Here is a 92,758-nt window from a genome sequence, read left to right on the forward strand (position 1 = left end):
GAAAGCTCAAGACAAGGGAATCTCTTTGGCATCAGCGGCATGGCAATTGCGCTCATCGCCTCCATTTTTGGTCCCGATAGCAGCAATGTCGTCTGGATTTTGCTGGCGATGGTTATCGGCGGGGCCATCGGCATCCGGTTAGCCAGACGGGTTGAAATGACAGAAATGCCCGAGCTGGTTGCCATTCTGCACAGCTTTGTCGGGCTGGCTGCGGTATTGGTGGGGATCAACAGCTATATCGATCATGCCCCCGGACTGCCTGCAGTCATGGAAAATATCCATCTCAGCGAAGTGTTTATCGGTATCTTTATTGGTGCGGTCACCTTTACAGGATCGCTGGTTGCGTTCGGTAAGCTGTGCGGGAAACTGTCGTCCAGACCGCTGATGTTGCCTCACCGGCATAAGCTGAATCTGCTGGCGCTGATCGTGTCATTCCTGCTGTTGCTGTGGTTCGTCAACACAGACAGTAGCGTCGCGCAGGGATTTGCCCTGTTTGTCATGATGGTCATTGCACTGGCTTTCGGCTGGCATCTGGTTGCCTCCATCGGCGGGGCAGACATGCCTGTCGTCGTTTCTATGCTGAACTCCTATTCAGGCTGGGCGGCGGCGGCGGCAGGCTTCATGCTCAGCAACGATCTGCTTATCGTAACCGGCGCGCTGGTGGGGTCATCGGGTGCCATCCTCTCCTACATTATGTGTAAGGCGATGAACCGTTCGTTTATCAGCGTCATTGCCGGCGGCTTTGGCAGCGACAGCAGCGCGGTAACGGACAGCGAAGAGGCTGGCGAACACCGCGAGATCAGTGCGGAAGACACCGCAGAAATGCTGAAGTCATCCACGAGCGTCATTATCACGCCCGGCTACGGGATGGCGGTGGCACAGGCACAGTATCCGGTGGCCGAGATCACCGAAAAACTGCGCGCCCGTGGCATCAAGGTACGCTTCGGTATTCATCCGGTCGCTGGGCGTTTACCCGGCCATATGAACGTCCTGCTGGCTGAGGCAAAAGTGCCTTATGACGTGGTACTGGAGATGGACGAAATTAACGATGACTTCAGCGACACGGATACGGTGCTGGTGATCGGTGCCAACGATACGGTCAATCCCGCCGCTCAGGACGATCCCGGCAGCCCGATTGCCGGTATGCCGGTGCTGGAAGTGTGGAAGGCGCAAAACGTGATTGTGTTTAAGCGGTCAATGAATACCGGCTATGCCGGTGTGCAAAACCCGCTGTTCTTCAAAGAAAACACCCAAATGCTGTTTGGTGATGCCAAAGCCAGCGTGGAAAATATTCTTAAAGCGCTGTAATAAACAAGGGCGACACATTGTGTCGCCCTTGTTGCGAACCTCGCCTGATTAGTCGTGCTCGTCATCCTCTTCAAGCGTAATCGGCGAAACAAAGTCATCCGGTTTTATCGCCAGCAGATCGCAGCGCAGGTGATCGATCACCTGTTCCGCCGTGTTGCCCAGGAAAGCGGCCGACAGTCCGGTTCGGCCAATAGTGCCTAATACCACAATCCCCGCGCCCAGATGCCCTGAAAGTTCGGGTATGACTTCTTCCGGTAAACCTTTCTCGACATGGGTGAACTCTTCACTGATAGAGAACTTCTGCCGTAGCGCTTTCATCGCCACCAGGTGCTGGCCACGAATCGCGTCGTTGTACACACTGGGATCAAAGTCGGGCAGCTCAATGGCAATATTGATCGGCGTGATGGGATAGGCGCCCACCAGATGAACTTCGGTATGGTTTACGCTTTCTGCCAGTTTAACGGTTTCACGAATGAGTTTCTGATTCAGGGCATCGTGGTGAGGTTCTTCGCTGGCGAGGTTAACCGCCACCAGAGCTTTGCCACCTTCGGGCCAGGGCTGATCTTTGACCATCCACACCGGACAAGGACATTTACGCAACAGATGCCAGTCCGTCGGCGTAAAGATCACCGCTTCCAGCCGATCGTGCTGGTGCGCCATCTTAAGCACCAAATCATGCTGATGAGCCAGCACTTCCTGAATGATGGCTTCGTAAGGACGGTTATGCCAGATCACTTTGATATCAATATCCACGCCTGCATCCAGATAGGCCTGGGCCTGTTCGCGTATCCACTCTGAGCGCTGAGAGATCACGCCCTGACGCATTGAGGTGCGCTCATCCGGTGAGAGCAGGGTGGTCATCTCATATGAGAAGTCGTAGATAGGCAGAAAAGCTTTGATTTTGCCGCCGATAAGCTGGTTGAGATATACCGCACGTCGCAGCGCGGGCTGGTCATCCTGTTGAGGATCGATGGCGACCAGAATATTTTGATACTGGGACATAGGCTACTCTCCTTAAACCAAAGCGACTGGATTAAAGATAGCCTATGTTCAACGCAGTAAGAAAGTGAAAAAGATGTAGCCGGATCAATAAAATAACATTTATTAACCCGGCTTAACCATCAGGCTGCCTGATGGCTCTGGCCCGCCAGACCTTCCAGCATGGCGTGGTTCTCAATAGTGATGTATTTCCCTTTCACCGCCAGCATGCCTGATTTCTGAAAACGCCCCAGCAAACGGCTAATGGTTTCAACGGTTAACCCCAGATAGTTGCCGATGTCGCCACGCGTCATGGTCAAACGGAACTCACGCTGTGAGAACCCCCGCTGACCGTAACGGCGGGATAAGTTCCAGATAAAGGCCGCCAGCCGCTCTTCAGCGTTCTTCTTGGACAGCAACAGGATCATGTCCTGATCGCCTTTGATTTCGCCGCTCATCAGACGCATCATCTGCTGACGCAGGGCCGGCATTTTGCCCGATAAATCATCCAGCGTATCAAAGGGGATTTCACAGACCATCGCCGTTTCCAGCGCCTGGGCAAAGCTTGGATGGCTGGCATTCATGATGGCGTCAAAACCGACCAGATCACCCGCCAGATGGAACCCGGTAATTTGTTCATCGCCCTGTTCAGTGATGGTATAGCTTTTGATCGTGCCGGAACGGATAGCATAAAGGGAGCGGAGGTCGTCACCGGCTTTAAACAGCGTATGACCTTTCTGAATGGGTTTCTTTCGCTCAATAATGTTATCTAGCTGATCAAGCTCATGTTCGTTCAGTGTGAAAGGGATGCATAACTGGCTAATGCTGCAATCCTGGCAGTGAATCGCACAACCGCCTGACTGTATACGTTTTTCAGGGAACATAGTGGTTTGCTCGACGATAATTGACTGCGGTCAATTTTACCATTTTTCGCTCGCAAAGGAACTCATCCGAGCAGTTTTTAGGCATACAAAAAGTGTGGTCTGTTACACTTCGCTGAAGGCTGTTATTACTGGCTTTCTTGATGTCAAAGTGTAACGGCCGTCAATATATGTTTACGGTTTTATGATTTCAGACAGGATCTTTCTTTATCTTAAGACCGGGAATAAGGGTTAAAAACGGGGTTAGCGCAGACTTTCCCGATTTTGCTACTATTCGGGTTAAGCACTATTTTGCGTCATATCATTTTACAGGGGCGAGCGATGAACCTTGACGATGACAATCTGTTCCGTGACGCGATGAATGACGTTACGCCACTCAGAGATGCGGACAACACGCGGTGGAATCCTCTCTCCGCCAGTAAAAAAGCACGTCAACTGCCGCCAGAACAGGAAGATGAAAACATCTTAACGCGCGGTTATCTGGATATTATCCCGCTGGATCAGCCTCTGGAATACAAAGCAGAGGGCATTCAGCAGGGCGTGTTAGATAAGCTACGCAAGGGGCAGTATACGCTGGACGCCAGCCTTAACTTACTGCGTCAGCCTGTAGAGGTCTGTCGCCAGAACCTGTTTAATTTCATTCGTGAGGTGCGGCAAGCCGGGTTTCGCAACCTGCTTATCATTCACGGTAAAGGGCGCGACAGTGAATCCCACGCCAACATCGTACGAAGTTATCTGGATCGTTGGCTACGGGAGCTGGATGAGGTGCAGACCTTCTGTGTGGCGCAAAAGCAGCACGGCGGGGCGGGCGCGCTTTACGTCGGATTACGTAAGACCGAGAAAGCGCGTCAGGACAACTGGGAGCGACATGCAAAACGCAGTCGCTAACTGTGAAATTTACGAATAGTACTCATCAGAACCTCAGCGCTCAGGCTTAAGGTATCGCCGGTCCGGGTGATAATACCGACCGGCTCGCCAGGGCCTGGAGAGGTAATGGGCAGCGAGAAGACGGCGTTGTGACTGAGATCTTCTTTAATGGCGCCTGAAGGCACAAACCAGATGTAGTCATAGCGTAGCGCCAGTTGGCGGGCCAGCGAAGTGGAAGAGGTTTCAACGCAATGTGGCGGTAAACAGCAGCCCTGCTCGTCAAGCATCTGCTGGGCCAGGCGGCGCGGAGCCGTTCCTTCGGGGGAAATCACTACCGGCCACTGCATGGCGCGGGATAAGGTGACGTTGTCACTTAACAGGGGATGTTCCGGCCTGACAACCAGTTTTAATGATTCGAGGAACAGCAGTTCATAGGTTAAGCCGGTCATCATCTCTTTATCAGCCATACGACCAATGCCGATATCAAATTCGCCCGCGCGCAGTCCGGCCAGCAAGACATTGTTGTGCAACGTGGCAACCTGAATGGTGGTGTTAGGACGCAGTTGATGAAAGCGATCGAGAATCTGTGGCAACATGCCCATCGCGGCAGTCGTAAGCGCGCCAAGCCGAATCACGGCAGGACGCTCGTTGATCTGTTCGTTAAAGCTCTGACCGGCATGGTTCAGTGCATCCAGCACCTTTACCGCATGCGTCAGAAACTGCTCTCCCATGGTGGTGAGCTGTGCGCCCAGTCGGCCGCGTTCGAACAGCCTGACGCCCGTCAGTTCCTCGAGTTCGTTAAGGGTTTTAGAGAGTGCAGGCTGGCTAAGACTTAACGTCTCGGCTGCACGCCCCAGCGTTCCCTGCTGCGCAACGGCAACAAAGGCATGTAAATGACGCAAGCGAATGCGCTGATTGAAAAGGATATTTTTTTCCATTTCCCAAACTTAATGACATTGCCAGGTAACTGGCAACTATTTAAGCTGGATTTTGTTAACTTTGCTGCAAATTTTTATTAACAATGTGTACTTTTTATCGGGTTTTCATTTAAGTTACTGATAAATAATGCTTGAGGCGCTATCGTCGGATAACGCAGCCGCCAGTCGTGACTGAAAAATCATTAACTTAACTAACCATTTTTTGAATGATTATTATTCTCGTGTAAAATTCACGCGTTTTATCGTTAACGATCGGCTATCATAAGCGCCGTTTTTTTTACCAAAACTGATAGTTATTTCGTTAAGGAGAGTACGTCCGTGAGCAGCGTTGAGTCGGTAGACGTTCGCCGGTTAATCAATCAGGGTGCCCTGAGCGGTGGCCAAATTCGATTGATTGTACTCTGTTTTATCGTCGTGGCGCTTGATGGGATGGATATCGCCATCATGGGGTTTATCGCGCCCTCGCTGAAAGCGTCCTGGAACGTCACGAACCATCAGTTAGGCGTCGTCATCAGTGCGGCGCTTATTGGCCTGGCGCTGGGCGCCATGATCGCCGGTCCACTGGCCGACCGCTTTGGTCGTCGCTTAATGATTATATTCAGCGTGCTGTTTTTTGGCTTATGGACACTGGTCACCGCGTTTTCGCACAGCATTGAGCAGATGATCCTGTTCCGCTTTTTGACCGGGCTCGGATTGGGCGCAGCCATGCCGAACGTCAGCACCCTGGTCGCAGAATATGCCCCCGAGCGCCGTCGCTCATTCATCATCACCGTGGTTTTCTGCGGCTTTACCTTTGGCGCAGCCAGCGGAGGCTTTGCGGCATCCTGGCTGTTACCGCGTTACGAATGGCATTCTGTTCTGTTGCTGGGCGGTATTTTACCGCTGCTGGTGCTCCCGGTGCTGATACGGCAACTGCCAGAATCAGTGCGTTTCTTAATTAGCCGTGGTGCGCCGGCAGAACGCATCCGAACCATTCTGGAGCGTATGATTCCGGGCAGTACGAACCCGCACAGTCAGTTTCAATCCTCCGAAGCGGACGCCACTCAGCCAGACAAAAACGCAATCGCCACGGTTATCTCTCCCCGCTACCGTACCGGCAGCCTGATGCTGTGGGGCGGCTATTTTATGGGGCTCTTTCTGGTTTATCTGATAGGTAGCTGGCTGCCTTCGCTGGTGAGTAAACAGGGGATGACCGTGACCCAGGCCGCCATTATCACCGCCATGTATCAGGCGGGCGGCACCCTGGGCTCGTTATTTGCTGGCTGGTTGATGGACAGATTTAATGCCAACCTGGCGTTGGCCGTCATCTATTTTTGTGGCGGGATTGCCATTGTGGCGTTGGGTTTCTCACCGGCGCAGGTCACCGTCATGAGCAGCATAGCCTTCTGTAGCGGCTTTTGCTTTAACGGTGCTAATACCGGCATGAATGCCTTATCAGCCAGCTATTATCCTACCCATGCCCGCGCGACCGGCTCCAGCTGGATGCATGGCGTGGGCCGAATCGGTGCCATCCTCAGCGCGTTTGTGGGAGCAGAAATGCTGTCGCTCGGCTGGTCTTTTAACCTGATCTTTTTGCTTCTGGCGATCCCGGCCGTCCTCACGACAGCGATGCTGGTGATTAAAAACCGTTATGGTTTTAAGCCGATCACAAATTCATGATTTTTTCCGCTGACGGCAACGCGTTGGATTACAGTAGCTGCAACGCTCATGCTTTCAGGTGGTGATTATGGATAACGTTATCAGTGCGGATGCCATCCGTACGGGCTTTTCAAAGGCAATGTCGGACATGTATCAGCAGGAAGTGCCGCTGTACGGCACGTTGATGCAGTTGGTCAAAGACGTTAATCAGGCCTCGCTGGCGGCGGACAGCGCCCTGCAGCAGCGCCTGGCGCAAGCCGATGAGCTGAGCCGTTTAAGCCTGGAACGCCACGGTGCAATCCGCGTCGGCAGCGCCGAAGAGCTGGCCATGCTGCGTCAGATGTTCGCCGTTATGGGCATGTTCCCGGTCGGCTATTATGACCTTTCTCAGGCGGGCGTACCGGTACACTCAACCGCGTTTCGCCCTGTTGACGACGACGCGTTGCGTCGTAATCCGTTCCGTATTTTTACCTCATTACTGCGGCTTGAATTGATTGAAGACCCGGCGCTGCGCGATGAAGCTGCCGCAATTCTGGCCTCGCGGGACATTTTCACCGCAGGCTGTCGCGCATTAATTCAACAGCATCAACAGCAGGGCGGTCTGACTGAGACGCAGGCGCAGCGCTTTATTACCGAGGCGTTAGAAACCTTTCGCTGGCACTCGCATAGCCTCGTTGAAAGCCACACCTATCAGGCCCTTAATCAACAACACCGGCTGATTGCGGACGTCGTGTGTTTTCCTGCCTGTCATATCAACCACCTGACACCGAGAACCCTGGACATTGATCGCGTTCAGGCGTTAATGCCCGAACGTGGCATCGATCCCAAAAACGTTATTGAAGGCCCGCCTCGGCGCAAGGTGCCGATTTTATTACGCCAGACCAGTTTTAAAGCGCTGGAGGAACCTGTCGTTTTCAAAGATGGCTACCAGGGCACCCATACGGCAAGATTTGGTGAGATAGAACAGCGCGGCGCGGCCTTAACCCCAGAGGGGCGCGCGCTTTACGATCGGCTGCTGACTGAGGCCGGAAGCGGCGCAGACAATCAACAGCATCAGCAACGGTTGTCTGCTGTATTTCAGGCTTTTCCGGATAACGAAACCGATCTACGCCGGGAGGCTCTGGCCTGGTTTCATTATCGCCTGAGTGATAAAGGCCGGGCTGAACCGCCTCAGCCCGGTGAACCGCTGGACGCCCTGATCGAACAGGGCCGCATTCTGGCTGATCCCATTATTTATGAGGATTTTCTACCGGTCAGCGCGGCGGGGATTTTTCAGTCTAACCTCGGGGATCACACCCAGGCGCGCTCGTCAGGCCAGGCAAGCCGCAGCAGCTTTGAAGCCGCACTGGGCTGCGCAGTACTGGACGAAATGGCGCTGTATGCCCAGCGTCAGGAAGCCTCAATACAACGTTGCGGCCTGGCATGCTAACCCACCGGGGCGTGATTGCCCCGGATTGCGCGACTATTGCAGCCGTGAATCACGTATCAGCGTGAATCTTCCCGCGCCCAGCAGCATGATCACCAGCGCGCCCAGCAGAAACAGCGCTTCGGTCTCCAGCGACCAGGCGCCCACGCCGGTGCGATGCCATAGTGCCCCGGTTTTGACCAGCAGCGTTGCCACCACCATATTCACCGCCACAATGAACGCCGCAGGCCGCGTCATCAGCCCCACAATCAGCATCAGCGGGGCGATAATTTCCCCGATCCAGGCACCCCAGGCAAGAAATCCTGGCAGGCCGTGCTGGTGCAGCAGTTGGGCAATCCAGCCCACCCCGTGCACCAGCTTGAACTCACCGTGAAACAGCAGCAGTCCACCCAGTGTCAGACGCAATAACAGCTTGCCCAGGTCAGGATGATCGGTCATTCGAACAAAAAGTTGATTGATGCCACTGAACATTTTCTATTCCTCTCACGCTTTAAACGACATGCAGTACTAAAAACAGGTTCGCCGGGAGCGGTCAATCCCGGCGGACGTGCGCAGCACATTTTCGGTATTTTTACCCGCTGTGTTTCTGGACAAAGACAGATGGCCTGAAATAATGACCGCCTACGCAGACAAGGAATAATGCATGAAAAATGAGCACGGCCTGAAGATCGCTATCGCGGACGGTGAGCTGCAAGGCGGCATCGATGACGGGATCTTTGTGTTTAAAGGTATTCCTTACGCTGCGCCGCCTGTGGGGGACCAGCGCTGGCGCGCGCCCCAGCCCGTCATCCCCTGGCAGGGCGTGCGAAGCGCACTGCATTTTTCTGCCGCGAGCTGGCAGAACCGCGAATACTGCCTTGCGATTGGCGGCGGCGATCCCGGCGATTTCAGCGAGGACTGTCTTTATCTCAATGTCTGGACGCCTGAACTGCAGCCCGATAAGCCTCTGCCGGTGATGGTATGGCTGCACGGGGGCGGATTTACCCTCGGTTCCGGCGGGCTGGCTCCCTACAACGGTAAACCGCTGGCCTCACGCGGCGCGGTTATCGTCACGATTAACTATCGGCTGGGCCATCTTGGCTTTTTTGCCCATCCGGCCATGGAAAAAGAGCAGTCGGCGACCGGGACGCTTCACAATTTTGCCCTGCTGGATCAGATCGCGGCTTTACGCTGGGTTCAGCGCCATATTCACGCATTCGGCGGCGATGCCCGTAACGTTACGCTGTTTGGCGAGTCATCTGGCGCACGTAGCCTGTTATCGCTGTGCTGTTCGCCCCTGTCAGCCGGTTTGTTCCACAAGGGAATTGTGCAGAGTGCCTATAGTCTGCCAGACGTGACGCGGACCACGGCGCTTGAGAAAGGCGTGAAGGTGGCCAGCCGTTTAGGTTTGCCCGCTGATGCCAGCATGGAACAGCTGCGCGCGCTGCCTGCTGAGGCCTTTTGGTCACTGGACAGCAGCTACGGGCTGGGTCCTGTTGCCATCGCGGGCGATGCGGTCCTTCCCGCGCCGGTACTGGATACGTTTATGGCCGGACGTCAGCATCGTCTGCCGCTGATGGCCGGAAGCAACAGCGACGAAGCCAGCGTACTGGCGTATTTCGGTGTCGATGCCGCCACGGTGGTAGACCGGCTTCGTCGTCAAAACCGGTTCAGCTATCAGCTGTTGAAATGGATTTATCCGCTTGAGACGGATGCGTTGCTCGGACGTGCCGTGGCACGGGATATGACGTTTAGCCTGCTTCCCTGGCTGGTGATGCGGGCGCAGCAAAAAGTCGCTATGCCGGGCTGGCGCTACTGGTTTGATTACGTATCTGAACATTCGCGGGACCTTTTTCCGCACGGCACCTGGCACGGTAACGAAATCCCCTACGTCATGAATACTCTGCATAACCTGCCCGCTGTCAGCGACGATCGCCGCTTTACGGCCGCCGATCACGCGTTTGCGCAGCAGGTCAGTGACTACTGGTTTCTCTTTGCCCGCGACGTGAACACCAGCACGACGCAACTGGACGGGATCTTGCCCTGGCCTGCCTGGCAGGCGAATAATGACGTGACAATGTCACTCGGGTGCGAGGGGAAAGCGGGGCTCAGACTCATGCCGCGCTTTATGCGTCGGCGGCTGGCGCTGTTTCGTCTGATGATGTCGCGTATGGTTCGCCTATAGTGCTCCCTCAGCCCTCGTGCCGGGTGCCATCCTGCGCGCCCTCCAGGCTGATTTTTGCTGAAACGGTGATCTGTCGCGGAGGCAGTGCACCAGCATAAAAAAGTTTAACAGCGCTGTTACATTTTCGGCCTTTCTGCCGATATATCCCATACGCCCGGTGTCACGGGTTAACGTTTAAGGGATTTCAGTATGGGTATGCTTAAAAATTTCACAATTCGCGCGGTAATGCTGACAATACTCGGGCTGTTTTGCCTGCTGTGGAGCGGAATCGGGCTGTTCAGTATTCATTCGCTCAATTCGTTGAGTGACGGCAACGATGTCGATCGCCATATCGTGGAGCAGATGACCGCGTTGAGTAAGGGCAACGATCAGTACTTTCGTATGATTACGCGCCTGTCGCGCGTCATGGAGAAAAAAGCGGCAGGCACAGCGCAAAACGATGAGGCTTTCGCGCCCGTACAGCAGGCACTGGACAGTATGTCTCAGCAACTGACCCTGTTCAAACAGCTCTCTCCCGGCCCAATGGATGCAGCCGTTGCCAATGACGTTATTGATAAATGGCAAAAACTGCTCGACCAGGGCGTGACGGTTCAGCTTCAGCGTGCCCGCCAGGATTCGCTGGACAGCTATCGCCAACAGGCAAATGACGTCACCCCCGCGCTGAGCCGTGCCTTTGGTGCCAGTACTGAAAACTTCAATAAAGTGGCAAGTGTCAAACTGGGTCAAACGCGGGTTGAAGTCGATCGCATGACCGCGATGACCAAAACCCTGATTTCAGTCACCGTGGTGATTGGCTTGCTGATTCTGCTGTTTACCGACCGTTATCTGGTAAAAATGTTGGTTAAGCCGCTGGAAAAAATTCGCGAACATTTTTCAGTCATCGCCAAAGGCGATCTCAGCAAGCCGGTTGAAGATATGGGCCGTAACTGCGTCGGCAAACTGGTGCCCTTACTGAGCGCCATGCAGGACAGCCTGCGCGAAGCCGTCAGTGCGATTCGTAGCGGCACGGAAAACATTTCACGCGGAGCCGCTGAGATTTCGATTGGGAATAACGATCTGTCTTCACGCACGGAAGAGCAGGCTGCCGCGCTGGAGCAAACCGCAGCCAGTATGGAACAACTGACGGCGACCGTGAAATTCAATGCGGAAAATGCGCGTCAGGCCAGTACCCTGACCGAAGCCGCAACGATCACGGCCAAACAGGGCGGTAGTCTTGTCGGTGAAGTGGTCACCACGATGAACGGAATCTCTGACAGTTCGAAGAAAATTGCAGAGATTACTAACGTCATCAACAGCATTGCGTTCCAGACCAATATCCTCGCGCTTAACGCCGCAGTAGAAGCCGCCCGCGCCGGGGAACAGGGCCGTGGCTTTGCCGTTGTGGCCAGTGAGGTCAGAAATCTGGCCCAGCGTAGTGCGGGTGCGGCAAAAGAGATCGCTGGCCTGATTGCGGATTCCGTTGAGCGCGTGGAAAAGGGGGCGCAACTGGTCAGCACGACCGGCGGCACCATGAGCGGTATTCTGAAATCGGTGCAGGATGTTGACGCGATCATGAAGCAAATCGCGGCCGCCTCAGAAGAACAAAGCAAAGGCATTTCGCAGGTTGGCACGGCGGTAACGGAAATGGACAGCGTAACCCAACAAAACGCCGCGCTGGTGGAAGAAGTCTCCGCCGCCGCCAGTGCGCTGGCGCTGCAGACGGAAGCCTTGCAGGCCTCTGTCGCACAGTTCCGCCTGTCCAGCGATGCGCCCCTGGCACCGACGTCAACGCGGAAGCCGCCCTCACAGCCGGCCAGCCCAACGACCTCATTCCAGCCTAAAGCCGCGTCGGCGGATAACGGCGATTGGGTAACTTTCTAAACCCGCATCTGACCACCGCCTTCATCGCGAAGGCGGTTTTTACTGCCTGTATCCCATCACTCCGCCGCCAGATAACACAGCTTCTCTGCCACCTGGTATGACTTCACAAAGGAGGTCACGGGCAGGAACTCAAAGCGCGAATGGAAGTTATGCGCGCCAGTAAAGAAGTTGGGTGTTAACAGACCTTTCGCCGACAAAGCCGCGCCATCGGTGCCGCCGCGCATGGGGATCACCTTAGGCGCAATATCCAGCGCTTGCAGGGCGGCGAAAATCAGATCAACCGCCCGACGATCTTCACCCATCGCATTGCTGATATTGCTGTAAATATCGCGAAGGGTTAGCTCAACTTTGCCCGTGGGATAGCGCGCGGCGATGATATCTCTGACCGCCTGCAACTGCTGTTTGCGTGCAGCAAAGCCTGCCAGATCAAAATCGCGAATCGAGGCGTTAAGCGTGGCAATGCTGGCGTTGGCCTGCATCTCGTTAAACCAGATATAGCCTTCGCGACCTTCGGTATGTTCCGGCGTCGCCTGCCGGTCGAAGTGGCTGATAAAATCGTGAGCCATCAGTAAGGGATTGACCAGCACGCCCTTGCCCGACATCGGATGCGCCGGCACACCGGTAAAGCGGATTTCTGCTGCGGCCGCGTTGAAGTTCTCATAAACGACTTCGCCCAGCTCGCAGCAATCAATCGTCCAGGCGAAATCCACATTAAAACGGGTTTCAAGATCCAGCGCTTTCGCGCCGCGCAGCCCGATCTCCTCATCCGGCACGAACGCCACCACGACGTCGCCGTGTTTGCCCTGCAAATTCTCCATCAGCGTCATGACGACGCTCACGGCCGCCTTGTTATCGGCGCCCAGCACGCTGGTGCCGTCGCTGAAAATAATCTGCTGGCCGATATAGGCCGCGATCTCCGGGTGCGCATCCCGACGTAACCAGATGTCCTGCTGTGGGTTCAGACAAAGGTCTTCACCCTGCCAGGTGAGGATCTGCGGGTGAATGTCAGGGGACAGCCCCACGTCAACCGTGTCGATATGGGTGATAAACCCCACGCGCGGCGCATCGGGGCAGTTTCCTCGTTTCAGCGCCGTTACCGTGGCATGTTCATCAATCACAACCTGCTCAAGGCCAAGGTCGCGTAATTCGTCCGCCAGCAGCTGCGCCATCGCGTGCTGGCTGGGGGTGCTGGGTAAGGTGCTGGACTTTGCATCACTTTGGCTGCTTACCGCCAGGTAACGAAAAAAACGCGTAATGAGTTGCGCCTGAAGTTTGTCGGTCATCACTAATCCTTATTAGTTGACGTACTGCGGGGTTCGCTATGGTGGTGATTCATGCTATCTATCAAAGCGCTAAATCATTCATTTAGATATTCAGACTAACGGAAGTCAACAGAAAGCGAGGACAATAATGAGAAACAGGTTTACGACCCTGGCACTGCTTACTGCAGGTGTGGCTCTGGCGGGCGGCGTTCATGCAAAAACGCTGGTGTACTGCTCCGAAGGCTCCCCTGAAAATTTTAATCCGCAACTTTACACCTCGGGAACCAGCGTGGATGCCAGTGCTGTACCGGTATTCAATCGCCTGGTGGACTTCAAACCGGGCACGACCGAACTGATTCCCAGCCTGGCAGAACGTTGGGATATCAGCCCGGACGGCAAGGTTTATACCTTTTATCTTCGGCACAACGTCAAATTTCAGAGCAATAAGCAGTTTACGCCCAGCCGCGATTTCAACGCAGATGATGTGATCTTCTCGTTTATGCGGCAAATGGACAGCAAAAATCCCTATCATGCGGTCTCTGGTGGCAATTATTCCAACTTCGACAGCCTGCAGTTGGCGACGCTTATCACCCATATCGATCGCATCGACGATCACACCGTGCGCTTCACCCTGGCCCATCCGGAGTCGCCGTTTTTGGCCGACCTGGCCTGGTACTTTGCCTCTGTCCATTCAGCGGAATACGCGGACAAGATGCTAAAGGCCGGCACGCCAGAGAAGGTGGATATGGACCCGATAGGCACCGGACCTTTCCAGCTAGTGCAGTATCAAAAAGATTCACGCATTCTCTATAAGGCGTTTCCTGACTACTGGCAGGGGAAAGCCAAACTGGATAGGCTGATTTTCAGCATCACGCCGGATGCCGCCGTGCGCTACGCCAAACTGGAAAAAAATGAGTGTCAGGTGATGCCATTCCCTAATCCGGCCGACCTGGACAAAATGCGACAGAACAAGGCGATCACGCTCAAACAGGCAGCAGGGCTGAATACCGGTTTTCTCGCATTCAACACCATTAAAGCGCCCACTGATAATGTGAAAGTCCGTCAGGCGCTGGCCATGGCGATAAACAAACCCGCCATTATTGAGGCCATTTTTAAAGGCACGGGCACGGTCGCCAAAAATATTCTTCCGCCTGGCGTCTGGAGCGCAGACAAGGATCTCAAAGACTACGATTACGATCCGGAAAAGGCTAAAGCCCTGCTGGCCGAAGCGGGTGTGAAACCGGGAACGGAAATCGCGCTGTGGGCGATGCCGGTTCAGCGCCCCTATAATCCGAATGCGCGCCGGATGGCGGAGATGATTCAGGCCGACTGGGCAAAAGTCGGCATCAAGGCCAACATCGTGAGTTATGAATGGGGCGAATACCTCAAACGCGTGCGCAACGGTGAACATCAGGCTGCTCTGATGGGCTGGACAACGGCGACGGGCGATCCGGATAACTTTTTCGGACCGCTCTATACCTGCACCGCGGCGAAAGGCGGTTCAAACTCATCAAAGTGGTGCTATCAGCCGTTTGAAACCCTGATCACCCAAGCCCGGGCCGAACCGGATCAGCGCAAACGGACTCAAATGTACCTGCAGGCGCAGCAGATCATGCATGACCAGATGCCCGCCGTCATGATTGCCCACTCCACCATTTATGAACCGATACGCACGACGGTCAGCGGTTATGAAGTGGATCCCTTCGGCAAGCATATTTTTTATCAGGTCGATATCAAGCCGTAATCCATGATGCGGCGGCTCACAGGGACGTGTGCCGCCTTGCCTGCAAAATGTCAGATATGTTGTACAGTTAAGAGTATGTTTGGTGTTCAGAAGGGAAATAACATGGCGAACGGTTGGGCTTCAGAAGGGGCGGTTCAGGAACAGATCGACAGTACCGTTAACGACGGGATCGAACGCGTGCGCCAGTCGATCGGTCAGGGCGAAAGCGCCACGGAATGTGAACTGTGCGGCGAACCGATACCGGCGGCGCGCCGTCAGGCACTGAAAGGCGTGCGCTACTGTGTCACCTGTCAGGAAAAAATCGATAAGCAGCAAAAAGAAACCAGCCTTTACAACCGTCGCGGCAGTAAAGACAGCCAGCTTCGCTGACTTATGATCCCGGCATGGCCAGGCCGCTGCCGATGAACCAGGCGAGAAAACCGATGCCGGCCACGATGATAGCAATGGGGAACAACAGACCAATTCTCATGTTTATCCTGTGAGTCTATTCAGGGATTAAGCCAGCCGTAACACGGCGTGATGGTTCTTCAGCAACGTAAACAGTTCAAACTGGGTCGCCTCATTTACCGCACGCCGTATCTCGCCTTTGGTGTAAATCATTGTGTGGATATGACCCAGTTGACGCCACACAACAATCGCCGAGGCCACAAGCGCGCAGGTATTCTCTGCCTGCACACATTCTACTGTGGCATGGCAGGCATCGTCTAAGTCATTGAGAAAAATTTTCACCCCATCAGTGGGCAAGATCGCCCGAATATCATCCAGCATGACCCAGCTGACGCTGCGTGACAAATATAGAGTTAACCACTTCCTCGTCATTATGACACCTGACGTTAACGATTTTCTCCGTTATACGGGGTAAACATAGGTAATGGAAGTGTTGAGAATAGGGTAATGATATTTAACGAACTTTTTTAGCTTATTAACGGCAGGCGAATTCCCAGACGTTTTATACCTTAACGATGCGGCTTAAATAACCAATTTACACGTGCCAATTTTATACCGGCCAATACGCTGTCTCAGGTTACGACGTTAAAAACGCAGGGGGCAGCGCGTGTTCCGTTATTTAATGTTTAGGGTTGTCTGTGACCTTAATTCACTGACTCGTGCTGGCTAACGTCGGGCAGGCTGGTGACGCGGCGTGATCGATGACGCAGATAACCGCCAACGCGCGGCGGCATTATCCCGGTGCCGGTAGCCGAGCGGCTGTTTTCACGCATTGTGTCTGTGAGGAATAAACCAGAGCAGGCTCCGTCATCACGAAGCCTGCTGTTGTCACCCGTTGGAACGCAGTTGCGGATAACGTTTGAAAATATAAATACACCATAACAGCGCCGCGAGTCCGATGATCGCTCCCACATTACCCACATCAGACAGGCTCATGTAAGCGCTGACCTGGCTGCCTAATAGCGCGCCCGCACCAATACCGATATTATAAATACCGGACATCAATGACATCGCGACGTCCGTCGCGTCCGAGGCTAAAGACAGCACGCGGATTTGCATCGCCAGGCCAATCATCATCATTGCCATTCCCCAGACCACGCACAGGGTAATGATTGCGCCGGGCCGGACTGCGGCGAAGATTAACAGTCCCATGCACAGCGTCACCAGCGCGATAGCGGCAATCAGCAACGCAGAGGGGAATTTTTTCCCCAGCGAACTGAATAACAGGCTGCCAATAATGCCCGCCGAACCGAACAGCAGCAGCAGTAAGGTGGTGAACCCCTCGCTGGCATTAGCAACGAGCTGCATAAAAGGCTCAATATAGCTGTAGGCCGTATAGTGCGCGGTCACAATTAACGTCACCAGCAGATACATCCCGACCAGCGCCGGTCGGCGGAACAGCAGGGGAACGCTGCTAAGCGAACCCGTGTGCTCGCTGGGCAACCGTGGCAGGATACGCGCCAGCATAATCATCAGCACCAGGGCGGACAGCCCGATCACGCCAAACGTTGTGCGCCAGCCCAGCGCCTGACCGACCACGCGTCCAATCGGCACGCCCAAAACCATTGCCAGCGCGGTGCCGGTTGCCAGCATGCTGAGTGCCTGGGTTTTTTTACCTGCGGGGGCAACACGAATTGCCAGCGATGCTGTAATTGACCAAAACACCGCATGGGACAACGCAATTCCCACACGGGATACGATCAGGGAGGTAAAACTCCACGCAAACGTAGAAAGCACATGACTGGCAATAAAGACGATAAACAGAACCGTTAACAGGAGCCGGCGTTCAATATTCCGCGTCAGCAGCATCAAAGGCAGTGACAGTAAGGCCACCACCCAGGCATAGATCGTCAGCATAATGCCCACTTCAGACGTTTTCATCGAAAAGCCTGCGGCAATATCGGACAGTAAACCGACCGGCACGAATTCGGTGGTATTGAACACAAAAGCGGCGATGGCCAACAGCACCACGCGTAGCCAGGCCGTTTTACGGGAAACAGTTGTTAATGGCATGAGAAGTTAAATCAGTCTGTGCGTCAAAAAGGAGTCAGGGCGATCACCCCATGATAGTGACCTGCGTCACACTTTAGCGGTTATTGTGGAGGAATTACGCGCCGGGTGGAACCACCAGGCGCAGATTAAGATGAAATTTTTTTGCCCGATACGGCCGTATGGCGTTTACGGCTCGCGATGACGCTGTCCGGGCATCATCCGCAGCAGCGTATTGTCCTTCAGGGCGTAATGATGAAACAGCGCCGCCGCCACATGTAAGCCAATCAGCCAGTAGCCAAGTGGGGCCAGCGTTTCGTGCCAGTCGGTCAGCGTATCCGACAGATCAAAGTCAGGTTCGGCCGCCACCGGCATCGGTATACCAAATAACTGCCACTCGCGACCTTTCAGATAACGCGATGCCAGTCCCAGCACCGGAAGCGTGATGAAAAGCGCATAAATCAGCGTATGCGTCAGGTGAGCCAGCCCGGTTTGCCAGCGCGGCACCGGAGGAACAATGGCGGGACTACGATGACGGAGTTTCAGCAGTAATCGCGACAGCATCACCACCAGAATCGTCGCCCCGGCGCTGAAATGCGTCACCATCATCGCAAAGCGCTGCCAGGAACCCCGCTCGACATAGCCACGTAACTCCATCGTGGCATAGGCAATGATGAGCAGCAGAACAGTAAGCCAGTGAAGCGCAATTTGAGACGATGCGAATTTATTACGCATGGTAGAGCCCTGTATGAAAGTAAGGGTTCTAAGATAACGGAAAAAAATGAAAAAGCTTAACGAAATGACGACTCTGTGGGATGACAGACCAACCGCAGACAGCAGACTCGGGGGCAGAGAAGGCGAGGATAACCGGCACACGGGCTGGGCTGAGAATGGCGGCCAGCAACCGCCATACTGACGTCAAACGGGCGTTGCGTAATCAGAAATCCACGCCGTGTTTAAGCGCCACACTGTCCTGAGTGTGCACATTTTTACCCGGGGCAACCGGGCAACACGCATCGCACCCTAATGAACCGGGATAGTACTTACGGGCCTGCTGAATGGCTGCGGTTGCGGAATAAAATGTGCCGAGAAACAGCCGACCTTCCAAATCCGGAAGATATTTACAGCCGCTTGCATGAACCACGTGATTATCGTTGTAGCCTGATTGTTTGTTGACGTAATAGTATCGCGCCATTAGGTCTCCCCCTTGCTGTGAATTCAAAGATGACATTAATCTTTGGGATCAAACCGATTATAGCGGGGAAACGCGTGCTTTAGGCAATCATACTGATAATACGGACAATTCTTGTACGGGCCGCATTCCGGGCAGTCAAACACCCGGAATATTCATTAAGTTTTGCTAGAGTTTGCGGCGGTGCAGCTGCCAGGCAACCCACAACGCTAACAGCAGTAAAGCGGAGATAAACAGTGTCAGGCCGCCCCAGCCAAACTGATGCCAGAAAAAGCCGCCAGCCGTACCCGCCACGCTTGAGCCGACGTAATAGCTGAACAGATAGAGCGAAGAAGCCTGACCTTTTGCCCGACGAGCGCGTGGGCCAATCCAGCCGCTCGCCACGGAGTGCGCAGCAAAAAATCCTGCCGTAAACAGCATCATACCAATGAAGATCAGCACGATACCGTTAAATGCCGTCAGCAGTAACCCCATCAGCATAATAAAGGTCGAGCCAAACATAACCGGGCCGCGCCCAAACCGGCTGGTTAACGCGCCGGCTTTCGGGGAACTCCATGACCCGGTCAGATAAACCACCGACAGCAAGCCCACCACAGCCTGACTTAAATGCCACGGCGCGCCCAACAGGCGATAGCCAATATAGTTGAACAGCGTCACAAAGGCGCCCATCAGCAGCAGGCCTTCGGCAAACAGCAGCGGCAATCCCGCATCGCGCCAGTGCAGACGGAAGTTAATGGTCAGATGGCGCGGGCGCAGCGAGGCCGGACGGAAATGGCGCGATTCCGGTAAGATTTTCCAGAACATCAGGGCAGCGGCGAGGGCAAAACAGCCAATGGCCGCAATGGCTATGCGCCATGAAAAGAAGTCAGTTAATACACCGCTTATCAGGCGGCCGCTCATGCCGCCAATCGAGTTTCCGCTGATGTACAGCCCCATCGAAAAGGCCACCACGCTGGGATGAATCTCTTCACTCAGATAGGTCATGCCCACCGCGGCCACACCGCTCAGCGATAAGCCGATCAAGCCCCGCATCAGTAAAATGCCGTGCCAGCTGGTCATAGTGGCAGAGAGCAGGGTACAGATTGCGGCCAGCATGAGCGCCGTTACCATCACGGACTTCCGTCCTATGGCATCGGACAGCGGGCCTGTCACCAGTAATCCCAGGGCCATCATGGCGGTGGAAATGGAAAGCGAAATACTGCTCGCGGCGGGAGAAATGCCAAACTGTGCAGAGAGCACCGGCAGAATAGGCTGCACGCAATACAGCAGGGCAAAGGTGGCCAGCCCGGCAGAAAACAAGGCGAGCGTGACGCGCATAAAAAGCCGGGTGCCGCGCACAATCCAGTCAGACGAGGAAGCCTCAGACTGCGCAGGCATGTCGCTGTCCAGCGGCACCGCAGGTGAAGAGCGATTCACAGGGGATCCTTATGAGTAAAAACAGAGTGTTACTGTAGAAAAGGTCTATTAGGTTGTCTAATATATTAATCATCTTAAATAAGACGTTTAACCTATGAATATTGAACTGCGTCACCTGCGCTATTTTATTGCCGTTGCGGAAGAGCTGCACTTTGGCCGCGCAGCCCAGCGCTTACACATCTCCCAGCCGCCGTTGAGTCAGCAAATCATGCAGCTTGAAGCGGAAACCGGCGCGCAGCTGTTTAACCGCACCAACCGTAGCGTGCAGCTTACGCCGGCCGGCGCGCAGTTTTTACAGGATGCGCGGGCAATCCTGTTACAGGTCGAGCAGGCAACCCAGCGCGCTGCGCGTCTGCATCGCGGTGAAGAAGGAGAGCTGCGCATTGGATTTACCTCCTCTGCGGCTTTTATTGGCGTGATGTCAGATGCGCTTTATGTGTTTCGCCAGCGCTGGCCCAACGTACATGTTCAGATGCAGGAAATTAACACCCGTCAGCAGCTGGCTCCGCTGCATGAGGGCAAGCTGGACCTCGGCGTCATGCGCAACACGCCGCTCCCCGCCGATTTGCATCATCAGCTTTTGCTGCGCGAGCCATTGTGCGCCGTGGTGCATAAAGCCCATCCGCTGGCGACGGCAGGGCGGATCACCTTGCAGGCGCTGGCGCGGGAACCCTTTGTGTTTTTTGATCCTCAGGTGGGAACGGCACTGTACAGCGAAATCCTGGATTTGCTTCAGCGCTATCAGATCCGGCCCTACATTACCCAGGAAGTGGGCGAGGCCATGACTATTCTCGGACTGGTCGCGACCGGGCTGGGTGTATCTATCTTGCCTGCCTCCTTCAGCCACGCGCGTCTGGCAAACGTGGTGTGGTTACCGCTGGAGGAGCCTGATGCGCAGTCGGAGATGTGGCTGGTCTGGTCGGGCGAACGCGAAATGAGTGCGCAGATGGCGCATATGATGGCGTTACTGCGCCGTGAGTGACAATTTATCCGCCAAAGCCAGAAAAATTATGTGTGTTAAATCACATATCTAAGCAAATATTTGCCGCAAAAAGTGAATCTGCCGCACCATAGCGGATATTTATTTAGAAGCGCGAAAATAACCGGAGCAGGGTGTGAGTTCGGACAGTCAACCTGGCCATATTGACCAAATTAAACAAATTAATGCTGGCGTCGTTTACCGGTTAATCGATCAGCATGGGCCAGTCTCGCGTATTGAACTGTCCAAACGGGCCCAGCTGGCGCCTGCCAGTATTACCAAAATCGTGCGGGAAATGCTGGATGCCCACCTGGTTCAGGAAACCGAGTTTCAGGAGCCAGGCGCTCGCGGCCGTCCGGCGATTGGTTTAATCCTTGATACGGACGCCTGGCACTATCTGGCGATTCGTCTGCACCGTGGCATATTGACGCTGACCTTGCGTGACCTCAGCAGCAGGGCGCTGGTCGAAGACAACCTGCCGCTCATTGATGACGCCACGGAGCCGCTGCTGACGCGGTTGACCGACCATGTTGACGCGTTTTTTATCCGTCATCAGAAACGGCTGGAAAGGCTGACCGCCATTGCCATCACCCTACCGGGGCTGATTAATGCCGCATCCGGTGTGGTGCACCGTCTACCCGGCTATACCTGCCATGACATGCCGTTGGGCAGCACCCTGGCGGCGCGGACCGGCCTGCCGGTATTTATCCAGCACGATATCTCCGCCTGGACGCTTGCCGAGTCGCTGTTTGGTGCGTCACGCGGTGCGCAGGACGTGATTCAGATTGTGATCGACGAAACGGTAGGGGCTGGCGTGATCACTGGCGGTCAGCTGTTGCACAAAAGCGGACGCGCGCTGGTGGAAGTCGGCCACACACAGGTCGATCCTTACGGCCAGCAATGCTACTGCGGCAATCACGGCTGTCTTGAAACAGTCGCCAGTACCGGCAGCCTGCTGGCGCTGATTGCGCACCGACTTCCGGGTCAGCCCGACAGCCTGTTACACCATCAGCCCTTAACGCTTTCTGCCGTTTGTGAGGCAGCACAGAGCGGCGACAGGCTGGCGCGGGATGCCATCGCGACAGTGGGGCATCATGTTGGCAGGATCCTCGGCATGATGGTCAATATCTTTAATCCTCAACAAATTCTTATCGGTTCTCCGCTAAATCAGGCGGCAGATGTTCTCTTTCCGGCAGTACAAAATACCATTCACCAGCAGTCTTTACCTGCATACAGCGCAGTGATTCAGCTTGCACCCACTGAATTTACTGAGCCAGGTACGCTGGGTGCGGCCGCGTTGATCAAGGATTCGCTTTACAGCGGCTACCTGTTAATTAAGTTACTGCAAGGTTAAGCAACACTAACCTTGCGCTAACGCAATCTGCTCCCCCTTTTCCTTCCTTAGAATGATCATTCGCATGAAAGCCGAATCGTCAGTGAGCTGACACCGCTTGTGAAGGAGAAGTAGAGTGAAAACGCTATTTATTACCGGAACCGATACCGAAGTGGGGAAAACCGTGGTCGCACGCGCCCTGCTGCAAAGTTTTACCCAGGCGAACGAGCGGGCTGCGGGCTACAAACCTGTTGCCCGCTGGGGCGTCAAAACAGAAGAGGGCCTGAGAAACAAGGATGGGTTGTTTTTGCAGAGCGCCTCTTCCCTTGCGCTGCCTTATCAGGCAGTGAATCCGGTCATTTTTGAGAAAGAAGAAATCTGCGGCTATCCGCCCAATAAGGTCGATTATGCGAAAATCACGCAGGGGCTTCAGCATCTCAATCAGCTTGCCGATCGCGTGGTGGTCGAGGGCACCGGGGGCTGGCGCAGCCTGATGAACGATGCCCAGCCGCTGTCGGCCTGGGTGATCGAGCAGCAACTGCCCGTCATCTTAGTGGTCGGGATTAAGTTAGGTTGTATCAGCCATGCGCTACTGACCGCTCAGGCGATCCAGGCCGACGGATTGCCGCTGGCCGGATGGGTGGCTAATCGTATTAATCCGGGGCTGGCGCACTATGCCGATATCATTTCCGTCCTGCGTGAACAGATTACGGCACCGCTTCTCGGTGAGTTGCCTTATTTGCCCCGCGCAGAGCAGCGCGATCTGTCCCGTTATCTGGATATCTCCCTGCTGAATAGCGATAACCTGCACTACGCCCGGACAAAAACAGCCTGAGAGAACCAGAGCAGGATGGCGCCACGCGCGCGACGGTGCCATTCATCAGAGATAACTGACCAACAGTGATACGGAATGAGAGGCAGGATTAAGTGGGCCGCAACCAACGTGCGGCCCTGATTCATTATGGATTCAGGCGGCGACGGGTGCGCCCGGAGCTGAGATAATCAGCAATGTAGTCCTGGGAAATCTCGCCACTGTAACGGCCATCTTCGTCCACAATCGGCATCCAGACGGTGTTGTGTTCATAGAGTTTCGACAGAACCACACGCAGGTTTTCTTCTGCTTTGCCGGTCACTTTAAACGTATGCAGCATCTCTTCACAGCGCCCGCTCGCGTGACGCGCCTCACGGCGTTTCACAAATCCTAACGGCTTGCCGTCGTCGTCAACCACGGTGATGGAACGCATGTCGTTTTCGTCCATGGTGCCAAAAGCCTCCGTTAACGGCGTCGAGCGTTTTACCGTGATGGTGGGTTGTTGGTCGGTCACGTCGCCTGCCTGTACCAGCAGCAGACGTTTCAACGTACGGTCCTGGCCAACAAAGGAGCCGACAAAATCGTTAGCCGGCGTCGCCAGCAACTCATCGGGGCTGGCGCACTGGACAATTTTGCCCTGGCCGAAGACCGCGATGCGGTCGCCAAGTTTGAGTGCTTCATCAATGTCGTGGCTGACCAGCATCACCGTTTTCTTCAACTGACGCTGCATATCCAGAAACTCATTCTGAATAACTTCCCGGTTAATTGGGTCAACCGCGCCGAAAGGCTCATCCATCAGCAGTACCGGCGGATCAGCCGCCAGCGCGCGAATCACCCCAATGCGCTGCTGTTGTCCACCGGACATTTCACGCGGGTAGCGATGCAGAAACTTATTCGGATCCAATGCCACCATGCTCATTAACTCCGTTGCCCGCTCGCGGCACTGCTTTTTATCCCAGCCCAGCATGCGTGGCACCACGGTGATGTTCTCTTCAATCGTCATATTGGGGAACAGACCAATTTGCTGGATCACGTAACCAATATTGCGACGCAGGGTGGTGGTATCCTGAGTGCTGGTGTCTTCCCCGTTGATGAGAATCCGCCCGCTGGTAGAGGGAATTAAGCGGTTAATCATTTTCAGCGTGGTGGTTTTGCCACAGCCCGAAGGCCCAAGCAGCACGCACATCTCGCCAGCAGGAACCTCAAGACTCACATTGTCCACCGCTTTCATCAGCGTGCCGTTTTTCTGGCTGAAGGTTTTCGTCAGATTTTCAAGTTTTATCATTATCGAATTCCCTTAGGAGTCAGCGCCAGCTGCAAACGGTGCAGCAGCCAGTCAAGAACAATCGCCAGCAGGCAAATCATCAGCGCCCCGGCAATCAGCATACGAATATCACTGCCGCTAATGCCATCCAGCAGCAGCATGCCCAGCCCGCCAGCACCAATCACCGCCGCGATAGCCATTACGCCAACGTTCATGACCACGGCGGTGCGAATACCACCAAAAATCACCGGAAGCGCCATCGGGATCTCAACCCAACGCAGGCGCTGCCAGAACGTCATGCCAATGCCACGACCCGCTTCACGCAGGCCGTCCGGCAGATTTTCCAATGCGGTATGCGTGTTGCGCACAATCGGCAGTAATGAATACAGGAAGACCGCCGTGATAGCCGGTAGCGCACCAATCCCTTTCCCAATCAGCGAGAAAAGCGGAATCATCAGGCCAAACAACGCAATCGTCGGGATGGTCAGTACAACGGTGGCAATGCCGAGCACCGGCGTGGCCAGCCATTTAAAGCGCACAATTAAAATCCCAAGGGGTACGCCAATAACAATCGCGCATCCTACTGCAACCAGCACCAGCCAGGTATGTTGCCAGGTCAGCGTGAGCAGGTTATTCCAGTTATCAATGATGTAATGAAGGGTATCCACGATGCCTCCTTACAGCATGTTTTTGGATTGAAGGAAATCGCGCGCCACCTGTTCAGGCGACTGGTGATCGATGTCCACGCGCTTGTTCATCTCGGTAATGGCCTCATCGGTGATCAGCGGGGAAAGCTGATTCAGGGCGGCTTCAAGACCGGGATGGCTCGCCAGCACGTCTTGACGCACAACCGGCGTCACGTTGTAGCTGGGGAAAAAGTGTTTATCGTCTTCCAGCACCTTGAGATCGAAACCTTTCACGCGCCCGTCCGTGGTGTAGATCAGGCCGGCATCCACAAAACCATCGCGCACGGCGTTATAGACCAGCCCCGGATCCATCTGGCGAATCTGAGGCCTGTCGAGCGTCAGGTTGTAGGTCTTCTGCAGTGGCTTCATGCCGTCTGAACGGCCATAAAATTCCAGGTCCAGCCCGAGTCGCCAGTTATGTTTCGGATCTGTTTTACGCACCTGATCCATTTTGGCCACCAGTTGCGACAGCGTCGAAATACCTTCTTTTTCCGCGCGCGCGCGCTGCATGGCAAAGGCATAGGTGTTATTCATCGGGGCGGGATTGAGCCAGATAAGACCCAGTTTGCCGTCCAGATTTTTCACGGTTTTATAGGCGTCCTCGGAAGACATCGGTTTATTAATATGGTTGAAGATGATCAGTGAGGTACCGGTATATTCCCAGGTCATGTCGATCTGCTTGTTAATCATGGCATTACGACTAATGGTGGTGGCGATGTTGCGTTTCGGGATGACCTCAAAGCCTTTCTTTTGCAGCCACATAACCGTCATGGCCGAAAGAATATGTTGCTCGGTAAAGCTTTTTGTCGCGAGCACCAGCGGCGTGGCCGCCTGCACGCTTTGGCTAAGTGCCATTGAGGCCACCAGTGCCAGGGTAGAGCTCTTAATCCAGCGCGTTAGCATTACAAACCCCTTATCGTTATGCCGCAGCGTGCGGACTAAGGTAGCGCCCTAATGACGCCAGTAGCATATCCAGCACCAGTGCAACCAGCGCCGTAGCAACGGCACCCAGGATAAGCACAGGGAAGTCATTAAGATAAATGCCGGGGAAAATCAGTTCGCCAAAGCTGCTGGCGCCAATCAGGAAGGCGAGCGGGGCGGTGCCCACGTTAATGGCGGTGGCAATGCGCACGCCCGCAAGAATAACCGGCAGGGCGTTAGGAATCTCAACCTGACGCAAGCGCTGCCATTTGGTCATGCCGATGCCGTTCGCGGCTTCGATCAACGAAGGCGGTACGGCGCTGAGTCCGGAGTAGGTGTTACGGACGACAGGCAACAGTGATGCCAGAAACAGCGCGACCAGGGCGGGCTTATCACCAATGCCAATGACAACCATCGCCAGCGCCAGAACGGCAAGAGGAGGCAGCGTATTGCCGACGTTAAAGATTTGCATGACATATTCCGCCCAGCGCCGGGCAAAAGGGCGGCTGAGTAGAATACCGCTGGGTATACCGACCAGCAGGGCGAACAGCATCGACCAAAACACCAGAAACAGGTGCTGCTGTCCGAGGTAAATCAGATCGTCTTTGCGGGCGACCAGCGTATCCCAGCCAAGCCCCCATACCAGCGCACCTGCCACTGCGACCACAGCCAGCAGTGCCAGACCGGCACGCCTGGCCAGTGAAGCGTTATGCATACGGTTTCTCCCTGTTTACGGATCTGTTGTTATAGCTACCTAAACCAGCATGACAAAAGTGGCTATCGTCAGCGCCCCTTCCAAAACCATGCCGGTCGCTAAATGCGGCAAACCGCAGTGAATTTCTGCGTAATTTCACAAAGTGCGGAAAATACCGCTTTATTTCTATAGCAGCGGTAAGCGGAGCGCGCCAGCTTTTATCGGAAAAATCAGGAAGATAGCATGAGCCAAAAAACGCCTCAGCCCTTACAGCAACAGGTTTCAGAGTGAAACGACCTGAAAAGGCCTTTTTTAAGTGACAGTGTCACAATTTGGATTGAATCGGTTCCCGTCTGGTGAAATATGCGCTAGCCTTAGGGAACAAAAAAGGGAGCATCATGACCAACAGCACCTCCGAACCACGCCGTCGCCACTGGATTCTCTTTGCCTGTATGCTTGCCATGTTTATGGCTGCGATTGAAGTCACGATTGTGGCGACCGCAATGCCCACGATTGTGGCCGATCTCGGCGGTTTTTCGCAGTTTGGCTGGGTTTTCTCTGTCTATCTCCTTACCCAGGCGGTGAGCGTGCCGCTCTATGGCAGGCTGGCGGACCTGTGGGGCCGCAAAAAAATGCTGTTTCTGGGCATCGCGATCTTCCTTACCGGGTCGGTGCTCTGCGGTTTCGCCCACACGATGCTCTGGCTGATTGTCTTCCGGGCATTTCAGGGGCTAGGGGCGGGCGCGATCATGCCGCTGAGCTCCACCATCGTGGCAGACATCTATTCCCCCCGGGAACGCGCCAGCGTGCAGGGCTGGTTGTCCAGCGTCTGGGGCGTTGCGGCGATTGTCGGTCCGCTGTCCGGTGCCTGGCTGGTCCAGCACTTTAGCTGGTCCGTCATCTTCTGGGTCAACGTACCGATCGGCATCGTCAGCATGCTGATGCTGGCAGCCTTGCTGCCTGCCTATACGCAGACACAACCCTCCCAGTCTTTGAATCTGACCGGGAGCGGCTGGCTCACGCTGTGTATCAGCGCCGTTCTGATTGCGCTGCTGCAGGCGGAACAGCTTGGCTACTGGCTGCTGCTGTTCTTAGCCATTGGCCTGGTGGCTGGCTGGCAGTTAACCCGTCATGAGCAGCGCACCCGCTCGCCGCTGTTCCCGCTCAGCCTGTGGAAAAGCCCACTGATTATCGCGGGCAATCTCGGCAACTTCATCATTGGTGCAACCATGATGGGCGTCAGCGCTTTTCTGCCGACCTGGATTCAGGGCGTGACCGGCGGTTCGCCGCTTCAGGCCGGGACTGCGCTGGCTATGATGTCTGTCGGCTGGCCGCTGGCCAGTACGCTAAGTGGCCGTCTGATGCTGTTGACCTCCTACCGTTTTACCGCGCAGCTGGGCGCACTGTTATTAATCGGCGGCAGCGCCTTGCTACTGCTGTTGCACACAGAAAGCACGCTGTTCCAGGCGGGATTGACCGCCTTTGTCATCGGAACCGGCATGGGAATGACCAGCACGACATTTCTGGTATCTGTCCAGAATCATGCCGACTTTAACGTGCAAGGCATTTGTACAGCGTCGGTCATGTTTAGCCGTATGATTGGATCGGCGCTGGGGACAGCGGTGATGGGCGCGGTGCTTAACCTGAACCTGCAATGGCGGTTGCCCCATGCGCAGGATCCGGTTCAGCAAATCATGTCGCAGGAAACGCGCGACCGCCTGGCACCGGACGTGCTTCAGCCAATGCTGCAGGCAATAGCCGCATCGCTACATTGGGTCTTTATTGTGGCACTGGTCATTGCGTTCCTCACCCTGTGGGTGGCGTGGAAGATGCCGCGTCAGCAGCCGCAACAAACGGAATAGTGCGCTGAAACCTCAGGCGTGATGGTCAGAGAAGGGCCAGCAAAAGGCAGGAAAAGGCAGGAAAAGACAGGGCGACATCATCGTCGCCCTGAACATTATTGTGTAGCGGAGTCTTGCGAGCTGCCTGCGCTGTCGGGCACGGAGGCGCCCTCATCACGGCCCAGCTTTTTATAAACAATTTTCTGTGTGTCGTTATCACAATGGCCGACGACCTGACCGCCAGCCTGATCAACCTGATCGTTGGCGACCACATCCAGGCTAAAGCCTGATTCAGGCACGCCGTTTTGAATGATTTTCTGGCTGATATCCGCTTTTACAGATTCGCAGGATGCCTGAGCCAGCAGGGGGAAGGCTAAAAACGTCGCTGTCAGTAATGCACTCTTGATCTTCATAACCCTTTCCTTTTGTCATGCGTCAGTCATTACTATAGCCGAAATTTACGGCAATACCGGGCGGCCCGTGCGGCGGTCTAAGCAGCGCAGCGTATTGGGTTCCCAATAGGCATTCAGATTAGCGCTCTGTTCACATTTGTCGCGCGTGTCGAATGCGCGATCGGCTTTATCGAATTCTTTCTCAACCCGGCTGTTCACTTTGTTGCGCAGCATGTGCGTATCATTCCACTGCTCTTTACTCTGACGTGCCGCTTCGTTGCTCAATGCGCTGCTGCCGTTTTCAATAATCACGTGTTCGGTGTTCGCACTGACACGCATCGCGGTGGCAGAAAGCAGGGCCACCATCAGAACCGGAACCAATTTTTTCATCGTAATATCCTTCGGTTAACACTGTTTTACTCTTGGGTAAAACTATTGCATCAAATGAGAATAGTATACCATTGCCGATTACTTGCTCACCAGCTGTGTGCATGTTGTTTACCTGTCAGAGAGATTATTGTGCTGCTTAAAACCATGCTGCTGTTTTTTATCACCGCGCTGGCGGAAATCATCGGCTGTTTTCTGCCGTGGCTGTGGCTAAAGAAGGGGGCGTCCATGTGGCTGTTGTTGCCTGCCGCGTTGAGCCTCGTGTTATTTGTCTGGTTGCTGACCTTACATCCTGCGGCCAGCGGCCGGGTTTACGCGGCGTACGGCGGCGTCTATGTGCTGACGGCCATGCTCTGGCTGCGCGTGGTCGAAGGTGTCAAGCTGAGCGCATGGGACTGGAGTGGTGCGCTGATTGCGCTGAGCGGCATGCTGATTATCGTAGCGGGATGGGGCAAAGCGTAAAAGCCAGCCTTTGCGGCTGGCTTATCGGTCAGGGTTTATGCACTTTCAACCCTGCCAGCGTCTGGCTGACGGGCATCATCTCAAGCGTATTGATGTTGACGTGCTTCGGCAGCGTGGCCACCCAGTAAACGGCTTCGGTAACGTCTTCAGGCGTCAGGGCCGTGGCGCCCTCGTAGACCTGTTCGGCCTTGCCATCGTCCCCTTTAAAGCGCACGTTAGAAAACTCCGTACCGCCGACCAGGCCCGGCTCAATATCGGTCACACGCAGGGCCGTACCGTGTAAATCGGTGCGTAAGTTAAGGCTGAACTGGCGCACAAAGGCTTTGGTGGCACCATAAACGTTGCCCCCGGCATAAGGCCAGCTGCCGGCAATCGAACCAATGTTAATAATGTGACCGACGTTACGCTCTACCATGGCAGGCAAAACCGCGCGCGTCATATAGACCAGCCCTTTGGTATTGGTGTCGATCATATTTTCCCAGTCGTTCACATCTGCCCGGTGCGCGGGTTCGATGCCCAACGCCAGACCGGCGTTATTCACCAGGACATCAATATTGCGCCACTCGGCAGGCAGCTGTGTGATGGCCTCTTCAATCGATGCCCGGTTACGCACATCTAACTGTACGGTATACAGATTCTCACCCAGCTCCGTTTTCAGCGCCTTCAGGCGTTCAGCACGACGTCCACTGGCAATCACCTTGTGACCTGTTTCGATGAATCGGCGGGTAATGCTTTGGCCAAAACCGGCTGTGGCCCCCGTAACAAAAATAATCATCTCACTTTTCCCTCTTCCAGTTTCGTGATGTCTCCTCACCTTATCACGGCATTTTAGCCTGTGTCCGCTGAATTCCGCGGGGAGGCGCTTTTGCGCGTTTTTAGCGCACGCTGCCCCGAAATCGTGCAGAGAACGGGGCAGCAAGGTAACGTGGCAGGGTGCATTTTTACTGGCAACCGATTGCGTTGGATGAGCAACCGATTGCGTGGCGATTTTGTCAGCGAAAGCGTTGCGCAACAGGATGATCTTGATAAGCTACTGATAATAAAGTAATTTATCAGGCACTAATCTGGCATGCGTCTTGCAAAGTGTTTAAAGAGAGTACGAGATGAACAGGGCGACAACATCAGGCGCCCGGTAAGAGGAAACGATATGTCTACATGCCAGGACACGGCGATTCGTGCCAGTTTTTTTGATTTTGCCGCGGTGGCGAACGAGCCTGAGGCTATTCTGTCTCAGGCGCGTTATATCGAAGATGGTCTGCTCATTCTGCGTGAGGGCCGCGTAGTTGGTTTGCACCCCTGGTGTGATGTCAGCAGCAGTCAGGCAGCAGAGCGCGTTATCGATCTGCGCGGTAAGCTGATCCTGCCGGGTTTTGTCGACTGCCACATTCATTACCCGCAAACAGAAATGATCGGCGCCTATGGTGAGCAGCTTCTCGAATGGCTGAATCAGTATACGTTTCCGGTTGAGAGGCAGTACCGCTGTGCCGAGCATGCCGCGCAAATGTCAGCGTTTTTTCTCCATCAGCTACTGGCTAACGGCACCACCAGTGCGTTGGTTTTTGGCACGGTGCATCCGCAGTCGGTAGAGGCGCTTTTTAGCGCGGCCGAAGCGCTTGAGATGCGCATCATCGCCGGTAAAGTCATGATGGATCGCAATGCGCCTGATTACCTCACCGAAACGCCGGAGGAAAGCTATCAACATTCCCGCGATCTGATTGAGCGCTGGCACGGCCGCGGCCGACTGAGCTATGCCCTGACGCCGCGTTTTGCGCCCACCTCGTCACCCGACCTGTTAAAGAAAGTGCAGGCGCTGCGCACGGCTTACCCGGATGTCTGGCTCCACACGCACCTCAGCGAAAACCCACAGGAAGTAGCCTGGGTCAACGCGCTGTTTCCCGAACGCAATGGCTATCTGGACGTTTACCACCACTATCAGCTGACCGGCCGGCGAAGCGTCTTTGCACACTGCCTGCATCTGGAAAATCATGAATGGCAGTGTCTGCACGATACGGATTCCGCCATTGCCTTTTGCCCGACCTCAAACCTGTTTTTGGGAAGCGGCCTGTTTAATATCAAGCGCAGCTGGCAGCAGGGCATCAAAGTGGGCATCGGCACCGATGTTGGCGCCGGAACCACCTTTAATATGCTGAAAACGCTGGGCGAGGCTTACAAGGTCGGCCAGCTGCAGCAATACAGGCTGAGTGCTGCAGAAGCCTTTTACCATGCCACGCTGGGCGGGGCCCGTGCGCTGGATCTTGACCAGCACATCGGTAATTTTGCACCAGGTAAAGAAGCTGACTTTGTCGTGCTGGATCCCGCAGTATCGGCGCTGCAAAAGCTGCGTATGGGGAACTGCAAGGATATCTGGGAAAAACTGTTCGTCTTGATGACGCTGGGTGATGACAGAAACATCGTAGAGACGTGGGTTAACGGCCGACCGGTCTGGCAATCCACCACAAAGGAGAATGCCGCATGATTCAGTTTCTGGTTAACGACCAGCTCGTCACAGAAGAACGTATCGATCCCAATCTGACGGTACTCTCTTATCTGCGCACGCATCAGCGTCGCTGTGGCACCAAGGAGGGCTGTGCGTCCGGCGACTGCGGTGCCTGCAGCGTCACGCTGGGGAGCGTGGTGGACGGCAGGTTGCACTATCAGACCGTTAACAGCTGCCTGATGCTGGTCAGTGGATTACAGGGCAGGCAGCTCATCACCGTCGAAGATTTACGTGAAGGGAAAACCCTGCATCCGGCTCAGCAGGCGATGGTGGACTGTCATGGCTCGCAGTGTGGCTTCTGCACGCCGGGCTTTGTGATGTCATTGTTCAGTCTGCAAAAAAATCACAGCGACTGGGACCGGCAGCAGGCAGAGCATGCGCTGGCCGGCAACCTGTGTCGCTGTACCGGTTATCGTTCCATTATGGCGGCGGCCGAACAGTTGGTGACGCAGGCACAGCCGGACAGCTTTGATCGCTGTGAGCAGGGCGTGGTTGAGCGCCTGCGCGCGCTGGAGAATCAGGAGGTCCGGGTAATTCAGGACAAAGGCCGTCACTGTTACCTTCCCACCACCGTCGCGCAGCTCGCTGCGCTCTGTGTCGCGCACCCCGATGCCGCGTTACTGGCGGGCGGCACGGACCTGAGCCTGCTGATTACCCAACGCTACCAGGGCATTCCAGTGATGATTGCGCTGGGGCAGGTGGATGCACTGAAACACTGTTATGAGGACGACGCATCCTATCACTTAGGTGCCGCCGCCTCGCTCGACCAGATCGCAGCGTTTATGGCGACGCGCATTCCGGGAGTAACGGAGATGCTGACGCGTTTTGCCTCGCTGCAAATTCGCCAGCTTGGCACACTGGGCGGTAACCTTGCTAATGCTTCCCCGATTGGCGATGCATCGCCAACGCTGCTGGCATTAAACGCCTCTCTGCTGCTGCAGAAGGGCGACACGCAACGCACTTTGCCACTCAGCGCGTTTTTTACCGGCTACCGGCAGACCGTGCTGCAACCCGGTGAGTTTATCCATACCATCATTATTCCAAAAGTGACGGTGTCACCTGATTTTGTTGCCTGGAAGGTCTCGAAACGGCTGGATGACGACATTTCAGCCGTGTTTGCCGCTTTCAATATCCAAACCGATAACGGCATTGTGACAGCGGCACACATTGCCTTTGGCGGGATGGCGGCAACGCCGGTGCGCGCCACAGGCTGTGAGCAGGCCATGATTGGATCGGCCTTAACCGCACAAACGATAGCCACGGCCTGTCAGGCGCTGGAAGAGACCTTTGAACCGCTCAGCGACTTTCGCGCCAGCGCCGGTTATCGCCTGCAGGTGGCGAGCAACCTGCTGCGCCGTTACTTTTACCGTCTCAACGGATTGTCCCTGACTGAGGTAAGCCGCTATGTCCCATAATCGTCCGGCTCTGCCCGATTCAGCATTACCCATTGCTCATGCGCGCGACATCAGCAGCGGCGTGGGGCGCAGCAATAAGCATGAAAGCGCCGATAAACACGTGTCCGGCGAGGCGATATATATCGATGACAAAGCGGAGCAGCCCGGTCTGCTGCATCTCTGTCCTCGCCTGAGCGATCATGCCCATGCCCGTATCACTCACGTTGATGTCCAGCCGTGCTACGACGTCCCCGGCGTCGTCCGCGTCCTCACCTGGCAGGACGTGCCCGGCGTCAACGATGTCGGCCCGCTGCAGCCCGGCGACCCGCTGCTGGCTCAGGACTGCGTCGAATATGTTGGGCAAATTATTATTGCCGTGCTGGCCGACTCGCCGGATGCGGCCCGACAGGGCGTGATGGCGGCGGTGATCGAGTATGAGGTATTGCCCGCGCTGCTGGATGTAGAACAGGCACTGCTGCAGGGCAGTTTTGTGCAGGAGCCCCATATCCACCAGCGCGGCGACGTCGAGGCGGCGCTGGCCCGTGCGCCGCACCGCATACAGGGCGCGTTTCATATTGGCGGGCAGGAACACTTCTATCTGGAAACCCAAACGGCCATGGTGATCCCGGGTGAGGACGACGCGCTGCAGGTGTTCTGCTCCACGCAAAACCCCACGGAGGTCCAAAAGCTGGTGGCAGAGGTCATGGGCATCAGCATGAACAAGGTCACGATTGATATGCGCCGAATGGGTGGCGGTTTTGGCGGTAAAGAAACCCAGGCGGCGGGCGTGGCCTGCCTGTGCGCCGTCGCGGCAAGCCTGACCGGCCGGGCGGTTAAAATGCGCCTGGCCCGACGCGATGACATGCGGATAACCGGCAAGCGACATCCTTTTTACGTCCGCTATGATGTGGGCGTTGAAGACGATGGCCGGTTGTGTGGGGTGAAAATCGATCTTGCCGGTAACTGCGGCTACTCGCTCGATCTGAGCGGATCGATAGTGGATCGGGCCATGTTTCATGCCGATAACGCCTACTATCTGGGTGATGCGCGCATCACCGGCTACCGCTGTCGCACCAATACCGCGTCAAATACCGCTTTTCGCGGCTTTGGCGGGCCGCAGGGCATGGTGGCGATTGAGCAGATCATGGATCACATCGCCCGCGAGCGCGGTCTGGATCCGCTTACGCTGCGAAAACGCAACTACTACGGCAAGAACGAACGCAATATCACCCATTACCATCAGCAGGTAAAAGACAACCTGCTGGATGAGATTACGGCGCAACTGCAAACCAGCAGTGACTATGATGCGCGCCGCGCGGCGATCGCAGCCTTCAATGCCAGCAGTCCCGTACTGAAACGTGGACTGGCGCTGACGCCGGTTAAATTTGGCATTTCATTTACCTCCAGCTTCCTCAATCAGGCCGGGGCGCTGATTCTGATCTACACCGACGGCACGGTGCAGCTCAACCACGGCGGAACGGAAATGGGTCAGGGGCTTAACACCAAGGTGGCGCAGATTGTGGCGCAGGTGCTGCAAATCGAGGTCGATCGTATTCAAATCACCGCCACCGATACCGGGAAAGTCCCTAACACTTCGCCCACGGCGGCGTCCAGTGGCACAGATCTCAACGGCAAAGCGGCACAAAATGCCGCCGAGATATTGCGTGAGCGCATGACGACCATGCTGTGTACGCTGCACGGATGCAGGCCAGAGGCGGTGATGTTCAGTAACGGTATCGTTCGGGCTGCCGAGCACTATTACACCTTCGCCCAGGTCGCGCAGCTTGCCTGGCTGAATCAGGTACCGCTATCGGCGACGGGCTATTATCGCGTCCCCGGCATCCATTACGACCGTCAGGCCGGTCGCGGCGAACCTTTTTACTACTTCGCCTATGGCGCGGCCTGTTGTGAAGTCATTGTGGACACGCTGACGGGCGAATACCGGCTGCTGCGGGCGGATATTCTGCACGACGTGGGCGCGTCGCTGAATCCGGCCATCGATATTGGCCAGGTAGAGGGCGGCTTTGTCCAGGGGCTGGGCTGGCTGACCTGTGAAGAACTGGTCTGGAATGACAAGGGCCAGTTGATGACCGACGGTCCCGCGAGCTACAAAATCCCGGCAATCGCTGACGTACCGGCCGATATGCGGGTTACGCTGGTGGAAAACCGCAAAAATCCGCAGGACACGGTGTTCCATTCCAAAGCCGTGGGTGAACCGCCGTTTATGCTGGGGATAGCCGCCTGGTGTGCGTTACAGGATGCGGTAGCCAGCGTCGCCGACTATCGTCTGCATCCCGCGCTGGACGCGCCCGCTACGCCGGAGCGAGTATTCTGGGGCGTCCAGCGCATGGCGGGAGGCACCCATGATTTATCATGACTGGATAGCAATTTTGCACGACCTGCGCCAGAAGCGGCAACACTGCGTGCTGGTCACCGTGTTGCGCGATCGGGGTTCAGTCCCGCGTGACGGCGGCGCGAAGATGGTGGTGACGGCCAACGAAAGTTTTCTGACCATCGGTGGCGGCCATCTTGAGTTTCAGTGCATTGCGCAGGCGCGCACGCTGTTGGAAAGTGGAGAGCGTCGTCCTCATACCGAAGACTACAGCCTGGGCGCCCGGTTAGGCCAGTGCTGCGGCGGGATGACCACCATTCTGTTTGAACCGTTGATGCAGGCGCAGCCGGAAATCCTGGTTTTTGGCGCGGGCCACGTCGGGCAGGCGCTGGTCAGCCTGCTGGCTACGTTACCCTGTCACGTTAACTGGATTGACGGTCGGGACAATCAGTTTGCCTCTGTGCCACCCGGCGTCAGCGTGCAACAGCCCGACGATCCAATGGACTGCGTGGCCGCGGCGGCGGCGGGGAGCTATTATATTGTGATGACGCACCATCATCCGCTGGATCTTGCGCTATGTGAGGCTATTCTGCGGCGCGGTGATTTCCGCTACGTGGGCGTGATCGGTTCGCAAACGAAAAGTCAGCGTTTTCGCTACCGGTTGGAAGGCAAAGGCATTGCCGAAGACCGGCTGGCGCGCTTACGCTGCCCCATGGGCCTGCCCGATGTAAAAGGGAAACTGCCTGCCGAAATCGCCGTTGCGATTGCCGGGGAAATCATTGCGGTGTATCAGCAACAACGCGGTTAGGTTGTTCTGTAAGAGGCAACCTGCCACTATGAGACTCTGTGTTGTTCACCAGGAGCGCCTATGAACGCCCGTCAAAATCCTTTTTTTAACGTCAGCAGCTTGCCTTATCACACACCACCTTTTGATCAGATTCAGGAAACCGACTTTCTGCCCGCGCTTCAGGCCGGAATGGAAGAAAAGCGCCAGGAAGTTCTGGCCATCGCCACCAATCCGGAAGCGGCAAGCTTTTTGAATACCTGCGAGGCTCTGGAAAAAAGCGGTCAACTATTGACCCGTGTGAGCCTGGTGTTCAATGCCATGACCTCCGCCCACACCAGCCCCTATTTACAGCAGGTTGACGAGGATATTGCGCCACAGCTCACCGCGCTTAACGACGAAATAATGTTGAACCGGCCGCTGTTTTCACGCATCGACCAGGTCTATTTGCAGCGCAACTCGCTTGATGCTGAATCGAAACGCCTGGTCGAGGTGCTGTGGCAGCGCTTTCAACTGGCGGGTGCCAACCTGCCGGAAACACAGAAGCAGCAGTTAAAGGCGCTGAATCAGGAGGCTGCACGACTGAGTACGCAGTTTACTAATAAGCTGCTTGCTGCAACCAAGGCGGGCGGTTTAGTGGTCAATGACGTGCAGCAGTTAGCGGGGCTGAGCCCGTCCGATCTGGCCGTTGCTCAAGCGGCGGCGGCGGCACGAGGCCTGGAGAATGCCTGGCTGCTGGTGCTGCAAAACACCACGCAGCAGCCTGCGCTGCAGTCTCTGGAAGATCGCCCGACGCGCCAGGCGCTGTTCCAGGCCGCCATGACGCGCAGTGAGAAAAACGATGACAACGACACGCGAGCGTTAGTGCTGCGCCTGGCACAGGTGCGGGCAGAGCAGGCGAAGCTATTAGGGTTTGCCTGCTTTGCCGCCTGGCAGCTACAGGATCAGATGGCGAAAACCCCCGATGCCGCCTTTGCGTTTATGCGCAATATCGTTCCTGCGGCCCGTGCGCGGGCCGAGCGGGAAGCCGCGGCCATTCAGCAAACCATCGACAGCCAGCAGGGGAATTTTACCCTTGGCGCGTGGGACTGGAACTTTTACGCGGAGCAGGTTCGGCGGGCGCAGTACGATCTCGATGAAAGCCAGATTAAACCCTATTTCGAACTGAACAGCGTGCTGGAAAAGGGCGTATTCTGGGCCGCGACTCAACTTTATGGCATCCAGTTTACCCAACGTCACGACCTGCCGGTTTATCACCCCGATGTCCAGGTGTACGAAATCTTTGATACCGACGGCAGCGGAATGGCGCTGTTCTATACCGATTTTTTCAAGCGCGACAGCAAAGGCGGCGGCGCATGGATGAGCAACTTTGTTAACCAGTCCACGCTGCTCGACGAGAAACCGGTGATTTACAACGTCTGTAATTACACCAAACCCGCCAACGGCGAGCCTGCACTGCTGAGCTGGGATGACGTGATTACGCTGTTCCATGAGTTTGGCCATACGTTGCATGGCTTGTTTGCCAGCCAGCGCTATCCCAGCCTCTCCGGCACGGAAACGCCACGTGATTTTGTTGAGTTTCCATCGCAGATCAACGAGCACTGGGCCAGTGAGCCACAGGTGTTTCGTCATTTCGCCCGTCATTATCAGACCGGGGAGGCCATGCCAGCGGCGCTGCATGAAAAAATCATCAGAGCAGGCAAGTTCAATAAAGGTTATGAGATGACCGAGCTGCTGGCGGCCGCGTTACTGGATCTCCACTGGCATAGCCTGGAGGGGAAAACCCCGGTGCAGTCGGTCGACGCGTTCGAACAGCAGGCTTTACGCAGCGATGATATTGATCTGGCCGCTGTTCCACCGCGCTACCGTTCCAGCTATTTTCAGCATATCTGGGGCGGGGGATATTCTGCCGGCTATTATGCCTATATCTGGACCCAGATGTTGGCCGACGATGGCTACCAGTGGTTTGTCGAACACGGCGGATTAACTCGGGAAAATGGCGACATCTTTCGGCAAAAAATCCTGTCGCGGGGCAACAGCAGCGATCTTAAAGCGTTGTATGAGTCCTGGCGCGGCGGGGCACCTCAACTGGAGCCGATGCTAAAAAATCGCGGCTTAGCCGAATAAGCGAAAGGGCGGTTATACCGCCCTTTTTGACTATCCCAGCGGTCCACCTTCAATGGTTTCGCACAGTCCCGCCAGCACCCGTTCACCCGTTTCCGTTTTCAGCGACTGATACCATGCCGATGTCAGATGGGGATCTTTAGCATGCGTGATGTCGCAGCGTTTACGCGCTTTCAACACCAGATCCTTAACGCGTTCAACGCGGCGCATCTGGTAACGTAACAGCGCATCCTCAATGCCAAGCGAATGTGCAGACAATGCCGAGGCCAGTACAATCCCGTCTTCCATTGCCGCGCAACCGCCCTGACCAATATCCGGCGTGGTGCTGTGTGCTGCGTCGCCCAGTAAGACCACCCGGCCTTTTACAAAGCGGTGAAAAGGCTCGATGTCGTGAATCTCCACGCGGTTAGTGGTTTCCACATCAATTGCCGCGATGAGCTTCTGAACCGGTTCAGACCAGCCGCTGAAGTAGTGCTGCAAATCGTGCCGCATCGTTGATCGATCCTGCTCCAGCCCGGCGGGCAGCGGCACATCGAAAAAGAAGTAGAAGCGGTTGCCGCTGACCGGCATGAGAGAGACGCGTTTACCCTCGCCCACAAAGGTGGTCCATTGATCGGCAGGCGCGATGGACTCATCAACGCTAACCAGGCCGTTCCAGTTCACATAGCCTGCGTAGCGACGGGGCAGTTTTTCCCCCAGTACGTAATCACGAATAACCGAATGCGTTCCATCGGCCGCAACCAGAAAGTCACCCTGGGCCTGACTGTTATCTTCGAAGGTCGCGATCACGCCGCTGGCATATTGCTCCACCTGCACGATACGCTTGCCAAAATTCACCCGATGGCGGCCGTAAGCATCCAGCAGCATGGCCTGAAGCTCGGCGCGGGCAATGGGATAGGGAAACTCGCCCACCTGCTGCACCAGGGGGGAAAGGCTGAAACGGGTGAGGGTTTCACCCGAAAAGGCCTCTTTATAGGCCATATAGGCCATGTTGCCGCCCAGGGCGCGCACTTTTTCTTTCAGTCCCAATGCATTAAGGCATTTCACCCCGTTAGGCCAGACGGAAATGGCCGCACCAACGGGACGTATCGTTTTGACCGCCTCAAAAACCTCAGTGTCGAAACCTGCCTGTTCCAGAGCCAGCGCGGCGGTCATGCCACCCATCCCGCCACCAATGACGATCGCTTTCATATGTTATCTCCTGTGCACATATCAGTTATTTGCAACTTTTGTACCAGAAGCGCGACGCGCGGAGTGCGCGTCTGAATGGGGGCACGAAGGGTGAAAATGGCGCAGATGCACGGTCGCTGTGCAACAGGCTGCACCTGTCGGGTGCAGAGAAATCTGTAAACCACAGTAATCACATGTTTTTAAGATGTTACCTATGATCTGTTTCATATTCAGCGTGATATAGATCACGTTCGCACTCACTACGACTTCGGAACCCTTCATGAAAATCGGCATAAGTAATAATCACTATCCGGAGCAGCGCAATATTTTGGTCAATCCGGAAAACGACTACATTAACCTGAAAAAACGTAACGTTTTCTATTTCCTCAATCCGCTGCGTACGCGTTTACTGAAAAAAAATAAACGTTTCGTCTTCTTACCTGTCCCGTTTGCAATGGGGCAGAAGCCCGACATTCTCCATCTGTTCAATGAAGTGGCAATAACGCAAATGAACTGGGTCGCGACGTTTGAAACCGAGCTGCCGCGCGTTCTGCCGGTAGAAGGCGTGGCCAAACACGACAATCCAGAGCTGAAACAGCTGATCCCTTATTTGCTGAAAGATAACTGTTTCGGTCTGATTGCTATTTCAGAGGCGACGCTGCACATCCAGATGAAGCTGTTTAAACCGGATGTGGCGGCAAAAATTCGGGCTAAAACGCTGGTGATGCATCCGCCACAAACGCTGTTTACCCCGCAGAAAAGCGCACGTCACAGCGACAAAATCCGTCTGGTCTTTGTCGGCAATGAGTTTTATCGTAAGGGCGGGGCCGAAATTGTGCTGGCGCTGAGTGAGCTTGTCGAAGCGGGTCAGATCGATGCATCCCAGCTTGACGTGCAGCTTATCGGCGATTTGACTAAGCGTCATAACGTGGCACACCGTAAATTCCAGGACGACGAGGCTTTTTACCGAAATATCCAGGATCGTATCTCCCGCCTGAGCTTCGTCAGCCATCATGCGCAGATGGCAAACTCGGCACTCCTGAAACTGTTCCAGAACAGTGACCTCGGTTTGTTACCGACCTGGCAGGAAACCTACGGGTTTTCCGTGCTGGAGATGCAGGCGAGCGGCTGTCCGGTGTTAACCAGTAATGTGCGTGCTCTGCCGGAAATCAACCCGGCCAGTGCAGGCTGGACGATCGGCGGCGAGCTGAATGACGATCGTGAATATCAGGTCAACAGCGAAGCCGATAAAGATCGCCTGCGCCGGGCGCTGATCGACGGCATAAAATCGACCCTGCTGGACATTCTGGCACACCCGGCCTGCCTGACGGAAAAGGGAGAAGGGTCAATTTTACGCATTAAACAGCAGCATGATCCGCGTCAGTACGGCGTCCGACTTAACGATATTTATCGTCGCGGCGTTGTGGAATGTGTTGAACATCCGCCCGCGCTCTCAATTTAACAAGATTTATCAGACGTTACGCGTCAGAGTTACCATACTTAACTGACGCGTATCTCTGGAGATCGGTTATGAAATGTCTTTTTGCTTTGCTGCTGTCCTGCCTGATGGCCAGCAGCGCACTGGCACAACCCGCACACAGCTTTCCGGTGCGCGCGCCGCTTCCTCAACTGATGCCCATCGCCGCAAAATGTGATCTCTCCAGCTGTCAGACTCGCTGTTATGTTGAGCAATCTCATTGTAATACGCGTAATTCCGGTGCCTGTAGTACCCAGGCGCAGCTTTGCGTGCAATCATGCGCTGCTCAGTGTCATTGACGGCTCCCCGCCCTGGGCGAGGATTCCCACTTCACCGAGCCGAACCTGAACGGCGTTAAGCGATTTGGAATTTACAGGCTCTCCGTGAGCTAACACTGCCTGCCCGGCAGCTTTTCTATTACGGGCCGCGTTAATGTCGCGATCATGGTCGCGCGCTTATATCTCCGCCCGATTGGGCGAAGTCTTACGCGCAAACTGATGAACTGTCACCTGAATGAGTGCTGATGAAAATATATTTTACTGCATTACTCGTCGCCCTTAGCGCCAGCAGCAGCGCGACGGATTTATCCTCACAGGAGATTGCCTCGCGGGTTAAGGACGTGATTACGCCATTAATGGCGGAGCAGGGGATTCCTGGCATGTCCGTCGCGGTCCTGTATAAAGGCCGCCCGCAGTACCTGAACTTTGGCGTAGCGGATACCGCAACCGATCGACGGGTGACGGAAAATACGCTGTTCGAACTTGGTTCCGTCAGCAAAACCTTTACCGGCGTACTGGCTGGCGTGATGATACGTAACAGCGAACTTCGCCTGAACGATCCGGTACAAAAGTACTGGCCCGCGCTAAAAGGCCCGCAGTGGCAGGCGATCAGGATGGTGCACCTCGCCACCTACAGCGCAGGTGGCATGCCGTTACAGCTTCCTGCCAGCGTGGTCGATCAGGATTCCTTACTCCGTTACGCGCAGCAGTGGCAGCCCGGTGTCGCGCCGGGCATCCAGCGGCAATATTCCAATGTCAGTCTCGGCCTGCTGGGTTATCTCATGGTAAAGGGCGAGTTTGAAGAAGCCATGCAGAAGAACGTCTTTACACCGTTGCGGCTCACGCGCACTTTTTATACCGTTCCGGCGTCCATGATGTTCGACTATGCGTGGGGCTATAAAGACGGCCAGCCCGTGCGCGTCTCTCCCGGAATGCTGTCGGCAGAAACCTATGGAGTGAAGTCCACCGCGCGCGACATGATGACCTTTATGCAGGCCAATGCGAATCCCAACGGGTTATCGTCCGGCAATACGGTTTTACGCAACGGCATACTCACCGCACAGTCGCACTATTTAACGGCAGGTCAACTTTCTCAGGGGCTGGGATGGGAAATCTATCCATGGCCGGTGAAGGAGCAAACGCTCATCGACGCCAGCGACACGAAAACCGCGCTGGAGGCTCAGCCTGCCACGCTGGTGAACCCGGTAAAACCCGCGGACCGCGCCAGCTGGATCCACAAAACCGGCTCCACAAACGGGTTTGGGGCCTACATTGCCTTTGTCCCTCAGCTCAACAGCGGCATCGTTATGCTGGCGAATAAAAACTATCCCAATCCGGAACGCATTAAGGCGGCCGTGGCGATTCTCGACGCGTTACAGTAATGCCGAAAAGCAGGCAAAAAAATGGCCGCGCAGTGCGGCCATGGCGTATTAAAAACGATTACAAGGTTCCGGTTCCCCCGTCAGAGCACCATACCTGCCCGGAGGCAAAGCTGCACTCGTCCGACGCAAGGGTGACGTAAAGTGGGGCGATCTCTACAGGTTGGCCGGGGCGTCCCAGCGGCGCGTCTGCACCAAACTGTTCCACTTTCTCCTGCGGCTGACCGCCGCTCGGCTGCAGTGGCGTCCAGTACGGACCCGGTGCGACCGCGTTCACGCGAATCCCTTCCGGGCCGAGCTGTTTAGCCAGCGCTTTGGTAAAGGCGACGTTGCAGGCTTTAGTCTGCGCGTAGTCCAGCAGGATATCGCTGGGTTTAAAGGCCTGCACGGAAGAGGTGTTAATGATACAGGCCCCGCGCGGCAAATACGCCAGCGCGGCTTTCGTTACCCAGAATGGCGCATAGACATTGGTTTTAAAGGTGGCATCGAAATCTTCTGTGCTCAGCGTACGGATGGATTCATTAAACTGCTGACGTCCGGCGTTATTGACAAGAATATCCAGCCCGCCCAGCTTCTCGGCCGCTTCGTTAACCAGCGTCTGGCAAAAGGTTTCAGAACGCAGATCGCCGGGGATGGCCACAGCTTTGCGCCCTTCGGCTTCAATCAGTTTAATCACTTCAACCGCATCGGACTCTTCTTCCGGCAGATAGTTAATGGCCACATCTGCACCTTCACGCGCATAGGCGATTGCAACCGCCCGGCCAATACCCGAGTCGCCGCCGGTGATCAGCGCTTTACGGCCGGTAAGGCGACCATGTCCACGATAGCTTTTTTCACCATGATCGGGAGCAGGGTCCATCTCACTGGCTAATCCGGGTGCCTGCTGCGGCTGCTGCCTGAACGGCGGCTTCGGAAAGCGATCCGGGTCTTGAATGTGATTATTTGACGTCGTCATAGTGAACTCCTTGAACAGGGTGGTCAGAGAGTTTAAGCCTGGCACAGATGTGATATTTGTCACATTCAAATGCTTGTTTAATCCGTATTGGTAGATGAAAACAGGCTTTATGACGAGGGTTTGCCGACGATATTGCAGATAAGCGCAGCGGAAGTAGCAGAATATGTTGATTTTTCCTTAAGGGGGAGCGCCATCAGGCCAAAAAGAGCGCATCCTCTTTCCTGGCGACACGCACAGGTGAAGGCTAACGCATTGAATAAAAGGCGCTTATGGCATGAAAGAAGAGGGGAGATCATTGCATATGATAAAGGAGGACAATCAGGTGTGGGAAAGCGAAGGTAAATGTTTGTACAAATGTTTCTGGGATGTTACTCTGAGTGTCCCGGCCAGCATCACTTTATAGTTTGTGAAGTCTGGCCGGAAAGTTTTTCCCTGGTGTTGGCTGTTTCAGCGACCTGGCCTTGCAGGTCAGGTTTTTTTTTACCGCTAAACAACTCGAACCCATTGTAACCTCTGGCTGAATCATTGTAAGTTATTCTTAAGTATTATCTTACCTGTACTAAAGTGCAGGTTATGTCATCGTTAAGTAAAAGAAGCAGCATGGAGCCTGAATGTTTTCTTTTTTTCTTGAAAATCAAACAATAACGGATACGCTTCAGACTTACATACAGAGAAAGTTATCTTCGTTTGGCAGTCCTGAGTACGCTTACACTGTTGTGAGCAAAAAAAATCCTTCAAATGTTCTGATTATTTCCAGTTATCCTGACGAATGGGTTAGGTTATACCGCGCCAATAATTTTCAGTTAACCGATCCGGTTATCCTTACCGCCTTTAAACGCACCTCACCCTTTGCCTGGGACGAGAACATCACTTTGATGTCCGATCTCCGGTTTACTAAAATTTTCTCATTATCGAAGCAATACAACATCGTTAATGGCTTTACCTACGTGCTCCACGACCATATGAACAACCTGGCGTTGCTATCGGTCATCATTAAAGGCAACGACCAGGCCGCACTGGAACAGCGTCTTGCCTCAGAGCAGGGCACGATGCAGATGTTGCTGATCGATTTTAATGAGCAGATGTATCGACTGGCTGGCGCAGAAGCGGAAAGAGCACCGACGGTGAATCAAAACGCCGATAAAACCATCTTTTCTTCGCGTGAGAATGAAGTGTTGTACTGGGCGAGTATGGGGAAAACCTACTCTGAGATTGCCGCCATTACCGGTATTTCTGTCAGCACTGTAAAATTTCACATCAAAAATGTGGTGGTTAAACTGGGCGTCAGTAACGCCCGACAGGCTATCAGACTGGGTGTTGAGTTAGATCTTATCAGACCGGCAGCGTCAGCGGCCAGGTAGTTACGGCGACGGGCGCGCAGCCCGTACGTGCAACAATATCCCCACCCAACTGCTGTTTATCGGCTTCCCCGGCTGGCAGCGTCAGCAGATAAATACGCTCTTTTTCCGTCAGAAAAGCTTCTTTGACCACGCTGATTTGCCATCCGGACCGTTTCAGTATTTTCAGCATTGCCCGGCTGACTATTGTGTAGATATGCGTATAAGCATTATTCTGCGCCCAGTTAACCATGGCTAAAAACAGTACCTGGCTGACAGGATAGTGCTCACCCAGCAGTTCGCGCGCGCGGGCTTTATCAACAAAAAAACGGCTGGACTCGGTGCCGTAAGCGGGCAGGGGAACGTCGTCAAAACAGTGACGAAAGGTGTGGGTAATCATATTGGGGCGATCCAGGCAGGTAAAGCGGACACTGCACACTAACTGCCCTTCGCAGATACCCAGAATATAACGCGTCCCTGGGCCATCAAACTCATCCGACTCCATGCCCTGACTGCACACGACTTCCCATCCCAGGCGGTCGCTAAAAGTTTTTTTTCTGAGCTTATAAAGTTCTTCTGAACGTGTGGTTTGCAGCTCTTCATAACTGACGTCAAACAGTTCAAGCATTCCATTTCCTCTAAAAGTTACTGCAGCCCTCACGGCTATCCTGTACTGATTTTACTAACTTTTCACTCTGACGTTCAGCTAAATAACATTTATTCATCTGAAAATAGGGCTGCTCAGTCGTTCAGTGGGCAGGATAACGCATCTCGGGCGGTAAAATTCTCCCTGAAGAGATATTATTTGCCATAACGCAACAGAAAACAATACAAATAGTAACAAGGCTGTACTATTTCAAGCGTGCATATTCGCCATGTCATAGCGATTTTATATGAGAACATTACAGGCTTATAACAAAGTAACCCCACCTGGTGTCAAAAATATTTCGTCAGAAATGTATTGATCGATAAGTTATCAATATGCACTGCATCACAAACCCGCAAAAAAACTAAATATCATAAATTGGCTGTTAATTTCTGGAATTGTTGCTACTCCTCCAGACTACTAATACTTGAGCCTGGCCTGCCTGTACAGGCAGAGCGTGGAAAGCTGACTGAACAGGTTTTTCACCTAATTATAAGGCTCATAACAATGACTATATCCTCTGTATCCTCTGTGCTCACGACAAAAGATAAAATGGGTTACGGCATCGGTGATGCCGCCAGTTCAATGGTGTGGCAAACCGCCACCTTGTTCCTCGCCTACTTTTACACAGATGTGTTTGGGTTACCGGCCGCCATTATGGGGACGATGTTTTTGGTGGTTCGTCTGGCCGATGCCTTTGTCGATCCCTGTATCGGCGCGCTGGTCGATCGCACCCGAACCAAGCACGGTCGTTTTCGGCCCTGGCTGATGTGGTTTGCGATTCCGTTTGGCGTCAGTTGTCTCATTACCTTTTATGTTCCGGATGTCGGCCCCACGGCGAAGATCGTCTATGCCTGTGTCACTTACACGATTCTCAGCTTTATTTACTCTGCGGTAAATGTCCCTTACTGCGCCATGCCCGGTGCACTGACGCTCGATCCCCGCGAACGCCATTCTTTGCAATCCTGGCGGTTTGCCTGCGCGTTTATCGGCGGGCTGGTGGTGACCGTCATCGGGCTGCCGCTGGTGGATCTGTTAGGTCAGGGTGACAAGGCAAAAGGCTACCTTTTTGCCATGGGCTTTATGGGGTTCTTAGGGGTGGTTTTAATCTACTGCTGCTTCTTTATGACCCGGGAACGTTATTTACCCCGCAGTGACAGCGCAAACTCGATGTGGTCCGACCTCAAGGCGCTGAGTAAAAACAGCCAGTGGTGCATCATTGTTATTTTTAACATCCTGCTGCTCACGGCGGTGGTAACCCGTGGCTCCTCCACCATTTATTACATGAACTACGTTTTATTGCGTCCTGACCTCGTATTCACTTTTATAATTACCGGCATGATAGCGGCATTGTGCGGGGCCTTTTTTTCAGAGCGGTTATTGGGAAAATTTGATCGCGTGCGCACTTATCAGATTTGCCTTGCCAGTTTTGTTTTTTTTGTCACCACGATTTATTTTATTCCGCCTTCTCAGGTCTGGCTGATCATTGCCGTGAATATTGTTTTTGGTTTTGTTCAGAACCTGACCACGCCCATTCAATGGAACATGTTCTCGGATGTGGTGGACTTTGAAGAACAGCGCAGCGGAAGACGACTGGACGGCCTCGTATTTTCAACGGCGCTGTTTGCCATCAAATTTGGCCTTGCCATGGGCGGGGCTGTCGTGGGCTGGATTCTGGGACTGGTTCATTACCAGCCCGGCGTGGCCGCACAAACACCTCGCGTCATCACCACCATCAACCTGATGCACAACATTATTCCCGGCGTTCTGTTTACCTGCATGTTGCTACTGCTTTTTCTCTACAAACTGAACAGCGCTCGGGTGAATGCTATCGCCCTTGAGCTGGCTGCGAAGCGCGCCGCTGAAGAGAAAATGGACGCCAGCAAGACTATCTGAAATCTGCATAAAGGAGTGAAACATGACTGCAATCTATAAGGATCCTCATCGTCCGGTCGCTGAACGCGTCGCGGATCTGCTGCCGCGCATGACGGCGGAAGAAAAGTTCGCGCAGATGCATGCTTACTGGCTCATTCTGGATGAAGAGGGCAATCACCAGGAACGCACAGATTTAAGCGATGAGTTTACTGGCGTCAGTGCCCAGACAGCACTGAAAGAAAGATTAACCCGCGGTATAGGTCAGATTACCCGTCCGCTGGGAACGCATATCGTTGACGCGCTGACTGGCGTTCGGGCGGCGAATCGCCTGCAGCGCGACGTGACTGAAGGCTCACGCCTGGGCATCCCGGCGCTGCTGCATGAAGAGTGCCTGGTCGGTTTACTCTGCAAAGGCGCCACGTTGTTTCCCTCATCGCTCAACTATGGATCGACCTGGGATCCTGAACTCATCAGGCGGGCGGCACAGCGCATTGGCACAGAGGCGCGTTCTGTTGGCTGTAAGCAGGGGCTGGCGCCGGTACTGGATGTGTCCCGCGATGTCCGCTGGGGCCGGACAGAAGAAACCTTCGGGGAAGATCCCTGGCTGGTGGGCGTTATGGCCACCGCCTACGTCGAGGGCCTGCAGGGTGACACGCGCGATCTGTTAGCCACGCTGAAGCACTACGTCGGCCACTCATTCAGTGAGGGCGCCCGTAATCACGCGCCGGTACACCTGGGTTTCAGCGAGTTAAACGATATCTTCTTACTGCCGTTTGAAATGGCGGTCAAGCTGGCGAATGCGGGTTCAGTCATGCCGGCATACCATGACATCGATAATCAACCCGGCCACAGCGATCGTTTTTTACTGACGGAGGTCTTGCGGGAGCAGTGGGGATTCGACGGCATTGTCGTCGCTGACTACGGCGGCGTCAGCCTGCTTCATCAGCATCATGGCGTGGCGCAGGATGCGGCAGAATCTGCCGCGCTGGCTTTTAACGCCGGGCTGGACGTCGAACTGCCCAAAGATGACTGCGCTCGCCATCTGGCGGACGCCGTATCACGTAATCTGCTGTCGATGGAGAAGGTGGATGAAATTGTTGGCCGCATCTTAACCGAAAAGTTTCGTCTGGGCCTGTTCGAGCAGCCCTACATTAATGAAGAGACGATTTCACTGCAGGACGAGGAAACCCGTCAGGTCGCCCGGGAGGTTGCCACGCGGTCGATCACGCTACTGGAAAACAACGGCATTCTGCCGCTGCAACAAACCAGTCGCGTTGCGGTTGTGGGCCCCTGTGCAGACGATCCACTCGCGCTACTGAGTGGCTACAGTTTTCCTGTTCACCTGATCATTAGCGATATGCTGGAGGAAACCTCGCAGGTAACGACGCCCCTCGCCGCGCTGCGCCATACGCTGGGGCAGCAAAACGTCAGCTATGCCAAAGGCTGCCATATTATTGAGAAACGCGCGGCAGGCGCTCCCGTTTTCCCCGGAGACAGCGGGGCGAAACCTGTGCAGCAGTCGCCTGTTTCACAGGATACGCATCTTATTGCGGAGGCGGTTCGCGTGGCACAAGAAAGCGATGTCGTTGTTGCCTGCGTAGGCGATCTGGCGGGCCTGTTCCAGAGCGGCACCGTAGGAGAAGGTTCTGATACCGACAGCCTGAATCTGCCAGGCGTGCAGCAGTTATTGCTGGAAGCCCTTGTGGCCACCGGAAAACCGGTGATCGTGGTCATGACCGGTGGGCGACCTTATAACCTGCAGGGCCTGGAGAACAAGGTCGCCGCCTTTCTGCTGGCCTGGGCGCCGGGACAGGAGGGCGGCTGGGCGATAGCGGATATCCTCACCGGCCGCGCAGAGCCGCAGGGCCGCCTGGTGGTGAGCGTTCCGAAGAACGTCGGTGCGATGCCGTTCTATTACAACCACAAACTGAAAAGCGGCGGCACGCCAATCGCCTTCCATTTTGGCGCACGCTATCCGTTTGGCTACGGTCTGAGCGGGACAACGTTTAGTTGGGGGACGCTCCAGTCCGAGCAGGACAGCGTCGCTATTGACAGCGAAATCCGCCTCAGAATGACGCTGACCAATAGCGGCCAACGGCAGGGCAGTGAAGTGGTTCAGCTTTATATCCGGGACAAGGTCGCCAGCATGGTGCGCCCGCTCCAGGAGCTCAAAGCTTTTCAGCGCGTCACGTTACAACCGGGTGAAACGGCTGAGCTGTGCTTTACGCTCCCCGTCGATATGCTCAACTTTACCCGTCGCGATGGCAAGCGCATTGTTGAGCCGGGCGAGTTTGAGCTGCAGGTCGGATCGTCCTGTCGCGATATTCATGGCGTCAGCACGGTAACGGTAAGAGGCGAAACGCGTGTTCTGCCTTGCCACTGGCGCATGTTAAGCGACTGCAAGGTCAATATCATCTGATGCCTTAACCCTGTCCATTGAGAGATGGACAGGGGCAACCCTTGCGTTTTTGCAGCGTGAAGATCAGCGCGCTGCGCTTAACGCTTTCGTCAGATAATGACGTTGCATGCCCGGTTGAGGGAAATCCGTTAACGACATCTGTCGGGCATAACCCTGCTTCTGGTAGAAGGGAAGTGCCTGGAAACTAAAGGTATCCACCAGGGCACTGTGGCAACCCGCCGTGACAGCATCCTGTTCGGCTGCATGAACCAGCTGCTGGCCAAGGCCTGAACCGCGCACGGATTCACTCACCCAGAGAAACTCAATACAAAGCCAGTGCCCTTTTTGGCTACCAATCAGTCCGCCCAGCAATTTTCCCTGCGGATCACGACAAAATACCGCCAGCGGCCCCCATGTCGAAGTATCGATGAACGCGTTGTTATAGGCGCGTAGCCCGGCCAGTAAATCCTGCTTATCGTTCTCGGTGTAAGACCGCGTGACGGCCAGAGGAAAGTTACATTTGGTCATTATACCTCCAAAATATCCGCTATCGGGGATAATTAAGTTATCAGGCGAAAGAGCAGCAAGTCTGATAATATCCTCTAACGGGGATAAATCCTCACTTATCAGGGAGCATACCGCATGATTTACAGTCCCCGCCAGTTGGCGAATCAGGTCAGGCTATTGCGGCAGCAAAACGGCTGGACCCAGGTCGAACTGGCGAAAAAAGTGGGCCTGAAACAGGCAACCCTGTCTCACTTCGAAAATGCCCCGGATACAACCTCACTGGCAACGTTGTTCAAAATCTTACAGGCGCTCGATCTTGCTCTGTCGCTTCATGAAAACAGCGCATCCTCAGCCCCGGCTGAGGATGCCTGGTAATGGCAAAGCTCATTGCCTGGATAAACGGCGAGCGTACGGGAACGCTGACGCTGCATCACAACGGCGCGCTGCATTTCCAGTATGACGCCAACTGGCTTCAGCATCCGCTTGCCAGACCTCTCTCGCTTTCGTTGCCCTTACAGCGCGCCGCGATGCATTCTGAGAAAGTCGTGCACTTTTTCGAAAACCTTCTATTTCCCAGTACGTTGATCGAAAAGGATTTTTACCCGACTCACCCGATAAAATCCTGTGAGGTGTTTGCAACATTGCAGAAAGTGGGACACACATTACCCGGGGCGCTCAGTCTGCTGCCGGCAAAGCGGCAGCCCGTCGCGCCGGACCAGGCAACGCACAGCGTCTTCAGCCCCGCCGATGAGGCACAGCAGTTCGATATCGATAATGCGTATCTGTGTCTGTCCCTGGCCCGGGAGCTGACTATCCCGGTGCCGGATGCCGTGTTAGTTCATGAGAACGGCATCCGTAAATTGAGAACAGAACGATACGATCGCCGTTGGCGTCACGACGGACAACACCTTTATCATCTTCCTGAAGAAGACGTGTGTCAGGCGCTCGGCGTGCCGCTCTCTGGCCGCGATGAGCAGCAGGGCGGTCCGGGAATTGATGACATCATGGCCTTGCTGATGGGCTCAAGCTCCGCCATGAAAGACCGTGATGATCTGATGCGCTGTCTGGTATTTCAGTGGCTGACGGGCATCACGCGCGTCAACGCTAAACATCTCTCGCTGCTGATTGCTCGCGGTGGCAGCTTCCGGCTCGCGCCTTTTAAGCATCTTCTTTCCGCCTGCCCGGGCCTTTCTCTGCGCACAACAGACAGACAGGATTTCCAGCTGGCGATGGGCGTGACAGGCCCTGAGGGCAAACAGCATCACATTGACGCGATTGGGCCCGCGCATTTTCTTGCCCTTGCGGGGAGCGTGGGGTTCAGTCAGGCAGCGATGCGGCAGATACTCGCGGCCTTTGTTCCGGGCTTGCCTGCCGCGATTGTTAAGGTGCGGGACAGCCTGCCCGATGATTATCCCCTGACGCTCGCCGATGCGGTTTTCAGCCACGCAATGATGATGCTGGAAAGGGTGCGCCAGGCGATCTGAGGTTAATGGCCTTCTGGTGCCCGGCGCCAGGGTTTTACTGCAACATAGTTAAGATGGCCGACTACGCCGCCTTTGCCGCCATCCCGGGGATGATTATTGCCATCGGTGACGGGCACGGAGGCGAAATCGAAAGGCGAAACGCCCGTCAGACAGGCGGCATTCACGCCGTACTGTTCAGGATTGGACCGGCTTTGATGAAACGTGTAGATGCCACAAATGGAACAGAAGTAGTGGACTGCCTCACCCGAATTAAAACGGTACTCGCTTAGCGTCTCTTTGCCTTTCACCACCTCAAGCCCCGAGACGGGCGCAAACACCACGACCGCGCCGCGCATACGGCAGAAAGAGCAGTTACAGCGCCGGGCCGTGTTCAGGCCATCCAGCAGTTTTACGTTAAACGCTACAGCGCCACAGTGGCACTGAGCCGATGTCGCATCAGACATGATTTGCTCCTTTTTTCATCCTGCAACCTCTGGGGAGGTGACAGGGATGAAGCGTTGGTGGCACAGGTAAAACAGGGGATCCCGGCTGGTATTGTGACGGGTTAAGGTCAAAGACACCAGACGGGATCCCGCAGCCTACAGATTTTTCTTCAGCATCCTGCGTTTGGTGCGCTGATGAGGGCCGTTCTGCAAGTCAGCGTTGAGTTCAACGGGCACTATTGACGGGATAACGCGGCAGGCGGTACTTGCGCCACAGCGGCGCCTGCTGTCCCGTTATGCCTGTATGAGCATACATTTTGCCTGGCAAAGCCTGACGAGATCCAGGAGACGCGTGAAGAAGGCCGTTACGACGGGTGGTGAAAGGGTGCAGAACGCGAGCGGGGAACACGCGGGCATCCTGACAAAAGAAAACGGCAGAGCCCGTGACGCGCTCTGCCGCAAACGCCCTTATCAGAACTCTTTTTGCCCGCCCAGTTCGATCACCCGGTTAGCCGGGATTCTGAACTGCTCATGTGCGCGTAGTGCATTGCGCTGGAAGAAGTGGAAGATAACGCCTTTGGCATGGGCCAGACCGCGGCGCTTTTTCATCACCAGCGTGTCGTGCGAGGTAAAAAACGACGCTTCATTTAACGTACAGCCAAAGCCTTCCAGCCCACAAAGATGCAGGACATCCTGCATCGACGGACGCTCATGCCAGCCATAGGTGGCCGTCACCTGCCAGAACGACGGGGACATCTGGCGCAACGCAATGCGCTGCTGATTGTGTACGCGGGGCAGATCGACCGTTTTGATATGCAGTAAGACAGTGCGCTCATGCAGTACCCGGTTATGTTTCAGGTTATGCAGCAGCGCCTGCGGAATTTCATACTCTTTACGCGTCAGGAAGATAGCCGTTCCCCCCACCCGCATCGGCGGAGAGGCTTCCAGGGAGCTAATCAGCGCTTTCAGCCGCACCGGATCGTCAGTGAGACGGCGGATAAGCCGGGAACGCTCACTGCTCCAGATAAGCATCAGCACCAGCATGGTCATCGCCAGCAGCACCGGCACCCAGCCGCCAGACAGGAGTTTCATCAGATTGGCGGCAAACAGCGGCACATCAATTAACAGCATGCAGAGCAGAAAAACCAACGCCACCGGCAATGGCCACTTCCAGTTTTTAAACGCCACAATACCGGCCAGACAGGCCGTCAGCACCATCGTGCCCGTCACCACAATACCGTAAGCGGATGAGAGCGCTGAGGACTGGCGGAAAGCCAGGATTACGACAGTTACCGCGGCAAACAGCAGCCAGTTTACGACCGGGATGTAGATTTGCCCTGATTCCGTAGCAGACGTAAAGATCACTCGCATCGGCGGCAGAAACCCCTGGCGAATGGCCTGATGCGTCAGCGTGTAAACGCCGCTGATGATTGACTGGGCAGCAATGACCGTGGCCAGGGTTGACAGGACAATCAGCGGGATCTGTGCCCAGACGGGCGCCAGAATATAAAACGGATTTTGCACGGCGCTGGGTTCGGCGAGCACCAGGGCGCCCTGACCAAAATAGTTCAGCACCAGAGCGGGCAGGGCAATGATCAACCAGGCCAGCCTGATGGGGGTTTTGCCCAGATGTCCCATATCCGCATACAGGGCTTCAGCACCGGTGACGGCCAGCACCACCATGCCGAGCGCGGCAAATGACAGGGCTTCATGATGAAGCAAAAAGGTCAGGGCAAAGGCCGGATTGAGCGCATGTAAAACGTGCGGATTCATGGCGATGCCGCGCACACCGAGTATCGCCAGGGTAATAAACCACACCAGCATGATCGGGCCAAAAACGCGGCTGACGCGCTCGGTGCCGTGCTTCTGGATCACAAAGAGTACCGCCAGTATGACCATGGCCAGCGGCACAATAAAGCGATCCAGCGCCGGGGCCACGACTTCAATCCCCTCAACGGCGGAAAGCACCGAGATTGCCGGGGTGATAATGCCGTCACCGTAAAAGAAGGCTCCTCCTGTGAGGCCTGCCAGTACGATGATGCGGCTGAGCCGCGCGCCGACATTTTGCCGGGCCAGGGACATCAGCGTCAGTATTCCGCCTTCGCCATCATGATCTGCACGCATGATAAAGATGACGTATTTCACCGTCACAATCAGCGTCAGTCCCCAGAATATCAGAGAAAGAAACCCCATGACCGCCTCTTCGGTCACCGCCCCAGAGGGAAGAATAGACAGACACTCTTTTAAGGTATAGAGCGGGCTGGTGCCGATATCACCAAATACGATCCCCGCTGCCGCCAGCATGCCTGCAGGAAGAGACTGTTTTTCAGACTGCGCCATTTAATATCCTGTTTTGCTTCACGTAATTATCCACCTTCGCCGGAAAGGTTATCCGGTCAGCGATCAGCACGAGATTACGCGGTTTAGCGTGAGTTAGGGAGTAGGTGGTTAAGTTATGAACTGCATTTTTACAGGTTTGTACCTTTTTTTTACGACATTTTTACACGACTGTCGATTAACTCAGCAGTTATTTCGCGCGAGAAGTGGCGTAAATCCGCCGTCACGACCAGGCTGTTTAAAACCGGTTTAGTCAGCGTGTTGCATTAAGCCAAATTATGTCTTTTGCTTTGTCAGCCATGCCGACCCGCGGCGTGAATGCGGCGAATGACAAGGCTGTGTCGCGGCGGAGACAGGGAAGCCAGCGCTATGCGGGTTTTTAACGCCTGGCCCGAACGAACGGAGAAGAACGTCCCGGCGTTAACAAAAAAATAAAAAAATTTTTAAAATAGTCCTTACTTATGATTAATTCGTTCGCGTTTGTTGCAGCGTTAATTTATTTCAAAAACGGCGGCATTAAACAACGGCGCAGCCGGTATATTCAGGCACAATTTTAAGCTGGCCTTAAGCGAAATTTTATTAATTAAACGCGCGCGCCATTTTGAATAAAGATTATTTCCCTCCTCTTAAATAAAAATTGACTTTCCTCCACCCATTAATTCCATTTGTATTTCCTGAGTCATAAAACCCTGCATCTTTATTTATGCATTCAACGGGCTAATGCTTTTTAACGGTAATGCCGCGTCCGCCCCCATTATTCAGCGGATTTACTATTCAGCGCATTAATGCTCATTCACGCCCTGTCGATATCTTTATGGCTAGCGCGCTTCAGCATAACGTAATGAATAACGAACATAGTATTCGGGGAATTTAATATGACTATTACTCAGCGGCTTTTCCTGACGTTTTCACTGCTCTCGGCATCGATGATTGCCATGGTGGTGATCGTCATCATGGTATTGAGCGGCTTCCAGTCGCGCTTTCAATACGTACAAACCAATACGCTGCCTTCACTGGTTGACCTGGATAAAATGGTCAATGGCAGTAACCGGCTTAACGTCTCGCTTTACCGACATTTGAGTGCAAAAGATCAAGGCAAACAGGCCGAGTTCGAAAAGGAAATAACAACGCGGCTGGATACCGTTAAAGCGCTGACTGAATTTTATTTGAAAAATGAAACCACTAACGATCAGGACATCAGGCTGAGTCAGCATGCCTTAGCGCTGATTAAGCAGATGGAAGACCGTTTGCCCGGTTTTATGGCGAATTCCCGTTTGCATGACGACGCTGCGCTGGCCGATCTGCAGGGCAATAGCGGGGTCGGGCAGTCTATTCGCGATTTAATTGAAAGTTACCAGAAACAGTTACAGTTTAATGTGGAGGTAGGGGCGGCATTTGAAAAAGATAACAACAAGGTTTACCGGCAAACGCTGGTGTGGTTAATTGCCGGTTCGGCCGCCATCATTCTGCTGCTGGGCGCGTTCTCCGTCAGAACGATTCTGGGGATCCGCAGGCACCTTAACGGTATGCGAATCACCATGGAACGTGCCAGCGAGCGACTGGATCTTACCCTGCGTGCGGATGACTCCCGTCAGGATGAAATTGGTCTTACGGCCAAAGCGTTTAACAACCTTATCGGGAATGTAGCCCACTCGCTGTCGTCCGTTGAACGTTCGGCCCATTCTGTCAGTTCTGCCACCTCGCAAATTTCGGCCGGCAACGAAGATCTCTCTTCACGCACCGAGCAGCAGGCGGCCTCGCTGGAACAGACGGCTGCCAGTATGTCAGAGCTGAGTGAAACCGTGCGCCAGACGGCTGAAAACACCCGACTGGCCAGCCAGCTGTCGAAAAACGCCCGGGACATTTCGGACGACAGCGCCACGAAAGTTCACACCATGCTCGGCACCATGACCGATATTAAACAGAGTTCTGAAAAAATCACCGCCATTATTAGCCTGATCGAAGGCGTGGCTTTCCAGACCAATATTCTGGCGCTCAACGCTGCCGTTGAAGCCGCCCGGGCTGGCGAGCAGGGACGAGGTTTTGCCGTTGTCGCCGGTGAGGTGCGTAACCTGGCGCAGCGTTCTTCGGCTTCAGCGCGCGAGATTAAAGAACTTATCGAATCCTCGATGCGCTATGTGGAAACCGGCGTTAATCAGGCTGAACAGGTGGGTGACAATATCGGACGAATGAAGGACGCGGTGCGACAGGTAACCGACCTCGTTGACGAAATTGCCGTTGCGTCTCAGGAGCAGTCATTGGGGATTGGTCAGGTGCATCAGGCCGTCAATCAGATGGATGACGTGACACAGCAGAATGCGGCGCTGGTGGAGGAAGCCTCATCGGCATCCCGCTCGCTCATGGATCAGGCCTCAGCACTGAATCAGCTCGTCGCCACGTTCGTGCTGACCGATGCCGCGCCTGTTGCCCAATCCAGCCCCGCACGGGTTTCTTCCGCCTTTGTTCAGGCTCGTGCGGCCTATGCTAAGCAGGAAGATAACTGGCAACGTTTTTAGGGTTGTGCGGCGGGTGGGGCGATAACACGGGATATAGGCATGCCATCGTCCCACCCGCTCAACCCGCCGCCCGAATGGCGTTATCCTGTCCTGCCACTGTAAAGCACCGGGCCGGTAGGCTGCCCGGTGGGTGAACCGCCCTGGGGCTCAAGGCTGACCGCAATCACCGCGTTTTTCAGCGTATCACGTGCGGCAAGTTTGAGCTGCGTGGTCTCCTGGACATTCAGCAGCCCCAACGAAACGGGCTGTTGACCGGCAGGGATGAGCCACAGTTGCAGGCTGTTGTTTGCGCCAATAGCGACCGGCTGCAACGGTGTTACACGCAGCTGCGTCAACGCCTTATCTGCACTGACCACCCATTGCCCCTGTTGCTCCGCGCCCCGCATTACGGTCAGCGGGGTAAAGTCGGGCGTCCTGATAACCTGATACGACACCAGCGTCAGCGCGGCAAGGGCAGCGGCAACCAGCCAGCCTACATAACCGCGCCTGACGCGCGGCGTTATCTTTGTCGGCAGACTTAACGTTATTTTTTTCCAGACGTATTCCGGTGGAATCTGAGGCATCAGACTGCGATCCAGTCCGGCAAGCAGGGTTTGCCATTTGGCTACCTGCTCAGTCAGTTCCGGCTCACTCTGCAGACGCTTCTGAAAGCGTAACCGCGCATTGCCGCGCAGCGTACCCAGCGCGTATTCCGCAGAGAGCGCGTCGTCACGTTGGCGTTTATTCATAGTCCGACACACTCCCGAAGGTGCGCCATCGCCCGGCGGATCCAGCTTTTCACCGATCCAACCGGCTGCTGGAGCCAGTGAGCAATATCGCCGTGGGACATGCCCTGATAGTAGGCCAGCGTGATGCTCTGGCGCTGCTCACTGCTGAGGTTTCCCAGACAGCGCTGTAAGCGTGCGGCTTGTGCATCATCCTGTCTGTTATGCAGTTCGTCATGTTCAGCGGCTAGTAGGTCATCGTTATGGGCTTCTTCCGCGCTGGCAAGGCGTGCCTGTCCGCTGCGGAGCCAGTCGATACACCGATTACGAACAATGTGGGTCATCCAGGTCAACGGGGAGCTCAGCGCGGCATTATAGGTTTCCGCCTTGCTCCAGATGGTGATGTAGCAATCATGCAGCACCTCCTCAGCCCAGGGGCGATGCTGCAACATGCGCAACGCGATGGCAAAAAGGTGAGGCGATGTCAGCCGGTAAAGTTGTTCAAATGCCTGACGATCGCCGTCGGCGATTGCCTGCATCAATTTCACCTGCTCCACTGCCTGCACCTTGTCCATAAGCGTCCCGAATGATCTGTTTCCGTTCGAGTATAAATTATTACTTCGGCATTAATACGGTATCAATCACATCTATCACGCCATTTTTTTGGTTGACGTCATAGGTACTGATATTCGCGACGTTGCCCTGGCCATCTTTCAGCTGAATATTGTGGGGGCCATTGTTCATGATCCATAACGGCTGACCGTTAACGGTCTTCAGCTCGGCATGACCGCCACCTTGTTTGATTTTGGCTTCCAGCGCCTTCATATCGTACTTACCGGCAACCACGTGATAGGTGAGTACGCTGGTCAGTTTCGCTTTATTTTCCGGTTTGAGCAGACTGTCTACGGTGCCTGCAGGGAGCTTAGCGAACGCCGCGTTAGTTGGAGCAAACACGGTAAAAGGGCCTTTACCTTGTAAGGTATCAACCAAACCGGCTGCTTTTACCGCAGCCACCAGGGTGGTGTGATCTTTTGAGTTAACCGCATTTTCAACAATATTTTTTTGCGGGAACATGGCGGCACCGCCTACCATGACAGAACCCGACTCCATAGCGGCAAGAGAGGCAGTGGTAAACAGTAATGCACTTGATACAACAGTCACAGCGATTAGCTTTTTCATCGTAAATCCTCATTAGAGCGTGGAGTAAGTGGCTTTCAATGAGATATACGAGTAGGGGGACGAAAGTGGATGCAGAAAAAATTAAATATTTTTAACCCTGCGCGTAGCCTGCCCAATTCATCAGCCTGCGCGTGTTTTTCGGCCATGTGCGCACAAGCAAGCAGCGGCCAGAATGAGAGACGTCCGTCCCTGTCCTCTGTCACACGACATCAAAGGTAAGCCGATAATGAAAATCATCAAAAATGCCGCCGTTCCCTCAGCGAAAGGTCCTGAGGCGTATTTTACCGGCCAGGTCCGCATTGATTCCCCTTTCAGCACTACGGCGCCGGCACGGGTTGGCGGCGCTACCGTCACCTTTGAGCCCGGTGCCCGTACGGCCTGGCATACGCATCCACTGGGTCAGACGCTGATCGTCACCGCCGGTCAGGGATGGATTCAGTGTGAAGGCGAAGAGAAGCAGACGATTAATCAGGGCGATATCGTCTGGATACCGGAGGATGTTCGTCACTGGCACGGCGCCACCGCCAGCCATGCAATGACGCATATTGCCATCGCGGAATCCCTTAACGGCAGTCCGGTGACCTGGCTTGAAAAGGTCACAGAGCACGAATTTTTATCGTAAGCAACGCCTGTTGAGCTGGTGTAACACCAGGGAGGCCTAATCGATCTCCCACGGCGGGGCGCTGAAGGTGTGTTTCATCAGGTCGATAAAGCCCTGAGTGCGGGGAAGGCGCTTTTTTTCCTGCAGGCTGGTCAGGGCGACGATATCGGCAGACGGCAGGGTAAACGCGGGCAGCAAGGGAACAAGAAGGCCCTGGCGGATCTCGCGGCTGACATCCCAGGCGGAGCGCACCATAATCCCTTTACCGCTCAGCGCCCATTTTTTAATGATACGACCATCATTGCTGGCGAGACGTGGCGTAATCCTTACGGTCGTTTCGTCCCCGTTGTGGCTGAATGTCCAGCGCGTCACATCTTCCGCATTTTCCCTGATCACCAGACAGTGATGGTGCTGCAGCGCATCAGGATGCGTCGGCGTACCCTGCTGCTGCAGATAAGCCGGCGAGGCGCAGAGTAAACGCGGATTGGCGGCGAGCCGGGTGCTGTAGAGCGTGGAGTCGCGCAGATGGCCGATATAGATCACCACATCCCACTTATCGGCCTGCATCCAGTCAGGGTTATCGGAGAGGGTGAGATCGATACTGAGATCGGCATGGCTGTCGGCGTACTCCGCCAGCAGCGGGGCAATGTGTTCGGAACCAAAGCCCAACGGGGCCAGCACTCTCAGCGTTCCGCTGATGCGGTTTCGCGTCTGATCGATCACATCCTGCAACTGGTCTATCTCATGCAAAATCACCCGGGCGCGACCCAGCAGAGCTTCGCCTTCATCGGTCAGAATGATGCGTTTTGCCGGACGCAGGATCAGCTTCACCCCGATCTTTTGTTCAATACTTTGCAGGCGCTGCGTCACGGAAGGCGGCGTGATATCCAGATGGCGCGCCGCCGCCGCCAGCGTCGGATGCAGGGCAATGACCTGAAAAAAACGTAAATCTTCGCTGTTGATCATTAGGTTCAAACCTAATCATTAATTGGGCCTGACGGCATTTTAAACAGATTTAAACGATGAGAGCATCAATAAAACCTTACAGGAATTCGACGATGCTCAATCACTTAACCATAACCACGCCTTATCTGCTGTTAGATAAAGTTAAGTTTGAACGCAATATCAACCGCTTGTATCAGCGAATCGAAGGGCAACGCTGTCAGATTCGCCCGCATCTGAAAACGCTTCGCACTCTCCAGTCTGCGCCTTATCTGCTCAAAGCATCCTCTTCACCTGCCACCGTTTCTACCCTGGCAGAGGCCGAAGCCTTTGTCGCCGCTGGCTTCAGCAATGTGCTTTACGCCGTGGGCATTGCGCCCGCTAAATTGCCGCGTATTGCCGCCCTGCGGTGCAGCGGCAAACAGGTGCATGTGTTGCTGGACAGCATGGCGCAGGCACAGGCCATCAGCGATTACGCTTTACAGCATCAGGTAACGTTTTCCGTTTTCATTGAGATCGACTGCGATGGCCATCGCGGCGGCATTCGACCTGACGACGGGACGTTGGCCGAGATTGCCGGTCATCTGCATCAGCACGGGATGGTGGTGGAAGGGGTAATGACCCACGCGGGCGAGTCCTACCATTGCCGCACGCCGCAAGACATTCAGCGGGCGGCGCAGCAAGAGTGCCAGGCTGCCATTACCGCTGCCCAGCATATCCGTGCAGCAGGGATCCCGTGCCCGGTCGTCAGCGTTGGCTCCACGCCCACGGCGCATTCGGCTACGGACCTCACGGGCGTAACCGAGGTGAGGGCCGGGGTGTTTTCCACCTTCGATCTGTTTATGCACAATCTGGGCGTCTGCACCCAGGACGACATTGCGCTTTCGGTGGTGACAACGGTGATCGGCCACAACCACGACAAGGGCTGGGTTTTTGTTGATGCCGGCTGGATGGCCATGTCACGCGATCGTGGCACCGCCTCACAGGATACCGATTATGGCTACGGGCTGGTGTGCGACGACGCGGGTTGTCCGTTGGGATTGCTGCTGACAACCACCAATCAGGAGCACGGAATTATTGCGTTGCCGCGCGACAGTGCGTATTCCACCGGAGATTTTCCACTCGGTACCCTGCTGCGCATTCTGCCCAACCACGCCTGCGCGACCGCCGCGATGCATACGCACTATCAGGTGATCGACACCCGAAACGGCGAACATGAGGTCTGGCAACGCATCGTTGGCTGGTAGCGTTTTTTCCATTCATTGTGAGAGAACATCATGTCAGATTTTTATCCCGATAAGGTCCGTCTTTCGACCGGGCATTTTATCAACGGCCAGTTTGTTTCGGCATCCGGCAAAACAATGGGAATTAAACGTCCCTCGGATGGCCAGCATTATGCCGACATCAACGAAGCGGGCGCAGAGACGGTCGGCGAGGCGGTAAGCCTCGCGGAAGACGCGCGCATTCGCAGCGGCTGGTCAAGCTGCTCGCCACGCGAACGTGGCGCGGCCATTTCCCGCTGGGCGGATTTGATCGATGCCGACAAAGATTATCTGGCGCAGCTTGAGGCGGTGGGCTCCACGCGTCCGATAACGGACACGATCAATATTGAAGTGCCTTTCACCGCTGCTGCTCTGCGTTTTTATGCAGAATGCGCAGACAAGTACAGCGGAGATGTGTTTCCAACCCAGAACAGTAGCCTGGGAATGCTGGTGCCGGAACCTTATGGCGTGATCGGCGCGATCACGCCGTGGAATTTCCCGCTGTCGATGGCGTCGTGGAAGTGCGGCCCGGCGCTGGCTGCGGGCAACGCGGTGATACTCAAGCCCTCTGAGCTGACGCCATTTTCCACCGCGCGGCTGGCTGAGCTGGCCGTGCAGGCCGGTATTCCGCCCGGTGTGCTCAACGTCGTTCAGGGCGGCGGACAGGTCACCGGCAATGCACTGGTGACCCATCCTCTGGTCAGAAAGGTATCCTTTACCGGTTCAACCGCGACCGGGGCGGCGATCATGAGCCAGGCCGCGTTGCACGGTACCAAGCCCGTGACGCTGGAACTGGGCGGAAAAAGCCCGCAGCTGGTTTTTGACGATGCAGGCGATGCGGATGAAATCGCCGAGCGCCTGTTTCTGGGCTTCACCGTCAACGCCGGTCAGGCCTGTGTTTCAGGGACGCGTCTGATCATTCAGAAAGGTATCGCGGAACGGGTCATCGAAAAGCTTATCGCCCTGTGCAAAACACCGCTGCCCGGTATGACCTGGCAGGCCGCCACGCGTTACTGTCCGCTGATCGATCAACGTCAGGGGGAAAAAGTCGCGACGATTATCGCGCAGTCCGTGGCGCAGGGGGCCAGCATTCTGGCCGGCGGCCAGCGTTACGAAAACACCGCGCAGGGCTGGTTCTGGCAACCGACGCTGTTAGCCAATGTGAATCAGGATAACGTCGCGATTCAGGAGGAGATCTTCGGACCGGTGCTGACCATCCAGACGTTTAGCGATGAAGAAGAAGCCCTGGCGCTCGCACAGCATCGCGTTTTTGGCTTATGTGCAGGCGTGCATACGCTCAACATGCCACGTGCGATGCGGCTGATGAAAGCCCTGGACAGCGGTACGGTCTGGATCAACCGCTATCGTCGAACCTGGGACTTTATCATTCCAACCGGCGGCTTTCAGGGGTCCGGTTTTGGCAAAGATCTTGGGCGCCAGGCCTTTGAGTCATGTCAGCGATACAAGAGTGTCTTAATCGATTTTTAACACCTTTACTGGAGATCACAGACGATGCCCGCACCGCTCAGGCTTGTTCAGGACAGTACGCATTTCCCCGATTCGGTGGATGTGGTGATTATCGGTGCCGGGATTGCAGGTGCAGCGACCTGTTGGGAGCTGACCAAAAAAGGCTATCGGGTTGCCGTGATCGAAAAGGGCCTTGTCGGCGCAGAGCAGTCCAGCCGTAACTGGGGCTGGTGCCGTCAGCTTAACCGCGACGAGCGGGAAATTCCGCTTATTCTGCACGCCCTGCAACGCTGGCATGCGCTGAGCGACGACATCGGGATGGACGTAGGGTTTCGCGCCAGCGGGCTGGTCTATGCCACGCGAACGGAGAAGGATATTCGCAACTGGGATAACTGGGGCAAGATGGCAAAGCAGTACGGCATTCGCAGTCGAATGCTGAGTGCCGCCGAGGCCAAAACGATGACGCCGGGCAGTACCACAAACTGGCATGGCGGCGTACATTCCCCTGACGACGGTTATGCCGACCCGGCTTTAGCCGCGCCGGGGCTGATGGAAGCCGCGGTGAAAAAGGGCGCGTTTCTGTTTCAGCGCTGTGCGGTTCGCGGGCTGGATATCTCGGCAGGACAGGTCAGTGGGGTGATAACCGAACGCGGCCTGATCAAAACCGCCCGGGTCGTATGCGCCACGGGCGCCTGGACATCGCTGTTTTGCCGCCGCCACAGCATCGATCTGCCCGCCGGTAACGTCATTGGCAGTGCGTTTCGTACCCATCCTGCGGAGCAGCCACTCACTCTGCCTTTCTATACGGATGCCTTTGCCTGTCGTCCACGCCAGGACGGCGGTTATACCATTGCGCTGTCTGGAACCGGACGGCTGGAGCCGGGGTTCCAGGGCTTACGCTATGCCCGAGAGTTTTTCCCCTTATACAAAGCCCGCCGGTTAAATCTGGAAACCAAAATCCGGCTCTCATCTTTTTTGCAAGGCCCAGAATCCCGGGCAAGCTGGCCTATGGATAGCCTTTCACCCTTCGAGAAACTTCGGGTGCTGGATCCTCAGGTTTCAGACGGCATCGTTGAAAAGGGGCTGGCGGCGATAGGCAGGGAGTTTCCGGCGCTGGCCGGGCTGCGGGTGACTCAGGCCTGGGGCGGCGTGATTGACTGCATGCCGGACGACATTCCGGTCATTTCTGCCGTACCGCAGCTTCCGGGGCTGATCCTGTCTTGCGGCTACAGCGGCCATGGATTTGGTATTGGCCCCGGTGCGGGACGTCTCACGGCGGACCTGGTCACCGGGGATGCGCCGATTGTCGATCCCACCGCGTTCCGCTATTCCCGTTTCCGCGACGGCACAACGCTGAAAAAGCCGGGCATGATGTAAAGAGGTGAAGATGCAACCATTAATACACGCGCGCGATATACAGGACACACCGCATCCGGGCCACTATTCGCACTATGCGCTGACCTCGGGATTGATGTTTATCTCCGGCCTGTTGCCGGTCACGCCAGCCGGAGAAATGCGCAGCACGGCCTCCTTTGCTGAGCAGACGTCGCAGGTGTTGGCCAATCTGGAGGCCTGCCTGCAGCAGGAAGGCCTCAATAAGCATCATCTGGTGATGGTGAGGGTTTATCTGGTGGATGTCGGGCTGTGGGCAGAATTTAACAGGCTATATGCACAATGGCTCGGCGAGTGGAAACCCGCCAGAGCTATCGTGCCGGTGCCGGAACTCCACTACGGCGTGCTGCTGGAGGTTGAAGCAACGGCGGCAACGGGCCGCTAAAACGCCGGACGTGAGCCTGTCCGGCAGCCGTGGTGCGTAAAAAATAAAAACCGTCGCAGGCGCGCCCGCGACGGCAGAGGTCAGGCCGTGCCTTGAGGGGTTTCCGGCTGCACCTGTTCTTTCAGCGCCCGCACCGTCTGGTGGCGATGCCAGTAATAGTTGAGCGTGTATTTAACGTGTTCAATCTCTTTTTTCAGACCGGGCAGGCGGATTTTGCTGCGCTTTTTGCCCTGTGCATTGGGCTGAACATGCTGCACATACACACTGTCTCTGCCGAACTGACGCAGCACGTTAATATTTTTGACGTTATCCCACTCAAGCAAACCGGCTGAATGCGGCTGCACGATGCCTTGCCAGGTAATGATCATCTGCGAACCATCTTTAAGTGTAAAAGGCACATCCGGAAAATACTTTAAGACCAGCGCGGTCTCTTCTTCACCCGTTGGTTGGTAACGCCAGGCCAGGCTCTCTTCATGTTGCGAGGTGAAGTCTCGCTCATATTTTTGCCAGAGCCGCTGCTCAATCTGATCGGCGACCGGGATTACATCGACCCAGCTGTCCGCCGGTGATGTCGCGGCGATGACGGCGTAATCCGCCTCTTCCACGGCATAGTTAACGTTGCGCATTCTTTCAGACAGGGGGGGATGAGAATCAAAGGGATGAGGGATATTCTGTTCACGCATCGTGCTGACAAAGTCCGCGGAACTCACGTGTAGCGGCAGGCCAACGGCGATGGCCTGACTGATCCCGGGTGCATTTTCATACAGCGTTTTATTTGCAAAAAGCTTACGCTCAACTTCGTAACGATAGCTGGCATAGGCTGAGATTTTGATTAACGATTCAATAATCGCCGCAGAGGAGACGCGCGCGGCGGCGTTCCGGTCGGCGATAAATTCGCGTTCACGGCTGTTACGCTGCCACGCGAGTTCGAAGAACAGGCGATAAAGATAGAGCGGATAAAAGACAATAAGCGTGGACAGATTCTCGCTCATTAACTGCGTATACATATCGAACCGATGGAGCTTTGGACCCAGCAAGGCACCCGATGCCGTATCGCCTTCGTGCAGGTGTGTCAGTTCATGCACCATCACGCTATCAGCCTGCGCGGTACTCAGCTGACGCAGCAGGGGAATACTGACATACAGTTTTCGGCCTTGCAGTGGCTGGTCGTTCACGCTCAGCGGTGCTTCTGTCACGAAGAAGTTAGTATCGATACCGGCGATGATGTGATCCGGCGGGATAGTGCCCACGCTGGCCGCCAGCGCGTCAACACGCGCCCAGAGTGCCGGGGCCGCTTCGCGGCTGACCACGTCGCCTTCAATGCTCTCCTCCGGCGGCAGCTTTTTAAAGATGCCTTTGATCATGTAATACATCGCAGCCAACACCAGCAGCGCGACCAGGATCACCAGCTTTGGATAGTATTTTTGCGTGAAAAAGGCGGTGCCCCAGAAAGAAAGCCACACCAACATGGCGCCCTGTACCAGCACCTGCAGCGAGCACGCCAGCATTAAAAAGGGACGCGCCAGGCGGAGGCTGAGTAACTGCCCCCGTCGGCTTTTAAATGCCAGCGCACTGAACAGAAGGATCATCAGCAGAATGACGCCGCTGAAAACCATCGTCCATAGAGCGACTTTGCCGATGAGATAAAATTGCGACAGTTCGGAACCCGGTCCACAAACGGCATTTTTATAGTCAATCAAATTGTCGGCGACCGGTCCGCAGACGCTGGAAGGCGGATTGGCTTGCAGAAACTGCATTAATTTATCCAGACTTTGATTCTGCGCACGCGCATTATCGATAAAAATCTGGGTATATTCCTGATCGAGTTCGTGACTGCCGTAGTGAGCAAAAACCAATGTAATCGCAGGGGTTAAAAACAGCGTGAGCAAAAGCCATAAGAAAACTTTTGCATATCCTTTTTTCAATGCCGTTAATTTATTCACAATAATTCGCTCGCTCATTGTCGGTGGGGGGGACAAGCTGTTTATTATCTGGCGATACTGACAGGGCGTTTCCGACATCAGGAAAATGGCGTGAGATCCGTCTCAGCATGCTTCAGCTTTGTGCGTGTCTTATTTGTGCGTATCTTAGAAGAGCAAGATGGATTATATGCCAGCAATTACTTTACGTCTTCTTAACACTCGTGGCGTTCAGCGGCAGACAGCCGATCTGTCAATGCGAGAGGCTCGCGGCGGGGCTCGTAGAAAAACGATCCTGCGGTAGGATGGCCGCATGTTCATCAGTCACGCGATTTTCGTCTGATAATTTATGATTGAACCTGATTAATGCGGCGCGTTTTGTTTTGGATTTTTTCGCTGGAAGGGCTTACTGGCGCTCCATAAAGACCGGCAATTCAGGCACCGGTAACACGGATAAGACTTTCAGGCGCTGTAATGTTCTGACCTGCGCCCGCTCAAGGTGATCGCGCATACAGGCGGCCGCCAGTTCCCAGTTCCTTTTCAGCAAAAATTCATAGACCAGGCTGTGTTCATCCAGCATTGCGCTGTCGACAGGGATGCTGAGCCGCTCGTAAAAGATTCGGGTGACGATAAACGGCGATTGATTTTGCCGTAAAATTTGCATCATCAGCTTATTGCCCGCAGGCTCCAGGCTGCGAATGTGCAGATCTTCTTCCAGCATTTCGAGTTCCGCGGCATTAAGCTGTTTGCCCCGGCAGGTTTGCACGTTATCCAGCCGCGCGTTAAGCCAGGCAACACTTAACCGTTCCCCGGCTTTTCGTAATGCGGCCGGCTCCAGATGCGCCCTGATTTCAAAATGGTCAGCCAGTTCGCGCGCGGTTAACGGGCCTGTCAGCCACTGAGAATAGGGCTCTTTTTCTACCAGCCCCTTGTCGCGCAGGCGCATCAGGCTCTCACGTATCACCGCGCGGCTGGTGTTATAGTGCTTCGCCGCGCCCGTTTCATCCACCTGGTAGCAGCCAAATACCATCGCGGTAGACAGGATCCCCTGCAGGTTTTCCAGCACTTTTTCACCCGTGCTGCGCGTATCAACCAGCTCGTCGCGCTGTTCAAGGCCGAACAGCTCGCGCGTCAGCGCAATGCGAACCGGCTCAACGTCCTCATTATCGCGCGCAACGATAAATCCCCGACCTTCAAAACGGGCAATCCAGCCTTCATCATGCAGCATGCTTAACGCCCGCCGGACGGGAACACGACTGGTGCCAAACAGCTGCGCCAGCGGACCTTCCAGCAGCACCAGCCCCGCAGGCACGCTATTCTGCTGAAAAACCTTCAGTAAAACCTGGCGAATACTTTCGTAACGCGCAGAGCCTGCATCGTCCATGTCCGTTCCCGTCACCTTGTTTTGCATTGTTTCATCTTCTGCTCTCCGTCCTGCCAGCCACATTAGCATATCTGACAGCACTCCCGGTGCAGGCTATCAACAGCACTGATGTAGTGCACCTTGCCCAATAATGGATCACTTTTAAATTAATACATTTAATGTCTGCGTGCAATTTCATCTGTGACGTGACGAAATTATCGAAAATGCGGCAAATAACCCCTTGATAACACATCAAATTTAATTATAAGGATCGACATGATCACAATTATGCAACTTAACAGTGCTTTTTATGGCACCGTTATTGCTATCTTCAAATGTACATTGAAACGTAATATACATTTAAAGGTGATGCTGTGCAGGCCGAAAATGTTCGTCAGTTATTCATGTCTGGTCAGATTGATGCGCTGGGAATCAGTGCGCTCTATGCACAACAGCGCCTGTCGCCGCTGGCCTTTACCACAGCCTGTCTAAAAGCGGCTGAAAACGCGCCTTCCGTTTTCATCTCAATGACCGCCGCCCGTGCCCGCGAAGAGGCCGGAGCCTCAACGCTGCGCTGGCAAGCGTGCCGCCCGCTGAGCCCACTGGATGGTATTCCGGTGGCCTGGAAAGATCTGTTCGATATTCAGTCAAGCCAGACCTCCGCCGGGTCGGCTACGCGAAGCAATGTCCCTGTCGCACCACAGGATGCCGCGCTGGTGGCACAGTGTTCGGCAGCAGGACTGGTGACGCTGGGTAAAACCAACCTGAGTGAATTCGCGTTTTCCGGCCTTGGACTCAATCCCAGTTTTGGTACGCCGGCCATCCGGGGCACTACGTCGCAGCTTTTTGCACCCGGAGGATCGTCCAGCGGCGCGGGACGGGCAATTGCGGAAGGTCTCGCCTGTATCGCCTTTGGCACCGACACTGGCGGCTCAATACGGATTCCTGCCGCATTCAGCGGCACGATTGGCTATCGCGCCAGTCGCCAGCGCTATGTGACAACGGGCGTCTATCCTCTGGCGCACTCGCTGGACACGGTGGGGCCGCTATGCCGAAGCGTACGTGATGCTATTGCCCTGGATGACATTCTGTGCGGCGCGCAAAAAATGCGCTTTCCTGCGCCGCACTTTCGTGTCGACGAGGCCTTACTGGCCGCGTGCCAGCCCGCCGTGCGTGAGAACGCTTGTCGCCGAATAGCCCAGTTGACGGCCGCCGGGTTCAGAATTGATCACGCGCCACTTCAGGCCTTTAACCAGGCACTGGCCTGGATTGCCGATAAAGGCTGGCCGGGTGGACGTGAGGCCTGGCTGCTGCATCGCGAACTGTTAGCCTCGCCTGACGCGGCATTGATGGATGCGCGCGTGCGGGAACGCCTGCTTGCCGCCAGCCATCAGGATCCTGCGGTGCTTGAAACGTTTCTGGCGCAACGCAAGTCGTGGCAACAGGCACTGGCGGCAGAACTGGACGGGGCAGTGCTGATTACGCCTACCGTTGCCCACACCGCACCGGAACTGGCCCCCTTGATGCAAGACGACGACCTGTTTGCCCAGACCAATCTTGCCACGCTGCGGTTAACCATGCCGGGTAGTCTGCTGGATATGCCGGGAATCGCTTTGCCGACCGGCAAAGACGCAAACGGGCTGTATACCAGCCTGCTTTTTTCCCTTCCTGCTGGCGAGGATCGCCGGCTTCTTCACGCTGCCAGCACGGTCGCAGGCACGTTTACGGCAGACCATTCCGTCTGCGCTTAACTCCTTAGAGGAAAGACTCATGGCTAAAGAAATTTTGTGTGCATTTGGTGTTGATGTGGATGCGGTTGCGGGCTGGCTGGGTTCTTACGGCGGGGAAGACTCGCCGGATGATATCTCACGCGGACTGTTTGCCGGGGAGGTGGGTGCACCGCGCCTGCTGAAAATGTTTGCGGAACACCAGTTGCGTACAACCTGGTTTATCCCCGGTCACTCCATTGAAACCTTTCCTGAGCAGATGAAAGCGGTGGTGGACGCAGGGCATGAAATTGGCGTTCACGGTTACAGCCATGAAAACCCCATCGCCATGACACCCGCGCAGGAAGAAGCCGTACTGGACCGCAGCATTGAGCTGGTCACCCAGCTGTCCGGAAAACGTCCGACAGGCTATGTGGCGCCCTGGTGGGAATTCAGCAACGTGACCAACGAGCTGCTGCTGAAAAAGGGCATCAAATACGATCACAGTCTGATGCACAACGACTTTCATCCTTATTACGTTCGCGTCGGCGACAGCTGGACCAAAATTGATTACAGCCAGCATCCCGACAGCTGGATGAAGCCGCTGACGCGTGGTGAAGAGACCGATTTGGTCGAGATCCCCGCTAACTGGTATCTCGATGATCTGCCGCCAATGATGTTTATCAAAAAATCGCCAAACAGCCACGGCTTTGTGAACCCCCGTCATCTGGAAGAGATCTGGCGCGACCAGTTCGACTGGGTTTACCGCGAAAATGACTACGCGGTGTTTACCATGACCATTCATCCCGACGTTTCAGGTCGTCCGCAGGTGCTGCTGATGCTGGAACGTCTGATCAAGTACATCCAGAGCCACCAGGGTGTGCGATTTGTCACCTTCGACGAAATCGCAGATGACTTCTTAGCGCGCAAACCGCGTTAAGTTTCTTTCCTTTATCTTGCAGAGCGATCACGACATGAGCATCTACAAAAAAAAATCCGTTAACGGCTGGCAGCCACAGCAGTTAACCATCAGGGATGTGAAATTCGCCACATGGATTGCCTTCTTCGCCTGGATTTTTGCCGTTTACGACTTCATTCTTTTCGGCACGTTACTGCCGGAAATCGGCGGCCATTTTGGCTGGAGTGAAGTTGAGCAGTCGGAGATTGCCACCTGGGTCGCTTTCGGCGGGGCGGTCATCGCCCTGGCCATTGGGCCACTGGTCGACCGGCTGGGGCGTCGCATGGGCATCGTGATTACGGTGGGCGGCGCGGCGCTGTGCTCGCTGCTGACCGCAATCGGCGGCCTGTGGGGCAAGGGCGCGTTAACCGCTATTCGCTCCGTCGCTGGCCTGGGCTATGCAGAGCAGACGGTAAACGCCACCTATTTATCTGAGCTTTATACCGCACTAGACGATCCTAAACTCAACAAGCGCAAGGGCTTCGTTTACAGCCTGGTGCAGGGCGGATGGCCGGTGGGTGCGCTGGTCGCATCAGCCCTGACCGCGATTCTGCTGCCGATCATTGGCTGGCAGGGGAGCTTTATTTTCGCCGCGTTCCCCTCGCTGGTCATTGCGCTGCTGGCGCTCAGACTCAAAGAAACGCCACAGTTTGAAGTGCAGAAAAAAATCAAAACGCTGCGCGAGCAGGGCAAAGACAAGGATGCCCGTCAGGTGGCTGCCGACTATCGGGTGCCGTATGAAGATCAGCCTAAATCGGGTTTTGCTTCAGCGTTTCGTGGCACCGCCCTGCGTTCGACCTTAGTGCTCGGCATTGCCATTCTGCTGAACTGGTTCGCAATCCAGATCTTTAGCGTGCTGGGCACGACGGTCATCACCAAAACCCACGATGTGTCGTTCAATAACTCGCTGCTGATCCTGATTCTGTCGAATCTGGTGGGTTACTGCGGTTACCTGGCGCACGGCTGGCTCGGCGATCGGATTGGCCGCCGCAACACCATTGCCGGAGGCTGGATGCTGGGCGGTATTGCCTTTGCCGCCATGCTGTTCTGTCCGGACAACTTTGCCATCATCGTTGCGCTGTACAGCGTGGGTCTGTTCTTCCTGATCGGACCCTATGCCGCTGCCCTGTTTTTTATCAGTGAAAGCTTTCCTACCGCAATCCGCGCGACGGCGGGTGCCCTCATCATGGCGATGGGACCGGTCGGTGCCATCGTAGCCGGTATTGGTACCACCTCGGTGCTGAGTCAGGGTGGCCACTGGCAGGAAGCCGCTCTCTGGTTCGGCGCCGTACCCTGTTTTGTCTCCGGCATCATTATTCTGTTTGCACGACCGGCGGCGCAACTGGATACCCAGGTCAACGCCACCTCGACCCAGCCTCAGGCTTAAGGACAGCATATGCAGAATGAAAACGGAACGCCGGTCGCCGCTATCAGCGGTGCCGCCAGCGGCATTGGTCTGGCGCTGGCCACGCTGTATGCGCAGCGTGGCGTGCGGGTGATTGCGGGTTATTACCCGCAGGATCCGCACGATCCGGCGCTGGCGTCAGCACAGGTTGAAGCCGCGGGCGGAGAGGCACTCTGGCTGCCGCTCAACGTTGGCTCCACCGCTTCCGTCGATGCATTTATCGCCCAGGGCGTTCAGCACTTTGGTCGGCTTGACTACGTGGTGGCTAACGCCGGCATTCTGCGCCGCGCAGGCATTGATGAGATGAGCGATTCGCGCTGGGATGAGATGCTGAATGTCGATCTGACGGGCGTGATGCGGCTGTTCCGCGCTGCCGCCGCGCATCTGCATTCTGGGGCCAGCCTGGTTGCCGTGTCATCGATTGCAGGCGGGGTTTATGGCTGGCAGGACCATGCTCATTACGCGGCGGCGAAAGCCGCCGTACCGGGCATTTGCCGGTCGCTGGCGGTGGAGCTGGCACCGCGCGGCGTCCGCTGTAACGCCATTATTCCCGGCCTGATCGAAACGCCGCAGTCGCTGGATAAACACAACTCTCTTGGCCCGGAAGGGCTGGCGAAAGCGGCACACGCGATTCCCCTTGGGCGAGTCGGTCGGGCGGACGAGGTGGCAAAAACAATCGCGTTTCTCACCAGCGAAGAAAGCAGTTATCTCACCGGGCAAAGCCTGATTGTCGACGGCGGGCTGACCGTCCGCTGGCCTGATTAAGGAGAGAGTATGCAGTTAGCAAGCAAACGCTGCGTTGTCAGCGGGGCGGCCAGCGGAATCGGGGCCGCCATCGCTACGCTGTTCGCCCGCGAGGGCGCGCACCTGATACTGACCGATCGGAACAGTGAGCATCTGGAGGCCATGGTGACACGCTGTCGCGCCTTAGGTGTGCCCTGTTTTGGTGTGGTAGCGGATGTCGGGGAGGTCGACGGGGCCACGGCGGGCGTGGATGCATGCCTGGAACGGTTCGATGGGATTGATATTCTGGTTAACAATGCCGGCCTGCTCACGCAGGCCCGCTGCACGGATATCACGCTGGCCATGTGGGAGCAGATGATGGCGGTGGATTTACGCAGCGTCTTTCTCGCCACCCAACGTGCGCTGCCTTCCATGCTGGCGCAGCGCTGGGGAAGGGTGATCAATATCGCCTCGCAACTGGGAATAAAGGGCGGCGCCGAACTGAGCCATTATGCCGCCGCCAAAGCGGGGGTGATTGGTTTTACCAAGTCTCTGGCGCTGGAAGTCTCTGCCGATAACGTGCTGGTGAACGCGATCGCGCCGGGGCCAATTGAAACCCCGCTGATCGATGGCATCAATCAGGCGTGGAAAACCGCCAAGGCCGCTGAGCTACCGCTGGGGCGTTTCGGCCGGGCAGACGAGGTGGCACCGGTTGCGCTGCTGTTGGCCAGTGAGCCGGGCGGCAACTTGTTTGTCGGTCAGACGCTGGGGCCGAATTCTGGCGATGTCATGCCCTAAGGAGCACGCGATGTGTGGAATGTGCGGATTACTGGATAATGGGCCGCAGTGGAGCGATGCGCTGGAAAACAATCTGCCCCAGCGTCAGCTCCGCCTGCAGCAGCTGATGCTGCTTAACCGGGCGCTTAAGCCCTGGCGACTGAGCTTAACCGAGTTTCACACCAGTTGGGTGCTGTCCAGTCCGACGGGGCAGCAGGTCATGGTGAGCTCGCTGGACCTGCTGTGGAAAGAAGCCGAGAAGATGACCCGACGCACTCTCGATCCGCTGGATGAGACCTGGCTGGCGGCGCTTTGATGGCGAGTAACGGAGAGTCCGCGATGCGAAATGAAAAACTGCCGCTGCATATCCTGAGCGGCTTTCTCGGCAGTGGTAAAACCACGTTGCTGAAGGGCTGGCTGACGCACCAGAATCTTAACGATGTTGCGCTGCTGGTGAATGAGTTTGGCGAAGTCGGGATTGATCACCATCTGTTAAATGAAGTGGCACCGGATACGGTGCTGTTACCCAGCGGCTGCGTATGCTGTCAGATTCGCGGTGAACTGAAAACGGCGCTTTTGGACCTCTACGAACGCCGTACGCGCGGCGAGCTACCACCGTTTAGTCAGGTGATACTCGAAACCACCGGGCTGGCCGATCCTGCGCCCATTCTGTCAACCTTGCTGCACGATCCGCAGCTTAAACACCATTTCAGTCAGGGCACGCTGGTGACGCTGGTCGATGCAGAGCACGCCCGTTTACAGTCGGCCCATCAGCCCGAATGGTTAGCCCAGGTGAGCGCGGCTGACAAACTGCTGCTCAGCAAATGCGATCGGATCGATCACGACGGTTTGCTCGCCCTCCAGACATGGCTTGGCGGTTTAAACCCCCTAGCGGAGCTGAGCGATACGCAACATGCGCTGGCCGAACCCGGGCAGTTATTCGCGCTTCGCCTCGCCAAAGGAACGCACGCACAGCGGTTTCGCTGGCTTGGTGCCGTGGGCGATGCCCGCTACAATCTGACTCCCAGACAAAAAACGCATCATCACCCTTTAACCCAGACCTGCGTGATCACTCTGGAAGACGAACTGAACTGGCCCGCGTTTGCTATCTGGCTGTCAATGCTGTTACATAGCCATGGGCAATCGGTCTTGAGAATGAAGGGCATTCTGCGTTTTAGCGGCACCAGTGCGCCGGTGGTGATTCACGGCGTTCAGCATACCTTGCATCCGCCCGTACATATGAACGACTGGCCGGGGGATTTAGACACTTCCAAACTGGTTTTTATTCTGCGCGGACTCGACGCAGAGCGGCTGAAACAGGGATTTAACCGCTTCCAGCAGGCGTTAAAGGACAGGTAAAACGATGAATTCTGCAGCGAAGGTCAACGATCAACTCACTTTACGCGTGCTCGGGACCTCCGTCACGTTGCTCGAAATGCTACGCGTCAGCGCCGAGAAAGATCTGGGCATTCGCATTGAATATTTGCTGCACAGTGTGGAAGATGCGCAGCGCATTGCCGTCATGCAGCCTGAGAGCTATGACCTTTACGATCAGTGGTTTCACAATATTGATTTTGTCTGGCCCGCGCAGGCCATTCAGCCGCTGGAGATTAAACGACTTAAATACTGGGACGAGATCACCCCGCTGGCTAAAACCGGCAGGCTGCGTCCAGATCTGCCGCTCGCTGACGGCAGCGTGCCCTCTGAACGGCTTTATGTGCAGCGCGACAGGCATCTGGGCAGCCATGCCAGCGATCACATCAGCATGTTGCCGCTGACGCACAACGTTGACAGCTTTGCCTATCACGCCGACAGGCTCCCGGCCGCGTTACAGCAGCAGGAGGAAAGCTGGGGATGGCTGTTGCATCCTTCACTAACGGGCCAGGTTGCCTTACAAGAAGATGCGGCAATGGGCGGCATCGATGCGGCGCTTGCCATGCAGGGCGCAGGTCTGGCGCGCTTTGCCAACACGGGCAATCTTACGCTCGAAGAGATCGACCTGCTGACGCAGCAACTGGCGCGCCTCAATCGTAACGGGCATTTTGCGGCATTCTGGGCCTCTCAGGATGAAGCCTGCGACCTCATTGCCAATCAGCAGGTGGAAGTGCAGAGCCTGTGGGCGCCCATTTATTTCCGACATCACTTTCATCAACGTGGCTATAAAATGGCACGCCCGCGTGAAGGCTACCGCGCCTGGTACGGCGGCATGTCGCTTTCGCGCTGCGCGACCGGCAGAATCAAAGACGCGGCCTACGACTATTTAAACTGGTGGCAGTCCGGCTGGCCTGGCGCAGTGATGGCGCGGCAGGGTTACTATATCTCCAACGCGGAACGCAGCCGGGCGCATCTGTCAGCTGCAGAGTGGGATTTCTGGTACGGCGGCCAGCCTGCGAGAGAGGTGCTACTGGATGCCTGGGGTGCACCGCTGATTCCCCAGGGTGAAGTGCGCGACGGTGGTAGCTACGACGCGCGCATGAGCCATATTGCCGTCTGGAACGCCGTAATGGATGAACATAACTACCTGACGCGCCGCTGGCAGGATTTTTTGCGGGCCAGTTGAAGGACTGTGCCAAGCTAAAACAGAAGGAAGAAGGCATGCGTACGCGCCGCTCGGCCCGACTACTGATCCTCAATGCTTCGCATAACCTATTGTTGTTCCGTTTTGTGCATACACAGGATGCACTCGCAGGCCATGCTTACTGGGCAACGCCGGGCGGCGGCGTAGAGGAGGGCGAATCCTTCGAGCAGGCGGCGCTCAGAGAACTTTATGAAGAAACCGGTATTCGCCGGAACGATCCTGGCCCGTCCCGAAGAGAGCGATGCTTTGTCATGACGCTGCCCTCGGGCGAACGCGTTCAGGCACATGAGCGTTTTTTTATCATTAATGTCTCGGGAGACGAGATTGATACCCTGGGTTGGAGTGAAAACGAAAAGTCGGTTATTGCCAGCTATCACTGGTGGTCGATTAATGCACTTAATGCCACAACCGAAACGGTATATCCAGGCGATCTCGTAGAAATGTTGACCAGCATGGATTCAGATTCATCTGGGAAGTAGAAAAAATAAATGCTGGAAAAAACTGACTAAGCCAGAAGAAGGTCGGTTAACCCGTTTATAGCGATACGATCATGCAATTATCCAGCCCATAAAGAAGACATATCGACGATACTTGAAAATTTAAATACATCATCTAATGATATATTTATTAATTTCACAGGCTACGCATATAGGATGCTGAAATTACTTTTTATTGATCATAGCGCTAACCCACAGAGACATCATCAGGAAAACATCCCTTATTCGCTCTAAGTTTAAGAACATGCTGAAAGGGGGGGATGCATCAGAGAATGGGCGCTCTTCTATATTCCATACCCAGTTATGTTAAATCAGAGCTCATGGTGTGCGCATTATTTTGCATCACTGCACGATATGTTCGATGCTAATTCTCTTTATAGGTTGTCATTGAGGTGAAAGTGAACTTAGTTAAAATCGACCACGTTCACATTTATGTGCATGACCTGGATAAGGCAGAGCGCTGGTATAACGACGTACTGGGGTTTTCACGCGATGAGTCGTTGCTGTTCTGGTTTAAGCAAGGTGGCCCTCTGGTTTTAAAAAATAACGCTGCCGTGATTTCGCTGTTTTTAAGAACACATCAGCCGCCCGGCAATACCGTGGCATTCAGTCTTGAAGCCACGAGTTTTTGTCCGTTACTGCACATTCTGGCAGCGCAATCCATACCTTTTATAGTCAGCGATCATCAGGTGTCGATGTCCGTTTATTTTTCCGATCCTGATGGAAATCAGATTGAACTGACGTCTTATCAGTACTCAGAAGCGAAGGAAAACCTGGCGATGTCTCAGGAGAGACTGCGGGAGGGTTAAATTGGACGGTAACAACGTCAGATCATAAGCCATTAGTTCTCATTCATGACAAAGAAGAAAAGGGCAGCGCGGTTATTTAAGGGATATCGTTATGGTGTAAACAGGTGAAAGTATCCGTTGTAAGGTTGTCATTGCAGGTGAACTGACATGTTCCTGAATAATCATACCTATAAACAGACCTCAATTGGCAATCGTATAAATTTCGCCTTGATCGATTATGCTGAATTCTGTGGAAAATTTGGCAACCTGGTGCACTAACTTTCATTTGGCAGCGTCAGTTTGGTTTGCAGGTAATCATGCAGCCCATGCAGCCTTATAAAAAAATTAAGATGCGACATGCCGGGACTCTGTGCATCTTCCATAAACACGCTTTCTCTATGCTAAGTGAATCTCGACAGAGCAGAGATGCTGATGCGCATTTCGAACCATGAACATGCGTCGCAAAAGTTCATCATCATTTAATCTCACTGAGTAAAGAGGAAAGTCGCAAAACGACAAAGCAGTTTTTTCGATTGTGGCCTGATGACGAAATGAATGAGATGTAGGTCATCAGGCAAACTTAAAGCCAGGGCGTAAAGAGACAGTAATGGCTTGGTATGCGAAAAAGACGGGCTAAACGGCCATATCAAAGTCTACCTGCCAAAGTGCGCATAATGTATATTATGTTAAATAAGACATCCCGCCGCGTACCCGGTTACGAACCGGGACCTCACCTTCGTCCCCTCTGGACCTGAAGCCCGTTAATCACCGGGCGCGCTACGTGAAAACTGGCGCACAGAACCCCTGCGGGTTATGCAGAATTCACGTAGCGTTGCCTGTCATGATCTGACTATTGCCCACTTTCAGCTGCACGGCAGCGTCATCACACTCTGTTGTTTACGCGTCATGCGCTTTGACCGTTCAGGCTGCTCTCGCGCGTACTTCGGCTCGGCATCATTCAGCGCGTTCACGACCACACTCTACTGCAGCGTGAAGCTGCGCGCCTTCTCGAACTCACCGTCCGTCAGGTTCAGCGCGTTATCGTGAACATGGCGCGGCGTCGGTTGTATCAGAACTTCGCGGGCGTCCCGGCAACAACCGTATTCATCAGCAAGCAATCATAACAATGCGATAAGAATAATCATCCGCACACAAACTGCTGCTGCACAGATTTCGGCGTTGTAGTTTCAGCACTGTGTTTTCAGCACTACGGCAGCAAGTTTTCCAGTTACGCACTCGCCAGCAAATCGCTTTGCGTTCTTCGCATCAACTTGTTCGGTTCAACGTCACCTGCGCGCCGTATTCACGCGTCAGCCGGCGCGACTGGTAATAAACGGATTTCCAGTATGGGTTATCCAGTGACGAACGAATCACGCCTTTGCTGGCCGAGGCATGAATAAACTGATGGTCTGTGTCATAGAAGCCGACATGCATACCACCACCGATACGGAAAAACACCAAATCGCCCGGCTGTAAATGTTCCGGTGCTACGCGCACGCCCATATGCAGCAGATCGGCGGTAGTCACGCGGTCCATCGGCAGATTAAAGCGGTCATGCAAAGTACGCCAGACGTAACCAGAGCAGTCCACGCCCGACAGCTGCGTGCCGCCCCATTGGTATGGCGTATCATGCCAGGTGTGCATTTGGTCGTGAAGTGCAGCAACAATGGGAATTAAATCAGGATTTTGAGCTGAATCCGATGCGGAAACGTCCTCTGGAGCTTCGGGACGAGGATGATGGCTGCAGCCGGAAATCAGCAATATAAGGCCGGAAAGTAAAAAGAAAGATGTTCTACGCTTCATCGAGTGATCCGCACAGTAAAGATAAAGAGTCAGCAAAGTTAAGGGCTTTTATAACCTATTCAGAATCTTATAGAAACAACAGTAGTCTGGTTTACTGAAACTTACAATAGCAGGCTGCTTAGATTTTACTCATACTTTGATAGTTACATTTCTTCACATTCCGTTGCAGTTGTTCTTTGATTATTTACCTACCATACTCGCTATTTATCTGAATACACATAATTACAATAATAGATTCCAGGCCATAATATTTATAACCATCTAATAAGTGACTCTGCGACCTTAATAAATTTCTTTTTTAATTATTTAAACCAAGTACACCCAGTTTTCCAGCAAGTTCGAGCCTGCTGTAACGCCAGTCAGTCAGAGCCTGGATCTGCTGCTTCTCTGCATCAGCAAGAGATTTCTGGGCATTGAGCAATTCAATGATATTACCCACGCCATTCTCATAGCGATATTCTGCTACTGAATAGGACTTTCTGGTGTTATCGAAGAGGCTTTCAATTAATGGTAAATTATTTGTGTTAGCTTTAAGAGACTGAAAACTTTTCCATACATCAAGTTCAACGTTATGTCTTACTTCGGAGACAGCCCCCTGCTTCTGCTCAGCCTGAGCAAGACCTTCCTGGATTTTATATTCCCGAGTGAATCCCTCAAACAAAGGGACCGAGACCTGAATGCCTATGTATCTGTCATTGTGAGAGGAGTCAAGATAGGGTTGGCCTATTCCTGCGCTGACTTTCTGATTATCGCGGCTGGCTTTCCCTATGAGACTTAAAGTGGGCATTCCCTCAGCCCTCGTTTGATCGACCTCAGCTTCTGCTGCCTGTAACTGAGCCTGAGCCGCAAGCAGCGCCGGATGTATTTTAATTGCCTCATCGATTAATGCTGAAACTGATTCCTTAAATCTAAAATCAGGTTTTAGACCTTCCTGGACATTTGCCAGATTTATGTAACTGTCTGGGCGTAACCCCATATCGATAGCAATAACACCTAAATCATTCTCAAGCGTATTTTCTGCTTTCTCTTTCTCAGTTTTAGCCTGCAGCCAGGCCGTTCTTGCTTGTAATTCATCACCGACTGAAGCAGCACCATGCCCTTCTTTAGTTACAACCACCTCTACGCTCTTTGAGGCAATTCTTTCCATATCAGCCGCAGCAGCCAGGTTTCCAGCAGCAGCCTGTGCTGCATAATAATCTTTGGCGGTGGCTATCATCACAGACTGCAGAGTTTCCATATGACTGGCTTCAGCAGCAACGAGAAGAGCTTTCGCTTTGTGCAGAGCTGCTGAGCGGGCTCCAAAATCATAGAGCACCCAGTTTAAACTAAAGTCTGCAGAATAATTTGGCGATGAATTGACTGAGCCAAACTCCGGGTGCCCGGCAACATTTGTTTCAGAACGTTCGCTGATTTCTCTTCCGGACAAGGAGAAAGTTGGCAGGTATGCACCTTTAGCTGTGCCGACAGCGGCGCTTTCTGCCTTTATTTCAGCCCAGCTTTGTGCCGTTTTGGGGTTATTACATAAACTGCGCTCCAGTGCATCATTCAAAGCCAGTGGGCTTGGCAATGGACCAAACTCGCATATTGAGTTTCCATATACCGGTGCGGCCTGTGAGGAAGGAACATCAGCTTCAGTGTCAAATATATCAGAAGCATGATTTTTCACTGTATACAGGCCTGAGAGTATTAAGGCCATCACAGGCAATATTTTATTATCTTTCATGCAGACTCTCATTACTCATTCTGATAAGCGGGTCGAAAAAGTATTGCCAGACATTTCTTTTTCCAGTTTTAATCTCAGCGGACACGGTCATGCCCGGCGTCAGTTTAATCCATCTACCTCCTGCCTCAATGCCACTTTTATCAAGGTGTACCCTGGCAGTAAAATTCAAGCCATGATTACGGTCCTGAACGGCGTCATTTGATACTGAAATTACATTCCCTTTGATATAGCCATAGTACGTGTAGGGAAAAGCATCAATTTTAACTGTGGCATTCTGCCCCTCTTTTATAAAACCAATGTCTTTATTCGCTATGTTAACTTCAACTTCCATCGCATCATCAGGTACGATTTCCATCACTTTCTGAGCACTGGTGACCACACCGCCTATCGTATGAACACTGAGTTGCTGAACTGTTCCACTTACAGGCGACACGAGATTGAGCAATTGCTTGCGTGTTTTAGCCTTAACTTCATCTTCGACGCTTTGTTTTAATTTTTGCTCAGCCTGTTCCAGAGCATCGAGCTGTTCCCGTCGGAATTGTGAACCTACTGAGGCTTTTTCTGCAATCTGCGCATCAATAGCAGCTTTGAGTTCATTAGCGTGACTGCGTTTGGCCGTAAGGTCATGCTCCTGCCCCAGCGCCGTCTGCTCTTTGTCAAGGTAGTCATTTCTTGCGACATAATGATCTTTGGCAAGCAGCTTATAACTGTTCGCCTGCTCTCTTGCCAACGGTGCCGTAGATTTTAAGCGTTCAATGTCCTGTAAAGTCGTGGCCAGTTCATCACGATGCTGTGTAAGCTCAGCATCCGCACGGTTAAGCTTATCTTTGTACTCCATGAAAATACCGTCAGCAAAACGGCTCGTGGCGTTAACATCGGCTTGTGAGAGTCCATCACTGACTTTCATCTCAGGGACATGACCAGAGATTTGCGCATCCAGTAAAGCTTTTGCCCTGATTATCGCCAGCATGGACTCCGCTCTTGACGCCTCGGTTTTAGTTAAATCGGCTTCTGCCTGTGTGGAATCCAGAACCATCAAAACGTTACCAGCATTTACACGTTGCCCGTCATCAACGTAAATATGGCGCACCACCCCCGTGATGGCAGGCTGAATTTCTTTTACTCTTGCATCCGGAATAACTTTACCCTTAGCCACAACGACAATATCTAACCTGCCAAAAAGCGAGATGCTGATAAGAACAAGTGTCAAAATAACGATGATCCTCATCGTCCAGTAGGGTGCCGGGTGAACAGGTGCTTCTGCCAGTTCTATATTTGCCGGCAAAAATGCAAGCTCATAAGACTGTCTTTCATAAGCGTTCAGTTGCTTACGCATTTTCCAGTTGGCAAGGAATACATCCTTGTAACGACGCAGCAACTCAGTTAAAGCTATTATCTTCAACATTGAATGTTCCTTTTAAGCATGCTGAAGGGAAACCAAGTGACTGTACAGACCGTTTTCTTCAATTAGTTGAGAATGGTTGCCCTGCTCTACTATCAGGCCTTTCTCCATAACTAAAATGGTGTCAGAATTTCTTACTGCAGTCAGTCGGTGAGCGATGATAATAACTGTTCGGCCCTGACATATGGCCTGCATGTTTTTGTGAATCACCCGTTCTGTTTCAAAATCGAGAGCGCTCGTTGCCTCATCGAAGATGAGAATTCGTGGGTTCGTAATCAACGCGCGTGCAATAGCAATACGCTGACGCTGGCCTCCTGACAGCCCACTTCCGTGTTCTCCGATTCGTGTGTCATAACCCTCAGACATTTCACTGATAAAATCATGAGCGCCAGCAAGTTTGGCGGCGTTTATAACTGATTCTAAAGATATGCCAGGATCAGCCAGCGCTATATTTTCACGAATTGATCTACCAAAAAGTATGTTTTCCTGAAGGACCACTCCAATTTGTCTGCGTAACCATGAGGGGTCAGCCAGGGCTACGTCGGTTCCATCGATCCAGACACGGCCAGATTCGGGAAGATAGAGACGCTGAATTAATTTAGTGAGCGTACTTTTTCCTGATCCTGAACGTCCGACAACGCCAATAACTTTTCCTGGCTCAATATCAAAAGAGATATTATTCAGAACTGCAGGTGCTTCAGGTTTATATCTGAACCTTACATTCTCAAAACGAATGGCACCCTTCAGAGAGGGCTGAGAATTCCGGCCTTGTAAGTTTTCTGTACGGGTATTGAGAATATCACCTAACCGTTGCATCGAAATGCCTACCTGCTGAAAATCCTGCCATAGCTGTGCCAGGCGCAGAATCGGCGCTGAGACGCGTTGAGACATCATATTGAAAGCTATCAGAGCGCCCACAGATAGTGTGCCCGATATGACCAGTTTTGCTCCTAAGAAAAGGGTTAAAATAGTGACTATTTTCCCAACAAACTGAACTAACTGCTGCCCAATGTTTCCTAAATTACTGACACGAAATGATGCAGCAACATAACCAGCCAGTAAATTATCCCACTGACGAATAAATAAAGGCTCAACTGCAGATGATTTGACAGTTTCTATTGCGGAAACGGTTTCAACTAAAAATGACTGGTTATCAGCCCCACGCGCGTATTTTTCATTAAGACGTCGTCTGAAAGCCGGGATGATAACTGTTGTAATAATGACATAGACAGGTAAAGACAGCAGCACAATGAGTGTAAGCTTTATGCTGTAAAGGCACATCACGGCGACAAAAACCACCGAAAATATGCTGTCTATTATCGCTGTAAGGGCCTGACCGGTCAGGAAATTGCGGATATTCTCAAGCTCTTTTACGCGTGCGACAGTGTCACCAACCCGGCGCGTTGCGTAATACCCGACAGGTAACGCAAGTATATGTCGGAAAATACGCGAACCCAGTTCAACATCCATGCGGTTAGTGGTATGTGAGAAAACATAATTCCGCAGGCCAGTCAGTAAAACTTCAGCGATACCGCTGACCAACAGCCCTATACAGACCACATTAAGCGTTGAGAGAGCATTATTTACCAGCACTTTATCCATTACAACCTGGAACATAAGTGGTGATACAAGACCAAAGAGTTGTATGAGCGCAGAAACAAAAAAGACTTCTAATAAAATTTTCCTGTACTTGACTATCGCAGGCATAAACCACGTAAAATCGAATTTCGCCAGTTCACCCGTTAAAGATGCTCTGGAAGCAAACAGAAGAAAATCGCCATTGCAGCGCTGCCAGAGCACTTCTGAAAGGATGACTGTAGGTTTTCCAGCATCAGGCTCCAAAACCAATACCCTGTCCCCATCGCATGCCGTAACAATAAAATGGCGACCAAGCCGATCCAGAGCCAGTGCAGGAAAAGGTGTTTTAGCTAAACGTTCAGGCCGCACGGTAACTTTACGGGATTTAAGCCCCATTGTTCGCGCGGCAAGAATGAGGTCACCATCGGTAAGCTGTTTTTTACCTGAACCTGATAAATGTCTGATTTGTTGTGAATCAGCAGCGATTTTATGATACCTGGCTATTAAAACTAAAGCTTCGACACCCGAATCTTGTTCTACTTCTTTTTCCGTATAATGGTTTTCATTCATTTTTTTATTTGAGCTATAAGAGGAACTCATGGAATTACCTGAGTAATTTTACACTGTTGTAATCATATAAAGGCAGGCTTCTACCTGAGTAAAAGCCTGCAGCTAAACGTTAATTCCAGGCTGCGTCTAAGCTTGGTTTTAATTGCGTCATCTGATCCTGGCTAAGTGTCGTCTGACCCATTGCAGGTGGTGTCATCGTCGCCATTGCGTTAATTAAATTATCAAGCTGTGAATTAACCAGTGCATGGCCGTCGCCTGACTTTATTTGTAGTTGATTTGTTCCGCCTTCGAACCAGTTGTTAACATCAATTTCCTGGTGCGTACCTATAACGGATGCCACCAGGGTATTTCCACTCTGGCTGAACCAGAGCTGATCGGTACTTATACCATTCATGAACTGCAAGGCATCGTCCTGTGTTGCGTTTGCAATATTAAGTGACAGCGTACCTGTATTGTTCATGGAAACAATATCAGCCGACCCTGTTATTGTCAGCGAGTCACCATTACCGCTTACTGTCACAGTGTCCCCGCTCCCCTGAACGGATGTCTGTATCTGGTTGCCAGCCAGTGACACAGTTGTTACCCCGCTGGTGACGATACTTGAATTATCCCCCGTTACGGTAATACTGTTGTTTTGCCCGGATACGGATATCAACTGGTTTTTACCATCGAGCATGACAGCATTGGAATCCCCTTTGATTACGACAGTATTGCTGTCACCCTCAAGTTTAATAACCGACTGGTTACCGGTGTAAGCCAGAGCGTTATTGTTGCTCAGAGTGTTAACAGCCATTGCTGTCCCGGACACCATAAGGGCCGAGTTATCATTACTGAGCGTTACAGAGGTAGCTGTACCGGCCTGCAGGACGTTACCTTTTCCACTCACATTAACGTTGTCAGTTGTCCCGTTTAACGTAACCAAATCATTGCCCGTCATGGTAACTGTATCCGTGTTTCCGTTAACGGTTAATGTGTCACCCAGTCCCATAAGCACGGAGTTGAAGTCACCATTAAGAATATTGCTGCTGGCAGCGGTCGCTGTTGAGCTTCCACCGTACCAGTGGTCGACAACATTCTGCGCAGGTTTCCCCTGGACGCTGAAATCATCTGCGGCTACACCTGACGGATTGGCTTCCCAGTTCCACAGATAAGCCCCCTCCATCCAGCTGCCTTGCCCACTCCATGCCTCAAAAAAGGCTTCAAGAGCACGTGTCTGTTGCTGGAAATCAACCCAGTGGAAGCCACTCCAGTCACCGTTTAAAGTATTTGTTCCATTTACGCTGCGATAACCGACTTCAGTAAGAAGAACAGGCTTTCCATAAGCAGTCGACAGCGAATGGTAAAAATCAATCGGAGATAAATTATTGAATAGTGATGCTGTAGAGCTATCGCCTGAAACACTGTTCCAGCCGGCAACCATTTGCGCCACGGTGGGATCGGTGATATCGGTCGGGGCCTCATAGGCATTCGCCCCAATAACGTCTACTTTGTTCCAGAAGCTGACACTACCGGTTTCATTCCATGCGGAAGCATAGGTAATGGGTCCGGTATAAACCTGCCGTACGGCGGATATAATATCATCCCAGTAATTTGTATAAGCACTTCCACTCATTGATGTCAGCTCTGTGCCTACACTGAACATACCCACGTGCGTTGCCTGTGCAATCGCCGCGTAGTGCAGAATAAACGTTTTGTAACTGGCAAAAAAATCGTCAACATTGGAAGGTTTCAGTAATGCCCTCCAGGTACCATCTTCAATATCGATATGCGGCTTCAGAAGCACCGACATCCCATCCGCCTGAGCCTGTCCGATTGCGAGCTCAAGATTGGCGTCGGATTCTGTCGCCGCAGTGGCTGCAATGCTGTCGCTTGTCACAGAATCCAGATACTGAGTCACCACAATTTGTGTTGAGTTAGCGCCGGTCTGTTGCATGGCTTTAAGTGATTCAGATGCATTGGCATACTGACCATTTGCAGAGGAGGTAAAACCAAATCCTTTAACCTGGAAACCACTGTTCACATTACTGTTTGACGAAACACTGTCCAGCGTAAGAGACGAGCTGGTCATCTGTAACACGTTACCCGTGCCGGAAATATCCAGTGAACCGTTCGAAGCCGCAGTAACAGTATTGTTGTTACCCGAGAGATTCAGGCTTGCTCCTGCCTCTAAAACAGCATTACCGCTGTTCATCAGAGCATACTGACCATTACCATCAACGGTAAGTTGCCCGCCATTACCGTTAAAGCCGACACCATTTTCACTACCTTTCAGCAAGACTGTGTCTGTTGACTGCGCATTAACCCAGTTATCTCCGCCATCGACTTCAACATTAGCAACTTTGCCCGCGGTGACTATGTTGCCATGGCCCTGAAGAATGAGTTGCGCATCGGCAGCAGCTGTTACACTGCCATTTTCCATGACGACCGTCTGGCCCGTTCCCGTTAAGCTGACTTCTCCACCCGTTCCGTTAACGCTGACATTGTTGCCATTTCCGTTCATCTGGATACTGTCGCTGTTGCCGTTAGCCGTAAACGTATTGCCTGAGCCATTCAGCGTTATGTTACTCCAGTCTCCCTGAAGCGAAGCACTACTCCCTGCTCCGTTGAAATTTAATGAATAACCGCTGCCATTGATTGATATATTATCATTGTCACTCAGGACGACTTTATTTCCCCCGCCATTTAACCATGCCTGGGTATTGTTTTTAACTGATACAGCATTCCCGCTCGTATGGAGGTCGTCCTGGCTGCCATCCAGTGAAATTTCATCCCCCGAACCATTGGCATAAATAACGTTCTGCTGCCCATGAATATCAATATTATTCATATCACCATTGGCCGTGATGCTGTCGTTATTTCCTGAAACAACATTAAAAGAATGTCCGCCATTGGTCGTAAACGTATTTTGATTGCCTTTAACGGTGACTACCTCACGATCACCGTTAGCGACAACAGTGGACTGCTGTCCAGTGAGGTTAATGACAAAGTCACCGCCATTAATGGTGTCGTTATCTCTGTTTCCAAGCGTGACACTGTCATCGACGCCTGACAAGGTTGCCTGAGTATCATCAGAGACAGCAACAGTACCGTCTCCGATTGTCAGTTTACTGTTTTCACCCTGTAACAGGACAATATCACCTGGCCCGTTTGCCACAATATCGTCGTTTTCACCCTGCATCTGAATCCAGGTGGAAGGACCATTCGCTGTCAGCATATTGTTGTTGCCGACAACAGTAACAACAGCTTTTGCACCGTTCAGTGTGATGGTGTTATTTACACCTTTAACGATAGCCACTTCTTTATCACCATTGGCAGTGATATATGATGCGCTTCCTTCTGCAAGCAATGTTGAGCCGCCACCGTTAACAGTGATTAAGTCTGCATTACCAATATGAACAGCATCATTATTGCCGTTGAGAGTGAGCTGGCTGGCATCAGACAAAACTATTTGTGCACCGCCTGTAGTCAGGCTGTCATTCTGTCCGGATATTTCCACATTGCTGTGTTGTCCATTTGCAGTAAAGTTATCATTATTTCCTGATACAAATACTGTTTCGTTGTCGCCGTTACTCGTGACAGACGAATTATCTGCCTGCAGATAGAAATTGTATTCACCGCCGTTTGCTGTGAGTGTTTCATTATTACCTATAGCAACCGTATCATTACCACCATTGATGATCAGTGAATCATTGTCTGCGAGTATGGCAGTACCGCCGGACAGCGTTACGTCCTCTCCCTGGCCTTTAATATAGACAGTGTCTCCCTTTCCGTTCGCAGCAAGTGTGTTGCTGTTTCCTTCAACGAAAAATTTCGCGTTGTCACCATTAACGGTTAAGCTGTTGGTATCACCTTCCGTTGTCATCACAGCTCTTCCGCCATTCATGACAAGGGTGTTTTTACTGCCTTTGGTGATGATGTTGTTTCCATCACCATTAGCAATAATTTGGGAGGCAGTCCCGTTTGTGGTGATCGAAAAGCCGCTTCCGTTTACCTGCAGGTTTTCATTACTGCCTGCACGGACAACACCCACACTGCCTTTGACTGTACCCTGACTGTCATTTGCAAAAAATACGCTGCCACCACCAACATTAGCCGTGTCAGCCTGACCATCCATAACGACCACGTCACCACTGCCGTTCGCCCATACGGTATCGTTATTTCCGGTAATCAGAATCTGATTGTTGTTACCATTTGCTGTAAGCGTTGATGAATTACCCTGTATAGCAGAAGTGAAACTGTTGCCGTTCGTTGTGACATTATCATTGTTTCCAAGGCCAACAATATTTGACAGCCCGTTGACCACAGCCTGAGTACTGTTTGCTGTCAGTAATGTACTGTTACTGGTAGTGGCACTGTTATTTGCTCCGTTAATAACAATAATATTTTTATCACCATTAGCAGTAATACTGTTCCCGGATCCCCCTATCGTGACAACTTCAGTGTTGCCATTGGTGGTAATTGCAGAGCCATTACCTTCGAAAGCTAATGCAAAATTTCCACCATTAATTGTACCGCTGTCGCTGTTATGGACAGTTACTGAATTATTGGTACCATTGATATTTACTTTAGTATTGTCATTCAAAACGATACCATTATGCCTTGAGTCGGCGGAGATTCGCGACATAATTGCCGTGTTATCATTACTGGCAACCTGCTGAATCTGACTGGGAGTGCTTGACGCATTAGCGCCGTCTGGCAAGCTTCCGTTATCAATCACGCTATATGCAGAGCTGTTAAACGCCCCATCGATCATGTTCAGAATCTGTTGCCAGACGGGATTGACGGTACCATTCCATCCTGACGCATGATTGCTGCTACCCTGGGCAAAACTGACGTTTTCAATCGGTTCGATACTGCCATTGCTGAATACCACTGTAGTCACACCAGATATCTGATTGCCTTGCGCATTGACTGAAAGTGATTCATTTTGCAAACGGATTGACTGAATTCCAAGCTGTGCAAGCGTGTAGAATTCTGCCTGAGCACTTCCATTTCCTTTCGGATCGGCTAGCACACGTAGCTGATTAAAGACTGCATCAGAGGCATCAATCACGCCGTCTTTATTAAGGTCATAACTGGCTAAAACAGCCATTGCATCCCCGGCGCCATTTACCAGTGATGGATTGATTATTTGTGTTCCACTCGACGTAATGATTGCGAGGACACCGGTATCAGAACCGACCCAACCTGATGTTGCAGACTGACCTGCAATGTTTACAATTGCGTGCGACAGGTTTAGCGGGATAAGCTGTATCGGATGCCCGTCAAGACTCATGACTAATGGATCGCCACCACCACCACCACCGCCGTCACCACCATCACCACCGCCGTCACTACCGCCGTCGCTACTACCACCGTCGCCATCGTCACCACCACTGCTGTGGTTGTAATTATCGCTACCTGAATCTCCATTATCTCCTGTATCGCCGTTATCTCCACTGTCTCCAGCTGAGGTATCGCCATTACCATCGTCTCCTGAACCGTCTCCTGAACCATCCGCGCTCCCGTCATCGTCGCCATCATCGCCTGGGTCACCCGCCAGACCGCCATAAAGATCACTTGTTACCACATCTGGTATTTGCGCATCGAAGGAATATTGCGAAGCGTCAGAAATCCAGTTTCCAACGGCCAGGCTTTCAGTTTGAAGTGAGTCAGCAGTAAAGTTAGTGAAGGAGTCTGATGTTGCTGCGCCATTGAGTAAGGTATCTGAAAAAGAAGGCACTGAAACAAAGCTAGGAACAGTAAGATTTGCGGTGTCAAAATTAAGCTGGGCTCCTGCTGCCCCCCAACTATCTCCACTGGGAGTATAAGAGGAGCTGCCCAGGCCTGTGGGTGCTGTATCAAGTAGCGTTAAATTCAATGCACCGGCCGCATTCCAGCTAGCGAACCTGTCTGTCTCAGAAGTCCAGCTTAAATCAAATTCTTTATCATAATTAACTTGTTCGGAAGTACCATCTGAATAATTGAATTCTGTTTTAGTTAATTCTCCAGTTCCAAAGGCCTGGGAGAAAGTTTCTGTCATTGAAACAACATTGCCTCCAGGTGAACCATAGAGTGTATTACTGGAGGTACCATCTACATTATTAACAAGAGACGACGTTAGGTGTCCTGTGTCATTCAGACCACTATACTGGTTCATCACCATAGTCCAGTTCCCTTCGGTTCTGTCAATAACAGTATCCTCCGAAGTACCGTCCGGGTTATTAACCAGCGATTCGGTTAAATTTCCTTGTGCGTTAAGACCCAAATAACTATTCGTTGTGGTGGTATTACCACTGTAATTTGTTTCTGTAGATGTGCCATCCAGATTATTTGTCAATGTACTAAGGAGAGTGCCCGTTTCGTTTTCACCACTATATTTACTGGTCACGGTGCTCCAGTTACCAGTGGATTCGTTATAGACGGTCGTTTCCGATGTGCCGTCGAAGTTGTTTATTTTTGTTTCTGTGATCTGATTGGTATTATTAGCATCACCGTAAATATTAAATTTATTAGTATCAGTCCCTGTTATACTGTTCCCCGTTCCGACAATTGTTCCTGTGGAGTCATCGCCCATGAAAGCACTGTTGTTATTTCCAAAGACTGAAACGTTATCTGATGAACCACCTGTTATTACATTGCCGTTACCTATAATGTTGACTTCAGCATCAGATTCTAGATTAATAACAGAGTTATTAGCTGTAATATCAAGCCTTCCAGATGAGGATGAGATAGTAGCTGCCGAATTATTACCAACCAAAGTTGCAAAGCTTGTATTTCCATCCGAAGTAGAATAAGAGTATGTATTGCTTTTTTCGGATGTCATTGAGGTATTTACACTACTGCCATTTCCGAGATTAAATGTATCGTTACCAGTTTCTCCAGTAATGTTAACAGTTATACCACTGTCAACATTAAGCTGAACGTTTTTTAATTCACTAAATGCCGCTATTGTTGCATCATCTCCATCACCTTTTGTAATATTTATAATGGTTTCAGGGAGAGATTCTTTGGACACGGTATTATTGAAGGCATCACTGCGCGTTGCATCGCCCGGATCTGCCGCTGAAAACCAGTTTTCCATGTTCTCAGAAGCAGTTAAAGAATCACTCCATGTAAGTGAAATACCGTTAGTTACGATTGATTGTCCCGATAAGAAACCTCCGAATTGGCGTAATAGGCTGGTACCAAACTGATTTGCGATGTCGTAAATACGCTGTATAGATTCAGGTTCTGAAGCTATTTGCGAATAAATATCGTCATTA

The 92,758-nt window shown here is 53.8% G+C and carries 77 protein-coding genes (1 of these 77 running past the window's edge); 42 read left to right on the forward strand and 35 right to left on the reverse strand.

Going from position 1 to position 92,758, the window contains the following annotated elements; all coding sequences use genetic code 11:
• A protein-coding gene (gene pntB, locus QLG08_RS04680) for a Re/Si-specific NAD(P)(+) transhydrogenase subunit beta (RefSeq protein WP_238493374.1) crosses the window boundary here: on the forward strand, positions 1–1,308 show its 3' portion. It extends 81 nt beyond the left edge of the window; only the last 1,308 of its 1,389 coding nucleotides appear in the window; its start codon lies beyond the left edge, outside the window; it ends in the stop codon at positions 1,306–1,308.
• Between the two features lie 48 nt (positions 1,309–1,356).
• Here pntB and uspE read toward each other — a convergent pair whose 3' ends face one another.
• Together uspE and QLG08_RS04690 are read right to left on the reverse strand one after the other, a co-directional pair.
• Positions 1,357–2,310 carry a universal stress protein UspE gene (uspE, locus tag QLG08_RS04685; RefSeq protein WP_013025870.1) on the reverse strand — a complete coding sequence of 318 codons (954 nt, stop codon included), beginning with the start codon at positions 2,308–2,310 and terminating at the stop codon, positions 1,357–1,359.
• A gap of 119 nt (positions 2,311–2,429) precedes the next feature.
• Positions 2,430–3,170, reverse strand: coding sequence for an FNR family transcription factor (locus QLG08_RS04690; RefSeq protein ID WP_013025869.1), 741 nt, complete (start codon positions 3,168–3,170; stop codon positions 2,430–2,432).
• Between the two features lie 318 nt (positions 3,171–3,488).
• Between QLG08_RS04690 and smrA the strand changes: the two genes are divergently transcribed.
• Entirely contained in the window at positions 3,489–4,055 is a 567-nt protein-coding gene (gene smrA, locus QLG08_RS04695) for a DNA endonuclease SmrA (protein WP_014593778.1), read from the forward strand.
• Here smrA and QLG08_RS04700 read toward each other — a convergent pair.
• Positions 4,052–4,972: a LysR substrate-binding domain-containing protein gene (locus QLG08_RS04700; RefSeq protein ID WP_013025867.1), complete on the reverse strand. Its 921-nt coding sequence runs from the start codon at positions 4,970–4,972 to the stop codon at positions 4,052–4,054. The two genes, smrA and QLG08_RS04700, sit on opposite strands and share 4 nt — an antisense overlap.
• Before the next feature lie 318 nt (positions 4,973–5,290).
• Between QLG08_RS04700 and QLG08_RS04705 the strand changes: the two genes are divergently transcribed.
• Together QLG08_RS04705 and QLG08_RS04710 are read left to right on the forward strand one after the other, a co-directional pair.
• On the forward strand, positions 5,291–6,631 hold the full coding sequence (locus tag QLG08_RS04705) for an aromatic acid/H+ symport family MFS transporter (protein WP_013025866.1): 1,341 nt from the start codon (positions 5,291–5,293) through the stop codon (positions 6,629–6,631).
• Between the two features lie 67 nt (positions 6,632–6,698).
• A complete protein-coding gene (locus QLG08_RS04710) occupies positions 6,699–8,039 on the forward strand; it encodes a VOC family protein (RefSeq protein ID WP_238493373.1) in 1,341 nt (446 codons plus the stop codon).
• A gap of 33 nt (positions 8,040–8,072) precedes the next feature.
• Here QLG08_RS04710 and QLG08_RS04715 read toward each other — a convergent pair whose 3' ends face one another.
• Complete coding sequence (locus QLG08_RS04715) at positions 8,073–8,507, reverse strand: DoxX family protein (protein WP_014605776.1); 435 nt, start codon at positions 8,505–8,507, stop codon at positions 8,073–8,075.
• Between the two features lie 172 nt (positions 8,508–8,679).
• On the opposite strand from QLG08_RS04715, the gene QLG08_RS04720 reads away from it, so the two are divergent.
• Positions 8,680–10,200: a carboxylesterase family protein gene (locus QLG08_RS04720; protein WP_210494459.1), complete on the forward strand. Its 1,521-nt coding sequence runs from the start codon at positions 8,680–8,682 to the stop codon at positions 10,198–10,200.
• A 189-nt stretch (positions 10,201–10,389) separates the two neighbouring features.
• On the forward strand, positions 10,390–12,060 hold the full coding sequence (locus tag QLG08_RS04725) for a methyl-accepting chemotaxis protein (protein ID WP_013025862.1): 1,671 nt from the start codon (positions 10,390–10,392) through the stop codon (positions 12,058–12,060).
• A gap of 56 nt (positions 12,061–12,116) precedes the next feature.
• Here QLG08_RS04725 and pepT read toward each other — a convergent pair whose 3' ends face one another.
• Positions 12,117–13,343: a peptidase T gene (gene pepT / locus QLG08_RS04730; RefSeq protein ID WP_110015143.1), complete on the reverse strand. Its 1,227-nt coding sequence runs from the start codon at positions 13,341–13,343 to the stop codon at positions 12,117–12,119.
• 127 nt (positions 13,344–13,470) lie between these two features.
• Here pepT and QLG08_RS04735 point away from each other — a divergent pair, with 127 nt between their 5' ends.
• Positions 13,471–15,066: an ABC transporter substrate-binding protein gene (locus QLG08_RS04735; RefSeq protein WP_015700244.1), complete on the forward strand. Its 1,596-nt coding sequence runs from the start codon at positions 13,471–13,473 to the stop codon at positions 15,064–15,066.
• Positions 15,067–15,168: 102 nt separating this feature from the next.
• Entirely contained in the window at positions 15,169–15,435 is a 267-nt protein-coding gene (locus tag QLG08_RS04740) for a DksA/TraR family C4-type zinc finger protein (protein ID WP_014605780.1), read from the forward strand.
• A 1-nt stretch (position 15,436) separates the two neighbouring features.
• On the opposite strand, the gene QLG08_RS04745 is transcribed toward QLG08_RS04740, so the two are convergent.
• From QLG08_RS04745 to QLG08_RS04770, 6 genes are all read right to left on the reverse strand, one after another.
• Positions 15,437–15,535, reverse strand: coding sequence for a YoaK family small membrane protein (locus QLG08_RS04745; protein WP_015700245.1), 99 nt, complete (start codon positions 15,533–15,535; stop codon positions 15,437–15,439).
• 26 nt (positions 15,536–15,561) lie between these two features.
• Positions 15,562–15,885: a hypothetical protein gene (locus QLG08_RS04750; RefSeq protein ID WP_282472821.1), complete on the reverse strand. Its 324-nt coding sequence runs from the start codon at positions 15,883–15,885 to the stop codon at positions 15,562–15,564.
• 456 nt (positions 15,886–16,341) lie between these two features.
• Positions 16,342–17,526 (reverse strand): sugar transporter, encoded by a 1,185-nt coding sequence (locus QLG08_RS04755; RefSeq protein ID WP_014605781.1) that lies wholly within the window; start codon positions 17,524–17,526, stop codon positions 16,342–16,344.
• A gap of 165 nt (positions 17,527–17,691) precedes the next feature.
• Positions 17,692–18,237 carry a cytochrome b561 gene (gene cybB, locus QLG08_RS04760; RefSeq protein ID WP_014593771.1) on the reverse strand — a complete coding sequence of 182 codons (546 nt, stop codon included), beginning with the start codon at positions 18,235–18,237 and terminating at the stop codon, positions 17,692–17,694.
• 202 nt (positions 18,238–18,439) lie between these two features.
• A complete protein-coding gene (locus tag QLG08_RS04765) occupies positions 18,440–18,697 on the reverse strand; it encodes a hypothetical protein (RefSeq protein ID WP_014605782.1) in 258 nt (85 codons plus the stop codon).
• 165 nt (positions 18,698–18,862) lie between these two features.
• Complete coding sequence (locus QLG08_RS04770; protein WP_238493372.1) at positions 18,863–20,110, reverse strand: MFS transporter; 1,248 nt, start codon at positions 20,108–20,110, stop codon at positions 18,863–18,865.
• A 94-nt stretch (positions 20,111–20,204) separates the two neighbouring features.
• Here QLG08_RS04770 and QLG08_RS04775 point away from each other — a divergent pair, with 94 nt between their 5' ends.
• From QLG08_RS04775 to bioD, 3 genes are all read left to right on the forward strand, one after another.
• Positions 20,205–21,092, forward strand: coding sequence for a LysR family transcriptional regulator (locus QLG08_RS04775; RefSeq protein WP_014593769.1), 888 nt, complete (start codon positions 20,205–20,207; stop codon positions 21,090–21,092).
• 133 nt (positions 21,093–21,225) lie between these two features.
• A complete protein-coding gene (locus QLG08_RS04780) occupies positions 21,226–22,443 on the forward strand; it encodes an ROK family transcriptional regulator (RefSeq protein ID WP_015700249.1) in 1,218 nt (405 codons plus the stop codon).
• Positions 22,444–22,558: 115 nt separating this feature from the next.
• Positions 22,559–23,257 (forward strand): dethiobiotin synthase, encoded by a 699-nt coding sequence (gene bioD, locus QLG08_RS04785; RefSeq protein WP_013025851.1) that lies wholly within the window; start codon positions 22,559–22,561, stop codon positions 23,255–23,257.
• 124 nt (positions 23,258–23,381) lie between these two features.
• Here the strand turns inward: bioD and osmV are convergent, their stop codons facing one another.
• The 4 genes from osmV to QLG08_RS04805 form a co-directional block, all read right to left on the reverse strand.
• Positions 23,382–24,518 carry an osmoprotectant ABC transporter ATP-binding protein OsmV gene (gene osmV, locus QLG08_RS04790; protein ID WP_013025850.1) on the reverse strand — a complete coding sequence of 379 codons (1,137 nt, stop codon included), beginning with the start codon at positions 24,516–24,518 and terminating at the stop codon, positions 23,382–23,384.
• A complete protein-coding gene (osmW, locus tag QLG08_RS04795; protein ID WP_013025849.1) occupies positions 24,518–25,165 on the reverse strand; it encodes an osmoprotectant ABC transporter permease OsmW in 648 nt (215 codons plus the stop codon). Before osmW ends, osmV begins: the two co-directional genes overlap by 1 nt.
• A 9-nt stretch (positions 25,166–25,174) precedes the next feature.
• Entirely contained in the window at positions 25,175–26,038 is an 864-nt protein-coding gene (locus QLG08_RS04800) for a glycine betaine ABC transporter substrate-binding protein (RefSeq protein ID WP_227008738.1), read from the reverse strand.
• A 64-nt stretch (positions 26,039–26,102) separates the two neighbouring features.
• Positions 26,103–26,819 carry an ABC transporter permease gene (locus QLG08_RS04805; RefSeq protein WP_013025847.1) on the reverse strand — a complete coding sequence of 239 codons (717 nt, stop codon included), beginning with the start codon at positions 26,817–26,819 and terminating at the stop codon, positions 26,103–26,105.
• Between the two features lie 377 nt (positions 26,820–27,196).
• Between QLG08_RS04805 and QLG08_RS04810 the strand changes: the two genes are divergently transcribed.
• A complete protein-coding gene (locus QLG08_RS04810; RefSeq protein ID WP_238493371.1) occupies positions 27,197–28,660 on the forward strand; it encodes an MDR family MFS transporter in 1,464 nt (487 codons plus the stop codon).
• A 95-nt stretch (positions 28,661–28,755) separates the two neighbouring features.
• Here QLG08_RS04810 and QLG08_RS04815 read toward each other — a convergent pair whose 3' ends face one another.
• Entirely contained in the window at positions 28,756–29,052 is a 297-nt protein-coding gene (locus QLG08_RS04815) for a DUF1161 domain-containing protein (RefSeq protein ID WP_110015140.1), read from the reverse strand.
• A gap of 45 nt (positions 29,053–29,097) precedes the next feature.
• Positions 29,098–29,421 carry a DUF1283 family protein gene (locus QLG08_RS04820; protein ID WP_013025844.1) on the reverse strand — a complete coding sequence of 108 codons (324 nt, stop codon included), beginning with the start codon at positions 29,419–29,421 and terminating at the stop codon, positions 29,098–29,100.
• A 132-nt stretch (positions 29,422–29,553) separates the two neighbouring features.
• Between QLG08_RS04820 and QLG08_RS04825 the strand changes: the two genes are divergently transcribed.
• Positions 29,554–29,880, forward strand: a complete 327-nt coding sequence (locus QLG08_RS04825; protein ID WP_238493455.1) for a YnfA family protein — start codon at positions 29,554–29,556, stop codon at positions 29,878–29,880.
• Between the two features lie 28 nt (positions 29,881–29,908).
• Here QLG08_RS04825 and ydfG read toward each other — a convergent pair whose 3' ends face one another.
• A complete protein-coding gene (gene ydfG / locus QLG08_RS04830) occupies positions 29,909–30,655 on the reverse strand; it encodes a bifunctional NADP-dependent 3-hydroxy acid dehydrogenase/3-hydroxypropionate dehydrogenase YdfG (protein WP_014605789.1) in 747 nt (248 codons plus the stop codon).
• A 372-nt stretch (positions 30,656–31,027) separates the two neighbouring features.
• Here ydfG and guaD point away from each other — a divergent pair, with 372 nt between their 5' ends.
• From guaD to dcp, 5 genes are read left to right on the forward strand one after another with little or no spacing between them, the layout of a single operon-like run.
• Positions 31,028–32,356 carry a guanine deaminase gene (gene guaD / locus QLG08_RS04835; RefSeq protein WP_238493370.1) on the forward strand — a complete coding sequence of 443 codons (1,329 nt, stop codon included), beginning with the start codon at positions 31,028–31,030 and terminating at the stop codon, positions 32,354–32,356.
• Complete coding sequence (gene xdhA / locus QLG08_RS04840) at positions 32,353–33,792, forward strand: xanthine dehydrogenase small subunit (protein ID WP_238493369.1); 1,440 nt, start codon at positions 32,353–32,355, stop codon at positions 33,790–33,792. The genes guaD and xdhA overlap by 4 nt, the downstream gene beginning before the upstream one ends.
• Positions 33,782–36,148 carry a xanthine dehydrogenase molybdopterin binding subunit gene (gene xdhB / locus QLG08_RS04845; RefSeq protein ID WP_238493368.1) on the forward strand — a complete coding sequence of 789 codons (2,367 nt, stop codon included), beginning with the start codon at positions 33,782–33,784 and terminating at the stop codon, positions 36,146–36,148. Before xdhA ends, xdhB begins: the two co-directional genes overlap by 11 nt.
• The gene (gene xdhC, locus QLG08_RS04850; RefSeq protein ID WP_104933398.1) at positions 36,135–36,911 is read left to right on the forward strand and encodes a xanthine dehydrogenase accessory protein XdhC; all 777 of its coding nucleotides are present in this window, start codon (positions 36,135–36,137) and stop codon (positions 36,909–36,911) included. Before xdhB ends, xdhC begins: the two co-directional genes overlap by 14 nt.
• A gap of 60 nt (positions 36,912–36,971) precedes the next feature.
• Positions 36,972–39,014, forward strand: a complete 2,043-nt coding sequence (gene dcp / locus QLG08_RS04855) for a peptidyl-dipeptidase Dcp (RefSeq protein WP_104933397.1) — start codon at positions 36,972–36,974, stop codon at positions 39,012–39,014.
• Positions 39,015–39,044: 30 nt separating this feature from the next.
• Here dcp and hpxO read toward each other — a convergent pair whose 3' ends face one another.
• Positions 39,045–40,202 carry an FAD-dependent urate hydroxylase HpxO gene (gene hpxO / locus QLG08_RS04860; protein ID WP_013025837.1) on the reverse strand — a complete coding sequence of 386 codons (1,158 nt, stop codon included), beginning with the start codon at positions 40,200–40,202 and terminating at the stop codon, positions 39,045–39,047.
• A 259-nt stretch (positions 40,203–40,461) separates the two neighbouring features.
• On the opposite strand from hpxO, the gene QLG08_RS04865 reads away from it, so the two are divergent.
• Together QLG08_RS04865 and ampC are read left to right on the forward strand one after the other, a co-directional pair.
• Positions 40,462–41,643 (forward strand): glycosyltransferase, encoded by a 1,182-nt coding sequence (locus tag QLG08_RS04865; RefSeq protein ID WP_238493367.1) that lies wholly within the window; start codon positions 40,462–40,464, stop codon positions 41,641–41,643.
• Positions 41,644–42,181: 538 nt separating this feature from the next.
• On the forward strand, positions 42,182–43,318 hold the full coding sequence (gene ampC, locus QLG08_RS04870) for a class C beta-lactamase (RefSeq protein ID WP_110286766.1): 1,137 nt from the start codon (positions 42,182–42,184) through the stop codon (positions 43,316–43,318).
• A gap of 58 nt (positions 43,319–43,376) precedes the next feature.
• Here the strand turns inward: ampC and QLG08_RS04875 are convergent, their stop codons facing one another.
• Positions 43,377–44,270, reverse strand: coding sequence for an SDR family oxidoreductase (locus QLG08_RS04875; protein WP_014593760.1), 894 nt, complete (start codon positions 44,268–44,270; stop codon positions 43,377–43,379).
• A gap of 611 nt (positions 44,271–44,881) precedes the next feature.
• On the opposite strand from QLG08_RS04875, the gene QLG08_RS04880 reads away from it, so the two are divergent.
• Positions 44,882–45,631, forward strand: a complete 750-nt coding sequence (locus tag QLG08_RS04880) for a LuxR family transcriptional regulator (RefSeq protein ID WP_013025833.1) — start codon at positions 44,882–44,884, stop codon at positions 45,629–45,631.
• On the opposite strand, the gene QLG08_RS04885 is transcribed toward QLG08_RS04880, so the two are convergent.
• On the reverse strand, positions 45,603–46,235 hold the full coding sequence (locus QLG08_RS04885; protein ID WP_014593759.1) for an acyl-homoserine-lactone synthase: 633 nt from the start codon (positions 46,233–46,235) through the stop codon (positions 45,603–45,605). The two genes, QLG08_RS04880 and QLG08_RS04885, sit on opposite strands and share 29 nt — an antisense overlap.
• 525 nt (positions 46,236–46,760) lie before the next feature.
• On the opposite strand from QLG08_RS04885, the gene QLG08_RS04890 reads away from it, so the two are divergent.
• Both QLG08_RS04890 and QLG08_RS04895 read left to right on the forward strand, forming a co-directional pair.
• Complete coding sequence (locus QLG08_RS04890) at positions 46,761–48,149, forward strand: MFS transporter (RefSeq protein ID WP_014605798.1); 1,389 nt, start codon at positions 46,761–46,763, stop codon at positions 48,147–48,149.
• A 22-nt stretch (positions 48,150–48,171) separates the two neighbouring features.
• Positions 48,172–50,547 (forward strand): glycoside hydrolase family 3 N-terminal domain-containing protein, encoded by a 2,376-nt coding sequence (locus QLG08_RS04895; protein ID WP_238493366.1) that lies wholly within the window; start codon positions 48,172–48,174, stop codon positions 50,545–50,547.
• A gap of 63 nt (positions 50,548–50,610) precedes the next feature.
• On the opposite strand, the gene QLG08_RS04900 is transcribed toward QLG08_RS04895, so the two are convergent.
• The gene (locus tag QLG08_RS04900) at positions 50,611–51,054 is read right to left on the reverse strand and encodes a GNAT family N-acetyltransferase (protein WP_013025829.1); all 444 of its coding nucleotides are present in this window, start codon (positions 51,052–51,054) and stop codon (positions 50,611–50,613) included.
• Positions 51,055–51,168: 114 nt separating this feature from the next.
• On the opposite strand from QLG08_RS04900, the gene hipB reads away from it, so the two are divergent.
• Positions 51,169–51,408, forward strand: coding sequence for a type II toxin-antitoxin system antitoxin HipB (gene hipB, locus QLG08_RS04905; RefSeq protein ID WP_013025828.1), 240 nt, complete (start codon positions 51,169–51,171; stop codon positions 51,406–51,408).
• Complete coding sequence (locus QLG08_RS04910; protein WP_238493365.1) at positions 51,408–52,517, forward strand: HipA domain-containing protein; 1,110 nt, start codon at positions 51,408–51,410, stop codon at positions 52,515–52,517. The genes hipB and QLG08_RS04910 overlap by 1 nt, the downstream gene beginning before the upstream one ends.
• A 2-nt stretch (positions 52,518–52,519) precedes the next feature.
• On the opposite strand, the gene QLG08_RS04915 is transcribed toward QLG08_RS04910, so the two are convergent.
• Together QLG08_RS04915 and kup are read right to left on the reverse strand one after the other, a co-directional pair.
• Positions 52,520–52,960 (reverse strand): GFA family protein, encoded by a 441-nt coding sequence (locus QLG08_RS04915; protein WP_238493364.1) that lies wholly within the window; start codon positions 52,958–52,960, stop codon positions 52,520–52,522.
• Positions 52,961–53,410: 450 nt separating this feature from the next.
• Complete coding sequence (gene kup / locus QLG08_RS04920) at positions 53,411–55,279, reverse strand: low affinity potassium transporter Kup (RefSeq protein ID WP_013025825.1); 1,869 nt, start codon at positions 55,277–55,279, stop codon at positions 53,411–53,413.
• An 872-nt stretch (positions 55,280–56,151) separates the two neighbouring features.
• Between kup and QLG08_RS04925 the strand changes: the two genes are divergently transcribed.
• The gene (locus QLG08_RS04925) at positions 56,152–57,792 is read left to right on the forward strand and encodes a methyl-accepting chemotaxis protein (protein ID WP_014593754.1); all 1,641 of its coding nucleotides are present in this window, start codon (positions 56,152–56,154) and stop codon (positions 57,790–57,792) included.
• Between the two features lie 80 nt (positions 57,793–57,872).
• Here QLG08_RS04925 and QLG08_RS04930 read toward each other — a convergent pair whose 3' ends face one another.
• The 3 genes from QLG08_RS04930 to QLG08_RS04940 are packed head-to-tail and all read right to left on the reverse strand — an operon-like array spanning position 57,873 to position 59,675.
• The gene (locus tag QLG08_RS04930) at positions 57,873–58,520 is read right to left on the reverse strand and encodes an anti-sigma factor (RefSeq protein ID WP_014605805.1); all 648 of its coding nucleotides are present in this window, start codon (positions 58,518–58,520) and stop codon (positions 57,873–57,875) included.
• Positions 58,517–59,071, reverse strand: a complete 555-nt coding sequence (locus QLG08_RS04935; RefSeq protein WP_013025822.1) for a sigma-70 family RNA polymerase sigma factor — start codon at positions 59,069–59,071, stop codon at positions 58,517–58,519. The genes QLG08_RS04930 and QLG08_RS04935 overlap by 4 nt, the downstream gene beginning before the upstream one ends.
• Positions 59,072–59,111: 40 nt before the next feature.
• Positions 59,112–59,675 carry a fasciclin domain-containing protein gene (locus tag QLG08_RS04940; protein WP_014593752.1) on the reverse strand — a complete coding sequence of 188 codons (564 nt, stop codon included), beginning with the start codon at positions 59,673–59,675 and terminating at the stop codon, positions 59,112–59,114.
• A gap of 226 nt (positions 59,676–59,901) precedes the next feature.
• Between QLG08_RS04940 and QLG08_RS04945 the strand changes: the two genes are divergently transcribed.
• On the forward strand, positions 59,902–60,297 hold the full coding sequence (locus QLG08_RS04945) for a cupin domain-containing protein (RefSeq protein WP_029570035.1): 396 nt from the start codon (positions 59,902–59,904) through the stop codon (positions 60,295–60,297).
• A 36-nt stretch (positions 60,298–60,333) separates the two neighbouring features.
• Here the strand turns inward: QLG08_RS04945 and QLG08_RS04950 are convergent, their stop codons facing one another.
• Entirely contained in the window at positions 60,334–61,242 is a 909-nt protein-coding gene (locus tag QLG08_RS04950; RefSeq protein WP_042676751.1) for a LysR family transcriptional regulator, read from the reverse strand.
• A gap of 92 nt (positions 61,243–61,334) precedes the next feature.
• Here QLG08_RS04950 and QLG08_RS04955 point away from each other — a divergent pair, with 92 nt between their 5' ends.
• The 4 genes from QLG08_RS04955 to QLG08_RS04970 are packed head-to-tail and all read left to right on the forward strand — an operon-like array spanning position 61,335 to position 65,724.
• Positions 61,335–62,465 (forward strand): DSD1 family PLP-dependent enzyme, encoded by a 1,131-nt coding sequence (locus QLG08_RS04955; protein WP_238493362.1) that lies wholly within the window; start codon positions 61,335–61,337, stop codon positions 62,463–62,465.
• Positions 62,466–62,495: 30 nt separating this feature from the next.
• Positions 62,496–63,968: an aldehyde dehydrogenase family protein gene (locus QLG08_RS04960; protein WP_238493361.1), complete on the forward strand. Its 1,473-nt coding sequence runs from the start codon at positions 62,496–62,498 to the stop codon at positions 63,966–63,968.
• 24 nt (positions 63,969–63,992) lie between these two features.
• Complete coding sequence (locus tag QLG08_RS04965) at positions 63,993–65,324, forward strand: FAD-binding oxidoreductase (RefSeq protein WP_238493360.1); 1,332 nt, start codon at positions 63,993–63,995, stop codon at positions 65,322–65,324.
• Positions 65,325–65,334: 10 nt separating this feature from the next.
• The gene (locus QLG08_RS04970) at positions 65,335–65,724 is read left to right on the forward strand and encodes a RidA family protein (protein ID WP_015700278.1); all 390 of its coding nucleotides are present in this window, start codon (positions 65,335–65,337) and stop codon (positions 65,722–65,724) included.
• Between the two features lie 80 nt (positions 65,725–65,804).
• Here the strand turns inward: QLG08_RS04970 and QLG08_RS04975 are convergent, their stop codons facing one another.
• Both QLG08_RS04975 and QLG08_RS04980 read right to left on the reverse strand, forming a co-directional pair.
• The gene (locus tag QLG08_RS04975; RefSeq protein ID WP_210511674.1) at positions 65,805–67,685 is read right to left on the reverse strand and encodes a M48 family metallopeptidase; all 1,881 of its coding nucleotides are present in this window, start codon (positions 67,683–67,685) and stop codon (positions 65,805–65,807) included.
• Positions 67,686–68,049: 364 nt separating this feature from the next.
• Positions 68,050–69,096: a GntR family transcriptional regulator gene (locus QLG08_RS04980; RefSeq protein WP_019105199.1), complete on the reverse strand. Its 1,047-nt coding sequence runs from the start codon at positions 69,094–69,096 to the stop codon at positions 68,050–68,052.
• Positions 69,097–69,380: 284 nt separating this feature from the next.
• Between QLG08_RS04980 and QLG08_RS04985 the strand changes: the two genes are divergently transcribed.
• From QLG08_RS04985 to QLG08_RS05035, 11 genes are all read left to right on the forward strand, one after another.
• Positions 69,381–70,757, forward strand: a complete 1,377-nt coding sequence (locus QLG08_RS04985; RefSeq protein WP_282472822.1) for an amidase family protein — start codon at positions 69,381–69,383, stop codon at positions 70,755–70,757.
• 19 nt (positions 70,758–70,776) lie between these two features.
• On the forward strand, positions 70,777–71,652 hold the full coding sequence (locus tag QLG08_RS04990; protein WP_013025811.1) for a polysaccharide deacetylase: 876 nt from the start codon (positions 70,777–70,779) through the stop codon (positions 71,650–71,652).
• Between the two features lie 34 nt (positions 71,653–71,686).
• Complete coding sequence (locus QLG08_RS04995) at positions 71,687–73,057, forward strand: MFS transporter (RefSeq protein WP_014593743.1); 1,371 nt, start codon at positions 71,687–71,689, stop codon at positions 73,055–73,057.
• Positions 73,058–73,066: 9 nt separating this feature from the next.
• Positions 73,067–73,840, forward strand: a complete 774-nt coding sequence (locus QLG08_RS05000) for an SDR family oxidoreductase (protein ID WP_028715157.1) — start codon at positions 73,067–73,069, stop codon at positions 73,838–73,840.
• Between the two features lie 9 nt (positions 73,841–73,849).
• A complete protein-coding gene (locus tag QLG08_RS05005; RefSeq protein WP_161611169.1) occupies positions 73,850–74,596 on the forward strand; it encodes an SDR family NAD(P)-dependent oxidoreductase in 747 nt (248 codons plus the stop codon).
• A gap of 10 nt (positions 74,597–74,606) precedes the next feature.
• Complete coding sequence (locus QLG08_RS05010; RefSeq protein ID WP_029568784.1) at positions 74,607–74,891, forward strand: hypothetical protein; 285 nt, start codon at positions 74,607–74,609, stop codon at positions 74,889–74,891.
• Positions 74,892–74,914: 23 nt separating this feature from the next.
• Positions 74,915–75,934 (forward strand): GTP-binding protein, encoded by a 1,020-nt coding sequence (locus QLG08_RS05015; protein WP_042676746.1) that lies wholly within the window; start codon positions 74,915–74,917, stop codon positions 75,932–75,934.
• Positions 75,935–75,938: 4 nt separating this feature from the next.
• Positions 75,939–77,135: a hypothetical protein gene (locus QLG08_RS05020; protein ID WP_013025806.1), complete on the forward strand. Its 1,197-nt coding sequence runs from the start codon at positions 75,939–75,941 to the stop codon at positions 77,133–77,135.
• 35 nt (positions 77,136–77,170) lie between these two features.
• A complete protein-coding gene (locus tag QLG08_RS05025) occupies positions 77,171–77,632 on the forward strand; it encodes an NUDIX domain-containing protein (RefSeq protein ID WP_238493358.1) in 462 nt (153 codons plus the stop codon).
• Positions 77,633–78,048: 416 nt separating this feature from the next.
• Positions 78,049–78,459, forward strand: coding sequence for a VOC family protein (locus QLG08_RS05030; protein WP_238493357.1), 411 nt, complete (start codon positions 78,049–78,051; stop codon positions 78,457–78,459).
• A gap of 792 nt (positions 78,460–79,251) precedes the next feature.
• Positions 79,252–79,485, forward strand: a complete 234-nt coding sequence (locus QLG08_RS05035; RefSeq protein WP_029570026.1) for a hypothetical protein — start codon at positions 79,252–79,254, stop codon at positions 79,483–79,485.
• Between the two features lie 219 nt (positions 79,486–79,704).
• Here the strand turns inward: QLG08_RS05035 and QLG08_RS05040 are convergent, their stop codons facing one another.
• From QLG08_RS05040 to QLG08_RS05060, 5 genes are all read right to left on the reverse strand, one after another.
• The gene (locus QLG08_RS05040) at positions 79,705–80,241 is read right to left on the reverse strand and encodes an NlpC/P60 family protein (RefSeq protein WP_014593738.1); all 537 of its coding nucleotides are present in this window, start codon (positions 80,239–80,241) and stop codon (positions 79,705–79,707) included.
• Between the two features lie 298 nt (positions 80,242–80,539).
• The gene (locus tag QLG08_RS05045; protein WP_028715152.1) at positions 80,540–81,964 is read right to left on the reverse strand and encodes a TolC family protein; all 1,425 of its coding nucleotides are present in this window, start codon (positions 81,962–81,964) and stop codon (positions 80,540–80,542) included.
• A complete protein-coding gene (locus tag QLG08_RS05050; protein WP_014593736.1) occupies positions 81,954–83,369 on the reverse strand; it encodes an HlyD family type I secretion periplasmic adaptor subunit in 1,416 nt (471 codons plus the stop codon). Before QLG08_RS05050 ends, QLG08_RS05045 begins: the two co-directional genes overlap by 11 nt.
• Before the next feature lie 12 nt (positions 83,370–83,381).
• Entirely contained in the window at positions 83,382–85,514 is a 2,133-nt protein-coding gene (locus tag QLG08_RS05055) for a type I secretion system permease/ATPase (protein WP_158150386.1), read from the reverse strand.
• Positions 85,515–85,623: 109 nt separating this feature from the next.
• Positions 85,624–92,577: a hypothetical protein gene (locus tag QLG08_RS05060; protein ID WP_282472823.1), complete on the reverse strand. Its 6,954-nt coding sequence runs from the start codon at positions 92,575–92,577 to the stop codon at positions 85,624–85,626.
• Positions 92,578–92,758: the final 181 nt, after the last annotated feature.

Origin of the sequence: Pantoea sp. V106_11 (assembly GCF_029967885.1) — a bacterium.
Lineage (GTDB): Bacteria > Pseudomonadota > Gammaproteobacteria > Enterobacterales > Enterobacteriaceae > Pantoea > Pantoea ananatis.

Bases quoted from the DNA above. Each gene is read 5' to 3' on its own strand.
- QLG08_RS04710 (WP_238493373.1), top strand. From the start codon at position 6,699: ATGGATAACGTTATCAGTGCGGATGCCATCCGTACGGGCTTTTCAAAG.
- QLG08_RS05010 (WP_029568784.1), top strand. From the start codon at position 74,607: ATGTGTGGAATGTGCGGATTACTGGATAATGGGCCGCAGTGGAGCGAT.
- QLG08_RS04955 (WP_238493362.1), top strand. From the start codon at position 61,335: ATGCTCAATCACTTAACCATAACCACGCCTTATCTGCTGTTAGATAAA.
- QLG08_RS04895 (WP_238493366.1), top strand. From the start codon at position 48,172: ATGACTGCAATCTATAAGGATCCTCATCGTCCGGTCGCTGAACGCGTC.
- QLG08_RS04720 (WP_210494459.1), top strand. From the start codon at position 8,680: ATGAAAAATGAGCACGGCCTGAAGATCGCTATCGCGGACGGTGAGCTG.
- QLG08_RS05040 (WP_014593738.1), bottom strand. From the start codon at position 80,241: ATGAAGCGTAGAACATCTTTCTTTTTACTTTCCGGCCTTATATTGCTG.
- QLG08_RS04735 (WP_015700244.1), top strand. From the start codon at position 13,471: ATGAGAAACAGGTTTACGACCCTGGCACTGCTTACTGCAGGTGTGGCT.
- QLG08_RS04740 (WP_014605780.1), top strand. From the start codon at position 15,169: ATGGCGAACGGTTGGGCTTCAGAAGGGGCGGTTCAGGAACAGATCGAC.
- QLG08_RS04890 (WP_014605798.1), top strand. From the start codon at position 46,761: ATGACTATATCCTCTGTATCCTCTGTGCTCACGACAAAAGATAAAATG.
- hpxO (WP_013025837.1), bottom strand. From the start codon at position 40,202: ATGAAAGCGATCGTCATTGGTGGCGGGATGGGTGGCATGACCGCCGCG.
- QLG08_RS05035 (WP_029570026.1), top strand. From the start codon at position 79,252: ATGCAGAATTCACGTAGCGTTGCCTGTCATGATCTGACTATTGCCCAC.
- xdhB (WP_238493368.1), top strand. From the start codon at position 33,782: ATGTCCCATAATCGTCCGGCTCTGCCCGATTCAGCATTACCCATTGCT.
- QLG08_RS04995 (WP_014593743.1), top strand. From the start codon at position 71,687: ATGAGCATCTACAAAAAAAAATCCGTTAACGGCTGGCAGCCACAGCAG.
- QLG08_RS05000 (WP_028715157.1), top strand. From the start codon at position 73,067: ATGCAGAATGAAAACGGAACGCCGGTCGCCGCTATCAGCGGTGCCGCC.
- QLG08_RS05060 (WP_282472823.1), bottom strand. From the start codon at position 92,577: ATGGAAAACTGGTTTTCAGCGGCAGATCCGGGCGATGCAACGCGCAGT.
- hipB (WP_013025828.1), top strand. From the start codon at position 51,169: ATGATTTACAGTCCCCGCCAGTTGGCGAATCAGGTCAGGCTATTGCGG.
- QLG08_RS04945 (WP_029570035.1), top strand. From the start codon at position 59,902: ATGAAAATCATCAAAAATGCCGCCGTTCCCTCAGCGAAAGGTCCTGAG.
- QLG08_RS04875 (WP_014593760.1), bottom strand. From the start codon at position 44,270: ATGACGACGTCAAATAATCACATTCAAGACCCGGATCGCTTTCCGAAG.
- QLG08_RS04975 (WP_210511674.1), bottom strand. From the start codon at position 67,685: ATGAGCGAGCGAATTATTGTGAATAAATTAACGGCATTGAAAAAAGGA.
- QLG08_RS04980 (WP_019105199.1), bottom strand. From the start codon at position 69,096: ATGCTAATGTGGCTGGCAGGACGGAGAGCAGAAGATGAAACAATGCAA.
- QLG08_RS04970 (WP_015700278.1), top strand. From the start codon at position 65,335: ATGCAACCATTAATACACGCGCGCGATATACAGGACACACCGCATCCG.
- smrA (WP_014593778.1), top strand. From the start codon at position 3,489: ATGAACCTTGACGATGACAATCTGTTCCGTGACGCGATGAATGACGTT.
- QLG08_RS04950 (WP_042676751.1), bottom strand. From the start codon at position 61,242: ATGATCAACAGCGAAGATTTACGTTTTTTTCAGGTCATTGCCCTGCAT.
- QLG08_RS04725 (WP_013025862.1), top strand. From the start codon at position 10,390: ATGGGTATGCTTAAAAATTTCACAATTCGCGCGGTAATGCTGACAATA.
- cybB (WP_014593771.1), bottom strand. From the start codon at position 18,237: ATGCGTAATAAATTCGCATCGTCTCAAATTGCGCTTCACTGGCTTACT.
- QLG08_RS05050 (WP_014593736.1), bottom strand. From the start codon at position 83,369: ATGTTGAAGATAATAGCTTTAACTGAGTTGCTGCGTCGTTACAAGGAT.
- dcp (WP_104933397.1), top strand. From the start codon at position 36,972: ATGAACGCCCGTCAAAATCCTTTTTTTAACGTCAGCAGCTTGCCTTAT.
- QLG08_RS05025 (WP_238493358.1), top strand. From the start codon at position 77,171: ATGCGTACGCGCCGCTCGGCCCGACTACTGATCCTCAATGCTTCGCAT.
- QLG08_RS04960 (WP_238493361.1), top strand. From the start codon at position 62,496: ATGTCAGATTTTTATCCCGATAAGGTCCGTCTTTCGACCGGGCATTTT.
- xdhA (WP_238493369.1), top strand. From the start codon at position 32,353: ATGATTCAGTTTCTGGTTAACGACCAGCTCGTCACAGAAGAACGTATC.
- ydfG (WP_014605789.1), bottom strand. From the start codon at position 30,655: ATGATTATTTTTGTTACGGGGGCCACAGCCGGTTTTGGCCAAAGCATT.
- QLG08_RS04765 (WP_014605782.1), bottom strand. From the start codon at position 18,697: ATGGCGCGATACTATTACGTCAACAAACAATCAGGCTACAACGATAAT.
- QLG08_RS04805 (WP_013025847.1), bottom strand. From the start codon at position 26,819: ATGCATAACGCTTCACTGGCCAGGCGTGCCGGTCTGGCACTGCTGGCT.
- QLG08_RS04965 (WP_238493360.1), top strand. From the start codon at position 63,993: ATGCCCGCACCGCTCAGGCTTGTTCAGGACAGTACGCATTTCCCCGAT.
- QLG08_RS04930 (WP_014605805.1), bottom strand. From the start codon at position 58,520: ATGAATAAACGCCAACGTGACGACGCGCTCTCTGCGGAATACGCGCTG.
- QLG08_RS04915 (WP_238493364.1), bottom strand. From the start codon at position 52,960: ATGTCTGATGCGACATCGGCTCAGTGCCACTGTGGCGCTGTAGCGTTT.
- QLG08_RS04885 (WP_014593759.1), bottom strand. From the start codon at position 46,235: ATGCTTGAACTGTTTGACGTCAGTTATGAAGAGCTGCAAACCACACGT.
- pepT (WP_110015143.1), bottom strand. From the start codon at position 13,343: ATGACCGACAAACTTCAGGCGCAACTCATTACGCGTTTTTTTCGTTAC.
- QLG08_RS05055 (WP_158150386.1), bottom strand. From the start codon at position 85,514: ATGAATGAAAACCATTATACGGAAAAAGAAGTAGAACAAGATTCGGGT.
- QLG08_RS04745 (WP_015700245.1), bottom strand. From the start codon at position 15,535: ATGAGAATTGGTCTGTTGTTCCCCATTGCTATCATCGTGGCCGGCATC.
- QLG08_RS04810 (WP_238493371.1), top strand. From the start codon at position 27,197: ATGACCAACAGCACCTCCGAACCACGCCGTCGCCACTGGATTCTCTTT.
- QLG08_RS04700 (WP_013025867.1), bottom strand. From the start codon at position 4,972: ATGGAAAAAAATATCCTTTTCAATCAGCGCATTCGCTTGCGTCATTTA.
- QLG08_RS04900 (WP_013025829.1), bottom strand. From the start codon at position 51,054: ATGACCAAATGTAACTTTCCTCTGGCCGTCACGCGGTCTTACACCGAG.
- QLG08_RS04815 (WP_110015140.1), bottom strand. From the start codon at position 29,052: ATGAAGATCAAGAGTGCATTACTGACAGCGACGTTTTTAGCCTTCCCC.
- QLG08_RS05015 (WP_042676746.1), top strand. From the start codon at position 74,915: ATGCGAAATGAAAAACTGCCGCTGCATATCCTGAGCGGCTTTCTCGGC.
- QLG08_RS04940 (WP_014593752.1), bottom strand. From the start codon at position 59,675: ATGAAAAAGCTAATCGCTGTGACTGTTGTATCAAGTGCATTACTGTTT.
- QLG08_RS04715 (WP_014605776.1), bottom strand. From the start codon at position 8,507: ATGTTCAGTGGCATCAATCAACTTTTTGTTCGAATGACCGATCATCCT.
- ampC (WP_110286766.1), top strand. From the start codon at position 42,182: ATGAAAATATATTTTACTGCATTACTCGTCGCCCTTAGCGCCAGCAGC.
- guaD (WP_238493370.1), top strand. From the start codon at position 31,028: ATGTCTACATGCCAGGACACGGCGATTCGTGCCAGTTTTTTTGATTTT.
- xdhC (WP_104933398.1), top strand. From the start codon at position 36,135: ATGATTTATCATGACTGGATAGCAATTTTGCACGACCTGCGCCAGAAG.
- QLG08_RS04925 (WP_014593754.1), top strand. From the start codon at position 56,152: ATGACTATTACTCAGCGGCTTTTCCTGACGTTTTCACTGCTCTCGGCA.
- QLG08_RS04935 (WP_013025822.1), bottom strand. From the start codon at position 59,071: ATGGACAAGGTGCAGGCAGTGGAGCAGGTGAAATTGATGCAGGCAATC.
- QLG08_RS04775 (WP_014593769.1), top strand. From the start codon at position 20,205: ATGAATATTGAACTGCGTCACCTGCGCTATTTTATTGCCGTTGCGGAA.
- QLG08_RS04910 (WP_238493365.1), top strand. From the start codon at position 51,408: ATGGCAAAGCTCATTGCCTGGATAAACGGCGAGCGTACGGGAACGCTG.
- uspE (WP_013025870.1), bottom strand. From the start codon at position 2,310: ATGTCCCAGTATCAAAATATTCTGGTCGCCATCGATCCTCAACAGGAT.
- QLG08_RS04865 (WP_238493367.1), top strand. From the start codon at position 40,462: ATGAAAATCGGCATAAGTAATAATCACTATCCGGAGCAGCGCAATATT.
- QLG08_RS04880 (WP_013025833.1), top strand. From the start codon at position 44,882: ATGTTTTCTTTTTTTCTTGAAAATCAAACAATAACGGATACGCTTCAG.
- QLG08_RS04800 (WP_227008738.1), bottom strand. From the start codon at position 26,038: ATGGCACTTAGCCAAAGCGTGCAGGCGGCCACGCCGCTGGTGCTCGCG.
- QLG08_RS04990 (WP_013025811.1), top strand. From the start codon at position 70,777: ATGGCTAAAGAAATTTTGTGTGCATTTGGTGTTGATGTGGATGCGGTT.
- QLG08_RS04755 (WP_014605781.1), bottom strand. From the start codon at position 17,526: ATGCCATTAACAACTGTTTCCCGTAAAACGGCCTGGCTACGCGTGGTG.
- kup (WP_013025825.1), bottom strand. From the start codon at position 55,279: ATGGCGCAGTCTGAAAAACAGTCTCTTCCTGCAGGCATGCTGGCGGCA.
- QLG08_RS04690 (WP_013025869.1), bottom strand. From the start codon at position 3,170: ATGTTCCCTGAAAAACGTATACAGTCAGGCGGTTGTGCGATTCACTGC.
- QLG08_RS05045 (WP_028715152.1), bottom strand. From the start codon at position 81,964: ATGAAAGATAATAAAATATTGCCTGTGATGGCCTTAATACTCTCAGGC.
- QLG08_RS04750 (WP_282472821.1), bottom strand. From the start codon at position 15,885: ATGACGAGGAAGTGGTTAACTCTATATTTGTCACGCAGCGTCAGCTGG.
- QLG08_RS05020 (WP_013025806.1), top strand. From the start codon at position 75,939: ATGAATTCTGCAGCGAAGGTCAACGATCAACTCACTTTACGCGTGCTC.
- osmV (WP_013025850.1), bottom strand. From the start codon at position 24,518: ATGATAAAACTTGAAAATCTGACGAAAACCTTCAGCCAGAAAAACGGC.
- QLG08_RS04820 (WP_013025844.1), bottom strand. From the start codon at position 29,421: ATGAAAAAATTGGTTCCGGTTCTGATGGTGGCCCTGCTTTCTGCCACC.
- QLG08_RS05005 (WP_161611169.1), top strand. From the start codon at position 73,850: ATGCAGTTAGCAAGCAAACGCTGCGTTGTCAGCGGGGCGGCCAGCGGA.